112 protein-coding genes and 1 pseudogene (1 of these 113 running past the window's edge) are annotated in these 115,343 nt (G+C 51.4%); 50 read left to right on the top strand and 63 right to left on the bottom strand.

Annotated elements, in window-relative coordinates; translation table 11 throughout:
* Positions 1–379: 379 nt before the first annotated feature.
* Positions 380–883, bottom strand: coding sequence for a molybdopterin-guanine dinucleotide biosynthesis protein MobB (mobB, locus tag QMN38_RS20355; RefSeq protein ID WP_271449541.1), 504 nt, complete (start codon positions 881–883; stop codon positions 380–382).
* Positions 880–1,464, bottom strand: a complete 585-nt coding sequence (gene mobA / locus QMN38_RS20360; RefSeq protein WP_323605837.1) for a molybdenum cofactor guanylyltransferase MobA — start codon at positions 1,462–1,464, stop codon at positions 880–882. The genes mobB and mobA overlap by 4 nt, the downstream gene beginning before the upstream one ends.
* Before the next feature lie 69 nt (positions 1,465–1,533).
* Between mobA and QMN38_RS20365 the strand changes: the two genes are divergently transcribed.
* The 3 genes from QMN38_RS20365 to dsbA all read left to right on the top strand — a co-directional run bounded on the left by QMN38_RS20365 (position 1,534) and on the right by dsbA (position 3,506).
* Positions 1,534–1,803 carry a YihD family protein gene (locus tag QMN38_RS20365; protein ID WP_003028616.1) on the top strand — a complete coding sequence of 90 codons (270 nt, stop codon included), beginning with the start codon at positions 1,534–1,536 and terminating at the stop codon, positions 1,801–1,803.
* Between the two features lie 76 nt (positions 1,804–1,879).
* Positions 1,880–2,866 (top strand): serine/threonine protein kinase, encoded by a 987-nt coding sequence (locus QMN38_RS20370; protein ID WP_271455809.1) that lies wholly within the window; start codon positions 1,880–1,882, stop codon positions 2,864–2,866.
* Positions 2,867–2,882: 16 nt separating this feature from the next.
* Complete coding sequence (gene dsbA, locus QMN38_RS20375) at positions 2,883–3,506, top strand: thiol:disulfide interchange protein DsbA (protein ID WP_137381405.1); 624 nt, start codon at positions 2,883–2,885, stop codon at positions 3,504–3,506.
* Between the two features lie 13 nt (positions 3,507–3,519).
* On the opposite strand, the gene QMN38_RS20380 is transcribed toward dsbA, so the two are convergent.
* Positions 3,520–4,383, bottom strand: a complete 864-nt coding sequence (locus tag QMN38_RS20380; protein WP_323605910.1) for an acyltransferase — start codon at positions 4,381–4,383, stop codon at positions 3,520–3,522.
* Between QMN38_RS20380 and QMN38_RS20385 the strand changes: the two genes are divergently transcribed.
* From QMN38_RS20385 to spfP, 3 genes are all read left to right on the top strand, one after another.
* A complete protein-coding gene (locus tag QMN38_RS20385) occupies positions 4,268–4,513 on the top strand; it encodes a hypothetical protein (protein WP_225807950.1) in 246 nt (81 codons plus the stop codon). The genes QMN38_RS20380 and QMN38_RS20385 overlap by 116 nt on opposite strands.
* Positions 4,514–4,819: 306 nt before the next feature.
* Positions 4,820–7,606, top strand: a complete 2,787-nt coding sequence (gene polA / locus QMN38_RS20390) for a DNA polymerase I (RefSeq protein ID WP_323605839.1) — start codon at positions 4,820–4,822, stop codon at positions 7,604–7,606.
* A gap of 166 nt (positions 7,607–7,772) precedes the next feature.
* The gene (gene spfP / locus QMN38_RS27220; RefSeq protein WP_071892919.1) at positions 7,773–7,820 is read left to right on the top strand and encodes a small protein SpfP; all 48 of its coding nucleotides are present in this window, start codon (positions 7,773–7,775) and stop codon (positions 7,818–7,820) included.
* 227 nt (positions 7,821–8,047) lie between these two features.
* Here spfP and yihA read toward each other — a convergent pair whose 3' ends face one another.
* Positions 8,048–8,680 (bottom strand): ribosome biogenesis GTP-binding protein YihA/YsxC, encoded by a 633-nt coding sequence (yihA, locus tag QMN38_RS20395; RefSeq protein ID WP_103771976.1) that lies wholly within the window; start codon positions 8,678–8,680, stop codon positions 8,048–8,050.
* Between the two features lie 254 nt (positions 8,681–8,934).
* On the opposite strand from yihA, the pseudogene QMN38_RS20400 reads away from it, so the two are divergent.
* The 3 genes and pseudogenes from QMN38_RS20400 (at position 8,935) to hemN (ending at position 11,317) form a co-directional block, all read left to right on the top strand.
* Positions 8,935–9,132 (top strand): annotated as a pseudogene (locus tag QMN38_RS20400) (hypothetical protein).
* A gap of 113 nt (positions 9,133–9,245) precedes the next feature.
* Entirely contained in the window at positions 9,246–9,755 is a 510-nt protein-coding gene (gene yihI, locus QMN38_RS20405) for a Der GTPase-activating protein YihI (RefSeq protein ID WP_271441489.1), read from the top strand.
* Between the two features lie 188 nt (positions 9,756–9,943).
* Positions 9,944–11,317 carry an oxygen-independent coproporphyrinogen III oxidase gene (hemN, locus tag QMN38_RS20410; protein ID WP_271441452.1) on the top strand — a complete coding sequence of 458 codons (1,374 nt, stop codon included), beginning with the start codon at positions 9,944–9,946 and terminating at the stop codon, positions 11,315–11,317.
* Positions 11,318–11,406: 89 nt separating this feature from the next.
* Here the strand turns inward: hemN and QMN38_RS20415 are convergent, their stop codons facing one another.
* The 4 genes from QMN38_RS20415 to glnA form a co-directional block, all read right to left on the bottom strand.
* Entirely contained in the window at positions 11,407–11,517 is a 111-nt protein-coding gene (locus tag QMN38_RS20415) for a YshB family small membrane protein (protein ID WP_086523820.1), read from the bottom strand.
* 112 nt (positions 11,518–11,629) lie between these two features.
* The gene (glnG, locus tag QMN38_RS20420) at positions 11,630–13,039 is read right to left on the bottom strand and encodes a nitrogen regulation protein NR(I) (protein WP_323605842.1); all 1,410 of its coding nucleotides are present in this window, start codon (positions 13,037–13,039) and stop codon (positions 11,630–11,632) included.
* Positions 13,040–13,050: 11 nt separating this feature from the next.
* Positions 13,051–14,100: a nitrogen regulation protein NR(II) gene (glnL, locus tag QMN38_RS20425; protein WP_008786986.1), complete on the bottom strand. Its 1,050-nt coding sequence runs from the start codon at positions 14,098–14,100 to the stop codon at positions 13,051–13,053.
* A gap of 416 nt (positions 14,101–14,516) precedes the next feature.
* Positions 14,517–15,926: a glutamate--ammonia ligase gene (glnA, locus tag QMN38_RS20430; RefSeq protein WP_137381412.1), complete on the bottom strand. Its 1,410-nt coding sequence runs from the start codon at positions 15,924–15,926 to the stop codon at positions 14,517–14,519.
* Between the two features lie 379 nt (positions 15,927–16,305).
* Between glnA and typA the strand changes: the two genes are divergently transcribed.
* Together typA and QMN38_RS20440 are read left to right on the top strand one after the other, a co-directional pair.
* Positions 16,306–18,129 carry a ribosome-dependent GTPase TypA gene (gene typA, locus QMN38_RS20435; protein WP_003028641.1) on the top strand — a complete coding sequence of 608 codons (1,824 nt, stop codon included), beginning with the start codon at positions 16,306–16,308 and terminating at the stop codon, positions 18,127–18,129.
* A gap of 89 nt (positions 18,130–18,218) precedes the next feature.
* Positions 18,219–19,076, top strand: a complete 858-nt coding sequence (locus tag QMN38_RS20440) for a hypothetical protein (RefSeq protein WP_323605845.1) — start codon at positions 18,219–18,221, stop codon at positions 19,074–19,076.
* A gap of 52 nt (positions 19,077–19,128) precedes the next feature.
* On the opposite strand, the gene ompL is transcribed toward QMN38_RS20440, so the two are convergent.
* From ompL to yihU, 9 genes are all read right to left on the bottom strand, one after another.
* Entirely contained in the window at positions 19,129–19,821 is a 693-nt protein-coding gene (ompL, locus tag QMN38_RS20445) for a porin OmpL (RefSeq protein WP_271456603.1), read from the bottom strand.
* Positions 19,822–19,887: 66 nt separating this feature from the next.
* Positions 19,888–21,306, bottom strand: a complete 1,419-nt coding sequence (locus QMN38_RS20450; RefSeq protein WP_323605847.1) for an MFS transporter — start codon at positions 21,304–21,306, stop codon at positions 19,888–19,890.
* A 45-nt stretch (positions 21,307–21,351) separates the two neighbouring features.
* Positions 21,352–22,734: an MFS transporter gene (locus QMN38_RS20455; protein WP_200920946.1), complete on the bottom strand. Its 1,383-nt coding sequence runs from the start codon at positions 22,732–22,734 to the stop codon at positions 21,352–21,354.
* Positions 22,735–22,779: 45 nt separating this feature from the next.
* Positions 22,780–24,816: an alpha-glucosidase gene (locus QMN38_RS20460; RefSeq protein ID WP_323605848.1), complete on the bottom strand. Its 2,037-nt coding sequence runs from the start codon at positions 24,814–24,816 to the stop codon at positions 22,780–22,782.
* 122 nt (positions 24,817–24,938) lie between these two features.
* Positions 24,939–25,814: a sulfite exporter TauE/SafE family protein gene (locus QMN38_RS20465; RefSeq protein ID WP_063941727.1), complete on the bottom strand. Its 876-nt coding sequence runs from the start codon at positions 25,812–25,814 to the stop codon at positions 24,939–24,941.
* Between the two features lie 88 nt (positions 25,815–25,902).
* Complete coding sequence (locus QMN38_RS20470) at positions 25,903–26,805, bottom strand: aldose-1-epimerase (protein ID WP_249357512.1); 903 nt, start codon at positions 26,803–26,805, stop codon at positions 25,903–25,905.
* Positions 26,806–26,876: 71 nt separating this feature from the next.
* Complete coding sequence (gene yihS, locus QMN38_RS20475) at positions 26,877–28,118, bottom strand: sulfoquinovose isomerase (RefSeq protein WP_023217874.1); 1,242 nt, start codon at positions 28,116–28,118, stop codon at positions 26,877–26,879.
* 15 nt (positions 28,119–28,133) lie between these two features.
* Positions 28,134–29,012, bottom strand: coding sequence for a sulfofructosephosphate aldolase (gene yihT / locus QMN38_RS20480; RefSeq protein ID WP_323605850.1), 879 nt, complete (start codon positions 29,010–29,012; stop codon positions 28,134–28,136).
* A gap of 10 nt (positions 29,013–29,022) precedes the next feature.
* A complete protein-coding gene (yihU, locus tag QMN38_RS20485; protein WP_323605851.1) occupies positions 29,023–29,919 on the bottom strand; it encodes a sulfolactaldehyde 3-reductase in 897 nt (298 codons plus the stop codon).
* Positions 29,920–30,085: 166 nt separating this feature from the next.
* Between yihU and QMN38_RS20490 the strand changes: the two genes are divergently transcribed.
* The 6 genes from QMN38_RS20490 (at position 30,086) to fabY (ending at position 34,810) form a co-directional block, all read left to right on the top strand.
* Positions 30,086–30,982: a sugar kinase gene (locus QMN38_RS20490; protein ID WP_323605853.1), complete on the top strand. Its 897-nt coding sequence runs from the start codon at positions 30,086–30,088 to the stop codon at positions 30,980–30,982.
* Positions 30,983–31,015: 33 nt separating this feature from the next.
* Entirely contained in the window at positions 31,016–31,819 is an 804-nt protein-coding gene (locus QMN38_RS20495; protein WP_202037272.1) for a DeoR/GlpR family DNA-binding transcription regulator, read from the top strand.
* A gap of 105 nt (positions 31,820–31,924) precedes the next feature.
* The gene (yihX, locus tag QMN38_RS20500; protein WP_323605857.1) at positions 31,925–32,524 is read left to right on the top strand and encodes a glucose-1-phosphatase; all 600 of its coding nucleotides are present in this window, start codon (positions 31,925–31,927) and stop codon (positions 32,522–32,524) included.
* Entirely contained in the window at positions 32,518–33,390 is an 873-nt protein-coding gene (locus QMN38_RS20505; RefSeq protein WP_137381427.1) for a virulence factor BrkB family protein, read from the top strand. The genes yihX and QMN38_RS20505 overlap by 7 nt, the downstream gene beginning before the upstream one ends.
* Complete coding sequence (gene dtd / locus QMN38_RS20510; protein ID WP_137381428.1) at positions 33,387–33,824, top strand: D-aminoacyl-tRNA deacylase; 438 nt, start codon at positions 33,387–33,389, stop codon at positions 33,822–33,824. Before QMN38_RS20505 ends, dtd begins: the two co-directional genes overlap by 4 nt.
* Positions 33,825–33,868: 44 nt before the next feature.
* Positions 33,869–34,810, top strand: coding sequence for a fatty acid biosynthesis protein FabY (gene fabY, locus QMN38_RS20515; protein ID WP_170974333.1), 942 nt, complete (start codon positions 33,869–33,871; stop codon positions 34,808–34,810).
* Between the two features lie 38 nt (positions 34,811–34,848).
* On the opposite strand, the gene QMN38_RS20520 is transcribed toward fabY, so the two are convergent.
* A complete protein-coding gene (locus QMN38_RS20520) occupies positions 34,849–35,763 on the bottom strand; it encodes an alpha/beta hydrolase (RefSeq protein WP_323605860.1) in 915 nt (304 codons plus the stop codon).
* 205 nt (positions 35,764–35,968) lie between these two features.
* Here QMN38_RS20520 and QMN38_RS20525 point away from each other — a divergent pair, with 205 nt between their 5' ends.
* Positions 35,969–36,211: a ribbon-helix-helix domain-containing protein gene (locus QMN38_RS20525; RefSeq protein WP_003825279.1), complete on the top strand. Its 243-nt coding sequence runs from the start codon at positions 35,969–35,971 to the stop codon at positions 36,209–36,211.
* Positions 36,211–36,585: a type II toxin-antitoxin system VapC family toxin gene (locus tag QMN38_RS20530; protein WP_323605862.1), complete on the top strand. Its 375-nt coding sequence runs from the start codon at positions 36,211–36,213 to the stop codon at positions 36,583–36,585. The genes QMN38_RS20525 and QMN38_RS20530 overlap by 1 nt, the downstream gene beginning before the upstream one ends.
* A 36-nt stretch (positions 36,586–36,621) precedes the next feature.
* Here the strand turns inward: QMN38_RS20530 and fdhE are convergent, their stop codons facing one another.
* Genes fdhE through fdnG form a run of 4 tightly spaced genes read right to left on the bottom strand, consistent with a single transcriptional unit; the run spans position 36,622 to position 42,145 of the window.
* Positions 36,622–37,551, bottom strand: coding sequence for a formate dehydrogenase accessory protein FdhE (gene fdhE / locus QMN38_RS20535; RefSeq protein WP_271441465.1), 930 nt, complete (start codon positions 37,549–37,551; stop codon positions 36,622–36,624).
* Positions 37,548–38,183 (bottom strand): formate dehydrogenase cytochrome b556 subunit, encoded by a 636-nt coding sequence (fdoI, locus tag QMN38_RS20540; protein WP_271441466.1) that lies wholly within the window; start codon positions 38,181–38,183, stop codon positions 37,548–37,550. The genes fdhE and fdoI overlap by 4 nt, the downstream gene beginning before the upstream one ends.
* Positions 38,180–39,082 (bottom strand): formate dehydrogenase O subunit beta, encoded by a 903-nt coding sequence (gene fdoH, locus QMN38_RS20545; protein WP_202037268.1) that lies wholly within the window; start codon positions 39,080–39,082, stop codon positions 38,180–38,182. The genes fdoI and fdoH overlap by 4 nt, the downstream gene beginning before the upstream one ends.
* 12 nt (positions 39,083–39,094) lie before the next feature.
* Positions 39,095–42,145, bottom strand: coding sequence for a formate dehydrogenase-N subunit alpha (fdnG, locus tag QMN38_RS20550; protein WP_158654566.1), 3,051 nt, complete (start codon positions 42,143–42,145; stop codon positions 39,095–39,097).
* A 230-nt stretch (positions 42,146–42,375) separates the two neighbouring features.
* Between fdnG and fdhD the strand changes: the two genes are divergently transcribed.
* Positions 42,376–43,176, top strand: coding sequence for a formate dehydrogenase accessory sulfurtransferase FdhD (gene fdhD, locus QMN38_RS20555; RefSeq protein ID WP_416348271.1), 801 nt, complete (start codon positions 42,376–42,378; stop codon positions 43,174–43,176).
* Here the strand turns inward: fdhD and QMN38_RS20560 are convergent.
* Both QMN38_RS20560 and QMN38_RS20565 read right to left on the bottom strand, forming a co-directional pair.
* On the bottom strand, positions 43,143–43,649 hold the full coding sequence (locus QMN38_RS20560) for a YgjV family protein (protein ID WP_271441468.1): 507 nt from the start codon (positions 43,647–43,649) through the stop codon (positions 43,143–43,145). The genes fdhD and QMN38_RS20560 overlap by 34 nt on opposite strands.
* 58 nt (positions 43,650–43,707) lie before the next feature.
* Positions 43,708–44,229: a Crp/Fnr family transcriptional regulator gene (locus QMN38_RS20565; RefSeq protein WP_271441469.1), complete on the bottom strand. Its 522-nt coding sequence runs from the start codon at positions 44,227–44,229 to the stop codon at positions 43,708–43,710.
* 129 nt (positions 44,230–44,358) lie between these two features.
* Between QMN38_RS20565 and QMN38_RS20570 the strand changes: the two genes are divergently transcribed.
* Positions 44,359–44,571: a YdgH/BhsA/McbA family protein gene (locus tag QMN38_RS20570; protein ID WP_003825262.1), complete on the top strand. Its 213-nt coding sequence runs from the start codon at positions 44,359–44,361 to the stop codon at positions 44,569–44,571.
* A gap of 42 nt (positions 44,572–44,613) precedes the next feature.
* Here the strand turns inward: QMN38_RS20570 and QMN38_RS20575 are convergent, their stop codons facing one another.
* On the bottom strand, positions 44,614–44,937 hold the full coding sequence (locus QMN38_RS20575; RefSeq protein ID WP_137381438.1) for an AzlD domain-containing protein: 324 nt from the start codon (positions 44,935–44,937) through the stop codon (positions 44,614–44,616).
* Positions 44,937–45,596: an AzlC family ABC transporter permease gene (locus tag QMN38_RS20580; protein ID WP_271441470.1), complete on the bottom strand. Its 660-nt coding sequence runs from the start codon at positions 45,594–45,596 to the stop codon at positions 44,937–44,939. Before QMN38_RS20580 ends, QMN38_RS20575 begins: the two co-directional genes overlap by 1 nt.
* A gap of 101 nt (positions 45,597–45,697) precedes the next feature.
* Here QMN38_RS20580 and QMN38_RS20585 point away from each other — a divergent pair, with 101 nt between their 5' ends.
* The gene (locus QMN38_RS20585) at positions 45,698–46,246 is read left to right on the top strand and encodes a helix-turn-helix domain-containing protein (RefSeq protein WP_271449561.1); all 549 of its coding nucleotides are present in this window, start codon (positions 45,698–45,700) and stop codon (positions 46,244–46,246) included.
* Between the two features lie 154 nt (positions 46,247–46,400).
* Here the strand turns inward: QMN38_RS20585 and rhaM are convergent, their stop codons facing one another.
* The 5 genes from rhaM to rhaB form a co-directional block, all read right to left on the bottom strand.
* Entirely contained in the window at positions 46,401–46,715 is a 315-nt protein-coding gene (rhaM, locus tag QMN38_RS20590) for an L-rhamnose mutarotase (RefSeq protein WP_323605867.1), read from the bottom strand.
* On the bottom strand, positions 46,712–47,860 hold the full coding sequence (gene fucO, locus QMN38_RS20595) for a lactaldehyde reductase (RefSeq protein WP_271449563.1): 1,149 nt from the start codon (positions 47,858–47,860) through the stop codon (positions 46,712–46,714). Before fucO ends, rhaM begins: the two co-directional genes overlap by 4 nt.
* Before the next feature lie 74 nt (positions 47,861–47,934).
* On the bottom strand, positions 47,935–48,762 hold the full coding sequence (gene rhaD / locus QMN38_RS20600) for a rhamnulose-1-phosphate aldolase (RefSeq protein ID WP_323605870.1): 828 nt from the start codon (positions 48,760–48,762) through the stop codon (positions 47,935–47,937).
* Between the two features lie 142 nt (positions 48,763–48,904).
* A complete protein-coding gene (gene rhaA, locus QMN38_RS20605) occupies positions 48,905–50,164 on the bottom strand; it encodes an L-rhamnose isomerase (RefSeq protein WP_271449564.1) in 1,260 nt (419 codons plus the stop codon).
* Complete coding sequence (gene rhaB, locus QMN38_RS20610; RefSeq protein ID WP_271454384.1) at positions 50,161–51,630, bottom strand: rhamnulokinase; 1,470 nt, start codon at positions 51,628–51,630, stop codon at positions 50,161–50,163. Before rhaB ends, rhaA begins: the two co-directional genes overlap by 4 nt.
* Positions 51,631–51,933: 303 nt before the next feature.
* Between rhaB and rhaS the strand changes: the two genes are divergently transcribed.
* Together rhaS and rhaR are read left to right on the top strand one after the other, a co-directional pair.
* On the top strand, positions 51,934–52,782 hold the full coding sequence (gene rhaS, locus QMN38_RS20615) for an HTH-type transcriptional activator RhaS (RefSeq protein ID WP_323605871.1): 849 nt from the start codon (positions 51,934–51,936) through the stop codon (positions 52,780–52,782).
* 152 nt (positions 52,783–52,934) lie between these two features.
* On the top strand, positions 52,935–53,783 hold the full coding sequence (gene rhaR / locus QMN38_RS20620) for an HTH-type transcriptional activator RhaR (RefSeq protein ID WP_137381446.1): 849 nt from the start codon (positions 52,935–52,937) through the stop codon (positions 53,781–53,783).
* Here the strand turns inward: rhaR and rhaT are convergent.
* Positions 53,780–54,814 (bottom strand): L-rhamnose/proton symporter RhaT, encoded by a 1,035-nt coding sequence (gene rhaT / locus QMN38_RS20625; protein WP_137381447.1) that lies wholly within the window; start codon positions 54,812–54,814, stop codon positions 53,780–53,782. The two genes, rhaR and rhaT, sit on opposite strands and share 4 nt — an antisense overlap.
* A gap of 289 nt (positions 54,815–55,103) precedes the next feature.
* On the opposite strand from rhaT, the gene sodA reads away from it, so the two are divergent.
* The gene (gene sodA, locus QMN38_RS20630; RefSeq protein ID WP_003840480.1) at positions 55,104–55,724 is read left to right on the top strand and encodes a superoxide dismutase [Mn]; all 621 of its coding nucleotides are present in this window, start codon (positions 55,104–55,106) and stop codon (positions 55,722–55,724) included.
* Positions 55,725–56,007: 283 nt separating this feature from the next.
* Positions 56,008–56,991: a 2-keto-3-deoxygluconate transporter gene (gene kdgT / locus QMN38_RS20635; RefSeq protein ID WP_003028743.1), complete on the top strand. Its 984-nt coding sequence runs from the start codon at positions 56,008–56,010 to the stop codon at positions 56,989–56,991.
* Positions 56,992–57,032: 41 nt separating this feature from the next.
* Here the strand turns inward: kdgT and QMN38_RS20640 are convergent, their stop codons facing one another.
* Complete coding sequence (locus QMN38_RS20640; protein WP_323605873.1) at positions 57,033–57,929, bottom strand: dihydrodipicolinate synthase family protein; 897 nt, start codon at positions 57,927–57,929, stop codon at positions 57,033–57,035.
* A gap of 152 nt (positions 57,930–58,081) precedes the next feature.
* On the opposite strand from QMN38_RS20640, the gene yiiM reads away from it, so the two are divergent.
* Both yiiM and QMN38_RS20650 read left to right on the top strand, forming a co-directional pair.
* Positions 58,082–58,783 (top strand): 6-hydroxyaminopurine reductase, encoded by a 702-nt coding sequence (gene yiiM, locus QMN38_RS20645; protein WP_271441478.1) that lies wholly within the window; start codon positions 58,082–58,084, stop codon positions 58,781–58,783.
* Entirely contained in the window at positions 58,783–59,184 is a 402-nt protein-coding gene (locus tag QMN38_RS20650) for a nuclear transport factor 2-like protein (protein ID WP_271454386.1), read from the top strand. The genes yiiM and QMN38_RS20650 overlap by 1 nt, the downstream gene beginning before the upstream one ends.
* Positions 59,185–59,235: 51 nt before the next feature.
* On the opposite strand, the gene cpxA is transcribed toward QMN38_RS20650, so the two are convergent.
* A complete protein-coding gene (gene cpxA / locus QMN38_RS20655; RefSeq protein ID WP_137381451.1) occupies positions 59,236–60,609 on the bottom strand; it encodes an envelope stress sensor histidine kinase CpxA in 1,374 nt (457 codons plus the stop codon).
* On the bottom strand, positions 60,606–61,304 hold the full coding sequence (cpxR, locus tag QMN38_RS20660; RefSeq protein WP_048214010.1) for an envelope stress response regulator transcription factor CpxR: 699 nt from the start codon (positions 61,302–61,304) through the stop codon (positions 60,606–60,608). The genes cpxA and cpxR overlap by 4 nt, the downstream gene beginning before the upstream one ends.
* 150 nt (positions 61,305–61,454) lie before the next feature.
* Between cpxR and cpxP the strand changes: the two genes are divergently transcribed.
* The 7 genes from cpxP to QMN38_RS20695 all read left to right on the top strand — a co-directional run bounded on the left by cpxP (position 61,455) and on the right by QMN38_RS20695 (position 69,165).
* Positions 61,455–61,955 carry a cell-envelope stress modulator CpxP gene (gene cpxP / locus QMN38_RS20665; RefSeq protein WP_137381452.1) on the top strand — a complete coding sequence of 167 codons (501 nt, stop codon included), beginning with the start codon at positions 61,455–61,457 and terminating at the stop codon, positions 61,953–61,955.
* A gap of 147 nt (positions 61,956–62,102) precedes the next feature.
* Positions 62,103–63,005 carry a CDF family cation-efflux transporter FieF gene (gene fieF / locus QMN38_RS20670; protein WP_137381453.1) on the top strand — a complete coding sequence of 301 codons (903 nt, stop codon included), beginning with the start codon at positions 62,103–62,105 and terminating at the stop codon, positions 63,003–63,005.
* A 183-nt stretch (positions 63,006–63,188) separates the two neighbouring features.
* Positions 63,189–64,151, top strand: coding sequence for a 6-phosphofructokinase (gene pfkA, locus QMN38_RS20675; protein ID WP_003028778.1), 963 nt, complete (start codon positions 63,189–63,191; stop codon positions 64,149–64,151).
* 206 nt (positions 64,152–64,357) lie between these two features.
* Positions 64,358–65,347, top strand: a complete 990-nt coding sequence (gene sbp / locus QMN38_RS20680) for a sulfate/thiosulfate ABC transporter substrate-binding protein Sbp (protein WP_271449571.1) — start codon at positions 64,358–64,360, stop codon at positions 65,345–65,347.
* A 104-nt stretch (positions 65,348–65,451) separates the two neighbouring features.
* Positions 65,452–66,201, top strand: coding sequence for a CDP-diacylglycerol diphosphatase (locus tag QMN38_RS20685; protein ID WP_271454387.1), 750 nt, complete (start codon positions 65,452–65,454; stop codon positions 66,199–66,201).
* A 73-nt stretch (positions 66,202–66,274) separates the two neighbouring features.
* On the top strand, positions 66,275–67,579 hold the full coding sequence (locus QMN38_RS20690; RefSeq protein WP_323605877.1) for an SLC13 family permease: 1,305 nt from the start codon (positions 66,275–66,277) through the stop codon (positions 67,577–67,579).
* A gap of 113 nt (positions 67,580–67,692) precedes the next feature.
* Positions 67,693–69,165, top strand: a complete 1,473-nt coding sequence (locus QMN38_RS20695) for a DASS family sodium-coupled anion symporter (RefSeq protein ID WP_061066967.1) — start codon at positions 67,693–67,695, stop codon at positions 69,163–69,165.
* 41 nt (positions 69,166–69,206) lie between these two features.
* On the opposite strand, the gene tpiA is transcribed toward QMN38_RS20695, so the two are convergent.
* Together tpiA and QMN38_RS20705 are read right to left on the bottom strand one after the other, a co-directional pair.
* A complete protein-coding gene (tpiA, locus tag QMN38_RS20700; RefSeq protein ID WP_003028783.1) occupies positions 69,207–69,974 on the bottom strand; it encodes a triose-phosphate isomerase in 768 nt (255 codons plus the stop codon).
* A gap of 111 nt (positions 69,975–70,085) precedes the next feature.
* Complete coding sequence (locus tag QMN38_RS20705; RefSeq protein ID WP_271456582.1) at positions 70,086–70,682, bottom strand: YiiQ family protein; 597 nt, start codon at positions 70,680–70,682, stop codon at positions 70,086–70,088.
* 100 nt (positions 70,683–70,782) lie between these two features.
* On the opposite strand from QMN38_RS20705, the gene QMN38_RS20710 reads away from it, so the two are divergent.
* Positions 70,783–71,211, top strand: a complete 429-nt coding sequence (locus tag QMN38_RS20710; protein WP_005121733.1) for a DUF805 domain-containing protein — start codon at positions 70,783–70,785, stop codon at positions 71,209–71,211.
* 33 nt (positions 71,212–71,244) lie between these two features.
* On the opposite strand, the gene fpr is transcribed toward QMN38_RS20710, so the two are convergent.
* The 4 genes from fpr to QMN38_RS20730 all read right to left on the bottom strand — a co-directional run bounded on the left by fpr (position 71,245) and on the right by QMN38_RS20730 (position 75,650).
* Complete coding sequence (fpr, locus tag QMN38_RS20715) at positions 71,245–71,991, bottom strand: ferredoxin--NADP(+) reductase (RefSeq protein WP_271449575.1); 747 nt, start codon at positions 71,989–71,991, stop codon at positions 71,245–71,247.
* Positions 71,992–72,086: 95 nt separating this feature from the next.
* Positions 72,087–73,097 carry a class II fructose-bisphosphatase gene (gene glpX / locus QMN38_RS20720; RefSeq protein WP_137381459.1) on the bottom strand — a complete coding sequence of 337 codons (1,011 nt, stop codon included), beginning with the start codon at positions 73,095–73,097 and terminating at the stop codon, positions 72,087–72,089.
* A gap of 177 nt (positions 73,098–73,274) precedes the next feature.
* Complete coding sequence (glpK, locus tag QMN38_RS20725) at positions 73,275–74,783, bottom strand: glycerol kinase GlpK (RefSeq protein ID WP_271441490.1); 1,509 nt, start codon at positions 74,781–74,783, stop codon at positions 73,275–73,277.
* Between the two features lie 21 nt (positions 74,784–74,804).
* A complete protein-coding gene (locus QMN38_RS20730) occupies positions 74,805–75,650 on the bottom strand; it encodes an MIP/aquaporin family protein (RefSeq protein WP_137381460.1) in 846 nt (281 codons plus the stop codon).
* Positions 75,651–76,076: 426 nt separating this feature from the next.
* On the opposite strand from QMN38_RS20730, the gene zapB reads away from it, so the two are divergent.
* Entirely contained in the window at positions 76,077–76,322 is a 246-nt protein-coding gene (gene zapB, locus QMN38_RS20735) for a septal ring assembly protein ZapB (RefSeq protein WP_115259761.1), read from the top strand.
* A gap of 214 nt (positions 76,323–76,536) precedes the next feature.
* Here zapB and QMN38_RS20740 read toward each other — a convergent pair whose 3' ends face one another.
* The 5 genes from QMN38_RS20740 to rraA form a co-directional block, all read right to left on the bottom strand.
* The gene (locus QMN38_RS20740; protein WP_271454389.1) at positions 76,537–78,468 is read right to left on the bottom strand and encodes a sigma 54-interacting transcriptional regulator; all 1,932 of its coding nucleotides are present in this window, start codon (positions 78,466–78,468) and stop codon (positions 76,537–76,539) included.
* Between the two features lie 159 nt (positions 78,469–78,627).
* A complete protein-coding gene (locus tag QMN38_RS20745; protein WP_038636001.1) occupies positions 78,628–79,587 on the bottom strand; it encodes a 2-keto-3-deoxygluconate permease in 960 nt (319 codons plus the stop codon).
* Positions 79,588–79,673: 86 nt separating this feature from the next.
* Positions 79,674–80,837, bottom strand: coding sequence for a UxaA family hydrolase (locus tag QMN38_RS20750; protein WP_038636004.1), 1,164 nt, complete (start codon positions 80,835–80,837; stop codon positions 79,674–79,676).
* A gap of 21 nt (positions 80,838–80,858) precedes the next feature.
* Positions 80,859–81,149, bottom strand: a complete 291-nt coding sequence (locus QMN38_RS20755) for a UxaA family hydrolase (RefSeq protein WP_064167206.1) — start codon at positions 81,147–81,149, stop codon at positions 80,859–80,861.
* Between the two features lie 225 nt (positions 81,150–81,374).
* The gene (gene rraA, locus QMN38_RS20760; RefSeq protein WP_003028798.1) at positions 81,375–81,860 is read right to left on the bottom strand and encodes a ribonuclease E activity regulator RraA; all 486 of its coding nucleotides are present in this window, start codon (positions 81,858–81,860) and stop codon (positions 81,375–81,377) included.
* 237 nt (positions 81,861–82,097) lie between these two features.
* On the opposite strand from rraA, the gene QMN38_RS20765 reads away from it, so the two are divergent.
* Positions 82,098–82,328: an Arm DNA-binding domain-containing protein gene (locus QMN38_RS20765; protein ID WP_323605885.1), complete on the top strand. Its 231-nt coding sequence runs from the start codon at positions 82,098–82,100 to the stop codon at positions 82,326–82,328.
* Positions 82,329–82,371: 43 nt separating this feature from the next.
* Positions 82,372–82,740, top strand: coding sequence for a hypothetical protein (locus tag QMN38_RS20770; protein ID WP_323605886.1), 369 nt, complete (start codon positions 82,372–82,374; stop codon positions 82,738–82,740).
* 176 nt (positions 82,741–82,916) lie between these two features.
* Here QMN38_RS20770 and QMN38_RS20775 read toward each other — a convergent pair whose 3' ends face one another.
* The 3 genes from QMN38_RS20775 to QMN38_RS20780 are packed head-to-tail and all read right to left on the bottom strand — an operon-like array spanning position 82,917 to position 84,319.
* Positions 82,917–83,417: an Hcp family type VI secretion system effector gene (locus tag QMN38_RS20775; protein ID WP_016155257.1), complete on the bottom strand. Its 501-nt coding sequence runs from the start codon at positions 83,415–83,417 to the stop codon at positions 82,917–82,919.
* Positions 83,418–83,771, bottom strand: coding sequence for a putative T6SS immunity periplasmic lipoprotein (locus tag QMN38_RS27040; protein ID WP_333908969.1), 354 nt, complete (start codon positions 83,769–83,771; stop codon positions 83,418–83,420).
* A complete protein-coding gene (locus QMN38_RS20780; RefSeq protein ID WP_323605888.1) occupies positions 83,768–84,319 on the bottom strand; it encodes an eCIS core domain-containing protein in 552 nt (183 codons plus the stop codon). The genes QMN38_RS27040 and QMN38_RS20780 overlap by 4 nt, the downstream gene beginning before the upstream one ends.
* 176 nt (positions 84,320–84,495) lie before the next feature.
* Here QMN38_RS20780 and QMN38_RS20785 point away from each other — a divergent pair, with 176 nt between their 5' ends.
* Entirely contained in the window at positions 84,496–84,621 is a 126-nt protein-coding gene (locus QMN38_RS20785; protein ID WP_271442756.1) for a hypothetical protein, read from the top strand.
* A gap of 273 nt (positions 84,622–84,894) precedes the next feature.
* On the opposite strand, the gene menA is transcribed toward QMN38_RS20785, so the two are convergent.
* The 6 genes from menA to priA all read right to left on the bottom strand — a co-directional run bounded on the left by menA (position 84,895) and on the right by priA (position 92,304).
* A complete protein-coding gene (menA, locus tag QMN38_RS20790) occupies positions 84,895–85,824 on the bottom strand; it encodes a 1,4-dihydroxy-2-naphthoate polyprenyltransferase (protein WP_271442755.1) in 930 nt (309 codons plus the stop codon).
* Positions 85,825–85,891: 67 nt separating this feature from the next.
* Positions 85,892–87,223: an HslU--HslV peptidase ATPase subunit gene (hslU, locus tag QMN38_RS20795; protein ID WP_003028803.1), complete on the bottom strand. Its 1,332-nt coding sequence runs from the start codon at positions 87,221–87,223 to the stop codon at positions 85,892–85,894.
* 9 nt (positions 87,224–87,232) lie between these two features.
* A complete protein-coding gene (gene hslV, locus QMN38_RS20800) occupies positions 87,233–87,763 on the bottom strand; it encodes an ATP-dependent protease subunit HslV (RefSeq protein ID WP_003028805.1) in 531 nt (176 codons plus the stop codon).
* Positions 87,764–87,855: 92 nt separating this feature from the next.
* Positions 87,856–88,830, bottom strand: a complete 975-nt coding sequence (gene ftsN, locus QMN38_RS20805; RefSeq protein WP_271449578.1) for a cell division protein FtsN — start codon at positions 88,828–88,830, stop codon at positions 87,856–87,858.
* Between the two features lie 93 nt (positions 88,831–88,923).
* The gene (cytR, locus tag QMN38_RS20810; RefSeq protein ID WP_137381466.1) at positions 88,924–89,949 is read right to left on the bottom strand and encodes a DNA-binding transcriptional regulator CytR; all 1,026 of its coding nucleotides are present in this window, start codon (positions 89,947–89,949) and stop codon (positions 88,924–88,926) included.
* 156 nt (positions 89,950–90,105) lie between these two features.
* Positions 90,106–92,304 carry a primosomal protein N' gene (gene priA / locus QMN38_RS20815; protein ID WP_271442753.1) on the bottom strand — a complete coding sequence of 733 codons (2,199 nt, stop codon included), beginning with the start codon at positions 92,302–92,304 and terminating at the stop codon, positions 90,106–90,108.
* 257 nt (positions 92,305–92,561) lie between these two features.
* Here priA and rpmE point away from each other — a divergent pair, with 257 nt between their 5' ends.
* From rpmE to QMN38_RS20830, 3 genes are all read left to right on the top strand, one after another.
* Complete coding sequence (gene rpmE, locus QMN38_RS20820; RefSeq protein WP_094761941.1) at positions 92,562–92,774, top strand: 50S ribosomal protein L31; 213 nt, start codon at positions 92,562–92,564, stop codon at positions 92,772–92,774.
* 340 nt (positions 92,775–93,114) lie between these two features.
* Positions 93,115–93,795 (top strand): oligogalacturonate-specific porin KdgM family protein, encoded by a 681-nt coding sequence (locus tag QMN38_RS20825; protein ID WP_271442178.1) that lies wholly within the window; start codon positions 93,115–93,117, stop codon positions 93,793–93,795.
* An 89-nt stretch (positions 93,796–93,884) separates the two neighbouring features.
* Positions 93,885–95,309, top strand: a complete 1,425-nt coding sequence (locus QMN38_RS20830) for an MFS transporter (protein ID WP_271442179.1) — start codon at positions 93,885–93,887, stop codon at positions 95,307–95,309.
* A 58-nt stretch (positions 95,310–95,367) separates the two neighbouring features.
* Here QMN38_RS20830 and metJ read toward each other — a convergent pair whose 3' ends face one another.
* Positions 95,368–95,685 carry a met regulon transcriptional regulator MetJ gene (gene metJ / locus QMN38_RS20835; protein WP_048213988.1) on the bottom strand — a complete coding sequence of 106 codons (318 nt, stop codon included), beginning with the start codon at positions 95,683–95,685 and terminating at the stop codon, positions 95,368–95,370.
* A 265-nt stretch (positions 95,686–95,950) separates the two neighbouring features.
* On the opposite strand from metJ, the gene metB reads away from it, so the two are divergent.
* Both metB and metL read left to right on the top strand, forming a co-directional pair.
* Entirely contained in the window at positions 95,951–97,111 is a 1,161-nt protein-coding gene (metB, locus tag QMN38_RS20840) for a cystathionine gamma-synthase (RefSeq protein ID WP_137381470.1), read from the top strand.
* 2 nt (positions 97,112–97,113) lie between these two features.
* Entirely contained in the window at positions 97,114–99,546 is a 2,433-nt protein-coding gene (gene metL / locus QMN38_RS20845) for a bifunctional aspartate kinase/homoserine dehydrogenase II (protein WP_137381471.1), read from the top strand.
* An 81-nt stretch (positions 99,547–99,627) separates the two neighbouring features.
* Here the strand turns inward: metL and QMN38_RS20850 are convergent, their stop codons facing one another.
* Entirely contained in the window at positions 99,628–99,999 is a 372-nt protein-coding gene (locus QMN38_RS20850) for a carboxymuconolactone decarboxylase family protein (protein WP_323605891.1), read from the bottom strand.
* Between the two features lie 89 nt (positions 100,000–100,088).
* Between QMN38_RS20850 and QMN38_RS20855 the strand changes: the two genes are divergently transcribed.
* From QMN38_RS20855 to katG, 3 genes are all read left to right on the top strand, one after another.
* Positions 100,089–100,997 (top strand): LysR family transcriptional regulator, encoded by a 909-nt coding sequence (locus QMN38_RS20855; RefSeq protein WP_271442184.1) that lies wholly within the window; start codon positions 100,089–100,091, stop codon positions 100,995–100,997.
* A 157-nt stretch (positions 100,998–101,154) separates the two neighbouring features.
* Entirely contained in the window at positions 101,155–102,042 is an 888-nt protein-coding gene (gene metF, locus QMN38_RS20860) for a methylenetetrahydrofolate reductase (RefSeq protein ID WP_271442185.1), read from the top strand.
* A gap of 168 nt (positions 102,043–102,210) precedes the next feature.
* A complete protein-coding gene (katG, locus tag QMN38_RS20865) occupies positions 102,211–104,391 on the top strand; it encodes a catalase/peroxidase HPI (RefSeq protein ID WP_271442186.1) in 2,181 nt (726 codons plus the stop codon).
* 84 nt (positions 104,392–104,475) lie between these two features.
* Here katG and gldA read toward each other — a convergent pair whose 3' ends face one another.
* From gldA to argE, 6 genes are all read right to left on the bottom strand, one after another.
* Positions 104,476–105,579, bottom strand: coding sequence for a bifunctional L-1,2-propanediol dehydrogenase/glycerol dehydrogenase (gene gldA / locus QMN38_RS20870; RefSeq protein WP_323605894.1), 1,104 nt, complete (start codon positions 105,577–105,579; stop codon positions 104,476–104,478).
* Positions 105,580–105,591: 12 nt separating this feature from the next.
* On the bottom strand, positions 105,592–106,254 hold the full coding sequence (gene fsa / locus QMN38_RS20875) for a fructose-6-phosphate aldolase (protein WP_271454800.1): 663 nt from the start codon (positions 106,252–106,254) through the stop codon (positions 105,592–105,594).
* A gap of 267 nt (positions 106,255–106,521) precedes the next feature.
* Positions 106,522–107,373 (bottom strand): AraC family transcriptional regulator, encoded by an 852-nt coding sequence (locus QMN38_RS20880; RefSeq protein WP_271456574.1) that lies wholly within the window; start codon positions 107,371–107,373, stop codon positions 106,522–106,524.
* 85 nt (positions 107,374–107,458) lie between these two features.
* Entirely contained in the window at positions 107,459–109,192 is a 1,734-nt protein-coding gene (locus QMN38_RS20885; protein ID WP_271442189.1) for a phosphoethanolamine transferase CptA, read from the bottom strand.
* Between the two features lie 209 nt (positions 109,193–109,401).
* Positions 109,402–112,053, bottom strand: a complete 2,652-nt coding sequence (ppc, locus tag QMN38_RS20890; RefSeq protein WP_323605896.1) for a phosphoenolpyruvate carboxylase — start codon at positions 112,051–112,053, stop codon at positions 109,402–109,404.
* 316 nt (positions 112,054–112,369) lie between these two features.
* On the bottom strand, positions 112,370–113,521 hold the full coding sequence (argE, locus tag QMN38_RS20895; protein ID WP_271449585.1) for an acetylornithine deacetylase: 1,152 nt from the start codon (positions 113,519–113,521) through the stop codon (positions 112,370–112,372).
* Between the two features lie 155 nt (positions 113,522–113,676).
* Between argE and argC the strand changes: the two genes are divergently transcribed.
* Together argC and argB are read left to right on the top strand one after the other, a co-directional pair.
* Positions 113,677–114,681, top strand: coding sequence for an N-acetyl-gamma-glutamyl-phosphate reductase (argC, locus tag QMN38_RS20900; protein ID WP_271454796.1), 1,005 nt, complete (start codon positions 113,677–113,679; stop codon positions 114,679–114,681).
* 7 nt (positions 114,682–114,688) lie between these two features.
* Positions 114,689–115,343, top strand: partial view of an acetylglutamate kinase gene (argB, locus tag QMN38_RS20905; protein ID WP_137378532.1) — the 5' portion only. 122 nt of this gene lie beyond the right edge of the window; 655 of the gene's 777 nt are visible here — the first part of the coding sequence; it begins with the start codon at positions 114,689–114,691; its stop codon lies beyond the right edge, outside the window.

Here is a 115,343-nt window from a genome sequence, read left to right on the forward strand (position 1 = left end):
CAGAAGTGAAACGCCGTAGCGCCGATGGTAGTGTGGGGTCTCCCCATGCGAGAGTAGGGAACTGCCAGGCATCAAATAAAAGCGAAAGGCTCAGTCGAAAGACTGGGCCTTTTGTTTTATCTGCAGTCTGTCGGTGAGCGCTCTCCTGAGCAGGACAAATCCGCCGGGAGCGGATTTGAACGTTGCACAGCAACGGCCCGGAGGGTGGCGGGCAGGACGCCCGCCATAAACTGCCAGGCATCAAATAAGTGAAGAAGCCCATCCTGCCGGATGGGCTTTTTTGCGTCTGTGCGGGGTGAAAACCGCCGGATGCACCGGACTGAATGTATGTTGTAGGCCTGATAAGCGCAGCGCATCAGGCAAGCAGGCAATACCACAGTTACTGTCTTACCCATTGCGTAACAAACTCAGTAAGTTGCTGTATGTCGTTGATATCTAACAATGGAACATCCACCGCCAGCGGCACATCACTAGCAACTGCGACAACATGCTCGTCTATAACTAACTCTTCTGCACGATGCCCGCAGCCTTCACGAAAAAGCAGGATCTTCGCGACAGGTTCATGCTTAAAGCCTTCAACAAGCACCATATCTAATGTCGAGGTATCCATCCGGCTAACCAGATAGACCAGGTCCAGTTCGGGCTCTTCAGGTGTTTCAACCATTAACGCCCAACGCTGTTGGCCGGCAACCAGCGTTTGTGCTGCCCCGGCTTTGCGTAGCTCATAGCTATCCTTGCCAGGCTTATCGACATCCATATCGTGGTGTGTATGCTTAATCAATCCGGGACGAATACCTCTGGCGCACAGTTCCGGGATAAGCTTTTTGAGCAGCGTGGTTTTCCCCGTACCGCTCCAGGCTGCAATGGCGAGTAATGGGATCATGATTTATCCTGCCATCTGGCGAGTTCTTCGGGTGTATTCACATTCACGAATGCATCTTTATGATCGCTAAAGTCAACGGGATGTCCCCCAGCCTGGCGCATAAAGACCATCACGCGTCGTTCTCCAGACTGCAGGTAATCCTGTAGCAGGGGCTGCATTGATCTGTTCATCAGTGCAATTGTCGGGTGATCTCTTTCACCATCATGCACCCAGACTACGGAGGCTGATTTGCGTTGTTCTTTTAAACGAGCGACCAGATCGTGGGGGATATAGGGCATATCACAAGGGCAAAACAGAAACCAGTTCCCTTCTGCCTGTAAAAAAACCGACAGCATACCGGCCAATGGACCAGGATAATCAGCCAGGGCATCGGGGATGACTTTCAGGCCGCTTTGCTGATAAATATCCTGGTGGCGATTAGCGTTAACCACAACAGTCTCGACCTGCAAAGCGAGGGTGTCGGCCACATATCGCCAAAGGGGTTTTCCATCCAGCTCAAGCAAACCTTTATCTGCTCCACCCATTCGTCTGGCTTTCCCGCCGGCCAGGACAACCCCTGTTATTGCACTATCCAGAATCACTGATATCGCCTCTTTTAATGTGGGATTGACCCTGCTAACGTATCTATATTGAGCGTAAGGAGCACAACCATGAAATGTAAACGTCTGAATGAAGTTATTGAACTCCTCCAGCCGGCCTGGCAGAAAGAACCCGATCTTAACCTGATGCAATTTTTACAGAAACTGGCGCAAGAGTCAGGTTTTGACGGAGAACTGGCGGATTTAACTGATGACATTCTGATCTATCACCTGAAAATGCGTGACTCAGCGAAAGATGCCGTGATCCCAGGCATTCAAAAAGATTATGAAGAAGATTTTAAAACAGCACTTCTACGCGCACGTGGCGTAATTAAAGAGTAAAACCTTGTAAGCGCCTCCACCGAAAGCGCTGTGAAATGATATCCTGAATCATTCGTAGTAATTTCTGGATGATGGGATGAACGACAACGCTTTTACTTTCCAGACGCTACACCCTGATACCATCATGGATGCCTTGTTTGAACAGGGCATCCGCGTGGATTCTGGTCTTACCCCGCTAAACAGCTATGAGAATCGTGTTTATCAATTCCAGGATGAAGATCGCCGACGTTTTGTCGTGAAGTTCTATCGCCCTGAGCGTTGGTCTGTCGATCAGATTCAGGAAGAGCATCAATTTGCCCTGGAACTGGTTAGTGATGACGTCCCGGTCGCTGCACCTCTGGTTCTGAATGGTCAAACGCTGTTGAGCCATCAGGGTTTTCACTATGCAATCTTCCAAAGCGTAGGTGGTCGTCAGTTTGAAGCCGACAACATCGATCAGATGGAGGCCGTGGGTCGCTACCTGGGTCGTCTTCACCAGACCGGGTGCAAACAACCTTTTACCTTTCGCCCCACTATAGGTCTTGAAGAGTACCTGACTGAGCCACGTAAGCTTTTTGAGCATGCACCGCTCATTCCGTCAGGACAAAAGGCGGCCTTCCTGAAGGCAACGGACGCACTGATTACCGTGGTCACCGAACGCTGGCATACGCGTTTTGCGTCGCTACGTCTGCACGGTGATTGCCATGCAGGTAATATTTTGTGGCGTGATGGCCCGATGTTTGTTGATTTGGATGATGCCCGTAATGGTCCTGCAATACAGGATTTATGGATGCTTCTTAATGGTGATAAAGCAGAGCAACGTATGCAGCTTGAAACTATTATTGAAGCTTATGAAGAGTTTAGTGAATTTGACACCGCTGAAATCGGACTGATAGAACCTTTACGCGCAATGCGTTTAGTTTATTATCTTGCCTGGCTGATTCGACGTTGGGCTGATCCCGCTTTCCCCAAAAATTTCCCTTGGTTAACCGGGGAAGATTACTGGCAGCGTCAGACCGCGACCTTTATTGAGCAGGCAAAAATTCTGCAAGAGCCCCCCTTACAATTAACGCCAATGTATTAATCGGAGAAACTTGAACATGAAAAAAATATGGCTGGCGCTGGCTGGTATGGTTTTAGCTTTTAGCGCATCGGCAGCGCAGTTCCAGGATGGTAAGCAGTACATCACGCTGGAAAAGCCTGTTGCGGGTGAACCGCAGGTGTTGGAGTTTTTCTCCTTCTACTGCCCGCATTGCTACCAGTTTGAAGAAGTCCTTCACGTATCTGATAACGTGAAGAAAAAATTGCCAGAAGGCACCAAAATGACTAAGTATCACGTCGAGTTTTTGGGGCCTCTAGGTAAAGATCTGACGCAGGCATGGGCTGTTGCTATGGCATTGGGCGTTGAAGATCAGGTGACTGTGCCGTTGTTTGAAGGGGTGCAGAAAACGCAGACTGTTCAGTCTGTCGCTGATATCCGTAAAGTCTTCGTCGACGCAGGTATTAAAGGTGAAGACTATGATGCGGCATGGAATAGCTTCGTGGTGAAATCACTTGTTGCCCAGCAGGAAAAAGCGGCAGCTGATTTGCAGCTGCAGGGCGTGCCGGCGATGTTTGTTAATGGCAAATATCAGGTGAACCCGCAGGGTATGGATACTAGCAGCATGGATATCTTTGTACAGCAGTATGCTGATACCGTGAAATTCCTGGTTGGTCAGAAGTAAAAGAAAAAGCCGGTCACAGACCGGCTTTTTTATTTGAGGCTTTAATCGCATTTAATTGTGTATCTTTCTCGCTCCAGAGCATGTTCAGCCACTGCTGGAACCGGCGTTTAAATGCCTTATCGTTAACGTAATCACCATGCAATTCTTCGCTAATTGGCTCGAGATTCACTCGCACGACAATGCGTGTCAGCTTGCCGCTGAGCATATCGTAGAAAGGATGACGGCTATTTTCTGGATAGCACAGCGTAACGTTCAGCAATTTATCGAACTGTGATCCCAGAACGTTTAGCGCCATTGCAATGCCTGCCGCCTTGGGCGGGAGCAGATTGCTGTACGGGGAACGGGTTAGCTGACGCTTCTCGTCCGTAAAACGTGAGCCTTCGACAAAATTCACAATTGTTGTCGGATGTACGCGAAATTTCTCGCAGGAACGGCGCGTTGTTTCCACATCTTTACCGCGTCGTTCCGGGTGGCGGAGCAGATAGCCACGCGAATAGCGTTTCATAAACGGCATATCCAAAGCCCAACACGCCAGACCAATAAAAGGGACCCAGGCCAACTGCTGCTTGAGGAAGTATTTATTCATCGGGATGTGTTTACGGAACAGAACACAAAGTACAACGATGTCGGCCCAACTGTAATGATTACAAATGAGCAGGTACCAGTTTTTCTTGCTAAGACCTTCCAGTCCTTCGATATCCCACTTTAATCGTGGATTAAGGTGCAGCAGTAGAGCCAGACCTTCACACCAGCAATACATCATGAAATTACAGAAGACAGAAACCTTGCGCCAGACGACAGGAATGGGCAAAAGGAGCTTTACAACCCCTGCAAGGATGATCGGCACAGAACAAAAAATCGTGACCAATATGGTCAATACGATACTCAGCAACAGCGTTATCGCAGCGAGTATTCTCGTCATAATTAAATTATTCAAAAGGTTAGCCATAGATAGTGCGCTAAATGAGGCGCAAGGGGCTGATTTTATCAGAAAACGAACCAAATGATGGATCTTCGCTGAATAGAAAAAAAGGTAATATCTATCCACATCCAGATATAAGCTGAAAAAATGGCATAAAGTTCCACTTATCAACATAAGATAATGAAAAATATAATAAATTATTATGATTCATAAATTGTATTGCTGGAGTTAAAGGGCTGAAAATTATTTATTCACAAAGTTATCCACAGCGCGCTTTGCGAGCAACGCAGAAGATCTGCAAAAGTTTTTCGACAAATGCGGCGAAAAACTCATGTTTTCATCCCGTCTGTGGCATCCTTTACCCATAATCTGATAAACAGGCACGGACATTATGGTTCAGATCCCAGAAAACCCACTTATCCTTGTAGACGGTTCATCTTACCTGTATCGCGCATACCACGCGTTTCCGCCGCTGACTAACAGCGCAGGAGAGCCTACAGGTGCGATGTACGGTGTTCTCAACATGCTGCGTAGCCTGATTCTGCAATATCAGCCTACACATGCTGCGGTGGTATTCGACGCTAAGGGTAAAACCTTCCGTGATGAATTATTCGAACACTACAAGTCGCATCGCCCGCCAATGCCGGACGATTTACGTGCGCAGATTGAGCCCCTACATGCGATGGTAAAAGCGATGGGGTTGCCATTGTTGGCTGTTTCAGGCGTGGAGGCGGACGATGTCATCGGTACGCTGGCACGTGAGGCAGAGAAGGTGGGGCGTCCGGTGCTGATTAGCACTGGCGATAAAGATATGGCTCAACTGGTGACGCCGAACATCACCCTCATCAACACCATGACTAATACGATCCTTGGCCCGGATGAAGTCGTGAATAAGTACGGTGTCCCGCCTGAACTGATCATTGATTTCCTGGCGCTGATGGGTGACTCCTCCGATAACATTCCTGGTGTACCTGGCGTGGGTGAAAAAACGGCTCAGGCGCTGCTTCAGGGCTTGGGTGGGCTGGATACCCTCTATGCGGAATCAGACAAAATAGCAGGGCTTACCTTCCGTGGTGCCAAAACCATGGCAGGCAAACTCGAGCAGAATAAAGAAGTGGCGTATCTCTCGTATAAGCTGGCTACTATCAAAACGGATGTTGAGCTGGAATTAACCTGCGAGCAGCTGGAAGTGCGCCAACCAGCAGCAGAAGAACTGCTTGGCCTGTTTAAACAGTATGAATTCAAACGTTGGGTTACTGACGTTGAAGCCGGTAAATGGCTACAGGCGAAAGGGACGAAACCGGCAGCTAAACCGCAGGAAACCATCGTCGTCGATGAAACACCTGAGGAACCTGCCACGGTTCTCTCGTACGATAATTATGTGACGATTCTGGACGAAGAAACGCTGGAAGCGTGGATTGCGAAGCTGAAAAAAGCCCCCGTATTCGCCTTTGATACAGAAACTGACAGTCTGGATAACATCACCGCGAATCTGGTTGGCCTCTCCTTTGCTATCGAGCCAGGTGTGGCTGCGTATGTGCCTGTCGCCCATGATTACCTGGATGCGCCCGATCAGATTTCTCGTGACCGTGCGCTGGCGTTACTGAAGCCACTGTTGGAAGATGAGAAGGCGCATAAAGTTGGGCAAAACCTGAAGTTCGATCGCGGTATCCTGGCAAATTACGGGATTGAACTGCGCGGCATCGTCTTTGATACCATGCTCGAATCCTACATTCTTAACAGCGTCGCAGGCCGACACGATATGGACAGCCTGTCAGATCGCTGGCTGAAACATAAAACGATCACCTTTGAAGAGATTGCCGGGAAAGGTAAAAACCAGCTGACCTTTAACCAGATAGCACTGGAAGAAGCCGGGCGTTATGCCGCAGAGGATGCCGATGTTACGCTTCAGTTGCACCTGAAGATGTGGCCTGAACTGCAGAAGCACAAAGGGCCGTTAAACGTCTTCGAAAATATCGATATGCCGTTGGTCCCGGTTCTGTCCCGCGTTGAGCGCAACGGTGTGAAAATCGATCCTGCTGTATTGCACAAACACTCAGAAGAGCTGACGTTGCGTTTGAATGCGCTTGAGCAAAAAGCGCACGAGATTGCCGGAGAAGCGTTTAACCTCTCTTCAACCAAGCAACTGCAAACGATTCTGTTTGAAAAGCAGGGTATCAAGCCGCTGAAGAAAACACCGGGTGGTGCGCCGTCAACGTCGGAAGAGGTGCTGGAAGAGTTAGCGCTGGATTATCCGTTGCCAAAAGTTATCCTGGAATATCGTGGGTTAGCAAAACTGAAGTCGACCTACACGGATAAGCTTCCGTTGATGATCAACCCAAAAACCGGGCGTGTGCATACCTCATATCACCAGGCTGTCACGGCGACCGGACGTTTGTCTTCAACCGATCCTAACCTGCAAAATATCCCGGTACGTAACGATGAAGGTCGTCGTATTCGTCAGGCATTTATCGCGCCAGAAGACTACGTGATTGTCTCTGCGGACTACTCGCAGATCGAGCTGCGTATTATGGCGCATCTCTCGCGCGATAAAGGCCTGCTTACTGCGTTTGCCGAAGGAAAAGATATTCACCGTGCAACGGCGGCAGAAGTTTTTGGTTTACCGCTCGATTCAGTGACCAGCGAACAGCGTCGTAGCGCAAAAGCCATTAACTTTGGTCTGATCTATGGCATGAGTGCTTTCGGTCTTGCTCGTCAGTTGAATATCCCGCGTAAAGAAGCACAGAAGTACATGGATCTCTACTTCGAGCGCTACCCTGGCGTGCTGGAATATATGGAACGGACGCGTGCACAGGCAAAAGAGCAAGGTTACGTTGAAACGCTGGAAGGGCGCCGCCTCTATTTACCGGATATTAAATCCAGTAATGGCGCGCGCCGTGCCGGTGCGGAACGCGCTGCAATTAACGCTCCGATGCAGGGTACTGCCGCAGATATTATTAAGCGGGCCATGATTGCCGTGGATGGGTGGCTGCAAACAGAGCAGCCGCGCGTGCGCATGATCATGCAGGTACACGATGAACTGGTGTTTGAAGTGCACAAAGATGACCTGGAAAGCGTGTCGAAAAAGATCCATCAGCTGATGGAAAATGAGACGCAGATTGATGTGCCATTGCTGGTGGAAGTCGGTAGTGGTGAGAACTGGGATCAGGCGCACTAAGGGTTTACTGAATAACGCGCTTTTTTCGTAACTAAGCAACATAAGATAGAACTTTTTGTGATGTCCATTAGAAATCCCTATGGCGGGAATGAAAAAAAATTACAAAAAGTGCTTTCTGAGCTGCTCAAAAAAGAGTAAAGTTATTCACGTAGGGTACAGAGGTAAGATGTTCTATCTTTCAGACCTTTTACTTCACGTAATCGGATTTGGCTGAATATTTTAGCCGCCCCAGTCAGTAATGACTGGGGCGTTTTTTATTTTGCTCGTCATACTTCAAGCTGCATACGCGTTGGCTTCCTCGCTCACCCCAGTCACTTACTTATGTAAGCTCCTGGGATTTGCTGCGTCGCCGCCTTTATGCAACTCGAATTATTTAGAGCAAAAATTAAGATCTGTAGGCCGGATAAGACGCGCAGCGGCACCATCCGGCATATCCGTGGATTATTCCCCGTCCTGCATCTCTTCAACCGGTGCCAGCTCACTAAACCAGCTATCCAACTTCTGACGCAGTTTGTCCACGCCCAGCTTCTTCAGTGATGAAAATGCTTCAACCTGCACATCGCCATTAAACGCCAGCACCGCTTCACGCACCATGTTCAGCTGTGCTTTCCGGGCACCACTGGCCAGCTTATCTGCTTTAGTCAGTAGAACCAGAACCTGAACGTTGCTCTCAACAGCCCACAGGATCATCTGCTGGTCGAGATCTTTTAGCGGGTGGCGAATATCCATTAATACCACCAGACCCTGCAGGCTCTGGCGTTTTTCCAGGTATTCAGCCAGTGCGCGCTGCCATTTACGCTTCATTTCTTCCGGGACTTCGGCATAACCATAACCTGGCAGGTCGACCAGGCGTTTACCGTCCACAACTTCAAACAAGTTGATGAGCTGAGTACGGCCAGGTGTTTTAGAGGTACGCGCCAGACTCTTTTGATTGGTCAGGGTATTTAGTGCACTGGATTTGCCTGCGTTGGAACGGCCAGCAAAAGCCACTTCGATTCCCGTATCGGAAGGTAAATGGCGAATATCAGGCGCACTCATCACAAAATGCGTCTGTTGATAATTCAAGTTAGTCAACGTGGTCGTCTCCATCAATCAAGGCTTTGCAGCGATTATACCTGAACACCAGCAAAAGACTGGTTTTTCGACGCGTGGCCAGTGTAAGTAAAAACCTCGTGCTTTGTGAGACATTGCCGATAGTATCTATGCGAGATGACAGAGCAAAAAACAATATAATACATATAAATCATATAATTATATTTTATTGGCGTTCTGATTAATGGAAACTGTTACCTGGCTTACTTGTGCGTTTACCTTAAAAAGGTAAAGTAGTGTCCATAGCGAGGAAGCTGACAGGATAAACGACTCAGGATGAGGGTCAGGAGCGCCAGGAGGCGAAGACACAGGATTGTCAGGAAGACAAACGTCCGGAGACGTTAGTAAAAGGAAATGGAAACAACACGGAATGTTGCAGGCTAAGGGAAAAACAGGGTGTGTTGATAGCCGACAGGGATTGTAGAGCCCGCTGAGGGTTGAGAGTCAGGAAAAAAGGCGACAGATTACTCTGTCGCCTTTTTTCTTTATTTCTGCTAGATTCCGGCGCAAATATATACTGAATAAAAACAGCCAAAGACGAATCATGATGAAACCAACTTCTACACCACGCGGTAAAGGTCCTGCAAAAGCGCGTCGTAAAACACGCGAAGAAATTAACCAGGAAGCTCGCGACCGTAAGCGCCAGAAAAAACACCGTGGTCATGCGGCGGGTAGCCGTGCGTCCGGTAGTGATGGCGCATCAGGTGGCGGAAACCAAAACAAACAAAAAGATCCTCGTATTGGCAGTAAAACCCCCATTCCATTGGGTGTGACCGAAAAAGTCACCAAACAGCACAAACCGAAAAGTGAGAAACCTATGCTTTCACCACAGGCTGAGTTGGATTTACTGGAAACGGATGAGCGCCTGGATGCGCTGCTGGAACGTCTTGAAACCGGAGAAACCCTGAGCGCAGAAGATCAGGCCTGGGTAGATGCCAAACTGGATCGCATCGACGAGCTGATGCAAAAGCTGGGTCTCTCTTACGAGGATGACGAAGAAGAGGATGAGGAAGAAAAGCAGGAAGATATGATGCGCCTGCTGAAAGGCGGCAACTAACGGTTTTACACCGTGGGTCTTCCCGTCCTGCTTATAACCCTTCCGGTTATATGTTATCTGGTGTGGTTATTCGTTAAACTACAGCGGTTGTCGCGGCGACAGAAGTGGCTGCGCAACCGGCTTATCACCCGCACTGGGGTTAAGCCGGTACGCCGTACCCGCCAGAGACGCCATCGGAAGGAGTGAGCATGTCTGAACAGCTAATAGACTGGGACCTGGCCCTGATCCAGAAATATAACTATTCCGGGCCACGATATACCTCGTACCCGACCGCGCTGGAGTTCTCTGAAGACTACGGTGCAGAAGCGTTTTTGCACGCCGTGGCGCGTTACCCTGAGCGCCCACTTTCGTTATACGTTCACATCCCGTTCTGCCATAAACTGTGTTACTTCTGTGGCTGCAATAAGATTGTGACCCGTCAGCAGCATAAAGCCGATCAATACCTCGATGCCCTGGAACAAGAAATTATTCACCGCGCACCGTTGTTTTCTGGACGGCATGTCAGCCAGCTACACTGGGGTGGCGGTACACCAACTTACTTAAATAAAGCGCAAATCAGCCGCTTAATGACGCTACTGCGGGCTAACTTTCAGTTTAACGCGGATGCCGAAATTTCGATCGAAGTGGATCCGCGTGAAATCGAGCTGGATGTTCTCGATCATTTACGTGCTGAAGGGTTTAATCGCCTGAGCATGGGGGTGCAGGACTTCAACAAAGAAGTTCAGCGCCTGGTGAACCGTGAGCAGGACGAGGAATTTATCTTTGCGCTACTTAACCATGCGCGTGAGATCGGTTTCACCTCGACGAATATCGACCTTATTTACGGCCTGCCAAAACAGACGCCGGAAAGCTTTGCTTTCACCCTGAAGCGGGTGGCGGAGTTGAATCCAGATCGTCTGAGCGTCTTTAACTATGCGCACCTGCCAACGCTTTTCGCAGCCCAGCGCAAGATCAAAGATGCTGACCTGCCCAGCGCACAGCAAAAGTTGGATATCCTGCAGGAAACCATCTCTTCACTAACCGAAACCGGCTATCAGTTCATTGGAATGGATCACTTCGCTCGCCCGGACGACGAACTGGCAATTGCCCAGCGCGAAGGTGTTCTGCATCGGAATTTCCAGGGCTATACCACCCAGGGCGATACCGACTTGCTGGGTATGGGCGTATCCGCCATCAGTATGATTGGCGACAACTACGCACAGAACCAAAAAGAGCTGAAACACTATTATCAGCAGGTTGATGAACAAGGGAATGCACTGTGGCGCGGTATTGCGCTGACCCGCGATGACTGCATTCGTCGGGATGTTATTAAGCTGCTGATCTGCAACTTCCGCCTCGACTATGCTGCTGTGGAACAGCAATGGGATTTGAACTTTGCGGATTATTTTGCTGAAGATCTGAAGCTGTTGGCACCACTGGCGAAAGATGGGCTGGTGGATGTGGATGAGAAGGGAATTCAGGTTACGCCGAAGGGTCGCCTGTTGATCCGTAATATTTGCATGTGCTTTGATGCTTATCTACGCCAGAAAGCGCGGATGCAGCAGTTCTCTCGGGTGATTTAATGACGTTGTCCGGTGGCGCTTTGCTTACCGGGCCTACACGTTGCGATAACCTGTAGGCCGGATAAGCGTTAGCGCCATCCGGCGCGCCTTCAGCTAAACAGCCCAACCAGCGCAGCGCACAGTACTGCGGCAACCGCGGTTTGTGGCGTGTGGCTGTCGACTGAGCCGCTCGATAGCAGATTAATGATTGATTCCAACATGATGACTTCCCCCCGTTTGCCGGGCACGATCATACTTAACTCATCGGAACAGTAAAGCGCAAAATAGCAGCAATTTGCGCTCAATTATCAATCTTTACACAGTGACTTTTCGTCACTCCATTCCGAGTTCTTTTAACTTGCGCGTCAAGGTATTACGCCCCCAGCCGAGCAAACGTGCCGCTTCCTGTTTGTGCCCCTGGGTATGACGTAGCGCGGTGCTCAACAGCGTCCGCTCCATCTCCGGTTGAGCCTCTGACAGCAAGTTTTGATGACCGGAACGCAATGCCCGGTCTGCCCACTGTGCCAACAGGGTTGCCCAGCTGTCTGGCTGCATATGCGAAGGCGCATCGGGCACGCTGGCTTCAAACAGTTCGGCCGGTAAGTCCTGAATCAGCACTTCCTGCCCGGCAGCCATTACGGTCAGCCAGCGACAGGTGTTTTCAAGCTGACGAACGTTACCTGGCCAGGCCAGACGTGTAAGTGCCGCTTCGGTTTCAGGGTGGAGTTGCTTGGCTTCCACACCCAACTCGCGGGCGGCTTCCTGCAGGAAATGACGTGCCAGACGGGGGATATCTTCCCGACGCTCACGCAGCGGGGGCAAATGGACGCGAATTACGTTCAGACGGTGGAACAAATCCTCACGGAATTTGCCTTCCTGCACGCGCAGTTCCAGGTTCTGGTGGGTGGCCGCGATAATCCGAACATCTACCTTTACGGGCGCGTATCCGCCAACGCGGTAAAACTGTCCATCGGCTAATACGCGCAACAAGCGTGTCTGCACGTCCAGCGGCATATCGCCAATTTCATCAAGGAAGAGGGTGCCGCCATCAGCCTGTTCGAAACGCCCCTGACGAATGGTATTCGCCCCGGTAAACGCCCCTTTTTCGTGGCCAAATAGCTCAGACTCAATCAAATCTTTCGGAATGGCTGCCATGTTAAGCGCGATAAACGGTGCTTTGACGCGCGGGCTGTGGCGGTGCAGGGCGTGGGCGACCAGCTCTTTACCCGTCCCGGACTCTCCATTTATCAGCACGCTGATTGACGAGCGGGAGAGGCGGCCAATGATGCGGAATACATCCTGCATCGCGGGCGCTTCGCCGATGATATCGGTGGTCGGGCCGTTGATCTGAATATTACGCGGCTGCTGCTGTTCCTGATAATGGCTGATGGCGCGCTCGACCAGTGCTACCGCTTCGTCAATATCAAAAGGTTTGGGCAGATAGTCGAACGCCCCTTGCTGGTAAGCGCTGACGGCGGCATCCAGATCGGAATGGGCAGTCATTATGATGACCGGAAGCATCGGGTGACGCTGCTTAATCTGTTTTAACAGCGTCAGACCGTCCATACCCGGCATGCGGATATCCGACAACAGCACATCCGGTGTTTTGCTGGCCAGCGCATCCAGCACCTCTTTACCACTTTCAAATGTGGTGCAGCTTAGTCCTGCCCCTGCGAGCGCACGTTCAAGCACCCAACGGATGGAACTATCGTCATCAACGACCCAGACTATTCCTCGTTGCATAAACGTCACCTTTATTTCCTGATAGGCAGGTAAACCGAGAATTCGGTATGACCCGGCCAACTGGTAAATTCAATTTTGCCGGAATGTTGATCGATCAAATTACGGGCGATGGATAATCCAAGTCCGGTACCGCCTTCGCGGCCGCTGACCATTGGGTAGAACAGCGTATCCTGCAAATGCGAGGGAATGCCCGGACCGTTGTCCTCAACATCAATACGTGCCGCCAGACGGTAACGCATACCGTGCAGCGTGAGCTGAAACGCGGTGCGGGTGCGCAGAATAATTTCTCCGCCTTCCGGTCCCAGCGCCTGTAGCGCATTACGCACGATATTCAGCAGAACTTGTTCTATCTGATCCGGATCGTGCAGCAGTTCTGGCAGGCTAGGGTCGTAATCACGAATCAGCGTGACGTTTTCGGGAAGCTCCATCGACACCAGCGCCACCACGCGCTCTGCCACTTTATGAATGCTTTCCGTGATATGCATACCTGGCTGTTGCGGCCCCAACAGGCGATCAACCAGATTACGCAGGCGGTCAGCCTGCTCAATAATGACTTTGGTATATTCCGTCAGCGCCGGGTCCGGAAGCGCCTTGCTAAGAAGCTGAGCCGCTCCGCGCAGGCCGCCTAACGGATTTTTAATTTCGTGTGCCAGACCACGCACCAGATCGCGCGCGGCGATTTGCTGGGCATGCTGGAGTTGTTCCTGGCTCAGACGACGCTGGTTATCCATTGGCGCCATCTCCAGCAGGATAAGGCCATCAGGCAGCCTCTGCGCGGTCACAGAGAGGATATGTGAGTGGCTGTCTATCACCAGCGTCACTTCGTTATCCGTGAAGCCCTGACCCGCTTCCAGGCTCTCTCGCATCAGTCCGATGTTTAAGGAGAAATAACTCAACAGATCGGGAAGCGGTGTGCCAAACAGTTTGCGGGAACTTTGCGCGAGCAGCTGTTGCGCCGCCGGGTTGGCGTAATGCACCGCCAGCTCATCGTCGACGAGTAAAATGCTGTTGATTAACGAATTGAGGATCTGCCCAGCATCGGGCAGCGTGCCGGTTGCCATTCAGCAGTCTCCTGAAAAGTGTTGCACCAATTTAGTGCATTATAGCTTTTTACATCAAAAAAGCGCGAAAAAGCAGGTTGTTAGTGGAGAAAAAAGCCCATCCTGGGATGGGCTACAGATGACTGGCAAACATAGATGCCGGATGGCGGCTTTGCCTTATCCGGCCTACAAGGTAATGCTACCCTCCAGGCCTGATAAGTTTGCGCCATCAGGCGTCCTATCATTCGCCATCGATCTCAAGCCTGCCTGCGCAGGCTAAAAGTTCCACGGCAACTCAAAAACTCCTGACGTCTTTCGCGCCGCTGCTGCGTTGGCTACCTTCGCTCACCCCAGTCACATAGCTACCTATGCTCCTGGGGACTTGCTCAGTTGCCGCCTTGCCGCAACGTGAAATTCGTCGGATTTTTAATATAAGATTAAACGCTATAGTACAGCTCAAACTCTACCGGGTGCGGAGTCATGCGCACGCGGTCATCTTCTTCGCGACGCAGCGCAATGTACGCATCGATCGCTTCATTGGTGAACACGCCGCCTGCGGTCAGGAACTCGCGGTCCAGATCCAGTTCTTTCAGTGCTTCTTCCAGAGAGCCTGCAACCTGTGGGATCTCTTTCGCTTCTTCCGGCGGCAGGTCGTACAGGTTTTTGTCCATGGCTTCGCCTGGGTGGATCTTGTTCTTAATACCGTCCAGGCCAGCCATCAGCAGTGCAGCGAAGCACAGGTACGGGTTAGCTGCCGGGTCCGGGAAGCGCACTTCGATACGACGCGCTTTCGGAGAAGCAACTACCGGAATACGAATGGATGCAGAACGGTTACGGGCAGAGTAAGCCAGCATGACCGGTGCTTCGTAACCCGGGACCAGACGCTTGTAAGAGTTGGTGGTCGGGTTCGCCAGGGCGTTGATCGCTTTAGCGTGCTTGATAACGCCGCCGATGTAGTACAGCGCCTGCTCAGACAGACCTGCATATTTGTCACCAGAGAACAGGTTTACGCCGTTCTTGGACAGGGACATGTGGCAGTGCATGCCGGAACCGTTATCGCCAAACATAGGTTTTGGCATAAAGGTCGCAGTTTTACCGAAACGGTGCGCAACGTTGTGAACGACATACTTGTAGATCTGAATTTCGTCCGCTTTTTTAGTCATGGTGTTAAAGCGGGTTGCGATTTCGTTCTGACCAGCGGTCGCGACTTCGTGGTGGTGCGCTTCAACAACCAGACCCATCTCTTCCATGATCAGACACATGGTAGAACGGATGTCCTGAGAAGAATCTACCGGAGGAACCGGGAAGTAACCGCCTTTGACGCCAGGACGGTGACCTTTGTTGCCACCTTCGTATTTGGTGGAGGAGTTCCATGCGCCTTCGATATCATCGATAGCGACGTGGGAACCGGAAATAGACGCGCCGAAACGGATGTCGTCAAACAGGAAGAACTCTGGCTCTGGCCCGAACAGAACGGTGTCTGCGATGCCGGTAGCGCGCAGGTATTCTTCAGCGCGTTTCGCAATGGAGCGCGGGTCGCGGTCGTAACCCTGCAGCGTACCTGGTTCCAGGATATCGCAACGGATGATCAGGGTAGACTCTTCAAAGAACGGGTCGATGAGTGCAGTCGACGCATCTGGCATCAGAACCATGTCTGATTCGTTAATGCCTTTCCAGCCACCGATTGAGGAGCCGTCAAACATTTTGCCTTCTTCAAAGAATTCGGCATTTACCTGGTGAGCAGGAATAGTGACGTGCTGTTCTTTACCTTTAGTATCTGTGAAGCGCAAATCAACAAACTTCACTTCGTGTTCGTTCAGCATCGTCAAAACGTGTTCAGCGGACATACTTACTCTCCCGGATTGGTCATTGTCGTCGTGGTAACGAAGTCTTCAATTCTGCAAAAATTGGCCGTGTCGCCGTAAAAAATATAAAGCGAAATCTGTGCCAACTTTTAAATTGCCCCTAAAAGGCGTTATCATGCGCACCATCGTGCAAAGGGGCTGCACCATGAAGGTTGTGTTGCACCATTATAGTGCTTCAATGTGAACATTAAGCACCATATTGGTGCAAAGCACCTCAGATTACCCCTTTTAACGCTCCGTGAATGTGATCACAAAGAAACTCTGCAATACTTGTTTGCGGAGGATGTTTGTGATCCTGTTTTGTACTGCGATTAATCCGTGTACAATAACGCGCTATTTCTAAAATGCCTGAGGCAAAGTTGTGATCGAAAATTTGCGTAACATCGCCATCATCGCGCACGTAGACCATGGTAAAACGACCCTGGTAGACAAGCTGCTCCAACAATCCGGTACGTTCGATGCACGTGCTGAAACCCAAGAGCGCGTGATGGACTCCAACGATTTGGAGAAAGAGCGTGGGATTACCATCCTCGCTAAAAACACCGCTATCAAATGGAATGACTACCGTATCAACATCGTTGATACCCCAGGGCACGCCGACTTCGGTGGTGAAGTTGAACGTGTAATGTCCATGGTCGACTCCGTGCTGCTGGTGGTGGATGCAATGGACGGTCCGATGCCGCAGACGCGCTTCGTGACCAAAAAAGCCTTTGCCCATGGCCTGAAGCCAATTGTTGTTATCAACAAAGTTGACCGTCCTGGCGCGCGTCCTGACTGGGTTGTTGACCAGGTATTTGACCTGTTCGTTAACCTCGACGCTACCGACGAGCAGCTGGACTTCCCGATCGTTTACGCTTCCGCGCTGAACGGTATCGCTGGTCTGGATCACGAAGACATGGCTGAAGACATGACTCCGCTGTATCAGACCATCGTTGATCGCGTACCGGCTCCGAACGTAGACCTTGATGGCCCGCTGCAGATGCAAATCTCCCAGCTGGACTACAACAACTACGTTGGCGTAATCGGTATCGGTCGCATCAAACGCGGTAAAGTTAAACCGAACCAGCAGATCACTATCATTGATAGCGAAGGCAAAACCCGTAACGGTAAAGTCGGTAAAGTTCTGACCCACCTGGGTCTGGAACGTATCGAGAGTGATATTGCCGAAGCAGGCGATATCATCGCGATCACTGGTCTGGGCGAACTGAACATCTCCGACACCATCTGCGACCCGCAGAACGTCGAAGCGCTGCCGGCTCTGTCCGTTGATGAACCGACCGTAACCATGTTCTTCTGCGTAAACACCTCTCCGTTCTGTGGTAAAGAAGGTAAATATGTTACCTCTCGTCAGATCCTTGACCGCCTGAACAAAGAGCTGGTGCACAACGTTGCGCTGCGCGTTGAAGAAACCGAAGATGCGGATGCGTTCCGTGTATCCGGTCGTGGTGAGCTGCACCTGTCAGTTCTGATCGAAAACATGCGTCGTGAAGGTTTCGAGATGGCGGTTTCCCGTCCGAAAGTAATCTTCCGCGAAATCGATGGCCGTAAACAAGAGCCGTTCGAGAACGTAACGCTGGACGTCGAAGAACAGCATCAGGGGTCTGTGATGCAGGCTCTGGGTGAGCGTAAAGGCGACCTGAAAAACATGAATCCAGATGGCAAAGGCCGCGTACGTCTTGACTACGTGATCCCAAGCCGTGGTCTGATCGGCTTCCGTTCAGAATTCATGACCATGACTTCCGGTACCGGTCTGCTGTACTCCACTTTCAGCCACTACGACGACGTTCGTGCGGGTGATGTGGGTCAGCGTCAGAACGGCGTACTGATTTCCAACGGCCAGGGTAAAGCAGTTGCGTTCGCACTGTTCAGCCTGCAGGACCGCGGTAAGCTGTTCCTGGGTCACGGTGCTGAAGTTTACGAAGGCCAGATCATCGGTATTCACAGTCGTTCTAACGACCTGACTGTAAACTGCCTGACCGGTAAGAAACTGACCAACATGCGTGCGTCCGGTACTGACGAAGCAACGGTTCTGGTTCCGCCGGTTAAGATGACTCTGGAGCAGGCTCTGGAATTCATCGATGACGACGAACTGGTAGAAGTAACACCAACGTCTATCCGTATTCGTAAACGTCACCTGACTGAAAACGATCGTCGCCGTGCAATGCGTGGCGCGAAAGAAGAGTAAATTCTTTACGTTCTCTATGAAAAACCTGTCTTTATGGCAGGTTTTTTTATATTTTTGAACTAAGGTATCCATAATTAAACGGATAAATTATGAAAGAAATTATTGATTACTTTCAGCTTGGTGCAAATGGAATGGCTTTAGTTATTGCTGGCTGGATATATATTGCCTATATTAGAAATCTAAAGTCTCAAATCGATATAAAAGAAGAACAACTAAAAACTTTAGAGAAAAATGTTAATCTCTGGAAGGATAAGGCAAACATAATGGAGCAAAAAACGCCTGAATATATTGAGGAAGTGCTTTCTAAGAGAATAAAACATAGAGAGGATGAAATAAAGAGATTAGAAGGTGATCGAGATGAAAACTCTAGATTGATATCATTAAGAACTCGAGATATAACTAGATTAAAAGAGCAACTTCAACGAACTATTTATCTCGGTCGGACTTTGACGTACTATGATGAAGATAATGATGAGGAACTCCCGATTCCAGAGGATGAAGTTGAAATAGAGGAAATGGGAGAGATTTTTGTTGATAGTGCTAGTATTTTGATAACTGATCCTTGTTACATAGATTCAAATTGGGACAGTAATGAAGAATTCGAAGATATACGAATTTATAGCAACAAAGAAAATAATAGATTATATCGTTTTCAAGTGGATTTTAATCATTATGAAGAAATACCAGATGGCTGCCTTAAAACAGTAAATCAATTAATAAAAGAAAATGTTTTCACAGAGTTGAAACTAAATAAAGAATATAATTTTTCTTACGCGGGTGCCGCCAATGCAAGTTTATCAGAAAAAGGTTACCATTCTTTGAAATTTAAAAATGGACTTGAGGGAGCAGGTTTATGTGTGAAAACAGTATATGGTGATGGGGGATATATAGTTTATGGTGAAAGGTATAAGGGGGATTTAGTGAGAATATTTATCGAATTGAGATAAGTTGTAAAAGAAATAAAGAAGCCGCTGAGCGTCGCAGCTTCTTTATCAAAAATTAGAAGAAATACTTCACACCAATACGAATCTGGTTTTGTTCGCGGTGATACGGCTCGACATTGCGATCTAACCAGCGTAACTCAAAATAGGGCAACCAGCGCTCGTTGATGCGGTATTTAAACGTATTGGTAATTTCCCAATGATGATCTTTACCATTACTACTATTGAAGTCATTTACTCGAATAAAATAGTGCGGCTCAAAAGTGTAGGAAAATTTATCGGTAATAGTGAAGTTCCAGTAGTTACCTATCTCATAGGTGTCATTGTTATCCTGATCTCCGTTTAAATCAGTGGAACTGTAGTTATTATGATTATATCGGTTACGTACTGTCAGATTAAACCACGGGGAGAATTTATAGTTAACATCCAGGTAAACGGCACCACCCGAACCAATACTCTTATCGTTTATCAGTCCACCGGGCTGGATGGTTAATTTATCTGTCGGTTTAAATAACGGATACCAGCCCTCTATTTCGTTATAGCCGTGTTTTAACTCATCTTTGCGTTGCATGGTGTAGGTGTTGGTGAGCATGATACCCGCACCCATATCAGAGTTATAGCCGACGCGCAGCATGACCTCCATCTGATCGGAGGCCAGATTGTAAGCTTCACGGTTCTCTACATAAGCGCCGGCGAAAACAGAGGTGGATGCCACAGAGGATAAGAGAATTATTGTATTTAATTTTTTCATAATAAATCCATTTTTTAAGCGTAGGGAGGCCGCCATCCATTAAGATGGAATAAGCGGCAATTATTTTTATATGTTTACAGCAGAGGCTTTCTTTTTATGGCTAATGCGTTCTGGTTGAATGTTATTTTTCTTCCGTTGACTGATTTCCTCAATGATAAAAGCAAAACGGGCTTCGCTGAGTTTATAAAAAAATCCCATCGTGATGGCCGCAATAATTGCCAGCCCGCAGGGCCACAGGAAAATAAGCTGGCGCAAGCCAAGCAAGGTTGCATCACTCTGGGCGATATTGGGGATATAACCGATTTGCGTCAGCATGATGCCCGGCAGGAACCCAGCGAGCGCAGCGGAAATTTTGCGCGAAAAGGTATAACCCGTATACACCGAGCCTTCAGCGCGGATCCCCGTTTTCCATTCGCCATAATCGACCGTATCCGGAACCAGCGCCCAGTTCAGGCTGTTAACAAAAGCGGTTCCGAAGAAGGCTAAGCAAGAGAAAATCACAAAATAAAAGGAGTTATAACCCCAAAAATAATTTAAAATATCGCCAGCGGCCCATAAAACCATACCTGCTAAATATACGCGTTTCTTGCCAAAGCATCTCACGGTCCAGGGGACTAACAAAACACCAATAATTACGCAACCCATACTAAAAAAACCCATCCAGGATAATAGGTTAATGTCATTTAGTACATATTGGGTATAATAAACCTGAATGGCGAGCTTGATATTAAATGCTGCTAGTGTACACAAATTTGCAATGCATAGAACTAATAGTGGTGGGTTGTGAAAAATTGCACAAAATGATTTGATTATGCTTGTTTTATGCCCCAGAGAGAGGGGCTCAATGTAATGTTCTTTGGTTCCCTTATAACATAACATGATAAAAACAAAACCAAAGATAGAGAAAATTAAGGCTGCACAACCATAACCAATGGTAGTTGTAGAGAATAAAGATTGAAGAGGAATAAAAGCAACCGTACAGATTAATAAACCTATTGTTGCCCCACCTTGTCGAAAAGCTGCCAGTTGTGCTCGTTCATTTGGATTTTTTGTTATTGCAGGAATCATGGCGCCATATGAACAGTTCATTAGACTGTAAAACAGACCGAATAGCATAAATAGACCAGTGGCAATAGCAGTCTTGAGCGGCAGGCTAAATGTTGTAGCAATAAACTGAACTGTCGCAATAATCGCGGATGGTACAGCTGCATACAGAATAAAAGGTCTGAATTTCCCCCTGGAACCTATGTTTTTTTGAGAGTCGAGAAGAAATCCGGTTAGCATATCTGTAAATGCTGTAAAGAATTTTGCTATAAGGAAAATAACCCCACCATAATATGCAGGCATTCCTAGCTCATCTGTGTAAAATTTGAGCAAATACAATGTGCCAATGCTTAGCATTAGATTGGAGCCAATATCACCCGCGCCGTAAGCGAGTTTTTCTTTCAGGCTTAATTTTAGCGTTAGCGGATCATGGTCAGGCATAACCACTCCTTACAACGCCCCGAAGGGCGTCATTAATTATTATTGTTAAGCAGTACGTTTACGCGCTTCTATTTCTTCAACGATACGGAAGTACATTTTCTCGTTGAGGTTGTAAAAACAGCCCATTGTAATCATGGCGAGCACTGCGAGCACACAAGGATATATGAAGATCAACTGACGTAATCCTTCAACAGTGCTGGCCGACTGCACTACGTTTGGAATGTAGCCAATTTGAGTAAGCATCCATCCAGGGAAAAAGCCAGCCAGCGCCTGGGACATTTTGCGAAAGAAGGTGAGCCCGGTATAAACTGTCCCTTCGGAACGAACACCAGTACGCCATTCGCCATATTCCACTGTGTCCGAGACCAGCGCCCAGTTCAGACTGTTGACGAATGCTGAGCCAAAGAATGCCAGGCAGGAGAAGGCTACGAAACTCACTGAAGTGTCACCGAAGCCGTAGTTAAGCAGATCGCCCACAGCCCAAATTATCAGCCCACCGATATAGACCTTTTTCTTACCAAAGCGGCGTACTGCAGCAGGCATCAAAAAGACGCCGATGAATATACAACCCATGCTGAAGAAGCCCATATAGGACAAAATAATCGGATCGTTCAGCACGTACTGGGTGTAGTAGACCTGAATCGCCAGTTTGACATTAAATGCCGCAAGGGTGCAGAGGTTGGCAACGCACAAAATAAATAGTGGGCGATTACCCGCGATTGCGCGGAAGGATTGCAAAATTCCTGCTTTTTGTGCGGAATCAGCCTGTTTGACCTCAACATAACGCTCTTTGACACCCGCATAGCAAAGCCACATAAATAGCAGCCCGCATAACGAGAAAAGAGCAGCCGTAACGGCATATTGCAGCTGTTGATTGCCTTCAATCAAATTCATTACCGGTACAAAAGCAACGGTGCCAATGAGAAGGCCTAAGGTGGATCCACCCTGGCGCCAGGCGGCTAGCGAGGCACGTTCATTTGGATTTTTGGTTATGGCTGGCACCATCGCGCCATAAGAGCAGTTCATCAGGCTGTAGCACAATCCATACAGCATAAACAACAGCGTTGCGACGACCGTTTTGCCCGTAATTTCTAACGGTGTCCCTATAAAGTTGGCTGTAGCCAGCAGTGCTACTGGGAATGATCCATACAGAACGAAAGGGCGAAATTTACCTTTCGGTCCTATTTTTCGCCGCGAGTCGAGCACAATACCGGTGCCCATATCGGTAAATGCGGTAAAGAATTTAGCGATTAAGAAGATAATCCCACCATAGGTTCCCGGAAGACCGAGGACATCTGTGTAGAATTTCAACAAATAGAGTGTGCCAATATCCAGCAGAATATTGGAACCCAGATCGCCTATGCCATAAGCTATTTTTTCTTTAAGTGGCAGGCGTAGCGTTGCCGGATCAGCAGAGGTTTGACTCATTATTATTCTCCATGTGCCCGCGAGTTTCCCCGCGGGCGAGCCGTGTTAGATATTGCGTAAGGTGGCAAACAGTGACGCCCACTCACTCTTCGCGCGATAAAACACCGGAGGCTTGCCAATTGGCGCTTCCACGGTGATGTCACCGCCCTGATAAGTTTCCCCTGTCCAGACGTTGACCCAGTTATCCTCTGGTAGATACAGCGTCCAGTCGTGCTTACCCTGCTCATGAACCGGTGCGACCAGCAGATCCTGTCCCAGCAGGTACTGATATTTCAGGGTGTAGGTTTGCGTATCGTTTTCGTAGTGCAGGAACAATGGGCGCATAACCGGTAGCCCGGTGGCGCTGTTTTGTGCGACGGCCTGTTTGAGGTACGGTTTCAGGGTGGTGAACACGGTGGTCATACGGGCAAAGTGGGCAATGGTTTCAGCATCACCATCAAACTGCCAGTTATCGCCGGGGCGGTTACCTTCGTGGGTGCGCATCATCGGCGTGAAGGCGCTAAAATCACACCAGCGCAGCAACAGCTCTTTGCTGCGTTTCATGTCAAACAGTGTGGTGTAACCGCCAATATCGCTGTGGTGCAGGCCGTGGCCGGTCATGGCCAGCGACAATGCAGCAGGAACAACTGAGGCGAGACCATCGTCGAGGCTCCAGTCAACGTTCTGATCGCCGGCCCACATCATGGTGGAATACTTCTGACTACCGGTGTAACCCGCGCGCATAAAGAACAGGATTTCACCAAGTTTGCCGGTTTCCTGCAGTGCGTCGTAGTTACATTTCGCCCACAGCGCGGGCCAGGCGTTGTGCATGATCTCGGCGCTGACACCGTTATGCAGATACGTATCGGTCGGCAGATATTCACCGAAGTCCGCCATCCAGCCGCCGTAGCCCAGCGCGATCATGTTCTTTTTGATGACCTCTTTGAACCAGTCGTAGGCTTCGGGGTTGGTCAGGTCGACCACGCCGCCATAAAACTCGCCGAACTCAACCAGATAGTCATCGCCGGAGGCATCTTTCGCCAGATACCCACGTGCTGCGGCTTCCGCGCACAGGTCTTTATCGCTGGCAACATAGGGGTTGATATAAGAGAGGAACTGCACGCCTTCTTCTTTCCACTGCTTAATACGGCTATCCAGTTGCGGATAGTTGTCGCTGTTCCACTTCCAGTTCCACATCACGCGCTTGCCAAAGGAAGTCATGCGGATCCCGGACCAGTCCTGCGCCCAGATGCCGTTTACCTTCACGCCCGCATTACGCATGGTGTCCAGTTTGTTCTGGCAAACCTCAGTACCGCCCTGGATACCGAGCGTGACGCCGTCGTAAATCCAGTCCGGCAGTTCTGGCTGGCGACCTAACAATGCGGTTAGTTTCTCCAGCAGCGAAATGTAAGTCTCGGCGCACTCAACGCGCAGGGTGGTTTTGTCTTCCCACAGCGCCAGCTCGTGATACTCCGGCGCGCTGAAGTCGAAATTCATGTAGCAGCTGTTATCAACGTGGCAGTAGTACTTCTGCGTGCTGACAAAGGTTGGTTGCGGGAAGAAGGTCCAGTAGTCGCCGCCGCCGGCGTTCTCTTTGCAATCCGCCTGCCAGGTGACATAGCTGTTTTTGTTACGGCCCACGCCCTGTTCGCTGGTCCACAGCGGGAACGGTTTACCGCGTAAGTCGAAGTAAGAGAACTGTTCACCGCAGCCGTAGATGTGGTCGTCCGCCCTGGCGGCCAGACGCAACCAAATGCGGTTATGGCTGAGATCGTCGTTATGCAGATCCAGCTTCAGGCGACCCTGTTCATCGGTAGAGATGTGCAGCGTGGCGTTGATGGTATTACCGCGGCTGAAATGTACCAGCCAGCCATCAGGTGACTCGCTAACCGTGGCGTCGGTCAGAGCAATCTTCTCATTGAGCTTGTCTTTGATGCTGAAGTTGCCGCGAAACATGTCAATGTCGGCAACGCCAGCGCCGATCCATAGACAAGGGGTTTCTGTGCTGTGACGTAAAATCAGGCGCTGGTGGTACGTTAGCGTAAAGCCATCAATATTCTTTTCTATCAGGACAGAGGATAAATGCCTACTTTGCGTGCTCATAAAATATTCTCCATGAAATTGAGGAACGCGAGCATACTGATTGGTTATGGTTTGCTATTATTCATTAGCCTTAAATAGTTATGCGCTACCCTTAAGTAGCGCTAGAACAAGACAAACTCTTATTATTTGCTAGCATCCACTCTACGAATCTCAGCAATTTTTTTACCTAAAAGTATTTGTAATGCCGCCAACAGCACAAATGGTGGTAAGAGCGCCGTGATAGCTGAAATACCCAATGCACCTTTTATTAACATTGCACCCGAAGCGATTAATAATAAAAATACTAAAACACGGAATACTTTTACCGAAATGCGCTTATGCACATATTGCCCAACCAAGGAACCGAGTATCATTGTAGGAATACAGAAAATAACCAGTTTAAATGTCGAAATTGTTAATATTCCACTCGTTGCCAGACCGCCGACAACGGCAATGTTGTTAGCCGTAAAGAACGCATTCAGCGTACCGCGAAAAGCGGCTGGACCCAGGTTACGTAGCATTCCATACATCACAACTGGTGGTCCGTTTGTGGAAAAGGCCGCTCCTAACGCACCAGCAACTGCCCCTAACGGCGCCGCAATCCAACGTCTGTCATAGATGGGTAGGCGAGGAATAAACATACTGTAGAATGAGTAGAGAATAAGAAAACCGCCCAATCCTATTTTCATAATGTGGTCAGGCAGATAGGAAAGTGCATATAAACCTACCGGAATGCCAAGGAAAGAGAAGCCGATAAGAACGGCAGCCGATCGCCAGTCCGTTTCTTTACGAGATAACCATGTGGCATAAATGGCGGTTGCTGTTCCTACAATAACAGAAAGTGGTGTTGCCATTTTTACCGGTAGCATCAGGGTGATGAGCGGCATGGTTGTCAATCCACCACCAAAGCCAGCACATATTCCTACGAATGTATAAAGAAACATTAAGGCGATAACGGTGTATATAACATTAGATTCCAACATCACGCCATCAGGTGTAAATAAATTAAAGAAATCCATTATAATTCCTTCATTATCAAATTCTAAAATATTACCGTGAACTTTTTAAGTCAGGGTAATGGGTATCCTGCACAAATAAATACTTGAACTATATGCATTCACCGTGAATATTAAAAAATAATGTATGCTGCTGTTTTGGTTTAAGTAATAGTAAGTCGATCCCAGAGTTAAAGGCATTAGGTGGACAACTCATCGGCTCGATAGCTAATCCCTGACGATTCAACTTTTCGCCACTATAGACCTGAAGCCACGGCTGATCGGAACACAAACTAACAGCCAACTGCTGTTGTTCGTTAATAATTTTCGCCTCCCACCGCTCGCCGCAAGTTTTGAAAGTATGATCAATCCGTTTATCACCGATTTTTTGTTGGACGGAATAGTCCAAATTCAGCTCATCGACGCGAAGTAACGTTGTTGAGTTAGACTGTGTATCGAAAGCAAAAACCTCATTTGCAGGAAGCAGCAGCGTATAGTCATCAACAGGCGTTAAATCACAGGTTAAATAAGGGTGAATACCGACTCCGTAAGGTGCTGATTTATCGCCGACATTTTGGCTAATTATCTCAACGGACAGCCCAGTTGTTGCGTCCAGTGAGTAAATCACTCGTGAGATCAATGCGAATGGGTAGCCATAGCTTGGTGGCAGAAATATGGAAAATGAGGCTTTTTCTGCCGTTAATTCATCAATTTGCCAGTCTCGCCATGCAAGTAAACCGTGAATAGCGGTATTAGAACCATGTTCATTAATCGGTAGCTGATACTCATGCCCATCATGCTGATAGATGCCATTGGCAATACGATTTGGCCAAGGGATTAATACCTTACCCAGATGAGCAAGAGGCATCTCTTCTGGTTTATGAGGTATAACCAGATGTTTGCCCTGCCAGGTTAATTCGGCAAGACCGGCACCAACTGAAACTATTTGCGCCCGGTAATCACCTGCAGCGAGTAATATCGTATTCCCACCACTATGCATACATATCACCTTAATATTAGATATCCTTACTAAACAACGGCATATGCAACATTCATTTGCTGATATGCCGTCTTTACCAGGCTTATTTATTTCGCATTGATATCTAACAAACCTGCTGCTACGGCTGGAGCCAGCCCTGGAGCGAGCGGAATGCGTGGGATTACCAGGCAGTGCAGCAGGTGATAAATGTCCTGCTTACCGTCCCAGACTTTGGTGGTCACTTTGTTGTCAGCATCCAACTCTTGCCACCATGAACCATTTTCATAGTCCATCAGGTATTTAATGCAGTAATCCCACCATGTCTGATACCAGGTTTCGTATTGACGATCCCCTGTTACGGTATAGAGGGCATAGGCTGTCCCCATTGCTTCTACAATTGGCCAGCGTACACGTTCGCGTACAACAGGTTTCCCTTCCCAATCAACGGTATACACAATACCGTCTGCCCCATCTGGAGCCCAGGCATCGCGTACTGTAGCGTGGAACAAACCTTTAGCATCTTCCAGCAGCCATGCTGGGGGTTGTTCGCATCTGGCTTCCAGCGCTGCGTGGATATGCAGCATTAAACGACCCCATTCGATCCAATGGCCTGGCGTGCCGCCAAATGCACGGAAACGGTGTGCTGGATTTTCTTTGTTATAGTCGCGGATAGGATTCCATTGAGCATCAAAGTGCTCATTCACACGGTAATGATTGTTTCTGGCTACATCATGAATGATGACGGATGCGATTCTGATAGCGCGATCCAGCCATTTTTTGTCATGGGTAACGTCATAAACGATCAGGAAAGCCTCGACCGCGTGCATGTTGGCGTTACCGCCGCGGTAATCTTCCGTCTGGCTGAAGGCTTCGTCCCAGGACTCAAGGCACATCTGCTCTTCTTCACTCCAGAAGTATTTCTCAATAACTTCTATGGTGTAATCCAGTAATTTCCTGGCTTCAGGATGCCCGGTTGTTACTGCGCTGGCTGCGCCCAGCAGTGCAAAAAAGTGTTGATACCCTTGTTTGGAGGCATCCATCACGCCTTCGTCATTCACGCAGGCATACCAACCACCGTATTTTTTATCGAGTAACGCGCCATTCATAGCCTTGATGCCGTGATCAACCAGATCATAGGCCCCTGGCCTGCCCATAGCCGCGGCCACAGAGTAAACGTGTAACATTCGGGCAGTAATCCATAGATGAGTCCCCATCTCTTCTTTAATTTGCCCCTTGTTACCCAGCCAGCCAAATCCGGTAGGGACAGCAGCATTTTTACCAAAGTTAAAGATGCGGTCGGTTTCCTGCTCCAGCCAGCGGTTGTGGCTCAATGTGTTAAACCATTTCATTCTTTGATCCTCGTATTAGCGGCGACGGGCCATCATTTCATCGACAATGTCACCTAAACGTTGCAATTTAGGTGCGGAAACATCACGCAGCATCAGTTCGGTATCCGGCAGGCCAATAACTGATGACCAGACCGCACGTCCGGCCAGGAAGCCGGATGCACCTGCCGTCATGGCCACGCTGACCGCGCGCGGGAACAGTTTTTCATCCACACCAGAGGAGAGAATGACCCACGGCATGTTGATGTTTTCATTCAGGCGCTGGGAGGCGCTAAGCAGTTCTTGTTGGGTACCTTTGCCGTACAGCGGCATTTCGACCTTGTAGAGATCGGCACCGCTGTCACCCAGCTCTTTTGCGGCATCGATAATGGCTTGTTCACGATCGAACTTATCGCCACGGCGTGGTGGGCGAACAACCGGTTCGATAATGCTCAGCAGGCCATTGGAATGGCATAGCTCATTGAATTCTTTCACCATATCAAGACGCTGTTGGGCATCTTCATCGCTGCGCCACAGCACCAGAAGTTTGAGAGCCTTAGCACCATCTTGTTTCACGGCCTGTGGGTTGATTTTTTTATCAATCACCACGCTATCGACCGGAATACCGTTGCCCGGAATGAATTCGTCGGCGGCAACAATCATGCCGCAGCTTTTCGCGATGGCATGTTGTTCCACCACCTGGCGGTAGCAGAACTGCTGATCGACCAGGATCGCAGAGGCATAGGGAGAAAGGATCTTCGCTGCATTTACTTTGAAATCAGTCAGCACGCTGTCGCTCACCGGGGATTTCGCACCCGCAGCGGCAAACATTAAGCGCATGGCTTCGCGCTGATCGACTGCCAGCATGGCAAAACCGCCGGAAGCTCGGGTGATGTCTTTCAGGGTGTACTTCGTCATTGCTCTGTCCTTACTTATCTGTGTGTTTATTTAGCCCGGCGGATGCGCGAACCTGTTCAAGAATGGCCGTCCAGTCTTCCCGGCCACGGCCAGCGGCGCGTGCCTGGTTATAGACTTCGCGGGATGCCGCACCAAGCGGCATCGGCACGTGCAGTTGATTCGCCACATCCAGGGCGATGCCAAGATCCTTGTGGGCTAAGTCGATCATGAAGGCCGGGGAAAGATCGCCTTTCAGCACTTTGTTCGGCCAGGAGGTGGTGAAGTGGCCTTTTCCGGCAGGCGTCCCGCTCATCACTTTCAGGGCCACATCGAAGGAGAGACCGAGTGCTTCGCACAACACGGCGGCTTCGGCGGAGAGCGCATTTAGCGCAATGCTCATGTAGTTGTTGATGAGTTTGACGCGGATCCCCATGCCGGGACCGCCGGCATTGATCAATTCATTACCCATCGCCATCAGAACCGGTGTGGCGCGTTCTACCTGCTCAGCCGTTCCGCCAGCCAGCAGCAGTAGCGTGCCTGCGATCGCATGATCGGAGGTGCGCCCGACAGGGCAATCCATCATGCCGAAACCTCTGGCCTCCATGTCGCTAATCAGTTTGTCGGTCTGCAGCGGATGGATAGTGGACATATCAATGACCAGCGCTTGTGGCGACAGGCTCTCGCAAACCCCTTGCTCAGCGAACAAGACGCTGCGCACCAGATCGCCGTTGGGTAACATGGTGATGACAAACTCCGCGCCGTTTGCTGCCTGAGCCGGGCTGCTGGCAGACTGCGCCCCTTTTTCCACCAGGCACTGAACGGCATCCGGGTTAACGTCAAAGACGCTGAGTTGATGACCCTGCTTCAGCAAGTTGCTCGCCATGGGGGAACCCATCTGACCTAATCCGATAAATGCTATAACTGCCATAACGTTCTCCTGAGACGTGGATGTCATTTTCTGTCATTTAAAATCGTCTGTTTCTGTCTGTTTTTGATCGTATTTGTAATTTATGGTCAAAAAATTGACAGCCGTCACTTTTTAAACATTTTGTGAAATTAAAATGATCCCATCTTGAAACGCCTAAGGAATGAACATGATTCGTATTGCTTGTGTGGGTATTACCGTGATGGATCGCATCTATTACGTAGAAGGTTTACCGACTGAAGGAGGTAAATATGTGGCGAAGCGGTATACCGAAGTGGGCGGTGGGCCTGCTGCGACTGCGGCTGTGGCTGCGGCGAAGCTGGGCGCACAGGTGGACTTTATTGGCCGTGTGGGCGATGACGACACCGGAAACAGCCTGCTGGCAGAGCTGGAATCCCTGGGGGTAAACACGCGTTACACCCGGCGCTATGCAGGGGCGAACTCTTCACAGTCGGCGATTATGGTCGACGCGAAGGGAGAGCGAATTATTGTTAACTATCCCAGCCCGGACTTACTGCCGGATGCTGATTGGCTGAAGGAGATCGATTTTTCTCAGTGGGATGTGGTGTTGGCAGACGTGCGCTGGCACGAAGGGGCAAAACAGGCCTTCACGCTGGCGCGTCAGTCAGGGGTGATGACCGTGCTGGATGGCGACGTTACGCCGCAGGACATCAGTGAACTGGTGGCATTGAGCGATCATGCTGCGTTCTCTGAACCGGGGCTGGCGCGACTGACAGGGACAACGGAGACTGATTCTGGACTGAAAAAAGCACAAATGCTCACAAATGGTCATGTTTATGTGACGCGTGGCAGTGAGGGGTGTGACTGGATAAAAGATAATGCAGTGCAGCATCAGCCAGGATTTTCAGTCGATGTGGTAGATACCACCGGTGCCGGTGATGTTTTTCATGGTGCGCTGGCATTTAGTCTGGCCTGTGGGACCGCGCAGGAAGAGGCCGTCAGGTTCGCCAGTGGCGTCGCGGCACTGAAGTGTACGCGTCCGGGCGGACGTGCGGGGATCCCTGACTGTGATCAAACCCGATCTTTTCTGTCACTTTTTGTATAAAATGCCAGGGCAATGGTTTTTCGAGGAAATTTCATGAGTCTTACCGAACTGACCGGTAACCCGCGACACGATCAACTGCTGATGCTGATTAGCGAGCGCGGTTATATGAATATTGACGAACTTGCCAGTCTGCTGGATGTTTCCACCCAGACCGTGCGTCGTGATATTCGTAAGTTAAGCGAACAGGGATTAATTACGCGTCATCACGGCGGAGCAGGCAGAGCCTCCAGCGTGGTCAATACGGCGTTCGAACAGCGTGAAGTCTCCTGGACGGAAGAGAAAAAAGCCATCGCGGAAGCGGTAGCGGATTACATTCCCGACGGCTCAACGGTGTTCATTACCATTGGTACTACCGTTGAGCAGGTTGCGCGGGCGCTGTTAAACCATAACCATTTGCGCATCATCACCAACAGCCTGCGCGTGGCGCATATTCTGTATAACAACCCGCGTTTTGAAGTAATGGTTCCCGGAGGGACGCTGCGCCCGCATAACAGCGGTATTATCGGTCCTTCTGCTACAGCGTTTGTCGCTGACTTTCGCGCCGATTATCTGGTGACCAGTGTGGGTGCGATTGAAAGCGATGGCGCGCTGCTGGAATTTGATGTTAACGAGGCCAGTGTAGTAAAAACGATGATGTCCCATTCCCGGCACATTCTGCTGGCAGCGGATCATACGAAATACACGGCCTCTGCAGCGGTAGAGATTGGTAATGTGTCGCAGGTAACTGCGCTGTTCACCGATGAGTATCCTGGCCCAGCGTTGCACAATCTCCTGCAGTCACAGCAGGTTGAAATTGTGCAAGTGAGTCCTTCTCAGGATGACGCGCTGGCCATGTGATCTCGCTCTTTGATGCTCTGATTCGTTCGAAGTCATCACGCACGCATAGTCAAACTTCTCCTTTCCCGCTACAGTTATTCATCCACGGCGAGAAAGGAGAAGGACATGCTCTATATCTTTGATTTGGGTAATGTGATTGTCGATATCGACTTCAATCGCGTGTTAGGCTCATGGAGCGATTTGAGCCGTGTACCGTTGGCTTCACTAAAGCAAAGTTTCACGATGGGGAAAGCTTTTCGCCAGCATGAGCGAGGCGAAATAACAGATGAGGCCTTCGCCGAGGCGCTGTGTCATGACATGGCGTTGCCTTTGAGTTATGAGCAATTCTCCCACGGTTGGCAGGCCGTTTTTGTCGCATTACGCCCCGAAGTTATCGACATCATGCATAAGCTACGCGAGCAAGGGCATCGTGTCGTTGTGTTATCGAATACTAACCGCCTGCACACAACGTTTTGGCCGGATGAGTATCCCGAAATCCGTCAGGCAGCCGATCACATTTATCTTTCTCAGGAACTGGGCATGCGTAAACCGGAAGCACGGATTTACCAGCACGTTCTGCAGTCAGAAGGTTTTTCTGCGCACGATGCGGTCTTTTTTGATGACAACGCCGATAATATTGAAGGGGCTAACCAGTTAGGGATCACCAGTATCCAGGTCGTCGATAAAACGACCATCCCTGACTATTTCGCGAAGTTGTTATGCTAAAATTTTTGCATCAAAAAGCCAGGCATCATACGCGTCCTGTATGGGCCTGGCTGAAGCTACTATGGCAGCGCATTGATGAGGACCATATGACAACGCTGGCAGGAAATCTTGCCTACGTTTCATTGCTCTCATTAGTGCCGCTTATCGCCGTTGTTTTTGCTCTTTTCGCTGCATTTCCGATGTTTTCCGATGTTAGCATTCAACTCCGTCATTTCATTTTCGCTAACTTTATTCCGGCGACTGGCGATGTCATCCAGCGGTATATCGAACAGTTTGTCGCAAACTCGAACAAAATGACTGCTGTTGGGGCATGCGGGCTGATTGTAACCGCCTTATTGCTGATGTATGCCATCGATAGCGCGTTGAATACCATCTGGCGCAGTAAGCGCACGCGGCCCAAAGTGTACTCTTTTGCCGTTTACTGGATGATATTAACGCTGGGACCGCTGCTGGCGGGAGCCAGCCTGGCAATCAGTTCTTATTTGCTGTCGTTGCGCTGGGCCAGCGATCTCAACACGGTGATTGATAACGTATTGCGTATTTTCCCGTTGGTACTTTCCTGGCTGTCGTTCTGGCTGCTTTATAGCATTGTACCCACCACGCGAGTTCCCAATCGTGATGCGGTAATCGGTGCTTTTGTTGCTGCTGTGCTGTTCGAAGCCGGAAAGAAAGGATTTGCACTCTATATCACGATGTTCCCGTCTTATCAGCTCATTTACGGTGTCCTGGCGGTGATCCCTATTTTATTCGTCTGGGTTTACTGGACGTGGTGTATCGTCTTGCTAGGCGCGGAAATAACTGTCACTCTCGGGGAATACCGCAAACTTAAACAAGCCGCAGAACAAGAAGAAGCAGAGCAACCATGATTGCATTAATTCAGCGCGTAACCCGTGCCAGCGTCACCGTGGAGGGTGAGGTGACGGGTGAAATTGGCCCAGGACTTTTGGTCCTGTTAGGTGTCGAAAGGGATGATGACGAACAGAAAGCGAACCGCCTGTGCGAACGCGTACTCGGCTATCGAATCTTTAGCGATGCCGAAGGCAAAATGAACCTGAATGTGCAGCAGTCAGGTGGCAGCGTGCTGGTGGTTTCACAGTTTACACTGGCGGCCGATACCGAACGCGGCATGCGCCCTGGTTTTTCAAAAGGCGCAGCACCCGATCGGGCAGAGGCGCTTTACACATATTTTGTAGAGCGCTGCCGCCAACAGGAGATGAACACGCAAACCGGGCGGTTCGCTGCTGATATGCAGGTTTCGCTGGTTAATGATGGCCCCGTGACGTTCTGGTTACAAGTATGAACCAGCTTCCGGCGTGGTCGCGGGTAACAAGAGAGAATACAACTATGTATCACCTTCGAGTACCGCAAACAGAAGAAGAATTGGAGCGTTACTACCAGTTTCGCTGGGAAATGCTGCGTAAACCCCTGCACCAGCCAAAAGGCTCCGAACGGGATGCCTGGGACGCAATGGCACACCATCAGATGGTGGTGGACGAAGAAGGTAATTTGGTCGCGGTAGGGCGTCTGTATATCAATGCGGATAACGAAGCCTCCATACGCTTTATGGCTGTTGACCCCTCGGTGCAAGAAAAGGGGCTCGGAACACTGATGGCGATGACCCTTGAATCCGTGGCACGCCAGGAAGGGGTGAAGCGCGTCACCTGTAGCGCTCGTGAGGATGCGGTTGAATTTTTCGCCAAGCTGGGGTTTGTAAGCCAGGGGGAAATCACCACGCCGCAAACCACGCCGGTCCGCCACTTCCTGATGATTAAGCCCATTGCGACGCTGGACGATATTCTTCATCGTGGTGACTGGTGTGGGCAACTACAGCAGGCCTGGTACGAACATATTCCGTTAAGCGAGAAAATGGGCGTGCGTATTCAGCAATATACCGGGCAGAAATTTATTACCACGATGCCCGAGACAGGGAACCAGAATCCGCACCACACCCTGTTTGCCGGAAGCCTGTTCTCGCTGGCAACGCTTACCGGTTGGGGGCTTATCTGGCTGATGTTGCGTGAGCGTCATCTGGGAGGAACGATTATCCTCGCCGATGCACATATCCGCTACAGCAAGCCGATCACCGGGAAGCCTACTGCTATCGCCGATCTGGGCTCATTGAGTGGCGATCTTGACCGTTTGGCAAGAGGCCGCAAGGCACGTGTGCAGATGCAGGTGGAGCTTTTTGGTGACGATACGGCGGGCGTGGTGTTTGAAGGCACGTATATCGTATTGCCTGCGAAGCCGTTTGGTCCTTACGTCGAAGGTGGGAATGAAGAAGAGTAGGAGGAAATCCCTACTCTTCACGCTACCCGATTCGCGTTTTACTCGTGTGTTGCAACTCGCCAGGCCACGTCGCGCATTGCGTTTCGTGCCGTCTGGCTTACGCCTCCTAACTGAAAAAATCCGTGGATGACGCCGAGATAGCGCTGGCAGGTGCAGTCCACGGCTTGCTTCTGAAGCTTGTGATACAGGGCTTCTCCTTCATCGCACAGTGGGTCAAATTCAGCGGTAATGATGTGGGTCGGTGGTAACCCGTTGAAATCGTCGCGCCACAGCGGGCTGACTTCCGGATGGTATGGGTCAGTCTGTGGCATATACATCTCGTAACCAGACAGCAGTGTGTCACGTGTGATGATGTAATCCTGTCCATTGCGGGTGTAGCTCTCAAATCTGGCGGTTGCGTCGAGCATGGGATAAATCAGCACGAGTTGTGCAGGTTGCCATTGCTGTGCGGCTTTCAGGCGCAAGGCGCAAACGAACGCCAGATGTCCGCCAGCACTGTCGCCAGCGAGCGTGATGCGCGTGCGATCGACACCCAGTTTCTCTGCATACTTCCAAATGATGCTAGCGCCTTTTTCGGCATCGTCGTGTGCTGCTGGGAAAGTATGCTCTGGTGCGAGGCGATATTGTACCGCAATGACCCGACAGCCGCTGTACCAGGCGAGTTGCCTTAGCTGGTTATCATGTGTAGCGAATCCACCGCTGACAAAGCAGCCGCCGTGATAATAAATCACGCAGGGTAGGTTTCCCATGGCGCCCCGTGGCGAAACAACGCGAAACGTCATGGTTTCGAGTTCAATATCTTCAACTTGCACGCGGGATTCTGTTTCTCCGGCCAGTACCGTACTGGCGATGTAGCCAGCCCTCCGGTCATCAATATTCTGCTCGCGTGCAGAAGGACGCCCCGCCGCAATAAACGCCTCAACCCGCTGTGCAATCCCGCTTTCCAGTGCCATTTATTATTTCTCTTATCTGTATGGATATACAGCTTTATAACCTGGATTACCACGGATGAAAATCGGAAAAGTAGGGGGATGTATGATTCTGGAAAGTGGCTCGCAAAAGTAAAAATCGTTAGTGTGAAGGCTATTTTCCCGCTTTTCTCAAGTGTATGTTGTGTGGAAATTAATCGCCGATGATATACTGGAGGTATATGTGAGTATGATGGCTGGAATGGATATGGGCAGAATTTTACTCGATTTATCAGATGAGGTGATTAAACGCCTTGATGACCTCAAGGTTCAGCGCAACCTGCCGCGAGCAGAACTCTTACGGGAGGCCGTTGAACAATATCTTGAAAGGCAGGATCAGGCTGAAACAGCTATTTCACGTGCTCTTGGGCTGTGGCAAGGCTGTGAGGAAGATGGTGTTGAATACCAGCGTAAACTTCGTGAGGAATGGTAATGGTCAAAGGATTAGCGCTTTTTGATACCAACATTCTCATCGACCTGTTTAGCGGGAGAAATGAAGCAAAACTAGCGATAGAAACATGGTCGCCACAGAACGCAATCAGCCTCATTACATGGATGGAGGTGATGGTGGGCGCAAAAAAATACCATCAGGAAGCCCGTACTCGCGTTGCGCTAGGCGCTTTTAACGTGATCGGCGTTTCACAGGATATTGCTGAACGAAGCGTGAGTATCAGGCAGGAGCATGGGATGAAATTGCCGTATGCCATTATTTTGGCCACTGCGCAGATTCATCGTCTTACACTGGTTACGCGTAATACCAAGGATTTTGCAGGCATATCAGGCGTGGTCACGCCATATACGTTATAACCCGGGCGACTTACGCCGCCCGGTGGTGCGGAGTACCTACTCCCCTTCACCCGGGAACAGGAACGGGTTGATGGAGCTACGAGCAAAACCCTCTTGCTCCATATGTGCGTCCAGCATCAGTGAAGCGAGATCGTCAGCAACAGCTTCTACTTTCGGGTCTTTTTCCTGATAGAGAATCTTCAGGTAAGTACCACAGTCGCCGCAGCTTTCTGCTTTAATTGCCGCTTGCTCGTTATCCAGTGACCAGTAGTTCAAATCACGGCTCTGTTCGCAGTTGCTGCATTTCACGCGCACGACGTGCCACTCGGTTTCACACAGGTTGCAGTGCAGATAGCGCAGCCCCTGAGTAGTGCCAATTTGCACCATGCTGGAAACAGGCATTGAACCACATACCGGGCAGTACTGGCGTTGTTCACCGTACTCCGCACGTGCTTTGCCAGGGATCAGACTTGCCATCTGCGCCCAGTAGAGCGACAAGGCCGCCCAGATGAACGGTGCTTTGTCGCTGCTGACAGAGGCAAAATCAGAGGCAAACAGCGCGCTGGCCATCAGCTCAAGTTCCTGCTCTGAGGCTTTTTCCAGATTTTCGATCACCGCCAGTGCAGGGCCGCTCATTTCTGGTTTCAGCTCAGCAATTAACGACTGCAGCAGTTTTTGCCAGTGTTTATCGCGCGGCAGGACGTGGATATCCAGCGGTGGTTTACCCTGATCGTTCGCTTCTTTGATGCGAGCGGTCAGATCTATCTGCAGCGGATGGTCATACAGCACCACTTCCTGCGCGTGGGCGATCAGCGCGGCAAAGCGCAGATAATCACCCAGCGGGTTGTTCTCGGCCAGCTCGCGCAGACGTTCGGCGCGGCGGTTATACAAATTTTTGAGTCTGGGGAATAACAACGGCGGAATCATATCCGCCGTGCGTTTCTCGCTCGAACCCAGCTCATCTTGCGGGATTATGCGAATACTCATTCAGTTTTCTTTTCCGTTGTCTTTCGGACTTCACGGTACCAGCGTGGGTGATGTTTCTTCGCCCATGAACTGGTAACCCATCCTTCCACCATCGCGGTAATGGTGCCTTTCACCCAAAGGGCGGCGTAAATGTGCACCATGATAACCACAATTAACGCTACTGCGGCAAATGAATGCAGCATTAACGCGAATCTGATCACCGGGATTGAGAAAGCAGGCGCAAAATACGGACGCCAGATGATCACTCCGCTAACCAGCAACAGGACCAGGAAGATAATCGCCGCCCAGAATACGCATTTCTGGCCGAAGTTATAACGTCCCGTGTCACCTACTTCCTCGTTGACGACAATCTTACGAATATTCTTCGCCCAAAAGATATCATCCCGATTGATTAGATTGTGGTGCCAGTATCGGAAAAACATGATGATAAACGAGGCAAACATAATCACGCCGACAAACGGGTGCACAATTCGCGCCAGCTGCGGAGTGCCCATGATGTGCATCAGCCAGTTAAACGACGGGAAGAGAAAGCCCATCCCGCTCACCGCCGCCAGAATGAAGCAGAAGGCGGTTACCCAGTGGTTGATGCGTTCCGGCGCCGTGTAGCGCACGATGGTGTCACGTCGTTTCATTTGCGCACCTCGTCGTCTTTTTCATGCAGATTGTCTTCTTCCTCTTCCGCACGGTTTGGGCCTACACCGACGTAGTGGAAGATACTGGCCGCAAATGTCGCTGCAAAGCCGACCGCTGCGAGGGGTTTCCAGATGCCTTTCCAGAATTTGACGGTGGCGCTGATTTCCGGGTTCTCTGGCAAGCCGTGATACAGGTTCGGCTTGTCAGCATGGTGCAGCACATACATCACGTGCGTACCGCCAACGCCTGCCGGATCGTACAGACCCGCATTTTCGTAACCACGCGTTTTCAGCTCCGCGACACGCTCGCCCGCCAGCGTTTTCATCGACTCTTTGGTGCCGAAATGAATGGCACCGGTTGGGCACGTTTTCACACAGGCCGGTTCCTGGCCCACCACCACACGGTCAACACACAGCGTACATTTATAGACGCGGTTGTCTTCCGGGTTGAGGCGCGGTACGTCGAACGGGCAGCCTGCAATACAATAGCCGCAGCCGATGCACTGCTCGGACTGGAAGTCGACGATGCCGTTGGCATACTGAATGATTGCCCCTTCAGCCGGGCATGCTTTCAGACAGCCCGGATCGGCACAGTGCATACAGCCATCCTTACGGATAAGCCATTCGAGTTTGTCGTCTTGTTCCACTTCCGAGAAGCGCATCACCGTCCAGGATTTGGCGGTCAAATCAGCCGGGTTGTCGTACACCCCAACGTTGTTACCCACCTCATCACGGATGTCGTTCCACTCCGAACACGCCACCTGACACGCTTTACAGCCGATACAGGTGGTGACGTCGATAAGCTTCGCCACCTCTTCCTGATGGTCCCGCGCCTGAGGCGCGGGAGTGAAACCGTTAGTGGCGGAACGACGAATGATGTCTTGCGATTGATAAGCCATAGGTCGTCTCCGTTACACCTTTTCCACGTTCACGAGGAAGGACTTAAATTCCGGTGTTTGCGTGTTCGCATCACCGACGAATGGCGTTAACGTATTGGCGATAAAGCCTTTTTTAGCTACGCCTTCGTAGCCCCAGTGAATAGGAATACCGATAGTGTCGATATCCTTACCGTTTGCCTTCAACGTGCGAATACGTTTGGTCACCACTGCTTTGGCTTTAATGTAGCCGCGGTTAGAGGAGACTTTGACGGTATCGCCGTGGGAGATGCCCAGCTTATTTGCCAGTTTCTCGCCAATTTCCACAAACTGTTCCGGCTGTGCGATGGCGTTAAGCAACGCATGCTTGGTCCAGTAGTGGAAGTGTTCGGTCAGACGATAGGTTGTTCCGACGTACGGGAACTTATCTGCTTTACCCAGTGCTTCTTCGTCGCCTTTAAAGATACGGGCGGCAGGGTTAGAGATAACGTTCGGGTGCAGCGGGTTAGTTCCCAGCGGCGTTTCAAACGGCTCGTAGTGTTCCGGGAACGGACCTTCCGCCATCTTATCGATAGCAAACAGACGTCCCATCCCTTCAGGCTGCATGATGAATGGCCCAACGTTGCTGCCCGGTGCGGCAGCGCTGTAGTCCGGAATATCCATTCCGCTCCATTTCGCCCCGTCCCATTTCAGGATCTGACGTTTTGGATCCCACGGATTCCCCTGTGGGTCAGCGGAGGCGCGGTTATACAGAATGCGTCGGTTGAGCGGCCATGCCCATGCCCAGCCCAGCGTATTGCCAAGACCTGACGGGTCGGCGTTATCGCGACGGGCCATCTGGTTGCCTTCCGGCGTCCAGCTGCCGGCGAAGATCCAGCAACCGCTGGAGGTGGTACCATCGTCACGCAGTTGGGCGAACGAGCTCAGCTGTTGGCCTTTCTTCACGATAACCGCGCCAGTTGCCGGGTCGGTAATATCGGCCAGCGCCTTACCGTTGCTCTCCATTGCCACTTCTTCTGAAGCCGGTTCGTGCGGGGTGGAGTAGTTCCAGGTCATGCTCAGCACCTGTTCCGGGTTCGCACCACCTTGTTCGGCGTACATCTTACGCAGACGCAGGAAGATACCGGCGAGGATTTCACCATCGGTAACGGCAATCCCTGGGGCATCCGCGCCTTTCCAGTGCCACTGCAACCAGCGACCGGAGTTCACGATAGAACCGTTCTCTTCGGCAAAGCAGGTGGATGGCAGGCGGAATACTTCAGTCTGGATTTTCGACGGATCAACATCGTTCGACTCACCGTGGTTCTGCCAGAAGGTGGACGTCTCGGTATTGAGCGGATCGATGGTCACCAGGAACTTCAGTTTAGACAGTGAAGCCACAACCTTGTTTTTGTTCGGGAATGACGCGACCGGGTTAAAGCCCTGGCAGATATAACCATTTACTTTGCCCTGGTTCATCATCTCGAAGTACTGCAGCACGTCGTACCCTTTATCCCACTTCGGCAGCCAGTCAAAGCCCCAGCTGTTTTCCGCTGTCGCCTTATCGCCAAAGAAGGCTTTCATCATCGAAACGAAGAATTTCGGGTAGTTGCCCCAGTAGTTCACCTGGCCTTCCAGCAACGGTTTTGGCGTGTTGGCGGCAAGGTAGGTTTGCAGGTCGGTTTGTTTCTCGCTTGGCAGCGTCATGTAGCCTGGCAGGCTTTGTGACAGCAGGCCTAAGTCAGTCAGACCCTGGATATTCGAGTGACCGCGCAGGGCGTTAACACCGCCGCCAGCCATCCCCATATTGCCAAGCAGTAACTGGATCATCGCCATGGTGCGGATGTTCTGCGCACCAACGGAGTGCTGCGTCCAGCCCAATGCGTACAGGAACGACGCGGTTTTATCTTTTACGCTGGTTTCTGCGATGTACTCACAGACTTTCAGGAAATCAGCCTTCGGTGTACCGCAGATGTTTTCCACCACGTCCGGCGTGTAGCGGGAAACGTGCTGTTTCAGCAGATTCCACACGCAGCGCGGGTGTTGCAGCGTAACATCGCGTTTGGCGAAGCCTTTTTCATCCAGCTCGTAGTTCCAGCTGGTTTTGTCATACTTGCGTTTATCCGCGTCATAGCCCGTGAACAGGCCATCTTCGAAGCCATAATCCTCACGCACGATCAGGCTGGCGTTGGTGTAGGCTTCGGTATATTCGCGGTTGAATTTTTCGTTATTTAGCAGGTACAGCAAGACGCCTGACAGGAAGGCAATGTCAGTACCAGAGCGAATAGGAGCATAGAAATCAGCCACCGCTGCGGTTCGCGTAAAGCGAGGATCTATCACAATCAGCTTCGCGCCGTTGTGAATTTTGGCCTCCATCGCCCAGCGGAACCCGACCGGGTGAGCTTCAGCGGCGTTACCGCCCATCACCACAACGAGGTTGGCGTTTTTAATGTCGACCCAGTGGTTGGTCATCGCACCGCGACCAAATGTTGGAGCAAGACTTGCTACCGTTGGTCCGTGTCAGACGCGTGCCTGGTTGTCGACCGCGAGCATACCCAGCGCGCGGGAGAATTTTTGTGTTAAATAGCCGGTTTCGTTACTGGACGCGGAAGCACACAACATCCCGGTGGAAAGCCAGCGGTTAACGGTCACGCCTTCAGCGTTCTGCGCAACGTAGTTAGCGTCGCGGTCTTCTTTCATTAGCTTCGCGATGCGGTCAAATGCCTCATCCCAGCTAATTTGTTGCCACTTATCAGAGCCAGGTGCGCGGTATTCCGGGAATTTCAGGCGGCTTTCGGAGTGGATGAAATCCACCAGACCGGCCCCTTTAGGGCAGAGCGCGCCACGGTTGACCGGGTGATCCGGGTCCCCTTCGATATGGAAGATGGATGCTTTGGCATTTTTTGCGCCGTCACCGAGGCTGTACATCAACAGTCCACAGCCAACGGAACAGTAAGTGCAGGTGTTACGGGTTTCGCGGGTGCGCAGCAATTTATATTGCCGTGTTTCCGCGAGCGCTACGCCGGGCGCAAAGCCCAGTGCCGCTGCCGTGGTGCCTGCCATACCGCCAGCGCAGATCTTAAAGAACTGCCTTCTGCTGACCTGCATGGTTCGCTCCTTGTTTCGACATTGTCACATTCCCTTCGCTTTTCTTTAACGCGAACGCGAGGGAAGTGGTTGTTATTTTTCTTTGCGGACGGGACCGCAAAGGTCCAGAATTGGGTGAATTTCCCTCCGTCCAGGAGGGGTTTGTAAAGAATACCACAATGTTGGTATGTGTGTTCCAATATGGTTAAAAGAAAGTGAATAAAATCCATCAAGAAGAAGTCAAAAATGTGATGAATTGTGCAGGATCGCGTCAGTTGACCCTCTGGAAGCGTGAGGATTTGCAACATCCTCAGCCAGATGAAGTCGCTGAAGAAGTGCCCGTTGCGTTGGTTTACAACGGAATTTCGCACGTGGTGATGATGGCATCACCGAAAGATCTTGAGCACTTTGCGATGGGTTTTTCGCTGTCTGAAGGCATTATTGAATCCCCGCAGGATATTTTTGGCATGGATGTGGTGCCTTCCTGCAATGGATTGGAAGTCCAGGTTGAACTGTCCAGCCGTCGTTTTATGGGGCTGAAGGAGCGTCGTCGCGCGCTGGCCGGACGTACCGGTTGCGGCGTTTGTGGCGTGGAGCAGCTCAATGACATTGGCAAACCGGTCCAGCCTCTGCCGTTTACCCAGACATTTAACCTGGCGAACCTCGATACCGCATTACGGCATTTGCACGATTATCAGCCCGTGGGACAGCTCACAGGCTGTACGCACGCTGCGGCCTGGGTACAGCCATCAGGCCATTTGACGGGGGGCCATGAAGACGTGGGTCGCCACGTTGCGCTGGATAAACTGCTGGGACGACGCGCAGTGGAAGGGGAAAGCTGGCAACAGGGCGCGGTGCTAGTTTCCAGCCGCGCCAGCTACGAGATGGTGCAAAAGTCGGCGATGTGTGGCGTGGAGATCCTGTTTGCTGTTTCAGCCGCCACGACGCTTGCCGTGGAAGTTGCCGAACGTTGTAACCTGACGTTGGTGGGTTTTTGCAAACCGGGCAGGGCGACGGTCTACACGCATCCGCAACGTCTGATCGCGCTGTGACGCCACCAGGCGGCCAGAATGCTGCCTGAAAATGCCAGCTCCATGATTACGGCAACTGGCGAGCCGACAATCACATTGTTCAGTAGCCAACACAGGCTACCGCACAATGTGTAACTCCGTAGTTTTCCGCTGTGTTTTTGAAACGACGCAAAGGTCATCAGCAGGCTTCCCATCAGCGGCAAAATACTCGACAGATTTTGCCAAAGATAAACGCTACACAGCAGCGATCCCAGCATAAATCCCCACATCGCCCAGCGGTGAAACGTGACGATGGCCGTCGCGTAGCGGCATGCGGCAATGATCATTAACCCAGCCGCAGCGTGTTGATCCAAAAGATAGAAATGGATAGCCAACAGGGAAGTGGAGCTGGTGAGCAGAGATAAAGTGATAGCCCGGCGCTGAAAATGAAAAGCGGAAATATCCAGTAAGAAGCTGATGCCAGCCAGCATCTGAGAGAGAAGAAATGCGTTCATTGTGGTCGCCATCTATGAAAGAGTGACGGGACAATAATCGACGCATCAGCGTAAGGCGTTAACCTTTGTTAAGACGCTGGCGAATACGAGACAGGCTAACGGGGGTAATGCCGATATAGTTGGCGAGATCGCGCTGAGTGAGTTGCGACTCCCAGTCCGGGAAGTGTGTTTGTACATACTGGTAGCGCTGTTCTGGGGTATTGAGCAACAGCATTTGTTCTTTTTTCTCTTTGTAGATCAACTGCTGGACCAGTAGCTGGGTCTTAATATCCTGATTTTCCGGCGCATCCAGCAACGCCAAGGGGATTTCAGTGGTTTCACCAGCGGCGATCATTTGCAGACTGTAATCAGCAGGCGTGTTGGTTAGCCAGTTCAGGTACAGAAAGCAGTACTCCCCGGCAAAGTAGAACTCTTTAACCCTTTCAACGCCGCTGTCTGCGTGATACACCGCACGTGCAACGCCATGATGTAAAAGATGAATTTTACTTTGCGGTTCACCCTGACGCAGTAACCAACTTCCCGCTGGTTGCGTTTTTCTTCGGCTGCCTGCAAGCCACTGTGATTCCCGATTATGTGACATCTTATCTCTCAAATAATTTGAATAAGACTGGCAAATCCTTCCGCTTTTAGTTGTGTGATATGAAGGCTACTATTTATCACATCAAGGCACAGTGCCTTACTCAAACAACTAAGTGAAAGGGTTTATATCATGAAAAGCATCAAAACTTTTGTCGCAGTTATCGCTCTCGCTACTTCTTTCGGTTCTTTCGCTGCCCAGACTGTTACAGCGACCGGTTCCACACTGGAAAGCGCTGAAGCTAAAATTGCCGCTCAGGCTGAACGTGCGGGTGCCAGCGATTATAAAATCACTCAGGCTTACACCGGTAACCGTGTGCATATGACCGCTGAACTGCTGAAATAAGTTATCTCAGTACGGTAGAAAGAGCGCCCCAGGGGCGCTTTTTTAGTTTATACCCGCCATTCTCAGCAGTGCGGTTACCACTGCTGCAGCGATAATCACCACAATCAATGGCGTCTTGCGCCAGGCGAGAAAGACCGCGAAACCCACACCGAGTACGCGCGCCATGCCGGCAAAGTGTTCGCCTTCATAAAAGGTGGTTGCCAGCGCGACGGAGAACAGTAATACCGTTGCAGCATCAGAAAGCAACGCCTGTGAACGTTCAGAAAAGGCTAAACGCCCTCCCAGTTTTGCTCCCCCTAAGCGCATTAAATATGTACCCAAAGACAGCACGGCAATTCCGACGATAAACAGCGTCATATTACCCATTATTTTTTCCTCGCCAGTAAGCCAAACAGTGAGAGCAGTACCGGCAAGCCTACCGGTGCGAAAGGTACGGACGCGAGTGACAATGCGGCCCCGCTACAGGCACGGATGAGCGTGGTGCGGTTTTTAAAGGCCGGAACCACTAAGGCCAACAGAATGGCAGGGAAAACGGCATCCAACCCAATGGTTTCAGGTGCCGGGAGCAGCTTACCGACACCGGCACCGATCAGTGTGCCAATTGGCCAGAAAATGGCGACGCCCAGACCGCATAACCAGTAGGCGGCTTTACGTTGTTCCGGTGTTTTCTGCGACAGGCCGAACACCACGCTTTCATCGTTCATGATATGGCAGCCGAGAAAGCTGGCGGCGCGAGTACCGACCAGATCGCGTACCGTCACGCCAAACGGCACATGTCGGGCATTCACCAGTAACCCGGCCGCCGCTGCCGCCAACGGATTTCCGCCGCTGGCGATAATACCGATGAACATAAATTCAGAAGCCCCGGCCAGCACGGTAATCGAGAGTACAAAGGGCACCCAAATCGGGAAGCCGTAAGCCATTGCCAGCGAGCCGTAGGACATGCCCACCACACCGACGGCCAGGCACACTAAAAAAATTGCTTTTATCGTGTCGCCTTTGAGGCTGGAGAAATAATGTTTCATACTGTTTTAGCCATATCGAACGAATTTCCATTATAATGAACGGAACAGAATTGCTTTACAAGTCGAACGATTCGTTCGATATAAAAAACACAGAGTCGAATATGACCCAACCCATCAGTATGATTGCCAAAAGTCTGGTGCGCGAACGTCAGCGTACCGGTTTGTCGTTGGCAGAGATTGCACGTCGTGCGGGGATTGCAAAATCTACGCTTTCCCAGTTGGAAGCCGGTAATGGAAATCCTAGCCTGGAAACGCTGTGGTCACTGTGTGTGGCGCTGGATATCCCCTTTGCCCGATTACTGGAACCGCAGGAGCAAAAAACGCAGGTGATTCGCCGCGGTGAGGGGACAAAAGTGGTGGCGGAACAGGCCCATTATCAGGCGATTTTATTGGCCGCTTGCCCTCCAGGCGCTCGACGGGATATCTACCTGCTGCTGACGCAACCCGGTGCAGACCGCATTTCACAGCCACATCCACCGGGATCGGTGGAGCATATTATTGTGACGCAGGGGAAGGCGCTGGTCGGGTTGACTGAGGCACCGGAAGCGTTGGGTGAGGGAGACTATATCTGTTATCCCGCCGATCAAGCCCATATCTTTAAAGCACTGGAGCCGGATACCCAGGCGATTCTGGTTTCTGAGCAGAACTAACTGTTATGTTGCGTTGTGCCGGATGCGGCGCGTTAGTGCCTTATCCGGCCTACAAGACTGAGCAGAATTGAATTGTCGGATGGCGCTATCGCTTATCCGACCTACAAAAAATAAAACCGTAGGCCCGGTAAGCTTGCGCCACCGGGCATATAACTTACGGCAGATAAAATACGTCTTTTAGCGCTGAGCTGACCGGGCTGTTGTCTGCATTGGTGGGCATTACGTCACGCATATACTTCCACCAGCGCTGGCAAACCTCAGTCTCGGCGACGGCATTCCAGCGCGCTTCGGACTCGATCTCGACTGTGGCAAACAGCAGGTTGCGCGTCTCATCGAGATAAATCGCGTAGTGATGTGCGCCGTGGGCTTTCAGCACAGCTTCCAGCTCGGGCCAGATCGGGTTATGCCGACGTTGATACTCAACGTGCGCATCGGCATTCACCTGCATCACAAAGGCTTTGCGGATCATAACGCCTCCAGATACAGCTCGCGGACTTCATCGCGGCTGGCTGTGCGTGGGTTACAAGGCGCACACGGATCGGCCAACGCTTTGTCCAGCCAACCTTCGATATCTTCTTTGGTTACCCCAAGCGAACTAAAGCCGACAGGAATACCTACGCGTTTGCTCAGTGTGCGGATCGCGTTGATGGCTTCCATACTTGCTGCCTCATCGGTCATGTCGCGGGTATCGACACCCATTGCCTGCGCCACGCGGGCAAAGCGTGCCACGGCGTTGGGGCGATTAAAGTTCTCGATTATTGGTAGCAGGATGGCATTGCAAACGCCGTGCGGCAGGTTGTGTGTCGCGCCCGGCTGGTGCGCCAGCGCATGCACCAGGCCAAGACCGGCACTGTTGAACGCCATGCCCGCGAGATACTGGCCAAACGCCATCTGCTCACGGGCATCAAGGTTATGCCCATCGTCGACAGCTTTTGGCAACCACAGATTAATCAGGCGAATCGCTTCTAACGCGTTGGCATCGGTCAATGGATGTGCACCGACGGAGACATAGGCTTCAATAGCGTGGGTCAGGGCATCCATACCGGTCGCGGCAGTCACGGACGCCGGGATCTCCAGCATCACGCTGGCATCATCCACGGCGATATCCGGAATGATGTTCGGGTCGATAATGACCTCTTTGACCTTACGCGCGGAGTCAATAATGACTGCATTGCTGGTCATTTCCGCCGCCGTACCTGCGGTGGTGTTAATGGCAACCAGCGGTACGCCCGCATTTTTCACTTTTCCCACCCCGGAGTACGCCGTGGAGGGACCCGGGTTAGCGGTCAGGATCTTCACTGCCTTAGCGGTATCGATCGGGCTGCCACCGCCGAATGCGATAATGTAGTCACATTCTGCGGCCTGATATGCTGCAAAACCCTGCTGCACCAGCTCCTCTGTCGGGTTCGGGAACACCTCATCAAACAGGTGGTAAGACATCTGATGTTCATCCAGCGCGGCAAACAGGCTATCCAGCAAACCCAGCTTCACCAGTTGGCCATCGGTGACGATCAGCGCTTTGCCCCATTGTTTGTTCGCCACAAGGCTCACCATATCGCGGATTGCCCCTGCGCCATGCAGACTGATTTTTGGTAGTGCCAACATAAAGCTCATCACTATTCTCCTTAACAATAAAATCCTGTAGGCCGGATAAGGCGAAGCCGCATCCGGCGTTGAGTGGGGAGGTATCAGTACAGCTCTACGGCGCTTGCCAGCGGCGTCACGCCAAAACGTTTGCCGAGTGCGATCAGCTCTTCACGCGTGATGGTTTGCTTCATACCGCCCATCGAATAAATTTTGACTAACACCTCAGCGGATTTTTCTGCGGTGTCGATCAAGCCGAACGCTTCGTCAAGCGTTGGCCCACTGCCGAATACGCCGTGGAACGGCCACAGTACCAGCGAGTGTTGCTGCATTTCCTGCGCGGTAGCCTGACCGATCTCATCGGTACCCGGTACCATCCACGGTAGAATGCCGACGCCATCCGGGAACACGACCAGACATTCGGTGCTGCCTTCCCACAGCTTACGGGTAATCAGTGCCGTGTTGTTTTCCAGTACGTAGGTCAGTGCGATCAGATTGGTGGCGTGGCAGTGCATGATGACGCGGTCTTTGCCGTTGGTGGCTTTAATGCGTTCACAGTGAGAGAGGAAGTGGGCCGGCAGTTCTGAAGTCGGCACGGCTTCATGGGTCAGACCCCACAGGATGTGATAACCCGCGCCGTCGCTGTCAATTTTCACCACGCCTAAATTGGCGGCCGGGTCGAGCTGAACATTACGGAAGAACTTGCCGGAACCTGTGACGATAAATGATGTGTTCGCCAGCATCGGCATAGGCTGACTCAGCGCAATATAGCGCGGTTTTTCGTGGAAATCGGCGCTAAATGGCGCAATATCTGCTTCATCAAGACGTAACGTCAGGTTACCGCCGTTGCGCTCATCCCAGCCTTTCAGCCAGGCATCAGAAGTCGCTTTGATCATCCCCTGGACGAACCAGGACGTGGTAATGTTATGCATGTCGGTGTTCCTGTTTATTGCCCGAACGTTATCGGGTCTTACGCTGGCCGGATAAGCGCAGCGCCATCCGGCAATCGTGTTTCATTCACTGCCGGATGGCGACGCAGGGCGTCTTATCCGGCCTACAAGCCTGGCGTCACGCTTAGCTACGTTGGCTCAGAATCTCTTTTTCATAAGCGCGCACACTTTCCAGCCACTGGCTACCGGCTGGGGTGTCGTGACGCTGGCAGTACATCTCCCAGACGGCCTGCCACGGCAGCGATTTTTGCTCTTCCAGCAGGGCCAGACGGGCGGTGTAGTCGCCGCTGGCTTCGAGCTGACGTAACTGTTCGGTTGGCTCTAACAGTGCACGTAACAGGGCTTTTTTCATGTTGCGGGTACCGATAACCCATGCGGCAATGCGATTGATTGAGGCGTCGAAGAAGTCGAGGCCAATGTGTACGCGGTCGAACAGGTTGTGGCGCACGATCTCACTGGCAATCGCCTGAGTTTCATCATCCAGCAGCACCACGTGGTCGCTGTCCCAACGAACCGGACGGCTGACATGCAGCAGCAGGCGTGGCACGTACAGCATGGCGGCGGAGATCTTGTCGGAAATGACTTCAGTCGGATGGAAGTGACCTGCATCCAGGCACAATGCTGTCTGGCGGCTGGTGGCATAACCCATATAGAACTCGTTAGAGCCGACGGTGTAGCTTTCAGCGCCGATACCAAATAGCTTGCTCTCAACGGCATCGATATGGTGCGCCGGGTCGAACTTCTCGCTGATCACGTCATCCAGCGCTTCCAGCAGACGCTGGCGCGGCGCTAAACGGTCAACAGTGATGTCTTTCATGCCATCGGGGATCCAGATGTTCATCACCGACGGCGTACCCAGTTGCTCGCCGAAATACGCAGAAACGCGGCGGCTGGCTTTACAGTGGTCAATCCAGAACTGGCGGATATGGTCGTCGGCGTGCGCCAGTGTGAAACCGTCGGCACTCAGCGGGTGTGAGAAGCAAGATGGGTTGAAATCCAGCCCTAAGCGGTTCACTTTTGCCCATTCCACCCAGTTTTTGAAGTGTTCAGGTTTGATTTGGTCGCGGGCAACCGGTGTCTCTGATTCCAGATAAATGGCATGAAGGTTCAGTCGTTTAGGTCCTGGTATCAGACTGAGCGCCTGCTCCAGATCGGCACGCAGTTCGCTGGCGTTACGCGCTTTGCCCGGATAGTTACCGGTTGCCTGAATTCCACCCGTGAGCGAACCTTCCGGGTTTTCGAATCCGGCTACGTCGTCGCCCTGCCAGCAGTGCATGGAGACCGGCAGACGATCGAGCTGGCGTAATGCTTCCTCGACATCAATACCTACCGCTGCGAAACGCAGTTTTGCCAGTTCCCAGGCTTGTTCAAGTTGAGTGGTCATGCGCAAAGCTCCTTTGTCTGTCGTAATGGTTGAAACTGCGCTTTGTGGCGGGCAATTTCACTTTCAGGATTGGGGATGAAGGTTGTCAGGTCGTAGTTAGCGCGTACCACCTGGCGGAAATCATCGACGTTGTTTAGCTCATCCAGCGTCATTAACTGGACGCCAATATTGCCGAGCGTGGAGGCCTCAATAGGCCCGGATATGACGCGAATACCGCAGGCATCCGCGCAAAGTTGGTTGAGTAATGCGTTCTGGCACCCACCACCGACGATGTGCAGTTGGTGAAATGCTTCGCCGCGAAGCTCAGCCAGTTCCTGCAGGATATCGGCGTACAGCAACGCCAGACTGTCGAAAATGCAGCGCGCCAGTTCGGCATCTTGCATTGGCACTGGCAGGCCAGATTCCCGGCATGCTGCCTGAATTTCCGCGCTCATGTCGTCAGGATTGATAAAGCGCTCGTCGTTGGGGTTAATCAGAAACTGGCAGGCCGGCAGCGCCTGGGTTTGGGCGATAAGCGCAGGTAGGTCGGTTATCTGCCGCTCTTTTAACACGCGCTGGAGTAGCCACAGCCCCATGATGTTTTTCAGCACGCGGTAGCGTCCTTCCGCGCCGCCTTCGTTGGTGATATTCGCCGCCAGTGCCGCATCGTTGGCATATGGGGTTCGGCTTTCAAAACCCATCAGTGACCAGGTGCCTGAAGAGAGGTATGCGCTGTGTTTATCGGCCAGCGGTGAAGCGATCACCGCGCTGGCGGTGTCATGGCTGGCGACGGCAACCACCGGGATTTGATTTTTCTGTGGGCAAATCCAGTGACCAATTATGTTCCCCGGATGCGTGGGGCGGCCAAACCACGCTTTGTCGGCACCACTCCAGGCAAGCAGGGTTTCGTCCCAGTCGTCGGTGTTGATATTGACCAACTGGGTGGTGGTGGCGTTGGTGTATTCCCAGTTCATTTCTCCGGTCAGGCGATAGCTGAAGTAATCGGGGATCAGCAGGGCATGCGCTACCTGGGGGATCAGTTTCGGTTGCTGCTCGATCAGCGCGCGGAGCTGATACAGGGTATTAAAGGGCAGAAACTGAATGCCGCTACGGCGATAGATTTCACTTTTACCTGGCTGCGTCATGGCCCGCGACATAATGCCGTTGGTGCGGCTATCGCGATAAGAGACTGGCAATCCGACACGCTGACCGTTTTTATCGATCAGGACATAATCCACGCCCCAGGTATCAATGCCGATGCTGTCGATCCGAATGCCTTGATCGCAGACTTTCTGCAGACCGAGGCGAATGTCGTTTTCCAGGCTGTCGATGTCCCAGGTGTCAAAACCGTCTGTTTTTTGCAGGCAGTTAACAAAGCGGTGGATTTCACGCAGTGTCAGGGTACGGTGTTCACTGTCGTAACGCGCCAACATTACGCGTCCACTGGATGCACCGAGATCAACAGCGACACAATGGCGAAGAGTCATAGCGAGGTCCTTCTGAGTTTCATTGCACTCAGTCTAAGAACCCGTGAAATGGCGTACCTTCTTGTTAGTGACAACGACAATAGGCGGCTGGCAGCATGGCAAAGGTGAACGTGATAGCGTTCACATTTTCTACTAATAGGGATGGTTTCTTCTGATGTGACCCCTTCCGCAATTCCCGATCTTTCCCGCTATTTCTTGAAGAATTGACCGTGTTTACGCACTTTGACGTCAAAAATTTAAGGTGAGGGTGATAACCCTTAATTACTATTCAGCCATGTTCATTTGATCGGGGTGGATGTCATCATGACCGTATTGCATTGCGTGGATTTTTTTCCGACAGGTAAAGCGCCCGTGGCGATTGAACCCCGGCTTCCTCAGCCTGCTTTTCCAGAGCATCATCATGATTTTCATGAAATTGTAGTGGTTGAGCATGGTACGGGAATTCATGTATTCAATGGACAGCCTTATACCATTAGCGGGGGAACGGTGTGTTTTGTCCGCGATCATGACAGACACTTATATGAACATACTGACAACCTGTGTCTGACCAATATTCTGTATCGTTCCCCGGAGGCGTTTCAGTTTTTGGCCGGGCTGAATCAGTTGTTGCCCCAGGAGCTGAATGGGCAATATCCATCGCACTGGCGGGTGAATCAGAGCGTGCTGCAGCAGGTTCGGCATCTGGTGGGACAAATGGAAAATCTTGGTGAGGCAATGGATACCCCAACGGCGGCAAATCGTGAGATCTTGTTCATGCAGTTGTTGGTACTGTTGCGTAAAAGTAGCCTGATGGCAGCGGCAACAGATAATGATGCGCGGCTGAACCAACTACTGGCATGGCTGGAGGACAACTTTGCCGACGAAGTGTGCTGGGAAGCCGTAGCCGAGCAGTTTTCGCTCTCTTTACGCACTTTGCACCGTCAGCTTAAACAACAGACCGGGCTGACGCCACAGCGCTATCTCAACCGCCTACGGCTTATCAAAGCCCGCCATTTGCTACGTCACAGTGATGACAGCGTGACGGACATCGCTTATCGCTGCGGGTTTGGTGACAGTAACCATTTTTCGACGCTGTTTCGCCGGGAGTTTAACTGGTCGCCGCGCGATATCCGACAGGGACGCGATGTCATTACTGGAAGCAGCCTCCAGTAACGCGAAAGCTATCAACGTTTTTTGCCGTCCGTTTGCTGATAATCATACCCTTTTATGCCGGATGGCGGCTGTGCCTTATCCGGCCTACGTGGATGCCCTGTAGACCGGATAAACGTAGCGCATCCGGCAAGCGTTCAGGTTGAGGTGATGTGATGGTGAATCATCTGGTCCTTCTGAAATCAGACTTTTTTGCGAATGACCACCAGGCCGTCGCGGTGGCCGATCGTTATCCGCAGGATGTGTTTGCCGAACATACTCATGAGTTTTGCGAACTGGTAATGGTGTGGCGCGGTAATGGCCTGCATGTTCTCAACGATCGCCCGTACCGGATAACCCGTGGCGATCTGTTTTATATCCGTGCCGAAGACAAACACTCCTACACCTCAGTTAACGATCTCGTCCTGCAAAATATCATTTACTGCCCGGAACGGCTGACGCTGAATGTCGGCTGGGAAAGCGCGATCCCAGGATTTAACGGCTCGCCGCGACAGCCCCACTGGCGGCTTGGCAGCGCTGGTATGTCCCAGGCCCGGCAGATAATTAGTCAGCTTGAACACGAGAGTAATCAGCGTGACCCGCTGGCTTTTGAAATGGCTGAATTGCTGTTTGGGCAACTGGTGACTCATTTCAAACGGCATCGCTATGCCACGGATACGCTGCCAGCGACATCAAGTGAAACGTTGTTGGATAAGTTGATTACCGCGTTGGCCGGGAGTCATGAACATGCCTTTGCGCTGGATAAATTCTGCGAGCAGGAACAGTGCAGTGAGCGAGTTTTGCGTCAGCAGTTTCGCAGCCAGACCGGAATGACCATCAACCAGTATCTCCGCCAGGTGCGGGTTTGCCATGCTCAGTATCTGCTCAAGCACAGCAGACTGATGATCGGTGAAATTTCTATGCGCTGCGGCTTTGAAGACAGTAATTACTTTTCGGTGGTATTCACGCGAGAAACCGGGATGACGCCGAGCCAGTGGCGTCATCTCAGCAGCCCGAATGATTAACTGGCCATTCCCAGACCGACAATATTTGCCGCGAGAATAATGACCACGCAGCCGAGGCTCAGTACGCTGACCGGACGGCGGCCCGCGTTTTTCCACTCTTTCAGCACCAGACCAACAATACCACCGCACAGGACATAGAAGCTCATGTGCAGCATCCAGCTGACATAATCATACTGCGCCGGAATGCGAGCGTGGCCCCAGGCGTAGAAGAAGAATTGTAGATACCACATCAGACCACCGAGCGCGGACAGCAGCACGTTGGTGATGATCAGCGGTTTGGCTAACGAGAAGTCGGCTTTTATCGAAAGATCTTTCACTTTTGCCAGACGAATAAAACAGAAGCCCAGGTTGACTAAAGCACCGCCGCCCATGATGACGACATAGCTTGGCAGCGCGACGTACAGCGGATCGACGCCCAGCGCGGCAGCAGCATCGTGCATGGGTTTCGCCGCGTTCATCGCAAAGGACATCCCGGCAGAGAAAATGCCGCACATTACCGCCAGTACCAGCCCCTTCTTCAGGTTGAACTCTTCTGCTTTGATGCCCATTTTACGTTCTTTCAACTGCCCTGCGCGGGTCACAATGCCCACGCCGATCAGCGCGACCAATACGCCCAGTAGCGTCATGCGTCCGCCATTGGTGTTGATCAGCACATCAAAGTTACCGTTGATGATAGGGGTCATCAGCGTGCCGACAATCAGGGTAATACCAATCGCAATACCAATCCCCATCGACATGCCGAGATAGCGCATGGTCAGGCCATAGTTGATATTACCGATCCCCCACATCGCGCCAAACAGGAATACCGGTGCCAGCGTGGAGAGGCTAAAAGAGCTGAAGTAGGCCCAGAAATTGGGAAGCAACATGGCGCTGATGGTCCATGGCAGGATAAGCCAGGAGACGATCCCGCCAACCGACCACATTGTTTCCCATGACCAATGTTTAACTTGTTTGAACGGGGCATAGAAACAGGCTGCGCTGGCTGCACCTATCAAATGCCAAAGAATACCCATCGTAATCGCGTTACTCATGACTGAATCCTCGTTATTTTTTATCGTCGGTCATAACCCCTCCGACACAACGAGTTTAAAAATTACGCAGATGATTAACCTTTTGACGATTGCCGCCTTTGTCCTCTTGTTGGCAATCATCACGTTAACTGGGTGATTTGGCTCACATCTTCAGTAATGGTGATGAATAATTAAGACCCTGTAAAAAGTACGGCATTGATAATCATTTTCAATATCATTTAATTAACTATAATGACCCAACTGCTTACGCGGCGTTAACACTGGCCGCCCGACAATACTGGAGATGATTATGAGTTATACACTGCCATCCCTGCCGTACGCTTATGATGCCCTTGAACCGCACTTCGATAAGCAGACGATGGAAATCCACCATACCAAACACCACCAGGCTTACGTAAACAACGCTAATGCTGCGCTGGAAAGCCTGCCTGAATTCGCGAGCCTGTCTGCTGAAGAGCTGATCACCAAACTGGATCAGCTGCCTGCGGATAAGAAAACCGTTCTGCGTAACAACGCTGGCGGTCACGCTAACCACAGCCTGTTCTGGAAAGGCCTGAAAACCGGTACCACGCTGCAGGGCGACCTGAAAGCGGCTATCGAACGTGACTTCGGTTCCGTTGACAACTTCAAAGCTGAATTTGAAAAAGCAGCAGCCACTCGTTTCGGTTCCGGCTGGGCGTGGCTGGTTCTGAAAGGTGACAAACTGGCTGTTGTTTCCACCGCTAACCAGGATTCCCCGCTGATGGGTGAAGCTATCTCTGGTGCTTCCGGCTTCCCAATTGTGGGCCTGGACGTCTGGGAACACGCTTACTACCTGAAATTCCAGAACCGTCGCCCGGACTACATCAAAGAGTTCTGGAACGTAGTGAACTGGGACGAAGCCGCAGCGCGTTTTGCCGCAAAAAAATAAGTTTAATGATGCCTGAAACCTGAGAACGTTATGCTGATCAGGTCGGGATCTGATGACGTGATACAGCCCCTGCAAGCGATGCCTGTGGGGGCTTTTTTGTGATCAAAATCAACATAGGAACATTGATCCATTTAAATTGAAACAAGGTTTTATTATGCGAGTGGGATCACTTTTATAGTTTCTCTGAATGTCTATCTTCTTTTCATCAAGACGGGCGCATCTCAAAAGCAAGATGCAGTCGCCCATAAAAATTGCCCCATTTTTATGTCTACAGGTGATGGAAATGCAGATCAAACGTACGATAGAGAAAATCCCAGGCGGTATGATGTTAGTACCACTTTTTCTGGGCGCGTTATGTCACACCTTTTCACCCGGTGCCGGGAAATACTTCGGCTCATTTACCAACGGTATGATCACCGGTACGGTGCCGATTCTGGCCGTCTGGTTCTTTTGCATGGGGGCGTCGATTAAGCTGAGCGCTACCGGAACCGTACTGCGTAAATCCGGCACGTTAGTGATAACCAAGATCCTGGTCGCATGGGTGGTCGCGGCGATTGCATCGCGCATTCTTCCTGAACATGGCGTGGAAGTGGGGTTCTTCGCCGGGTTGTCCACGCTGGCGCTGGTGGCTGCAATGGATATGACTAACGGCGGGCTGTATGCCTCGATCATGCAGCAATACGGCACCAAAGAAGAGGCTGGGGCGTTTGTCCTGATGTCGCTGGAGTCAGGTCCGTTGATGACCATGGTCATTCTGGGAACCGCCGGGATTGCGTCGTTTGAACCGCATGTATTTGTGGGGGCGGTATTGCCGTTCCTGATTGGTTTTGCGCTGGGTAATCTGGATCCTGAGCTGCGGGAATTCTTCAGTAAAGCCGTGCAGACGCTGATCCCTTTCTTTGCCTTCGCATTGGGTAACACTATTGATTTGAGCGTCATTGCGCAGACTGGCGTTCTGGGTATTCTGTTGGGCGTAGCGGTCATTATCATTACCGGCATTCCGTTGATTATTGCCGATAAACTGATTGGTGGTGGGGATGGTACTGCGGGGATTGCGGCGTCCAGTTCTGCTGGCGCGGCCGTTGCCACACCGGTGCTGATTGCTGAAATGGTTCCGGCGTTCAAACCGATGGCACCAGCGGCCACCTCCCTGGTGGCGACCTCAGTGATTGTAACCTCGATCCTCGTACCGATTATCACATCCATCTGGTCGAAAAGAGCCAAAGCCAGAGCGGCGGAAATTGATCTTCGCGGTACCGTGAAGTAAGTCTCTTAAGCCGGATGGTCTGCACCATCCGGCTTAATGCGTTAACCTTTGACGACGAACACCTCATCGATAGTCCGACACTCACTCTCGTTCAACTCTCCACCCGCGTTTCGTGATACTCCGGTGCAATAGCCAAACTTCCGTGACACAACGGTCTTGATGGTAGTGACAAAATCCTCGCCGATGGCGTAGATGGACATGTAGGTGCCAATCTTATCCTGAATCTCACGCAGCGCCGCCTGATCGCCCTGCTTAAACGCCTCGCGTGCGCTGACAAACAGCTCAGGCATAACGTTGTTGAGGCCCGAGATGATCCCCGCGCCACCTGCCAACAGGTTGGGAATGTAGTATTCGTCATAGCCGGACAGCACGGCAAAATCCTCCCGCACGGCTCGGGTGGTCTGAATCATGCTGCGGGTATGGGACTGACAGTCGACGGTGTCTTTAATGCCAGCAAAATTCGGGAACTCAGCGGCGAGGGTGGCTACCAATTCGGGGGTTAAATCGCAGCCGGTGCGTGCCGGGAAGTTATAAGCAAACCATTTACCGCTGAGTTTCTGCCCCAACTGACGGAAGTAGCTCAGCAGCTGTTTCGCCGTTTGTCCGTAGTAGTAGGGCGGCAGGATCATCACGGCATCGTAATCTGAGCGATACGCTTCCTGTGCCATCAATAAAACATCATTCTGGCAGGTGGATGAGACGTTGGCGACCATCTTTAGCGAGCTCATGGCGCGGGCCTCACGGATCAGCAGCAGCCTTTCTTCGAGCGTAAAGGAAGCAAATTCCCCAATGCTGCCCATCAACAAAATAACGTCGATTTTTGCCTCAGTAAGGCGTTTGAGATGCTGGCTCAGACCATTGAGATCGATCTTGCCATCATTGTCCATTGGCGTAATGGAAGGGCACCAGACGCCAGCAAATTGCGATTGACCAGTCACGTTGTCGACTCCTTAATTGAAATGATGTTTCAAAACAAGATTACATTGATAGCATGTGTCCCTAAGTTTCATGTGAACCGTGCTCTCATTTTGAGCGACTGGGGTAAAATAAATATGGTGTAATGGGAGAAATTTATCGGGAGAGGGAACAGATGCGATATCCGGTCGATGTTTTTACAGGCAAGATTCGGGACTACACGGGAAGCCGTCCCAGCGCGATTGCTAAAGTTCAGGTTGATGGCGAGTTGATGCTGACCGATCTGGGACTCACGGGCGATGAACAGGCGGAGACTAAAATTCATGGCGGGCCGGATCGCGCGCTGTGCCACTATCCGCGTGAACACTATCAGCACTGGATACAAGAATTCCCCGAACAGGCGGAGTTATTTGTCGCCCCCGCCTTTGGGGAGAACCTCTCAACGCTTGGGCTGACAGAAGAGAATGTCTATATCGGCGATATTTTCCAGTGGGGTGAGGCGCTGATTCAGGTCACGCAGCCGCGTTCACCGTGTTTTAAGCTGAATTTCCATTTTGGCATTAGCGATATGGCCAGTCAGATGCAGGCTTCGGGGAAGATAGGCTGGTTGTACAGTGTTATCGCGCCGGGGCAAGTGTCCGCGGATGCGCCGCTGGAACTGGTGTCGCGTGTGAGCGATGTCAGTCTGCGGGAGGCCATTGCCATTGCGTGGCATATGCCGTTTGACGATGACCAGTATCACCGCCTGCTGTCAGCGGCAGGATTATCGAAAAGCTGGACCAGGACAATGCAGAAACGTCGCCTGAGTGGCAAAATTGAAGACAATGCCCGACGGTTATGGGGCAGTCATCCCCCTCAGGAAAGGACGGAAGTGTAATGACTGAATCTGAAAATGCGGTGGCAATTGTTAAAGCGTTTCTGGTTGCCTCGATGATCCCCGATGCTGAGCGTGCAGCGACGTTTACGCATCCTGAGGTGAAGATTACCTTTACCGGACGGCGAGAAATGGCCGGTGCAGCGGATATTGCCCGCTTTAATGGCGAACGCTATAAGTGGGTAAAAAAAGCGCTGGGCGAGTTTGATGCGGTAGCGCACGAAGACTGCGTAGTGGTTTATTCGAACGGTACGCTGTATGGCGAATGGCCTGATGGTCGTGCGTTTGCGGGCAACCGTTATATCGATCGCTTCGAAGTCCGTGAAGGAAAAATTACCCATATGGATGTGTGGAATGACAGCGCAGAGTGGATCCTCGCGCCAGAAATTTCCCGCCTGGCGTAAACCTGTGATGGTGTATAAAAAATCGGCCTACACGATGTAGGCCGAAATTGATTAGGTACGTTTGTACAGCGGTAGCCAAAGCACCAGACGTAGACCTCCCAGCGGACTGTCCTCTGCCTTCACCCAGCCTCGATGCTGCTGAATAGCGGTTTCAACAATCGCCAGACCCAGACCTGTCCCACCGGACTCACGATCGCGCGCTTCATCGGTGCGATAGAATGGACGGAAAATCTGCTCTCTGTCTTCAGGACTCACGCCTGGACCATCGTCGTCTACGGTGATGGTAATCCCGTCAATATCCACCGCGAAGCCAACTTCAATCTTCGTATGTGAATAGCGCAGGGCATTACGCACAATGTTTTCCAATGCGCTTTCCAGTGCGTTCGGGTTGCCATACAGCGGCCACGGTCCCGGCGGGAAATTCACGGTAAGCGATTTGCCCATCTGCTCGGCTTCAAAGGCGGCGTTATCCAACACGTCGCCCCATAGCTGATTAGCCTTCACGGTTTCACTGACCAGCGCGTTCTTCTGCTGATTACGCGACATCACCAGCAGGTCGTTGATCATGCTGTCCAGCCGATGCGCTTCTGTTTCAATGCGCTCCAGCTCTTTGCTCTCACCGCTACGACGGCGCAGCAGCGCAGTCCCCAGTTGCAAACGTGTTAGTGGCGTTCTCAACTCGTGAGAGATGTCCGACAGCAGGCGTTGCTGTGTGGTCATCATGCGTTCCAGCGCGGTCACCATCTGGTTAAAACTGGCACCTGCCGCCAGAAATTCCTGCGGGCCGGCTTCCAGTTCCGGATGCTGACGCAGGTTACCCTGTGCCACCTCATCCGCCGCATTTTTCAGTTTACGCGCTGGTTTTGCCAGGCTCCATGCCAGCCAAAGCAGCAGCGGCGAGCTGACAAGCATGGTGACGATCAGCAGCAACAGGGGCCGGTCAAACAACAGGTTGATGAAATCAGACTGTGAACTGCTGGCAGGTCGAATGAGATACAACTGGTAGTTATCTTCACCATCTCTGACGGAGAAGGGCCCGACCATCTCAACGCGACCATATTTTTTCTTCTGCGGATGATCAGCGTTATCAGCCTGACCAATAAAGTTACGAATGATCTGCATTTCGTTGCGTTCTGCGCCGATCACACGTCCTTCTGTAGTGACAAGCAATAACCGCTGTCCTGGCGGTGCCCACTTGTCGATAGCACGGAACAAGCGACGCCACCACATCAGATCGTTGGGTGGGTCGTTTGCCAGCTCAGCTTCAACGTGTTGCTCGATCATCAACCCCTGGCGCTGCTCGCTGTCCAGTAGCTCGGTCATCTGACGTGAGTCGAGCTTGGGCAGCATCAGTACCAACATCAACACCAGCGCCAGCGTTAACCAGAAAATGGCAAAGATGCGTGCGGTTAAGCTTCCTATCATGAAGCGGAGACCATCAGGTAGCCGCGACCACGCAAGGTTTTAAACCACGGGTGCCCGTCTTTCCGCTCTGGCAGCTTACGACGTAGGTTCGAGATGTGCATGTCGATAGCACGGTCAAACGGCGTCAGGCGTTTACCCAGGACTTCCTGACTCAGGTGTTCACGAGAAACGACCTGGCCGAGATGCTGTGCCAGTAAATAAAGCAGGGTGAATTCGGTGCCGGTTAACTCCAGGGTTTGCCCATCAAAGCTGGCTTCCTGGCGACCCGGATTCAGGCTTAACGCATCCACTTCCAGCGTCGGCGAGCCATTATCGCTGGTCTGCTGTTGTTCGCTCCAGTGAGAGCGGCGCAGAATAGCGCGGATACGCGCAACCAGTTCGCGGTCGTTAAAGGGTTTGGGTAAATAGTCGTCTGCACCCAGCTCAAGGCCGAGTACGCGATCCAATTCGCTGCCGCGAGCGGTCAGCATGATTACGGGCGTCTGGTGTGTCTGGCGAAGCGCTTTCAGTGTATCGATGCCGTTTTTCTTCGGCATCATGACGTCGAGCAAAAGTAAATCGATGCTGTCATCCAGAAGCTCAAGTGCCTGCTCCCCATCATGGGCAACCAGCACATCGAAACCTTCCATTTCGAGCAACTCCTTTAACAGGGAAGTCAGCTCTCGGTCATCATCAACTAACAGGATTTTATTCATTGTTTACGTACCTCCGAGGCAGAAATTACGTCATCAGGCGTCGCTAATCTATGACTTTACGTTGTTTTACACCCCCTGACGCATGTTTGCAGCCCGAATCGTAAACTGTCTCTCGTTGAATCGCGACAGAAAAGATTTTGGGAGCAAGTGATGGGCAAAGTTACCGCTGCCGTCATGGCCTCAACGCTGGCACTCAGTACTTTAAGCCATGCAGCTGAAGTCGTCACAGGCGATCACTGGCACCTGGGTGAAGGCTCATCGCAGCGCAGCGTACAGAGCCACATGTTTGACGGTATCAGTTTAACCGAACATCAACGTCAACAGATGCGAGATTTAATGCAGCAGGCAAGACACGAACAGCCTCCTGTAAATGTTAGCGAAATGGAGACAATGCATCGTCTTGTCACCGCAGAGAAATTTGATGAAAGCGCTGTGCGCGCTCAGGCAGAAAAAATGGCACAAGAACAGGTTGCCCGCCAGGTTGAAATAGCCAGGGTCCGCAACCAGATGTATCGCCTGTTAACGCCCGAGCAGCAAGCGGTTTTAAATGAGAAACATGAACAACGAATGGAGCAACTGCGCGATGTAACGCAATGGCAAAAAAGCTCATCGTTGAATTTATTGAGTAGTAGCAACTCACGTTCCCAGTAGTAACCCTGTTTTCCTTGCCATAGACACCATCCCTGTCTTCCCCCACATGATGTGGGGGTTTTTTTTGCCCAAAATTTGTCACTCGGTTATTGCCTGACTGTTTTACTTCATCCGTTATACTAGCGGCATATCCTGGCAGGAGTGTTTATGAATCAAACCTATGGGCGACTGGTCAGTCGGGCGGCAATCGCTGCGACCGTGATGGCTTCTCTGTTACTTTTGATCAAAATTTTTGCGTGGTGGTACACCGGATCGGTCAGTATTCTGGCGGCATTGGTGGATTCCCTAGTCGATATCGCTGCGTCGCTAACCAATCTGTTGGTGGTGCGTTATTCGTTGCAGCCAGCAGATGATGAGCACACGTTTGGGCACGGGAAAGCTGAATCTCTGGCGGCGCTAGCGCAAAGTATGTTTATTTCCGGTTCGGCGTTGTTTTTATTCCTGACCGGGATTCAGCATCTCATCCAACCGACGCCGATGAAAGATCCGGGTGTCGGGGTAGTTGTCACCGTTATTGCGTTAATTTGTACTATCATTCTGGTCACGTTTCAGCGCTGGGTGGTGAAACGTACGCAAAGTCAGGCTGTACGGGCAGATATGCTTCATTATCAGTCTGATGTTATGATGAACGGTGCGATTCTCGTTGCGCTTGGACTGGCCTGGTATGGTTGGCATCGTGCGGATGCCTTGTTTGCGCTCGGGATTGGCATCTATATTTTATATAGTGCATTACGCATGGGGTATGAGGCAGTGCAATCCTTGCTGGATCGCGCCTTACCCGATGAGGAACGTCAGGAAATTATTGATATAGTGACGTCATGGCCAGGTGTCAGCGGCGCTCACGATCTTCGCACGCGGCAGTCAGGGCCGACCCGCTTTATTCAGATTCATTTGGAAATGGAAGATAATCTGCCGCTCGTTCAGGCGCATTTAGTGGCTGAGCAGGTGGAGCAGGCAATTTTACGGCGTTTCCCGGGATCGGATGTGATTATTCACCAGGATCCCTGTTCAGTCGTACCCAAGGAAGGCAAGATGTTTGAGCTTTCATAATTCGTTGTAAAAAGTGAGCCGGGCCAGCATTTTGTGTATAAATTACCACCATTTGGCCTGACCTGAATCAATTCAGCAGGAAGTGATTGTTATACTATCTGCATATTCGTTGGATCGTTTCGATATGCGGAATCGACTTCCGGCAGCAGATTTCATTTTGCATTCCAAAGTTCAGAGGTAGTCATGATTAAGAAAATCGGTGTGTTGACAAGCGGCGGTGATGCGCCGGGCATGAACGCAGCAATCCGTGGTGTTGTACGTGCAGCGTTAACGGAAGGACTGGAAGTCATGGGGATCCATGATGGCTACCTGGGTTTGTATGAAGACCGTATGGTCCAGCTTGACCGCTACAGCGTGTCCGACATGATCAACCGTGGTGGTACTTTCCTCGGTTCTGCTCGCTTCCCGGAATTCCGCGACGAAAATGTGCGTGCAGTGGCTATCGAAAATCTGAAGAAACGTGGCATCGACGCATTGGTTGTTATCGGTGGTGACGGTTCTTACATGGGTGCAAAACGCCTGACTGAAATGGGCTTCCCGTGCATCGGCTTGCCGGGCACTATCGACAACGATATTAAAGGCACCGACTACACCATCGGTTATTTCACCGCATTGGGTACCGTCGTCGAAGCGATTGACCGTCTGCGTGATACTTCTTCTTCTCACCAGCGTATCTCCATCGTTGAAGTGATGGGCCGTTACTGCGGCGACCTGACCCTGGCTGCAGCAATTGCCGGTGGCTGTGAATTTGTCGTGGTTCCGGAAGTTGAATTTAGCCGTGACGATCTGGTTGCTGAAATCAAAGCCGGTATCGCAAAAGGTAAAAAACACGCCATCGTAGCGATCACTGAGCACATGTGTGACGTTGATGAACTGGCACATTACATTGAAAAAGAAACGGGCCGTGAAACGCGCTCTACCGTACTGGGTCACATCCAGCGTGGTGGTTCTCCGGTTCCTTACGACCGTATTCTGGCGTCCCGAATGGGCGCATATGCTATTGAACTGCTGCTGGCAGGTCATGGCGGTCGCTGCGTCGGTATTCAGAACGAGCAACTGGTTCACCACGACATTATCGACGCTATCGAAAACATGAAGCGTCCGTTCAAAGGTGACTGGCTGGACTGCGCGAAAAAACTGTACTGATTGTATTTTTTGCGCGCCTGATGGCGCTACGCTAATCAGGCCTACAGGTTGCAGATACTTGTAGGCCGGATAAGGCGTTAGCCGCCATCCGGCAACCCCTCGGATTTATTCCTCGAAGTTATAGCAAATCTTTTTTTATTCTTTAATGTTTGGATCTCTTTCTGGCACGCTTTGCTCATCACAACATCACATAAGAGAGCTGGGCGATGAACAAATGGGGCGTAGGGTTAACATTATTGCTGGCATCGACCAGCGTTCTGGCAAAGGATATTCAGTTACTTAACGTATCGTACGATCCAACACGTGAACTGTACGAGCAGTACAACAAAGCATTCAGCGCACACTGGAAGCAGGAAACCGGCGATAACGTCGTTATCCGCCAGTCACACGGCGGCTCTGGTAAACAGGCGACCTCTGTCATCAACGGTATCGAAGCCGATGTCGTGACGCTGGCGCTGGCTTACGATGTGGATGCCATTGCTGAACGTGGCCGTATCGATAAAAACTGGATTACACGCTTGCCGGACAATTCTGCGCCTTACACCTCCACCATTGTCTTCCTGGTACGCAAAGGCAACCCAAAGCAAATTCATGACTGGAACGATCTGGTCAAACCGGGTGTGTCAGTGATTACTCCAAACCCGAAAAGCTCAGGCGGCGCACGCTGGAACTATCTGGCGGCATGGGGCTACGCTCTGCATCACAACAACAACGATCAGGCCAAAGCGCAGGACTTCGTCAAGGCACTGTTTAAAAACGTTGAAGTACTGGATTCCGGTGCGCGGGGCTCAACCAATACGTTTGTTGAACGAGGGATTGGTGATGTGCTGATCGCCTGGGAAAACGAAGCGTTGCTGGCAACGAATGAGTTAGGCAAAGATAAATTCGAGATAGTCACCCCAAGTGAGTCTATCCTCGCTGAGCCGACCGTTTCCGTTGTCGATAAAGTCGTGGAAAAGAAAGATACCAAAGCGGTGGCAGAAGCTTACCTGAAGTATCTCTATTCCCCGGAAGGTCAGGAGATTGCGGCGAAAAACTACTATCGCCCGCGTGATGCTGACGTCGCGAAGAAATACGAAAGCGCATTCCCGAAACTGAAACTGTTCACCATTGATGAAGAGTTTGGCGGCTGGACGAAAGCGCAGAAAACGCATTTTTCTAACGGCGGTACCTTTGACCAGATCAGCAAACGCTAAAGGTTGAGGTCACGGCAGAACCCGGTGGCATAGCGCGACCGGGTTTTTTATTTGTCATCGTTTTGCGTTACTCTTGCGCCTCAATGGGATACAGGGAACGCGTAATGAAAAAAGCAGGTTATCTTTTACTGGCGGTTATTGTGGTCGCCGCCGCTGCGGGCATAGGGTACTGGAAATTCAGCGGTAACCCGGACGCGTTACGCCAGATAGTCCTTGAGCAATGCCTGCCACATCAGTTGCAGCAGCACAATCCCGCGCCGTGTACTGAAGTTAAACCCGATGCCGGATATGTGGTGTTCAAAGACCGAAACGGTCCGCTGCAATATCTGTTGATGCCAACCTACCGTATCAATGGCACGGAGAGCCCGTTGCTGTTGGAATCTGGAACACCGAATTTTTTCTGGCTAGCCTGGCAGGCACGTAGTTTTATGAGTCAAAAATACGGTCAGGAGATCCCTGATAAGGCGGTATCGCTGACAATTAACTCACGTACCGGGCGTACGCAAAATCACTTTCACATTCATATCTCCTGCCTGCGACCCGACGTCAGAACGCAACTGGATGACAATATGGCGAAAATTAGCACTCGCTGGTTGCCATTGCCCGGCGGATTGCGCGGGCATGAATATCTGGCGCGTCGTGTGACGGAAAACGAACTGGCGCAGCGCAGCCCGTTTATGATGCTGGCTGAAGAGGTGCCGGATGCGCGTGAGCGGATGGGAAGCTATGCGCTGGCGATGGTGCGTCAAAGCGACGAATCCTTTGTCCTGCTGGCGACTCAGCGTGACCTGCTGTCGCTGAATCTCGCCTCTGCTGAGGAAATCCAGGATCATCAATGTGATATTCTGCGTTAGCCCCCCTTAATCTGGCGTTTACTCTCTTTGCCTGTCCCCGTATTCTTGTTGAAAAAAACAACAGGAGACAGGCATGTCGCTCTGGCTTTCACACCCTCTGTTTGTTCCCTCTCTGGTGGTCGGCGTCACCATTTTGCTTTGGGCGACGTCGCTGCTGCCGGAATTTATCACGGCGCTGCTTTTCTTTGCCGTGGCGATGGTGGCCAAAATCGCGCCACCGGATGTCATCTTTGGTGGCTTTGCCTCATCGGCGTTCTGGCTGGTCTTCAGTGGTTTTGTGCTGGGCATTGCGATTCGTAAAACGGGGCTGGCGGACCGGGCAGCGAGGGCATTGTCGTCAAGGCTGACGGACTCCTGGCCATTAATGGTCGCGAGCGTGGTGCTATTGAGTTACGCGCTGGCGTTCGTCATGCCGTCCAACATGGGACGTATTGCGTTGCTGATGCCGATTGTGGCGGCGATGGCGAAACGGGCTGGAATTAACGACGGCACGCGCGCCTGGTATGGTCTGGCGCTTGCCGTCGGTTTTGGTACCTTCCAGCTTTCCGCCACGATCTTACCTGCTAACGTACCAAACCTGGTGATGAGTGGCGCAGCGGAAGGTTCCTGGGGTATCCACTTGAATTATCTTCCCTATTTGCTGCTGCATACACCCGTGTTGGGTTGGCTAAAAGGTGTGGTGCTCATTGGTCTTATCTGCTGGCTGTTTCCCGGCCAACCTCATGCGCCGCGCGATCTGACGCCGCCTGAACCAATGAGTCGTGATGAAAAACGTCTGGCCTGGATGTTAGCGGTGGTGCTGTTTCTGTGGGTCAGCGAAAGCTGGCATGGCGTGGGGCCGGCATGGACCGGGCTGGTGGCGGCGGTGATTACGCTGTTGCCGCGCGTAGGATTTATTAATGGCGAAGAATTTTCCAGTGGGGTGAATATCCGTACCTGCATTTACGTGGCGGGTATCCTGGGACTGGCCATCACCGTGACGCAGACCGGTATCGGTAGCGCGGTAGGCGAGGCGCTGTTACAGGTGATGCCGCTGGATGCGGACAAACCGTTTACCAGCTTCCTTGCATTGACCGGCATTACCACCGCACTTAATTTCATCATGACGGCGAACGGCGTTCCGGCACTGTATACCACACTGGCACAAAGCTTTTCAGATGCGACCGGCTTCCCGCTACTCTCGGTGATTATGATTCAGGTATTGGGCTATTCCACACCGCTATTGCCGTATCAGGCATCACCGATTGTGGTGGCAATGGCGTTAGGAAAAGTACCGGCAAGAGCTGGAATGCTGCTGTGTATCACGCTGGCGGCGGCAACGTATCTGATACTGCTGCCGCTGGATTATCTGTGGTTTAGCGTGTTGGGGAAATTATAGTTGTATCTGAATGTTAATTTTTTGTTTTGTGAGTGGGTGAATTGTATTATGCGCACCGATATTGGTTAATACCTGAGCGCATAATTGCGTGCTGGAAACTCAAGGATTGATTCATGGACAGATTGACCCCCATCCGCTGTTGGCCTGCCATCATCTCGATTGTTATTACGCTGACCATCTGGTTTGTTATCCCATGTCCAGCAGATGTTACCCCCGAGGCGTGGCATCTGCTGGCGTTATTTATCGGTACTATCGCGGCAATTATTGGTAAAGCCATGCCTATCGGCGCGATTGCGATTGTGGCGATTATGCTGGTAGCCATGACCGGCGTGACGCACCCCGGTAAACCCACCGCGGCGCTGAGCGATGCGTTAAGTGGTTTCTCCAACCAGCTTATCTGGCTGATCGGCATCTCGATTATGTTGTCGCAAAGCCTGTTGAAAACGGGGCTGGGCGCGCGTATCGGCTATGGGTTTATTGCGTTGTTTGGCAAAAGAACGTTGGGTATCGCCTGGGCGCTAACGCTGGCAGAAACGCTAATCGCACCCGTTACACCGAGCAATACCGCGCGCGGCGGCGGTATTATTCACCCGGTGATGCGAGCGATTGCGGAAAGTTTGGGCTCTCAACCCGGTGACAAAGAGAACGGTGCTACAGGTCGTTACCTGGCACTGGTGAACTACAACATTAACCCGATCAGTTCGGCGATGTTTATTACCGCTACCGCGCCAAACCCGCTTATTGTGAGTTTTTTGACCAAAGGGACGGATGGGGTGCTGAATATGACCTGGGGAATGTGGGCGATTGCGGCGCTTCTTCCGGCCGTTGTCTCACTGGTCGTGATGCCTATTGTCATCTGGTGGCTCTATCCGCCCGCTATTACACGCACACCGAATGCGCCAGAGTTTGCCCGGGAAAAACTGGGGGCACTCGGTCCGTTGTCGCTGGCTGAAAAAATCACCCTCGCGGTTTTCGCTTTGCTGCTCTGCCTGTGGGCAGGTGTTCCAGCGATGCTGATGGGCAGTACCTGGGCCGTTAACCCCACCAGCGCGGCGCTGATTGGCTTGTCTGTTCTGTTAGTGACAGGGGTATTGAGTTGGGACGATATCCTTAAATGCCGTGGTGCATGGGATACGATAGTCTGGTTTGCCGCACTGGTTATGATGGCGGATTTCCTGAGCAAACTGGGCCTGGTAGGGTGGCTGGCGACGAGCGTTGGTAGTGCAATTGACCATCTCGGGGTGCACTGGAGTATCGCCACGCTGCTGCTGATCCTGCTTTATGTCTATTCACACTACTTTTTCGCCAGTACCACTGCACATATCACGGCCATGTTCGCGGCTTTCTTCGCTGCCGGATTAGGCCTCGGTGCTCCACCGGCGCTGCTTGGTCTGATGCTGGGCTTCTCCTCCTCGTTGATGATGTCGCTCACGCACTATGGTACAGGGACTGCGCCAATCATCTTTGGTTCGGGTTACGTTACACTGGCTGAGTGGTGGAAAACGGGACTGGTGATGAGTGTGGTCAACCTGACCATCTGGGGTGTTACGGGGGCCTTCTGGTGGCACTGGCTGGGATACTGGTAAAGCAGATATAAGAAGGGGAGCGATGCTCCCCTTTTAACAACTTAGGCCTGTTTAGCGGCTTCAGCGGCTTTAACGATTACGGCGAAAGCGTCCGCTTTCAGCGATGCACCGCCAACCAGCGCGCCGTCGATGTCCGGCTGAGCGAACAGTTCAGCAGCGTTTGCTGCGTTTACGGAACCGCCGTACTGGATGATCACTTGTTCAGCGATTTTCGCATCAGCTTTAGCAATGTGGTCACGGATGAATTTGTGGACTGCCTGAGCCTGAGCAGGCGTTGCAGATTTACCGGTACCGATAGCCCATACAGGTTCGTAAGCGATAACCACGCCTTCGAATGCTGCTGCGCCCTGAGTTTTCAGTACTGCGTCAATCTGGCGTGCGCAAACTTCTTCCGTTTTACCTGCTTCGTTTTCTGCTTCGGTTTCACCGATGCACAGAACCGGCGTCAGACCCTGCTCTTTCAGCACAGCGAATTTCTTCGCGATCAGCTCGTCAGACTCTTTGTGGTAAGTACGACGCTCAGAGTGACCGATAATGATGTACTGCGCGCCGATATCTTTCAGCATTTCAGCGCTTGTTTCACCGGTGAATGCGCCAGACAGGTTCAGGTCAACGTTCTGCGCGCCCAGAATGATGTGGCTACCGGCAGCGGCGTGTTTCGCCAGGTCGATATACATTTCCGGCGGAGCGATTGCTACTGCACAGCCAGCAACGCCAGCCAGTTCTTTACGCAGGTTAGCAACCAGTTCGTTTACCATGTGGCGGCTGCCGTTCAGTTTCCAGTTACCCATCACTAAAGGATGTCGCATTTCATTTCTCCACGCTTGTCAGCGAATTAAGGAAGATGGCCGCCCATCAGGGCAGCATGGTCTGTGAAACAGTATAGAGATTCGTCTGCGGAAAGGCTTTGCTTTTTGTCATCAATTCGCTTTCTCAAGACTTTCTGATAGTGCCAGCTTAATCGGTTCAACAGCGAAGGTCAGCCCCTTTTCGCCGTTATCTGCAACAACATAGCGAATTGCGCCTTCCGTTTCGGCGTAATAGTGCTTACCTTTGCCGGCAGCGAGCAGTTTTTGCAGCTTTTTCTGACTCTGTTCTTTCGTCAACAACGGCGCGACGGTGCGTATGACGGCGGTCATGTATTCCAGCGCTTTCGCTTTGGCCGCCTTTTGTTCTGGCCCCTGAATCGGCAGCCAGGTTATCTGCATACTTTTGATTTTTAAGGTGCCGCGCTCAAGGGCGGAGGACGCATACAGGTTTTCATTGATTTTACTGGCGGCACGGGTGAGATTTGCCCGATCGCGGCTGCTGTCGATGGCACGGAATTCATTCAGAATAAGCTTCGGATTCTGCGTATTAAAGTTTTCGCGAAACTGGCTAATCGACAGGTCAAAGGTCGGCGCGCCCGCCAGTAAATAGGGGGCCGTGGTTGCCGTCGATGGTTCTTCCGCCAGCGCCGCTGTATTCACGGACATGACTGAAAACAATAATAAAAACAGAGTCAATCCTTGCTTCATCAATCGTACCTTTTATTCTTACTGCTCACGATTAAAACGGTAACCGCCGGGCTTGTCAAAAGGGTAAACTGTTCTGGAAGGTAATAATAAAGGAATCTACATGACCATACAGCAGTGGTTATTCTCATTTAAAGGGCGTCTTGGACGCCGTGATTTCTGGATTTGGATCGGTCTGTGGATTGTCGGGATGCTGGTTTTGTTTTCGCTGGCGAGTAAACAATTGCTCGATATCCAGACGGCGGCATTTTGTCTGGTCTGTTTGCTGTGGCCGACGGCTGCAGTCACAGTAAAACGTCTGCATGATCGGGGGCGCTCCGGCGCGTGGGCGTTCCTGATGATTCTTGCATGGATGCTGCTGGCCGGAAACTGGGCAGTATTGCCCGGTGTCTGGCAATGGGCGGTAGGCCGCTTTGTACCGACGCTGATTCTGGTGGGTATGCTTATCGATCTGGGCGCGTTCGTTGGCACCCAGGACGCAAATAAATACGGTAAGGACACGCAGGACGTAAAATACAGAGCTGACTCGTAGGCCGGATAAGCGTGAGCGCCATCCGGCAAGCCCTTACCAGTAATGTTCAGCGGTCATATGGCCCGGTCGACGGCGCAGATGTTTGGTCATCTGCCGGGTTTCTTTCAGCAGTTGCTGCGTGTCGCGTACCATTTGCGGGTTACCACAGAGCATCACATGACTGGTTGCTGTATCCATGGGTAGCCCCACCGCAGTTTCCAGCGCGCCGCTTTCAATCAACGCCGGAACTCGCCCGGTTAATGAACCTGCGGCGGTTTCACGGCTCACAACCGTCTGGATACGTAATTTACCTTCGTAGCGTTTTTCCAGGTCCTGCATTAACGGCAGATAGCTTAAATCGGCGGCATAGCGGGCGGCATGGACCAGCACCAGATTTTTAAAACGGTCCAGATCTTTGCCCAACTGCAGAATCGATAAATATGGGCCGATAGCGGTGCCGGTTGCCAGCATCCACAGCGTGTCGCAATCGGGGACTTCATCCAGCACGAAGAAACCGGCTGCTTCGCTCACGACCTGTACTTCGTCGCCAGGTTTTAGCGCCGCCAGTCGGGGGCTGAGTTTTCCGTCAGGAACCGTCACCAGATAGAACTCTAAATCGGGGTTGTCAGGCGCATTCACGTAGGAATAGGCACGCTGGACACGCTCGCCGTCGATTTCGAGGCCGAGCTTGGTAAATTGGCCTGCCGTGAAGGGAAGAACCGGAGCTCGCACGGTCAAACTAAATAAGGCATCGGTCCAGTTCTGTACCTTAGTGACTTTGCCTGTTACCCAATCTGCCATGGTTTTCTCCTGTCTGCTGTGATTGCCTTATCTTCGTTCGTTGCACGAAAGATTTCCAGCCCAGATGGGCTGGAAGGCTCTATTGATCAAATCAATTACAGGATATGCGTCTGTACATCCGGATCTTTGCGATCGAGGTAGTGGATGGACTGAATACGACGGATCGTACGTGATTTCCCACGGATCAGCAGTGTTTCGGTGGTGGCAATATTACCTTTGCGGCTAATCCCTTCCAGCAGATCGCCTTTGGTGATCCCGGTTGCTGAGAAAATAACGTTGTCGCTGCGGGCCATTTCATCCAGACGCAGCGCTTTACCTGCCTCAATACCCATCGCGGCGCAGCGAGCCAGCTCCTGTTCGCCGATACGACGGTTCTCTTCGCTGTCACCTTTGACGTCATGGCGAGCCAGCAGACGGCCTTGCATGTCGCCATCCAGTGCGCGGATAACGGCGGCAGAGACGACACCTTCTGGTGCGCCACCAATGCCATACAGCACGTCAACTTCACTGTCTGGCATACAGGTCAGAATCGACGCGGCCACGTCGCCATCGGGAATCGCGAATACGCGAACGCCCAGCGCCTGCATTTCGGCGATGGTTTCATCGTGGCGTGGTTTCGCCAGAATGGTGACGGTCAGTTCGCTCAGCGGTTTGTTGAGCGCGCTGGCGACATTACGCAGGTTCGCTTCCAGCGACAGATTCAGGTCGATTGAACCTTTGGCACCAGGGCCGACAATCAGCTTTTCCATGTACATGTCCGGCGCGTTCAGGAAGCAACCCTTGTCGCCGACAGCCAGTACCGCCAGTGCATTCGCCTGGCCCATTGCTGTCATACGTGTACCTTCGATGGGATCGACTGCAATATCAACAGCATCGCCGAGACCGGTTCCGACTTTTTCACCGATAAACAGCATCGGTGCTTCATCGATCTCGCCCTCGCCAATCACGATGGTGCCGTCAATGTTGACCTGGTTGAGCATAATACGCATGGCGTTCACGGCCGCGCCGTCAGCGGTGTTTTTATCGCCGCGACCCAACCATTTATAGCCAGCCAGTGCAGCCGCTTCGGTCACGCGTGAAAATTCAATGGCAAGTTCTCGTCTCATTGCAAACTCGTAGCAGAAAGGAATGGCGCGAAGTGTAGCACAGGGGAGGGGGCGAGATTATTGATGTGTGTGCGGGGTTGCCCCGCACGGAGATATAGCCGGATGGCGACGCTAACGCGTCTTATCCGGCCTACGTCAGTTTCGTATCAGTAGGCCGCACCACCCGGCAATGATGTATTACTCTTCGTGATCTTCCCACGCCAGAGCGCGTTTGACTGCTTTTTTCCAGCCGCTGTAACGGAAGTTACGTTCGGTGGTTTCGATGCCAGGGCGGAACTCACGCTCAATGACCGCTTTTTCCTGCAGCTCATCCAGATTCTGCCAGAAGCCGACAGCCAGACCGGCCAGATATGCCGCACCCAGCGCAGTCACTTCGCGAACTTCCGGGCGCTCAACGCGTGTGCCGAGAATGTCAGACTGGAACTGCATCAGGAAGTTGTTGGCTACCGCACCGCCATCCACGCGCAGCGCGTGCAGACGAATACCGGAGTCCGCCTGCATCGCTTCCAGCACGTCACGCGTCTGATAAGCGATAGACTCAAGCGTAGCACGGATGATGTGGTTGGAGTTTACGCCACGGGTCAGGCCGAAGATGGCGCCACGTGCATACGGGTCCCAGTATGGTGCGCCCAAGCCAGTGAACGCCGGAACAACATATACGCCGTTGGTGTCTTTCACTTTGGTGGCGAAATACTCTGAGTCGAATGCATCGCTGATGAGTTTCATCTCATCACGCAGCCACTGGATGGACGCACCCGCCATGAACACGGCACCTTCCAGCGCGTAGTTCACTTCCCCGGTCGGGCCACAAGCGATAGTGGTCAGCAGCCCATTTTCTGACTTAACGGCTTTCTCGCCGGTATTCATCAGCATGAAGCAGCCAGTACCGTAGGTGTTCTTCGCCATCCCTTCCTTCACGCACAGCTGGCCGAAAAGTGCAGCCTGCTGGTCACCCGCGATACCGGAGATAGGAATACGTGTGCCGCCTTTACCGCCAATGTTGGTCTGGCCATAGACTTCAGAAGAACGGCGAACTTCCGGCAGCATTGCACGCGGAATGTCCAGCGCGTCCAGCATCTTGTCGTCCCAGTCCAGGGAATGGATGTTGAACAGCATGGTACGTGAGGCGTTGGTGTAATCCGTGACGTGTACGCGTCCCTGAGTCATTTTCCAGATAAGCCAGGTGTCTACGGTACCGAACAGCAGCTCGCCGCGACGGGCGCGCTCACGCGAGCCTTCTACGTGGTCGAGGATCCACTTCACTTTGGTACCGGAGAAATACGGGTCAATGACCAGACCGGTGTTGTTACGGATGTACTCTTCCATACCGTCGCGCTTGAGCTTCTCGCAGATATCTGCGGTACGACGACACTGCCACACAATGGCGTTATAGATCGGCTTACCGGTTTCACGTTCCCAGACAATGGTGGTTTCACGCTGGTTGGTAATACCGATCGCTGCAATTTCATCGGAACTGATATCGGCTTTCGCCAGCACTTCTACCAGCGTGGAGCTTTGGGTCGCCCAAATTTCCATTGGGTCGTGTTCTACCCAGCCTGCTTTCGGATAGATTTGCTCGAATTCGCGCTGTGAAACGCTAACGATATTCGCATCGTGGTCCATTACGACCGCGCGGGAGCTGGTGGTGCCCTGGTCGAGCGCAACGATATATTTTTTTTCAGTCATCATTTTTGTCCCGTAGTCACATTACTGCGAAGCTTTTTGTTGAGTGTTGGTCGCAACGTCTTTTTCTTCAATCGCGCAGACATCACACGGTAAATGGCGACCAATCAGTTTGCGATATGCCCATGCGCCCAGAATTGCGCCGGTAATCGGGCCAAACACGGGGACCAGGAAGTAAGGGATATCACGACCACCCGTGAAGGCAATCTCGCCCCATCCTGCCATCCAGGCGAAGAGTTTCGGTCCGAAGTCACGTGCCGGGTTCATCGCAAAACCGGTCAGTGGACCCATGGATGCACCAATAACGGCAATCAGTAAGCCGATCAGCAGCGGTGCCAGTGGACCACGCGGTACACCATTACCATCATCGGTCAGTGCCAGAATCAGCCCCATTAGAATAGCGGTAATGACCATTTCAACCGCGAAGGCCTGCACAAAATTGATATGCGGGTTTGGATAGGTGGAGAAAGTACCTGCCAGATTGAGGCTTTCTACACTACCGCGCACGATATGGTTCGTTTGTTCGAAATCGATGAAAAGATTGTAATAAAGCCCGTAAACCAATGCCGCTGCGCAAAAGGCGCCAGCAATTTGAGAAATAATAAAAGGAACGACTTTGCGTTTGTCAAAACACGCAAACAGCCATAGTGCGATTGTGACTGCTGGATTCAGGTGTGCGCCAGAAACGCCTGCTGTCAGATAGATAGCCATGGCTACCCCCAGACCCCAGATGATACTGATTTCCCACTGACCAAAAGTAGCACCAGCCACTTTGAGTGCAGCGACACAACCCACACCGAAGAAAATCAACAACCCGGTACCGAGGAATTCAGCAATGCACTGGCCTTTCAAGGTTGATGTTTGACTCATAATCGGATCCTGAAGAGTTTAATGTTTATTGTATGCGAGAAGGTCACTGACATCCCCGGAGCCGGTAGGCACACTGTTAATTTATCGTTAACGCTCAAAAACGAGAAATATCGAAATTAAAATGTGTGTACTCCATCAACAAAATGAGCGTTTTCGCGCCATTGAGCGGTATTTGTTATACAAAAATAGTGTGAGCTGAATCATTTCACCGATCATCCTGTTAACACTTAAGAGTTATGACAGTTATGTCACCAGGACAAAGATTAAAAGTGTTGCAAACCGCAATCTGCGCGGGATGCCGCTGGACAGGGATGACGCGGCTTCATACAATCGGTGTTAAGTAGTGTGCGCTCGTTTTTATTAAGGCGTCGCCGGTTATCGGGACGAGGATTTTTATCCATCAACGCCTTGCAATTCAGGAGAGGTATGACGATGTCATTAGAAGTGTTTGAGAAACTGGAAGCAAAAGTACAGCAGGCGATTGATACCATCACGCTGTTGCAGATGGAAATCGAAGAGCTGAAAGAAAAGAATAACTCACTGTCGCAGGAAGTTCAGTCTGCACAGCAGCAGCGTGAAGAACTGGAGCGTGAGAACAACAGCCTGAAAGAACAGCAGAGTGGCTGGCAGGATCGTCTGCATGCCCTGCTGGGTCGTATGGAAGAAGTCTAATCCTCGTCATATTTCACGTTATGGCGGCGTTGGCTGCGTGCATTCACCCCAGTCACATAGTGGTCTATGCTCCTGGGGATTCACTTACTTGCCGCCTTGCCCTGACGCGAAATCTTTAGAGGATTTAGAGTACGAGTTTGTAGGCCGGATAAGGTGTAAGCCGACATCCGGCAATATTTATCTTTGATAACGGCCTTGCTTGCGGGCTTTCCCATCAATCACCAAGCCAACGGGTGAACGAGCTACGGTCAATATCCAGTTGCTTCGCTGCACGGCTTTTGTTGTTTTGCTGTCGTAGTAGCACCCCTTTGAGAATACGGCTACGGATCCGTTTATACGGCCCTTCGAGCAACTGGCAGTCCGGGCAGTGATGGCGAGGTTGTTGGGGGGAAGACGCTTTATCGGCTTGTAAATCCTCAATCAGTAACGTGGCGGCAGAAAGAGACACCACGCCGGATGAAAACGATAACGCCAGGCGCTCCATAATATTATTCAACTGACGTACGTTACCCGGCCATAAATATTTTTTTAGCTCACTCCATAAACTTTCGCTCAATGCAATGGGAGGCAACTGATAGGACTTTCTCAGCGCATCTAAAGTTGTTTGCCCAATAAGTTGGATATCGTCCGGGCGTTCACGTAACGGTAATGTGGTGACCTTGAGCACATTCAAGCGATAAAAAAGGTCTTCTCTAAAATCACCGGCTGCAATCATTGCCGGTAAGTTTCGGTTTGTGGCCGCAATAACGCGGACGTTGACCGGAATCATGTGATCTGCGCCCAGGCGCATCAGTTGGCGCTCCTGCAGAATGCGTAAGAGTTTTGCTTGTAAGAACTTATCCAGTTCGCTGATTTCATCAAGAAAGATGGTGCCGTTATGCGCCAGTTCAAACATCCCGGCGCGGCCTTTTTTAGAGGCACCGGAAAACGCGCCATCGACATATCCAAAGAGTTCGCTTTCCATAATTGAAGCGGGGATTGCGCCGCAGTTAACCGCAACAAATGGCCCATTGCGATGTGAACTGGCGTTATGAATGCTCTGCGCCAGAACCTCTTTGCCGGTACCATTTTCACCGAGTAGCAGTATTGTTGCTTCGGTTTCCGCATATATCCTGGCTAACCTTAAGCGAGCCTGCATTTCACGGTTGCAGGTAATAAAATCTTCGAAGTGATACCTGGCGTGAAATCCTAACTTTTTCGCTTCTTTGATTCTTATCTTCTGCTCAGCATTCTGTAAGTTAGATGATGTCTGGAGGGTGATCACCACGCGGTTGAGATTTTCGTTTTCTACAATGGGGAACTGGTTAACCACAAATTCGCCATAGGGTGTGTTGATTAACTCATTTTCTATCGGGATATTATTTTGCAGGTCTTCCCAGTTTAGCGTTAAGGAAGGTATTTTTTTATTGATTAAATCATGTTTACTGAGTTGTAAAAGCTCGACGGCTTTATGATTACAGTGAATGACCTTACCGAAATTATCAATGAGAAGAATGAATTTATTGGTGTGGTCAAGTAACAGGTTTAGCTGGTTTTGCTCAATGCGCTCATTAGCGAGCGCCTGATACAGCTGAATTGCCTCATGTAATGCCAGTTCTATGGACTCGACACCTGAATGGAAAGGGATGAAATGTTCCATGCTGTGTGTGCCAAAATAAAGCGGGCAAATGGCATCGCCAATAATAAGATCTATCTGGTTATTTTGTGTGTAATTGACAAAGTCATTCCTGACATTCTCAATGCAAGGGTTGGCCATTTCGTCAATGATAAACTCAGTGAGTTGCAGATTAAGCATCCTGGCTATTTTCATACAGCCGTCGATAACGCTGCGAAACCCAATAACCCCAATATTTTTATTGAGCCCAAGATATGGCCTGAGGGCATCGATAATATCATAAGCGGATGTTTTTATTTCAATGACAGGCTGCGGTATTTTTTGTTTAAGCATCCATGCCATGCCACCGCGACTAATCACAAGATCAGGGGAATTCGTGCGCAATATCGGGATCACGGAATCAACATCGTCAAGGGTGGCATTTAATATCGTTATATTTGCGATGTGATTATATCGGATAGACAGGCGTTCAGCTTCTAGAGAGAGCGCTTGTAAAGGAGAAACGATGTAAATATTAGGTAATTTTAACATGTTGAATCCAGCATGATCATGATGTGAAGTCGATAACGGTGGAAACAGTTGTCGGCATTATTGTAGAAACAGTAATCCATTCACGACTTACTGTTTCTGCAATCTTTTTGTCACATAAATGGTGAACAGCGGAATTGTTTTCGATCAACTCTGTGGAATTTATGTTTTTGATAACTGCTGGCGTTGGGCGATTCTCCTTTGTTCGCGGCGAGCAACCCAGGCGGTTATAAACGGTACGACTAAGGAGGTGACGATCGTAGAGGCGGCAATCTGCGGCGTCGCTACGGCGATTAATGCTGACACGCTGGGGTCAACCGCGGCGATGGCTGCGGGGGTCGCAACGGCGTTACCGGCCGTCGTGGAGACTGCCGCTCCGGCGATGCCTGAACCTCCGACAAAACGGGAGACGGCAACATTAATCAGCGCGCCAATGAATGCGGTCATGAGACCCAGAATAACCCCTGCGAATCCGGCCATCAGCAGGGTGCTGAAATCGATTCCGGTACCCAGACCAAAAGAGAAGAAGGGGATCAGCATCGCGCCGCCGCTTTTCAGGAACGAACGCATATCCTCATCCAGATTTCCGAGCAGCATACCAATCAGTATTGGTAAAACAACGGCGAACAGCTCCATTATTGGGATCGACACCAGCCCAGCGGCACCCATCGCCACCATCGTCAGAAAGGGGCCTTCAAGTACGGAAAGCACAGCGATAGCGCCCGCATCGGTTTCATTGCCAAACTGTTTGGTCAGTGCAGCGTAGAGGCCCATATTCGCATTGGTCATGGCCGCGATAATGGCGAGTGCAGACAAACCAAAGAAGCCGTTGGCGCCGCAAAACTTTGCGACCAGTAAGCCAATTGCTGTCCCGACAACCAACTTGGACAGCATAATGGCGAACCCTTTTTTCAGGGCGACCGGCGCGGCCTGTAGGCGGATTTCAGCGCCCATACAGACAAAAAATACGCCCAGGATAGCGAGAGCGCCATGAGCTACCGCCGTCGAAAAGCTCCCTATTTCTAAAGCACCAGGACAAAATGTCTTTAATAATGCTCCGATCAATAACGGGATTACCATCATCCCGCCTGGGAATTTCTCAATTGTTTGTTTTATTTTCATGAGGAGACTTCCGTGTTTTCGTAACGGATATAAATGATGGGAATATGTTATTTATTCCCACCGTATAGGGTTATATTTCTATCGTCTTAAAATGTTGGTGCGATCTTGTAAATAGAGAATTCCTTATGCCCAAGATCTTCAGCTTTGGTTGTTTTACCATTAGAAACCTTAATGATTTCCTGATAAATCACCTCGCCCATCTCATTAATAGAAGATTCTCCCCGCATAATCGATGAAACATCAATATCAATGTTGTCGCGCATTTTGGTAAATGTTTCTTCGTTGGCGGTGATTTTGATCACTGGCGCAATCGGGTTTCCCGTGGGGGTTCCGCGCCCGGTAGTAAAGATAATAATTTGTGCGCCGCCGGCCACCATCCCGGAGATGGATTCGATATCTTGTCCAGGGGAGTCCATCACCCATAGTCCACGACCGCCAGGGAAATCTGCGTATTGCAGGACGCCCTGTAGCGGTGAATGACCCGCTTTGTGCATGCAGCCCAGAGATTTTTCCTCAATGGTGGTGATACCGCCCTGGATATTACCTGGCGTCGGTTGCCCGCCCCTGATATCTGCGCCCAGGGCTTTCGCTCTTTCTTCACACCCCACAACCAGCTTGATTAAATCGTCTGCGACTTGTGAATTAATGGCCCGACGAGCAACAACGTGTTCTGCGCCAATGAATTCGGTGGTTTCTGAAAGAATCGATGTGCCACCATCGTTAACTAACAAATCAGATGCAACACCGCAGGCAGGGTTGGAGGCGAGGCCAGAGGTGGTATCAGAACCTCCGCATTCCATTCCGAGGATCAACTCGCTGACGCTTATTTCTTCGTAGTCTTGCTGGGACAAATCCTGCGCATACTGACGTGCGATTGAAATTCCGCGCGCCTGACACTGCAAGGTCCCCCCTTCATTCTGAATTGTGATGCAGGAAACCGGCTTACCAAATTTCGTGATTTCTTGCGCAATGTGAGTAGGTTCAGCGCCTTCACAACCCAGTCCGACAACGAGTATGGCGCCAACGTTGCCGTTCCTGGCAACGTTGATCAGTGTTTTTTCGGTTAATGCAGCATCACCAGCAATCTGGCAGCAACCAAAATCATTATTAAGCCAGGTTGAGCCATGAACCTGAGCGGAGATGTCCTGAGCGACTTTATTGGCGCAAACGCTGGTAGGTAAAATTAAGACGTAGTTGCGAATACCCACGCTGCCATCCGGACGACGATAACCTTTGATTGTTTTTTTCATTTTCACTTGTTCCTTCAGCCTTTATTTCCAATCCCCACGGCCACGTTCACTTTCAACATTATGAACATGAACATAATCTCCGGTCTGGATAGACTTTGTTGCCCGACCAATGGATTCACCGTATTTGTAAACTTCGCCATGAAGCGCAACGGCTTTAATGGCAAATTTATGACCGTAAGGGATGTCATCCCGTAAGGTGATGGTCAGATTTTCATTGCCAACAAACATGTTGGCGACGTCTCCGGCCTTGAGGGGCTGGATAGCAGTAGCAACGCTATCTTGCGGGTTAATAACCACTGCATTTTTCTTCATAAAAAATCCTTATGCGCTTTGATTGGATACAGTGGTATAAAGCATAAGGCGTGCCATGTTTTTAACTTGTTGTTTATTAAGATAAATAACACGCAGTGTGGGAAGGGGGAGATAGAGCCGCTGTAAGTAGCTTCATCAGTTGCGGCAAATAGCTACAGTTGCGGCGTGCAAAAGGTGGGTACGACGGAAACGCATAAAAAAGGCACCTTGCGGTGCCTTTTTTGCTTACTCGATATCGAGCGGGTCTTCGGAAAGAATTATCCCGGTATTGTCGGCGTACAAGTGGTCGCCGGAAAAGAACGTCACGCCGCCAAAATTGACGCGCACATCGCTTTCCCCAATGCCTTCACCTGCAGCACCAACCGGAATAGCGGCAATCGCCTGAATGCCGATGTCCAGCTCTTCCAGATCGTCTACCTGGCGTACTGAGCCGTAGATGACCAGACCTTCCCATTCATTCTGTACTGCCAGACGAGCCAGTTCGGCATCGACCAGCGCACGACGGACAGAACCGCCACCATCGACCAGCAGAATACGACCACGGCCGTTTTGTTCGAGCAGATCGTACAGCAACCCGTTGTCCTCGAAACATTTTACCGTGATGATTTGTCCGCCAAACGACGACCGTCCTCCAAAGTTAGAGAACAGCGGTTCCACGACGTTGACATCTTCCTGATAGATGTCACAAAGCTCGGATGTATCGTATTTCATAGGCTTAACGTTCAGTTGCTGCGAGAATTTTTAGTATATCGCGCTATATGTACTGTTGGCAAAATCATCAATTGTTAATTAGTGTCCAGATCAATAACCATTCATATTTTTCATTGAAAAACAGATAATTACTGATTTTTAAAACAGCCGATAATGACCTACAATTACCCGTATTTCCCTCTGTAAAGTATCCCCGAGGTATCCCCGGAAGATTGCTGGAGCATAAAAGAAAGCCCTATGAGAACGATCAACTTCACCAAAGCCGTGCTGATGGAACTCCCCGTTCCTGATGCCGGCAAACGCCTTGAATATGCTGATAGTGTCGTTAATGGGTTGCGGCTGCGTGTTACGTCCAGTGGCAGCAAAAGTTTTTGTGCGTCCCGAAAGCGCGACGGAAAATTTTACCGTGTGACGTTGGGCAAGTTCCCGGATATGACTATTGAGCAGGCCAGAGAGCGGGCATATTGAAGTAGCTACCACACGGCATAACCCGAACGAACGGCGGCGTGAAATGGTGGAAACGAGACACCAGATCATTACCGGGCATGGCATATGGTTTGGTGGCCCGTTCAGGCGTGAAGAAAAAGGCAGTAAAGCCCAGGCTGATTTATGGGCACGTGTTCTGTGTGCTGTCTATCGCTATGCATATGATAGCTACCGTGATAAAGATGGCGGGAGATTGTTACCGGATCCGCCCACAACCATTTTAAGTACAAAAAGGCTTTGGCATGGAAATTCACGGAGAACAACTAAAATCAGAAATAATAATTTAGGCCGCTGGCTCAAGGCCCTTGATACCGTAAGACAATGGGCTATAGCAGGCTATAAAACTAATGTGTTGATGGGGGTTGAAGCCCAACAGTACGGAAATGTACGTTAAGAACGTAACCTTATGATTTAAGTCTATAAATTTGTTGCATTATTGGTTTGATTTACGTTGATTTGATGACCGGGTACGCTCGTATTGCAAGTAAGCGTGTTCGGGAATAGCGACGAGTATTGCAGGCACTCTGCTAAGTGGTCTTTATTTTCAGCAGATCTGCCTGCCAATTCGATTTACCTCTGCTGCTGGTTGTAACCAACCGGGCGGCTCCAGTCATCGTCGTATTTGATATTCCCTTCGATATAAAACCACTCAATGCCTGAGTAGGTGATGGCGATATTTTCCATCATGCCCGGAGTGTGGGAACCCGGCATATAAGCATGAGCAGCATTGACGGACATGATTACGATGTTGTTAAGCGTAATTCGGTAAATCTCGTATTCGACACCCGCCTCGTTGATGTCGTAATAGTGGATTACTGCCTTTTGCAGTCGCTTACTTTGGCAGACTGCAACTGCAAAATATGGCGAGGTCTTATCAATCTCTTTGTGCAGTGTAAAAGCGTTGTGTTCGCGCGAACCCATCAGCTTACCAGTGTTGCGGCATGTATTTTGGTACACACCGTAACTGCTGTTCATGATTTCAATTGCACCCTCACGGCCCAGCGCCATGCAACTGCCTTTGATCAGTTGTCCATTTTCATCATAAATATACATATAAGCTGGTAATGACATTTATAGATCTCCATATTTTGTGCTTAATATTTTCCCGTTTCTGTCGATGAAAAAGTTGTAACGGTAATTCTTTCCGTTCAATGTGTATGAAGCCGCATAGATATAGCCCGGCGTTATCGGTATTTTTAAGCACGTTTCAGGGTAGGAGAGAGCTACATGCGAATTTTCCGCCAATGTCTTGTATTCATTTCCCTGCTCAGAATAAACGCCGTATCGGCTCAGAACGTCCGATTTATTAACAGAGAAGCAAAGCGAATTATTTATAATAGGGAAACTACGCCATGGGGGAACGCTATCGCCAGCGCCACACCCAGCCAGCGCAAAAAAGGCAGGAATGAGAAAGTAGCGTTTCAATGCGGGAACCTCCCTAACACTTTCTCATAGCGGGATATGAGGCTAAGGACAGGCTCAGATGGATCGTAATCCTTGAGGCGATACAAATCAGAGCGGTTGCCGAATCCATACGTTTTAAGCAGCCAATAATCAGCCACCATTGCAGCCTGCTGCTCTAAGCCGTAATCCAAGAGTATGGCCTTATCCAAGGTGTAATAGTAATCAACTGCCCAAGAGAACAGGCCACGCATCCTTACCATCATCCCGCGCTGATGCTGCCAGACGTGCATCATTTCATGTAAAAAAAGATGCTGCCCACCAACGCGATCGTTATTAACATGCGGCTGTGAAAAGTCAGGCTCATAAGTACCTTCCTGAAAGTACAATTCGCCGTTGGGCGTCATAGCGTAGTTGTTTTTTTGGAGGTTGAAAGGTAGGTAGCTGCTGCGGTGGATCCAGACTTCGTTATAGAGGATGGCGAAAGCGTAGAGGGTACGGGCCAAGTTAATCTCACCAAGCGTTAGCAGCCGTAACCCGCCCCTGTCTATATCGTTCATTTCCCTTATCATTGGAGACATCATCCATTGGTAAAAATACCTTAATACGCCTTAAGGTAAATTTTTTCCTGTTAAAAAATGCGGGAAATATCCAAAATTGTCACAAACTGCGGCTACGCCGCTTCTACCGTTAAGCCCCCTGGTTTAGGGAGCAACCGTACGAGATCGTACGCTAAGAACGTAACCTTATGAATTTAAATCTTCAAAGTCGTGGCGTTGTCGGTCAGGTTTACGTTGATTTGATTACCGGGTTTATTAACACCATTAATGCCGAAAAACGCACGGATACTGGCATTAATGGAAAAAGTAAATAAAACCCTCATTTTCTTTACTCGCCCAATCTGCATTAAAAAATGCACTTAGCGTACGCTCTCGTACGGTTGGGCTTCAGGCCCCGTGATCGGTTAAGTAAGCTGGGAAATGCTGATTTTAGTACTTATAGGTCACGGTGTTTACCGTTCGTTGGTATCCCCGAGGTAACCCCGGAAAATATAAAAAACATGAAAAAACCTCGCGACCCTCTATTGTAAGGGTTGCGAGGCGTTATGCGATTCTAAAAATTGAAATTATTAATTGATATTTGTCAGTTATGCAGACCACTGACTTAAGAAAATTCCAACAACAAACAGCAAGTTAGTCAACAGTGCTGCTTTTACGGTGCGTTCCAGCATTGGGCGCATTGCCGTCGGGTCCATTTCACGCATCACGTAGCGCGCCTGTTTAATCAGCAGCGGTGCGGCGAGGATAAAGAGCCATCCCCATAAACTTTGCAGCGAGAACAGGTTAAACAGCGCCAGACAGACCAGCGTGCCCATCAGCAGGCAGGCATGGTAGCGGCGGGCATTAACCGCGCCTAAGCGCACCACCAGCGTGTTTTTGCCATTCTCTCTGTCGCTGTTGATATCGCGCAGGTTGTTAACGTTGAGTACGGCAGTTGCCAGCAGGCCGCAGGCGGTTGCCGGCAGAATTAACGCCGGAATCAGCGTATGCGCCTGCAGGTACCAGCTCCCCATCACGCTGAGCCACCCGAAGAAGACCAGCACAGAAATATCACCCAGACCGATATACCCGTATGGACGATTACCGACGGTATAGGTGATAGCGGCGATAATCGACAGGCCGCCCAGAATCAGGAAGCCGACAAAATCCGCCAGTGTGTGGCATGCCACCGCTACCAGTGCCAGACCGGACAGGCAGATTAAGACCACAGTGACGATCAGCGCACGCTTCATCTCCTGCTGGGTAATAACGCCTTTTTGCATGCCACGCAGCGGTCCGATGCGGTCGGGCTTGTCGCTGCCTTTAACAGCATCGCCATAGTCGTTAGCGAGATTGGACAGGATTTGCAGTAGCCCTGCCGTAATTAATGCCAGCAGAGCCACCAGCGGATCGAAATATCCTTGCCACCATGCTAATGCCGTACCGACGATGATCGCCGCGAAGGCGAGCGGTAAGGTCTTAGGTCGTAAACTTTCCAGCCAGGCTTGTGAGCGGCTAATTTGTTGTTGTTCAGTCATATTTAGCGCCAATAAAAATGGGGCTTTATCAGCCCCATCAACAGTGATGAAAATGCATTGAACGCGATTATAGGATAAAACGGCTCAGATCTTCATCTGCGACCAGCGCATCCAGATGTTTGCTCACATATTCGGCATCAATTGTGATGCTTTGACCGTTTAAATCGCTCGCATCATAGGAAATATCTTCCATCAGACGCTCGAGAACGGTATGCAGACGACGCGCACCGATGTTTTCGGTGGTTTCGTTAACCTGCCAGGCCGCTTCGGCAATGCGTTTAATACCCGATTCGGTGAAGTTGATGTCCACACCTTCGGTTGCCATCAGCGCTTTGTACTGCACAGTGATAGAGGCATTCGGTTCGGTCAGAATGCGCTCGAAATCGCTGGTGGTCAGTGCCTGCAGCTCCACACGGATCGGCAGACGACCCTGCAGTTCCGGGATCAGGTCAGACGGTTTAGCCACCTGGAATGCGCCGGAGGCGATAAACAGGATGTGATCGGTTTTCACCATACCGTGCTTGGTAGAGACGGTGCAGCCTTCAACCAGCGGCAGCAGGTCGCGCTGTACGCCTTCACGGGAAACATCCGGGCCGGAGGATTCGCCACGCTTACAAATTTTGTCGATTTCGTCGATAAACACGATCCCGTGCTGCTCAACGGCGTCGATAGCTTCCTGTTTCAGCTCTTCCGGATTGACCAGTTTGGCTGCTTCTTCTTCAATCAGCAGCTTCATCGCGTCTTTGATTTTCAGCTTACGCGGTTTTTGTTTCTGGCCGCCCAGGTTCTGGAACATGGACTGTAGCTGGCTGGTCATCTCTTCCATTCCCGGAGGCGCCATAATCTCTACGCCCATCGGTGCGGCAGCGAGATCGATTTCAATCTCTTTATCGTCCAACTGGCCTTCACGCAGTTTTTTACGAAATGCCTGACGCGCAGCAGAAGGTTCCTGAGGCTGCTCTGACTGTCCCCAGTTATTTTTGGCTGGCGGGATCAGTACATCGAGAATACGTTCTTCTGCCATTTCTTCTGCGCGGAAGCGGTTTTTCTCAATCGCCTGAACGCGAACCATTTTGATGGCGGCATCGGTCAGATCGCGGATGATGGAGTCAACTTCTTTACCCACATAGCCGACTTCAGTGAATTTCGTTGCTTCCACTTTGATGAATGGCGCATTGGCCAGTTTTGCCAGACGGCGGGCGATCTCGGTTTTACCGACACCGGTTGGGCCAATCATCAGAATGTTTTTCGGTGTGACTTCATGGCGCAGTTCTTCGTTGAGCTGCATGCGGCGCCAGCGGTTACGCAGTGCAATCGCCACGGAACGCTTCGCGTTATCCTGGCCGATGATGTGCTTGTTCAGTTCGCTGACAATTTCGCGTGGGGTCATTTCAGACATGGGGGATCCTTACGCTTTGGAGTTCAATTCTTCGATGGTATGGAAGTGGTTGGTATAAATGCAGATATCCCCTGCAATATCCAACGCTTTCTCAGCAATTTCGCGTGCGCCAAGCTCGGTGTTTTCCAGCAGAGCGCGTGCTGCAGCCTGGGCGTAGGGACCGCCGGAGCCGATGGCAATCAGATCGTTTTCTGGCTGAATGACGTCACCGTTACCCGTGATGATGAGCGATGCCGTTTCATCTGCAACGGCCAGCAACGCTTCGAGTTTGCGCAGCATACGGTCGGTACGCCAGTCTTTAGCCAGCTCAACGGCGGCCTTAACCAGGTGACCCTGGTGCATTTCCAGTTTGCGTTCAAACAGTTCAAACAGTGTGAATGCATCCGCAGTACCACCCGCAAAGCCCGCAATGACTTTGTCGTTGTACAGACGGCGGACTTTTTTCACGTTGCCTTTCATTACGGTGTTACCCAGTGTGGCCTGACCATCACCGGCGATTACCACATGGCCGTTACGGCGTACGCTTACTATTGTTGTCACGAGCAGACCCCTTGGTTACAAATGCAGAATACAGGCCCCGCACAGGTGTACGGGGCGTAATGCAAGTATAGATGGGGGAGATTTTGGGGGTTTCAACCCCCAGTGGCGAGTCGAATGCAGTTTGTATGGCCGGCAACTTTCAGGCGGCTGATGGTGTTGTCGGCATTTTCCTTGCCTTTCACCGGGCCAATCACCACGCGATTCCAGCCGTTATTGGTGGTAATACGGGAATTGAAGCCCTCAAAGGCCAGTTGAGCACGCACGGTTTCTGCCTGCTCAGCCCCTTTGAATGATCCGCACTGAACCATCCAGCGGCGTTCATCTTTTTTCTCTGCCGTCTGTTTTGGCGGCTGAGTCTCATTCGTTATTGGCGCGGCCGGTTGCGTTTTAGGCTGTGCGGCAGTGGTGTGTGCTGGCGTCTGCAACAGATCCTGGTACGGCTGCTGGGCCGCCGGTTTTGGCTGCGCTTTCGGCTGTTGTACCGGTGCGGCTTGTGCCGTACGCGTTTGTGGCTGCTGGTACGGCTGTTCCGTCGCCCGTGGGCGCGGTTGCTGCGCCTGCTGCTGCGCGTTGTTCCACTGTTGCTGTTGCACCTGACGCTGACGCTGCAGCGTTTGCTGGCGCTGTTCAGGCGTTTGTTCGTTCCACGGTACTTCGTTGAGCTGTGTCGGCTGTTGACGCATATCTGCCTGCATTTGCGCCAGCAACTGGCGCTGCTCATTGGTCAGCTGATCGGCGTTAAGCACTTCGCCGCCTGCAGACGGTTCGGTAGGCGCACGTACGCCAGGCTGACGGCTTTCCAGCTCTTTGATATAGCGCCAGCGTTCTTCCGGTTTAGGCGGGATGCCATTACCGGTGACTTTCTGGCTTTGCAGCGTCTCGGACTCTTCTTTCTTGTGATGCGTAATGAAGTACAGACCACCGATAAAGGTCACGAGTACGGCTGCAGCAATAGCGACCATCGCGGGGGATACCGCTGGCGTACTGCGTTGCTTTTTCCGTGATGTGCTCTTTTTGCGCCGCGAAGGTGCCGGTTGGCCGCGACGTACATAATCTCGTTGTGCCACTATCGTTTCGCTGTATTTATTCGTTCGTCAGCCCGCCATGTTACTTAAGCGACGGGCCTTTGACCAGACAGGGGAGTCCGAAAGCACTTTACTTTACGTCAGTGCCCGGGTAGTGCCCCGAATTATGAGCTCACAGTCCAGTAAACGTGAACCACTGCTGACGTTCTGTCCTTGAAGCTGATCGAGCAGTAACAGCATAGCTTCGCGTCCGATATCGAAACGCGGCTGTGCGACGGTTGTCAGGGGTGGATCACAAAATTCCGTCAGTGAAATATTATCGAAGCCAATGATAGATAAATCATCCGGTACTTTTAAGCCCTGACGTTTGGCGTAAGAGAGCGCGCCAAGCGCCATCACATCGCTGTGACAAAAGACCGCGGTCGGAGGTTGCGGCAGCTCAAGCAACTGTTTTAACGCGTTAGCGCCCGCTTCATAGGTGAAATCACCGCGCGCGATGAAGTGTGGATCGACCGTAATTCCACTGCGGCGTAGTGCCTGAACATAGCCTTGCAGGCGGTAGTGGCACAGCGGCATATCCTCTGGCCCGGCAATACAACCAATGCGCTTATGCCCCAGCTCCAGCAGGTAATTCATCGCGTTAAAAGCAGCAGTGAGGTTATCAATGTGAACGGTAGGCAGTTCCAGCTCTGGCGCAAATTCGTTGGACATGACCATTGGCGGTAAATTGCGCTGTTCTTCCACGCTGGCGTCAAATGGCAGTCGTGAGCTGAGCAGGACCATGCCATCTATCTGCTTGGTAATAATGAGGTTAAGAAAGGTCTTTTCCTGCTGATTCTGGTGCGCGCAATCGCCGATAAGTACCAGGTAACCTTGTTCTGCGGCAGTGACTTCTATGCCACGAATCACTTCGCTAAAAAAGGGATCGCAGATATCCGGCACAATCACCAGAATGGTACGTGATTCATTTCGTTTAACGTTCCGTCCCATCGACTGGGGTAAATATCCCACTTCCAGGGCGGCCTGTTCGACCCGATTACGGGTGGACTGAGAGACTTTGTCTGGGTTCATTAATGCGCGGGATACGGTTGCCGTTGAGACTTTCGCCTTCAGAGCAACATCTTTCATCGTAGCGGCGGCAACCTGCTTATTCGGTTTCACTCTTTCTCCTCGCCAGGGTGCAGCTGGCACAGACCTGTCCCTGGATAACCTTCATCTGAAACATTTTTATCAGATAGTTAATGGAAGCGGTTACAGAATTTTCATAAAAAGTGTGATGGATCTTTAATTTTACGATCCGCCTCGCATCATGAGGGGTTATCCCTCGATGGGATCGACATCCAACACCCATTTCACCTTACGTGCATCGGGTAGCGTATTTATCAACGCCAGCGTTCCGCTGACGATATGCTGTAGGCGAATGCGTGACGGATGTTGCAACAAAATTTGCCAGCGATAGCGACCGCCACGTTTGGGGGCCAGCGCCGGAACCGGGCCGAGTACCCAGAGTTTGTCATCAGCTAATGGGCTGGCCTGAATCAGGTTTCGCAGCTGTTGTAAGAACATCGGCGCATGCTGATTGTTATGATCTTCTGCCCGCACGATCACGTGGCTGGTCCACGGCGGTAACTGTAACGTTTGCCGTTCGGCCAGCGCCTGTTCGGCAAATGCGTCATAACCTTTATACAGCAAGGTTTGCAGTAGCGGATGTTCAGGATGGTGCGTTTGCAGCACCACTTCGCCTTGTTTCCCGGCGCGCCCAGCCCGTCCAGAAACCTGGGTATAAAGTTGGGCGAAACGTTCAGCCGAACGGAAATCGGCAGAGAACAGCGCCCCGTCAACATCCAGCAGTGCAACCAGCGTGACATCCGGAAAATGGTGTCCTTTCGCCAGCATTTGTGTACCGATCAGAATGCGAGCGCCGCCGCGATGGACTTCTGCCAGGTGCTGCTCCAGCGATCCCTTACGGCTGGTGGTGTCGCGATCGATACGCGAAATCGGCACGCCAGGGAAAAAGGGCGCCAGAGCTTGTTCCAGTTGCTCGGTGCCGAGTCCTACCGGCACCATGTGCGTAGAGCCGCAGGAGGGGCACTGGCGCGGTATCGGGCGCTGGCTATCGCAGTGGTGGCAGCGCAGGTGATGCTGCGCCTGATGCAGCGTGTAGTAGTGATCGCAGCGTGGGCATTCGGCAATCCAGCCACAGTCGTGACATAGTAGCGCAGGCGCAAAACCCCGACGATTAAGAAACAAAATTACCTGATTATCTGCTTGCAGATGCTGGCGCATGCGGGTGATCAGCGCCGGAGCCAGTCCGGCCTGCACCTGCTGACCCTTTAAATCCAGCACGTGCTGAGTGGCAGGGCGTGCGTTTCCGGCTCGGCGCGTCAGGCGCAGCATGCGGTATTTGTTCTGCCGCACGTTGCACAACGTTTCCAGCGCGGGGGTTGCTGAACCGAGAATAATCGGGATCTGTTCGCTGTGGGCGCGGTAAACCGCCAGATCGCGGGCATGGTACCGCCAGCCTTCCTGTTGCTTGTAAGAGCTGTCATGCTCTTCGTCGATGACAATGACGCCAAGATTTTTAAACGGCGTAAACAGCGATGAGCGCGTGCCGATGACTATTGCCGCTTCGCCATTTTTTGCTTTCAGCCAGGCCGAAAGACGTTCGCTGTCATTTAAACCCGAGTGCAGGACTTCGACCGGGGCATTGAAGCGTTCGCGAAAGCGGGCAATGGTTTGTGGCGTCAGGCCAATCTCCGGCACCATTACCAGTGCCTGTTTGCCCTGGGCGAGAACATTTTCCAACACGCTTAAATAGACTTCTGTTTTACCGGAACCCGTCACACCTGCGAGCAACCAGGCGCTAAAACTGTCCGACGCACTATGAATGGCCCCAACGGCGGTAGCCTGTTCCGTGTTCAGACGCAGTCGTTCACCAGAGACGGCGTAGTGGGTACGCCAGTCGCTGAAACCAGGCGTTTCGCTCGCCAGGGAGCACAGGCCTTTTTTACGTAGCGCCTGCAATGCAGCATCGTTAAATTCAAGTTCGGCCACCTGGTCGCGCCAGATTTTTCCCTGCCGAAGCGCAGCCAGCGCCTGTTGCTGCTTTGGAGAGCGCTTCAGACTGTTGAGGTCAATGACCTGGCCTTCTTCGGTGGCGAACCAGTACCACATGGGCGTGTTGGCGGCGGGTCTGCCCTGGCGCAACAGGATCGGCAGGGCATGGAACAGCACATCGCCAATGGGATGATGGTAGTAATCAGCAGCCCACAGCAGTAAACGCCAGACGGAGGTCGAATAGACCGGTTCGCTGTCCAATACCTCGCGAACGGCTTTCAATTCGTTGAGCGGTAACTCACTTTGCTCGCTGACTGACAGGACTATACCGACGCGCTCCTGTTGCTTGCCAAAGGGCACGCGTACGCGACACCCGGCTTTGGCGCTCATACCTTCCGGCAGGAGATAGTCAAAGGTACGAGGTAGCGGAACGGGTAAGGCAACATGCGCAACGGGCATTGAATCATCCTGACTTGAAATCTGGCGGGTTAGTATACACATTAGTGAAGGGTAGAATGCGGATCAGTTTGCATGAGCAGGTTAATTTCTGTATGATTCGCCGCCTTTGATGCAAATTGATTGCGTCAAATAATGACCATTACCCGAGAATTTCAGGCTGTTGATGCAGTGTGAAAGGTGACGGGGAATAATTAACATCGCGTGGTGTCTGGCGTTAGGGCTGGAAGAGCGACGCGGCCTTAAACCGAGGTTTTCCCATGAAAAAAGATATTCACCCGAAATACGAAGAAATTACTGCAAACTGCTCTTGCGGTAACGTCATGAAAATCCGCTCTACCGTCGGTCACGATCTGAACCTGGACGTGTGCGGTCAGTGCCACCCGTTCTATACTGGCAAGCAGCGTGATGTTGCTACCGGTGGCCGTGTTGATCGCTTCAACAAGCGTTTCAACATCCCGGGCAGCAAATAAGTTCCTGCTGTCAGAAAAAAGCGCCTTATGGCGCTTTTTTTGTATCTGTACTTGATAATAAAATTTATATTGATGTATTGAATAATATTTCATATTTAATAAATGAAACAGTGTTTTTATTTTTTATGATAAAATATTCCTACTGGTGATCTTCGTCATTTTTATCTTCCGTTCTTTGCCACTCATGACAATTCCTGGCAAAATTTCAAAGGTTTATCCCCTCTTTCTAAAATACACTTTCGCAGAAATATAAAATTATCCTTACGTCTCTATTACTTTCCTGTTCACATTCAGGAATGTGATGGTGAATTTTATTTATTTAGTGTGAAAAGGGATTGTCATGAAATTTAAATCTACCTTGTTACTTATTCCATTACTATCTGCGGCCGCGCAGGCGGGTTATGTCGATTATCGTCATGAATATTATGATGACGGGCGAAATTACGATCGTGTTTATATGTCGCATCGTTTTGCTACAGGTTTTGGTGTGGCGGTAGAGGCCATTTCACGTTCTGAAGATACGCAATCGAATGATGCTTGGAATAATATGGAAAGTAACGGTAACGAGTATACGGCAAGTTACCAGTTTACCTGGCAGGACCTTATCTGGCAGCCGGGTATTGCGGTTGAAACGGGCGATAACATCACGATCTATAAGCCTTATATTCGTGTGCAATATAATATCAATGACAGCTGGTGGACGGCATTCCGCTATCGTCAGGAGTATATGCGCAGAAACGCCGATGGTAAAGATGACCGTATGGTTTACCGTCCGGAAGCGTGGCTTGGCTATAACGTCAATAACTGGATGTTTGAGCTAAACGGCATTTATAAAATTGCTGACAGCGAAGATTTATACAACAACAGAAAAGACGATTATGAATATAACTTCCGTGTTGCTTATAAAATAGATTCCTGGGTTCCATTTATTGAGATTGGTAACGTCTCCTCGGGTTATGACACCACCACGACTGACGATCGTCAGACACGCTATCGTGTCGGTCTCGGTTATAACTTTTGATTGTTAATACTCTTCGTATTGGTTTATTACGTTGAGCACCAGGATATACGCATAGTTTGCGTGAATAATATGTCTAAGGAGTTGACATCATGTCTAATGATGGAACGGTGAGTGGAAGCAATCAAAGTATTGTCGTCAGACCTTTCGGATTCAGAGATAAGATTGGTTATTTGTGTGGTGACCTGGGAACCTGTTTTATTCTTGGTCTGGTAAATAGTTTTTTAATGATTTATTACACGAACGTCCTCGGCATTTCTGGTGTCATTGTCGGCTCGCTCTATTTTGTGACCAAACTCTTTGATGCGTTTGTCGATGTTGGCGTAGGTCGCTTATGCGATACGTCTAAACTGACGGCACATGGACGTTTCAACCCCTGGGTGCGTCGCATGAAGTATCCATTCTGTATCGTTGCGGTGGTCCTGTTTCTGCCGTTTGTGAATGATTTTTCTTATACGGCGAAAATTATCTATATCTGCTGCTCCTATTTTGTTTACGGTTCACTGTTATCGACAGTCAGCATTCCGTATGGCGCCATGTCTGCGGCGATTAGCTCGAATCCGGAAGACCGAGTGTCACTGTCAACCTGGCGAAGCGTGGGTTCCGCCATCGGCGGCGGCGCAACCGGCTTTTTTATCCCGATTCTGATGTACACCACCCTGGTGGACGGAAGCCAGGTGATTTCCGGGCAACACTTCTTCTGGATTGCTATTGGTTGTGCCGTACTGGGCTTTATCTTTTTAACGTTGACCTGTCAGTTAACAACAGAACGTGTGCGCGTGGAGAGAAAAGAGAGCATGCCCGTATCGGTGCTGCTGAAGGGATTGTTACGCAATAAAGCACTGATCGTTTTAGTTGTGGTGGATCTGCTGATTGTGATTAACCAGGGGTTGTCAGGTACCAACATGACTTACCTGTTTAATGACTACTTCCACAACAAAGAGGCCATGTCCGTGGCGTTGCTGTTTACCTTCGGCTCTCTGGTTTTGCTGGCTCCCTCGGCATCCTGGCTGACGAAGCGGTTTGGTAAAAAAGAGGCCAGCGTCGGCGCATTGCTCTTTGCGGTGGCGATGTATCTGATTATGTACTTCATCCATATTACGGACGCGAAAGTCTATTTGGTTTTCCTGTTCCTGGCGACGCTGGGGGCAGGGTTATTCAACCTGATGATTTGGGCGTTTATGACCGATGTTTGTGATTATCATCAGTATGTCACCGGCGATCGTGAGGATGGTACGGTTTACGGCGTGAACTTCTTTGCCCGCAAGGTGGGTCAGGCGTGCGCAGGGGCGATTGGTGGCTTTATGCTGGCCATCATTGGTTATCAATCTTCGTCAACGGGCGGCGCTGTGCAAACCAGCATCGTGCAGGAAAATATTTATACGATGGCAAATCTCTTGCCGGCCTTATGTCTGTTTTTGGCGGCAGTCATACTGATTTATCTCTATCCATTGAACCGCAAAGAAACGCTCAAAATGGAAGAAACATTGAATAAAATCAATGGTATTAGAAAATAATGTTGTGAGAAACGGCGGGGTTATCCCGCCTTTTCTCATTTTTCTAACCGTCAGCCGATCAGTACTCCCACGTTTCCGGGTCGATCCCCAGTTCACGCATGATGATCTTCGCTTCTTCCGGGATTTCATCACTGCGCTCTTTACGCAGATCCTCGTCGTTTGGCAACGGTTGCCCGGTAAAGGCGTGCAGAAACGCTTCACACAGCAACTCGCTGTTGGTGGCGTGGCGCAGGTTATTCACCTGACGACGCGTGCGTTCATCGGTAAGGATTTTTAACACCTTCAGAGGAATGGAAACCGTAATTTTTTTGACTTGCTCACTCTTCTTACCGTGCTCAGCGTATGGGCTGATATATTCGCCGCTCCATTCAGCCATGAGATACTTAATCCTCTTCGTCATTAATATTGAGGCCAGAACCTGAGCCCGGACCATAATTGCGCGTAGTTTATCGTAGTGGCGCGGCCCTGACACGAAGTTAGCCGACGCAAATGTACGCTAATGCATATAATTTTAACGGCTATTTCCTGTTTGCTCAATCTATACGCAAAGAAGTTTAGATGTCCAGATGTATTGACGGCTATTGTAACAATGATTACTCTGGTGTCTGACTTTTCACCGACTCAGCCAGGATCTCCTCAATATGACGCGTAAACAGGCCACCATTGCAGTGCGTAGCGGATTAAATGACGACGAGCAGTACGGTTGCGTTGTCCCACCGATTCACCTCTCCAGTACCTATAATTTCACCGGTTTTAATGAGCCGCGCGCTCATGACTATTCACGCCGTGGCAACCCGACGCGTGATGTGGTTCAGCGTGCGCTGGCGGAGCTGGAAGGTGGCGCTGGTGCAGTGCTGACCAATACCGGCATGTCGGCGATTCATCTGGTGACGACGGTGTTCCTGAAGCCTGGCGATCTGCTGGTCGCACCGCACGACTGTTACGGTGGTAGCTATCGCCTGTTTGACAGTCTGGCAAAACGTGGCTGCTATCGCGTGCTGTTTGTCGATCAGGGTGATGAGCAGGCGCTGAAAGCGGCGTTGGCGGAAAAACCAAAGCTGGTACTGATCGAAAGTCCAAGCAATCCGTTGCTGCGTGTGGTGGATATTGCAAAAATCTGCCAACTGGCGCGTGAGGCGGGTGCGGTGAGCGTTGTCGACAACACTTTTTTAAGCCCTGCACTGCAAAATCCACTGGCATTGGGCGCCGATCTGGTGTTGCATTCATGCACGAAATATTTAAACGGTCACTCGGATGTGGTGGCTGGCGTGGTGATAGCGAAAGATCCGGAGACGGTCACTGAGCTGGCATGGTGGGCGAATAATATTGGCGTAACTGGCGGCGCATTTGATAGCTATCTGCTGTTGCGTGGCCTACGTACTCTGTCGCCGCGTATGGAAGTGGCACAACGTAACGCTCAGGCTATTGTGGACTACCTGCAAACCCAGCCGTTGGTGAAGAAACTGTATCATCCGTCACTGCCGGATAATCAGGGGCATGAGATTGCCGCGCGTCAACAAAAAGGGTTTGGCGCGATGTTGAGTTTTGAACTGGATGGCGACGAGCAAACATTGCGTCGCTTCCTGAGCGGGTTGTCATTGTTTACGTTGGCGGAATCATTAGGGGGCGTTGAAAGTCTGATCTCCCACGCCGCGACCATGACACACGCGGGTATGGCGCCAGAAGCGCGTGCTGCTGCCGGAATTTCTGAAACGCTACTGCGTATCTCCACCGGTATTGAAGATGGCGAAGATTTAATTGCCGACCTGGAAAATGGCTTCCGGGCTGCAAACAAGGGGTAAACATGAGTGTGATTGCGCAGGCAGGGGCGAAGGGTCGTCAACTGCACAAATTTGGTGGTAGTAGTCTGGCAGACGTGAAATGTTATTTGCGTGTCGCAGGTATTATGGCGGAGTACTCGCAGCCTGACGACATGATGGTTGTTTCCGCCGCGGGCAGTACCACTAACCAGTTGATTAGCTGGCTTAAGTTAAGCCAGACCGATCGTCTTTCTGCGCATCAGGTTCAGCAGGCGTTACGCCGTTATCAAAGTGAGCTGATTAGTGGCCTGTTACCACCAGATGTGGCTGATGGGCTGATCGGTGCGTTTATTCACGATCTGGAGCGTCTGGCCGGATTGCTCGACAGCGGTGTGAATGAAGCCGTCTATGCCGAAGTGGTGGGGCATGGTGAAGTGTGGTCGGCGCGTTTGATGTCTGCTGTCCTTAACCAGCAGGGACTGGAGTCTGCCTGGCTGGATGCGCGTGAGTTTTTACGTGCTGAACGCGGTGCCCAGCCGCAGGTGGATGAAGGTCTGTCTTATCCGTTGCTGCAACAACTGCTGGCTCAACATCCAGGCAAGCGCCTGGTGGTTACCGGGTTTATCAGCCGTAGCAATGCGGGTGAAACGGTGCTGCTGGGGCGTAACGGCTCTGACTATTCAGCTACGCAGGTGGGTGCGCTGGCAGGCGTTTCCCGCGTGACTATCTGGAGCGATGTCGCTGGGGTTTATAGTGCGGACCCGCGTAAAGTCAAAGATGCCTGCCTGCTGCCGCTGCTGCGTCTTGATGAAGCCAGCGAGCTGGCGCGTCTTGCGGCTCCGGTTTTGCATGCCCGCACCTTACAGCCGGTTTCGGGTAGCGATATCGACCTCCAGCTGCGCTGCAGTTACACGCCGGATCAGGGGTCAACGCGGATTGAGCGTGTACTGGCTTCTGGTACCGGGGCGCGCATTGTGACCAGCCATGACGACGTCTGTCTGATTGAGTTTCAGGTTCCCACCGGCCAGGACTTTAAGCTGGCTTACAAAGATATCGACCAGATTTTAAAACGCACGCAGGTGCGTCCGCTGGCGGTTGGCGTGCATCCGGACCGTCAGTTGCTGCAATTTTGCTATACCTCCGAAGTTGCTGATGGCGCACTGAAAATTCTTGATGAAGCCGGTTTGCCGGGCGAGCTGCGTCTGCGCCAGGGGCTGGCGCTGGTGGCGATGGTTGGGGCTGGCGTAACGCGCAATCCACTGCATTGCCACCGTTTCTGGCAGCAGTTAAAAGGCCAGCCAGTCGAGTTTACCTGGCAGTCGGAAGAGGGGATCAGTCTGGTTGCGGTACTGCGTACCGGCCCGACCGAAAGCCTGATTCAGGGCCTGCATCAGTCTATTTTCCGTGCAGAAAAACGTATCGGTCTGGTGCTGTTCGGTAAAGGGAATATTGGTTCACGCTGGCTGGAACTGTTCGCCCGCGAACAAACAACGCTTTCCGCACGTACCGGGTTTGAATTCGTGCTGGCAGGCGTGGTGGATAGCCGCCGTAGCCTGCTGAACTATGAAGGACTGGATGCCAGCCGTGCTCTGGCCTTCTTCGACGACGAAGCGGTAGAGCAGGATGAAGAGGCGCTATTCCTGTGGATGCGCGCCCACCCGTATGATGATTTAGTGGTGCTGGATGTGACGGCCAGTGAACAATTGGCCGATCAGTATCTGGACTTCGCCAGCCATGGTTTCCATGTCATTAGCGCCAATAAACTGGCGGGGGCGAGTACCAGTGATAAGTATCGCCAAATTCATGATGCGTTCGAAAAAACCGGCCGCCACTGGCTGTATAACGCCACCGTGGGGGCAGGTTTGCCGATCAACCATACTGTGCGCGATCTGATTGATAGCGGTGATACGATTTTGTCGATCAGCGGGATCTTCTCCGGCACGTTATCCTGGCTGTTTCTGCAATTTGATGGCACGGTCCCGTTCACCGATCTGGTGGATCAAGCCTGGCAGCAAGGGCTAACTGAACCGGACCCGCGCGTCGATCTTTCTGGCAAAGATGTTATGCGTAAGCTGGTGATCCTGGCGCGTGAAGCAGGTTACGATATTGAGCCGGACCAGGTTCGCGTTGAGTCACTGGTACCTGCACACTGTGAAGAAGGCTCCATTGACCATTTCTTTGAAAATGGTGATGAGTTGAACGAACAGATGGTGCAACGCCTGGAAGCTGCGCGTGAAATGGGGCTGGTGTTGCGCTACGTGGCGCGTTTTGACGCCAATGGTAAAGCGCGTGTGGGTGTTGAAGCGGTCCGTGCTGAACACCCGCTGGCAGCGCTGTTGCCGTGCGATAATGTGTTCGCCATTGAAAGTCGCTGGTATCGCGATAACCCGCTGGTGATCCGCGGGCCGGGCGCAGGTCGTGATGTGACCGCCGGTGCGATTCAGTCGGATATTAATCGTCTGGCGCAGCTGCTGTAGTTTTTGTTGGCGGATGTTCCGGCCTACGGTTCGTGCGTAACGTAGGCCGGATAAGATGCGTTAGCGTCGCATCCGGCAGTGTTATTGGGTGGCAAACACCTCTTTCGCGGCGAACAAGCCGTTGAGTGCCGCGGGGAAGCCAGCATATACGGCCATCTGCATAATCACTTCCACGATCTCATCCTGCGTTAAGCCCACGTGTAATGCCGCGCCAATATGCACCTTCAATTGCGGGGCGGCATTGCCCAGCGCCGTTAACGCCGCGACGGTAGCAATCTCTCTACTGCGTAAATCCAATCCCGGTCTTGAATAGATGTCGCCAAAAGGAAATTCAATCAGGTATTGGGCGAAGTCGGGCGCAATGTCCTGCAGACTGTCGACGACCGCATCGCCCCCTTTACCATCTACTTTTTGCAGCATCAACTGACCCGTCATAAAACGTTCTGAATTCATTATCTCTTCCTCGTGAGTGCGGTGTATGCCATGAGGATAAGGGGTGCAGAACAATTGGGATAATACCGTTTCCGTGATACTTTTTTGGTATGACAATATCGCCCCTGCACTCTCTTGATATCCGTCTGCTGCGCTACTTCACCGTCGTGGCCGAAGAGAACAACATGAGCCGTGCGGCGCAACGTCTTTTTATGTCGCAGCCGCCGCTAAGCCGTCATATTCGCCAGCTTGAAGAACGCCTGGGGGTGACGCTTTTTGTCCGCCATACCCGTGGGCTGACGTTGACGGAGGAGGGTCAGCACGTATTAGAAATGGTGCGTCCACTGCTGGCGCTACAGGACAAGACCTATATTGCATTGAGCCAGCTAGCGCAGAGGGAGGTGCAACCTCTGCGTTTAGGATTAAGCACGGCGTTTGAACAGGGTGTTTTTGTGGCGCTTGAATCAACGCTAAATGCTCGTGTAAAAATGCTGCGTGTCACGCGTCACGGCTCACCTGAACTTGTTCGTCAGGTAAGGCGAGGCAAACTGGATGCGGCGCTGGTAGCTTTGCCTATTGAGGCATCTGGGCTTACCGTCACCCCTTTAGCCTGGCAAGAGCCGATAATTGCTGCATTACCCTCCTTTTGGTCAGAGGCTCGTACGGCCTCTCTTTCCTTATCGGCACTCAACCACCGACCGTTGTTCTGGTTCCAGCGGGAACGTAACCCGGCTTTCTTTGACTACACCCGGCAGATTTTTCACCGTGCGGGTTACTCTCCTTCCTGCCTTGAAGAACCTCTGGAGCATGATGTACTGCTTGCACGGATTGCCCAGGGCGATGGTTTAAGTTTGCTCCCGGCTTCATTTGCCGCTATCCAGCGCCAGGGCGTGGTATTCCATCCACTGAGCGATGCTGAGCTGTGTATCCGTGCCGGGTTAGTGATGTTGCCTGAGAATGAGAGCCGGTTGCAGTGGGTGCAAGAACTCATGATGCAATCCCTCATCATTTCAAGCTGATGTGAATTTTTTTCACGTTGGCTGAGTATTCCTCACCTTTATCGATGATTTTTGTGTTGACGGCAGCACGCTTTTCCGTCATTTTTACATCTAGACGTCTAAACGTATAGCAGTTCACAACACAACATATAACGACATAAGATTGATGAGGTAAGGTATGAGCTTTTTTCACGCCAACCAGCGGGAAGCCCTGAATCAGAGCCTGGCAGAAGTGCAGGGTCAGATTAACGTTTCGTTTGAGTTTTTCCCGCCGCGCACCAGTGAAATGGAGCAAACCCTGTGGAACTCCATCGATCGCCTGAGCAGCCTGAAGCCGAAGTTTGTTTCCGTGACTTACGGGGCAAATTCGGGTGAGCGCGACCGTACGCACAGCATTATTAAAGGGATTAAGGATCGCACGGGCCTCGAAGCGGCTCCGCACCTGACCTGTATTGATGCCACTCGCGATGAACTGCGCACCATTGCTCAGGATTACTGGAATAACGGTATTCGTCATATTGTTGCCCTACGTGGCGACCTGCCACCGGGTGGCGGTAAACCAGATATGTATGCTGCCGATCTGGTGAGCCTGCTGAAAGACGTCGCAGATTTTGATATCTCTGTTGCCGCTTATCCGGAAGTTCATCCGGAAGCGAAGAGTGCTCAGGCAGACCTGCTTAACCTGAAACGTAAGGTTGATGCCGGCGCAAATCGGGCGATCACCCAGTTCTTCTTTGATGTGGAAAGCTACCTGCGTTTTCGCGACCGTTGCGTATCAGCAGGCATCGATGTGGAAATTATTCCGGGTATCCTGCCGGTCTCTAACTTTAAGCAGGCGAAGAAATTCGCCGATATGACCAATGTTCGTATCCCTTCCTGGATGTCGACGATGTTTGACGGTCTGGATGATGATGCCGAAACCCGCAAGCTGGTAGGGGCGAATATCGCCATGGACATGGTGAAGATCCTCAGTCGCGAAGGGGTGAAAGATTTTCACTTCTATACGCTCAACCGCGCAGAGATGAGCTACGCTATTTGTCACACACTGGGTGTAAGACCGAATTAAACAGATGCCCCAGCCCTCTACGGAGGGCTTTTTATTGATCATTTTGATCTACATCTCTGTAACTTAAAATATAAAAGGAATTAGCTATCGAATCTGTGGGTTATTTCGACTATATCTTATCTCTGGTGGTGTATATCGTAGTCAGAACACTGTAAAGGGAGCATATAGATGAGCATGTCCGACGATAGCCATAACGCATCAACTGCCGGTAAGTGTCCTTTTCATCAGGGCGGTCACGATCAGAGCGCGGGAGCAGGAACGAACAACCGCGACTGGTGGCCTAATCAACTCCGTGTAGATTTGCTGAACCAACATTCCAACCGTTCGAACCCACTGGGCGAGGACTTCAACTACCGCAAAGAATTTAGCAAACTCGACTATTCTGCCCTGAAAGGGGATCTCAGAGCCCTTCTGTCCGAATCTCAACCGTGGTGGCCTGCCGACTGGGGTACCTATGCCGGTTTATTCATCCGTATGGCATGGCACGGTGCAGGGACTTATCGCTCCATCGATGGACGCGGTGGCGCGGGTCGCGGACAGCAGCGTTTTGCACCACTGAACTCCTGGCCGGACAACGTTAGCCTTGATAAGGCGCGTCGTCTGCTGTGGCCAATCAAGCAGAAATATGGTCAGAAAATTTCCTGGGCCGACCTGTTTATCCTCGCGGGTAACGTGGCGCTGGAAAACTCAGGCTTCCGCACCTTCGGTTTTGGCGCAGGGCGTGAAGATGTCTGGGAACCGGATCTCGACGTAAACTGGGGGGATGAGAAAGCCTGGCTGACTCACCGCCATCCTGAAGAGCTGGCAAAAGCCCCGCTTGGCGCAACCGAGATGGGTCTTATCTATGTTAACCCGGAAGGTCCTGATCACAGTGGTGAGCCGCTTTCTGCGGCAGCGGCTATTCGTGCGACCTTCGGTAATATGGGGATGAACGACGAAGAAACTGTCGCGCTGATTGGTGGTGGTCATACGTTGGGTAAAACCCACGGTGCAGCACCAGCATCCCATGTTGGTCCTGATCCAGAATCAGCACCAATTGAAGCGCAGGGACTGGGCTGGGCCAGCAGCTACGGCAGCGGCTCGGGTGCAGATGCCATCACCTCTGGTCTGGAAGTCGTCTGGACGCAGACGCCGACCCAGTGGAGCAACTATTTCTTCGAGAACCTGTTCAAATATGAGTGGGTGCAAACGCGCAGCCCGGCAGGCGCTATTCAGTTTGAAGCGGTTGACGCACCGGAGATTATCCCCGATCCGTTTGATCCGTCGAAAAAACGCAAGCCTACAATGCTGGTCACCGACCTGACCTTGCGCTTTGATCCTGAGTTCGAGAAGATCTCTCGTCGTTTCCTTAACGATCCGCAAGCGTTCAATGAAGCCTTTGCCCGTGCGTGGTTTAAACTGACGCACCGTGATATGGGGCCGAAATCGCGCTACATCGGACCGGAAGTACCGCAAGAAGATCTGATTTGGCAGGACCCGCTGCCGCATGCGTTCTTCAACCCAAGCGAAGAAGACATTCTTAACCTGAAGGCGACCATTGCAGCTTCCGGGCTTTCTGTCAGTGAGTTGGTATCGGTGGCGTGGGCTTCCGCATCGACTTTCCGTGGCGGTGACAAACGTGGTGGTGCTAACGGTGCTCGCCTGGCGCTGGCACCACAACGCGGTTGGGATGTGAATGCGACTGCGGCACGTGTTCTGCCTGTGCTGGAAGGTATTTATAAATCTGCTCATACCGCCTCGTTGGCCGACATTATCGTGCTGGCCGGTGTGGTAGGTGTTGAGAAAGCGGCAAGCGCGGCGGGTGTTAACATCACTGTACCTTTTGTTCCGGGCCGCGTAGATGCGCGTCAGGACCAAACCGATATCGAGATGTTTGAGCTGCTGGAGCCTATTGCAGATGGTTTCCGTAACTATCGTGCCCGTCCTGACGTGTCGACCACCGAGTCATTACTGATCGATAAAGCGCAGCAGTTGACCCTGACGGCACCGGAAATGACCGTGCTGGTAGGCGGGATGCGCGTACTGGGTGCCAACTTCGATGGTAGTCAGCATGGCGTCTTTACCGATCGTCCAGGCGTGCTCAGCAATGACTTCTTCGTCAACCTGCTGGATATGCGTAACGAATGGAAAGCGACTGACGAATCGAAAGAGGTCTTTGAAGGTCGTGACCGTCTGAACGGTGAAGTGAAATACACCGCAACCCGCGCCGACCTGGTGTTTGGCTCTAACTCGGTACTGCGTGCGCTGGCAGAAGTTTATGCCTGCAGCGATGCCCACGAGAAGTTCGTGAAGGACTTTGTCGCGGCATGGGTGAAAGTGATGAACCTGGACCGTTTCGATCTGCTGTGATCGAAAATGCCGGATAAGCTTTGCGTTTATCCGGCCTGCCAGACAGAAAAATCCCCGCCATTGCGGGGATTTTTTATGGTGTGCTTATTCCCACTCTTGCAGATACCGCTGGCCATACTGATCGGCCACCAGCAGCGCAGCGTAAACCTGATCTGGTGTGGCACCGCCCGGCATGTTATGGATAGTCTCGCCTTCGGCACAAGCCGCTTCTGCCACAATGCGCATCTTCGCGGGAACATCCTGTTTGATGTCCAGTTGTGCCAGCGTAATAGGCAGACCAACGGAATGGCACAGTGCAGCCACGGTTTCGATTTCGTCTACCGGCGCGTTTTCCAGCACCAGTTGCGTCAATGTACCGAAAGCCACCTTCTCACCGTGGTAGTAGTGATGTGCATCCGGGATTGCCGTCAGACCGTTATGGATCGCGTGTGCAGCGGCCAGGCCACCGCTTTCAAAACCCACGCCGCTCAGATAGGTATTGGCTTCAATGACGCCCTCCAGCGCAGGCGTTACCACATGCTGCTCGGCGGCCAGCATCGCTTTTTCGCCTTCTTCAATCAGCGTATTGAAGCACAGCTCAGCTAGTGCCAGTGCGGCCTGAGTGCATTGACCACCCGCCATGGTCGTTGCGCCGCTGCGTGAGCAGGCGCGTGCTTCAAACCAGGTTGCCAGCGCATCGCCGATACCTGCTGCCAGCAGCCGCGCAGGCGCACCCGCGACAATTTTGGTATCAACAATGACCCTGTCCGGGTTGTTTGGCAGCAGCAAATAGCGATCGAATTCACCGGCATCGGTGTAAATGACGGACAGCGCACTACATGGCGCATCGGTAGAGGCGATGGTTGGCGCAATGGCAACCGGTACACCCATAAAGTGCGCCAGCGCTTTGGCGGTATCCAGCGTTTTACCCCCGCCGATACCGAGCACTGCACCGCATTGCGCTTTTTCTGCCACGCCACGCAGGCGGTCGATTTCGTTTTGTGAACATTCACCACCAAATGGCACGATCTCGAGTGCCAGACCGGCGTCATGGAAGCTTTTTTCCAGTGCCGATTGTGCAAATCCTAAGACAAACTTGTCCCCAACGACCAGCCAGCGTTCTGCCAGTGGTTTGAGATAGCTGCCAAGACGGGTAATAACATCAGCGCCCTGGATGTACTTACCAGGTGATTGAATAATGCGATCCATACTTTATTTCCCTCACAGGTTGATGTGACCAAATGCGTTGTTCCAGTCCTGCTCAAACTTCTCTATAGCTGACTCTACCGCAGGGGTATTGAGCATTTGTTGCGCTACGTCTAATGGCAGGGTGATTGCGGCACATCCTGCCAGTAAGCAATCCAGCGCCTGGCGCGGTGTCTTAAAACTGGCTGCCAACACCATGCTGTTTGGCGCATGTATCTCCAGAAGCGTTTGCAGCTCCTGCACCGTGCGGATACCGTCACCACCCTGAGCATCAATGCGGTTAACGTATGGTGCGATATATTTTGCCCCAGCCAGTGCGGCCAGCAGACCCTGAGAAGCACTGTAAACGGCGGTTCCCAGCGTGGTGATACCCTCTTTTTTTAGCATTTTGATGGCAGCCAGGCCTTCAGCCGTGACGGGAATCTTCACCACCAGACCGGGGACGGCGTTGCTCAGGCGTCTGGCTTCTTCCACCATGCCTTGTGCATCCCGGCTCATGGTTTGGGCAAACAAAATGCCCTCTTCGCCGATGGCGTTTTGCAGACGTGGTAGTACATCCCAGATGGATTCTTTGCTGGCCGCGACAATACTGGGGTTGGTTGTGACCCCGGCGATGGGGAAGATGCGAGCCAGACGTTCAACTTCCGCGACGTTAGCGGTATCCAGGTACAGTTCCATATAAAACACCCTCTTAATTTCTCGTTAGCAGCCCGTTACCGGGATACTTTGCTGTGCTCAGGATAAGAGTGTTTCGGCATGCTGCGCTATCTGACAAATCTGTCAAAAGCTGGACAAATGTAATGTGTCGGTGAAAGTGGGAGATACTTCACATGTTCTTGGTTGGTCAGTTTATGCTGATGGCCGGGGATACGCGTTTCTTTTTAATATTACAAAAATCCAGTAAATATGTTTTTTGTCCTCTGTGGGTTTTGTCGCGACTTCACCTTAATGTGGGGACGTCTCTTTTTCCGTTAACTGGCTGTGATATTGCCGCCGATACTCAGATGGTGAGCGTTCGGTATTTTTGCGAAACAGGCGACAGAAGTAGTTGCTGTCGACGAACCCGCAGGCGTGTGCAACTTCTTTAATTTTCAGATCGTAGCCCTTCAATAGCGTTTTCGCTTGTTCAAGTCGGGTGTGGTTAAGATATTCGTTAAAACCAATGGCTCCGGTTTTCTGAAACAGATGCGAAAGATAATTCGGTGAGATGTAAAAGGCCTGGGCGACGGATTCGCGGGTCAACGGAGAGGCGTAGCGTTCGTCAATGTAGTCGCGAATGGCGTCGAAAAGTGCCTGGCTACGCGATGCTGTCTGGATTTGGCTACCGAGCAGGTCACGGCAATGGCTGAACAGGCTGGCAATAATTAATTTCGCGGTTTGCTGCTCCTGGGGCTGCATTTGTATTTCATTGAGCGCCTGTAGCAGGAAGGAGCCGATACGCGGCCCGCGGCGTGCCACATGTTGATTGGCGAGATGTTGGAACTGGCGGCCATCCCATTGCATAACGCTAAAGATTAACTGCTGCTTAGCGAACAGAATCGTCAGCATAGTGACGGGCGTTTGCCATTGCGGAAGATTCCAGCCTCCTGCCGGGACGTACAGAACGTCCCCGGGAACAAGTATGTTGCCGATACCTGTATCCGAAAGTTGCCCCTCCAGCACGATTTCCAGTCGTGGAAAATCTACCTTATACGCCAGTTCTGGCGTTACGGCATTGCTGCTGGCGAAGTAAACCTGGTGCAGCGGTAAGGGGCCGTTAATCAGGCGGGAAAGTAGGTGGCTGATGTTGTGATACATGTGAATCCCTGACAGATCGTGGACAGGGAAACAGTAACCGTCATCATAAAAAAAGGCCACTCTTAAAGAGTGGCCTGAGAGAGCGTTACTGATTCCCGATTTGATCGCCGTAAGGCAGGGAGTCGTAATCGATCAGGGCGTTTTTCTTGTACGGATTACCAATCCAGCGGGTCGTCTCTTTGAACTCCGGGCTGGTAATAGAACGGGTCGGATCGAAACCATCGTACGTAAAGCCTGCCAAATCTGACCAGGTATGGATAAGTTCAGAGCTGCTGTACTTACGATTAACGTCCTGTGAGAAGTCGCGTGGGTGCGCAGCCTGCCATTTTTCAGACGTCCACAGCAGGAACGGTACCGTATACATATGGCGCGTTGGGCTATCTTCATTACGGCCCTGCGTTTTATGTGGCGGCGTGTCATACACTTCTTCACCATGGTCAGAGAAGTAGAGCAGGAAGCCGTTCGGATCAGTTGCTTTGTAGTCTTTGATCAGGCTGGCAATGATATGGTCGTTATAGACGTTGGCATTGTCATAATCGTTATATGACTCCAGTTCATCACTGCTCAGACCTGCAGGTACGTTCTCGGTATTACCGTCAAACTTACCCTGGCCTTCCGGGTAGCGGAATTTGTATTTAATGTGCGTACCCAGCAAGTGAACGATGATGAACTTTTTCGGTGCCGGGTCGGCCATGACTTCTTTAAACGGTCCCAGCACGTTGCTGTCGTATTCACGCGCACTTTGGGTACGCTGCTGGTTCATATAGAACTGCTTGTCTGTCTGCCGGGAAAATACGGTCAGCATGGTGTTACGGGCGGTCATTGTTTGCTGGTTGGTTATCCAGAACGTTTTATAACCCGCCTGTTTCATCATATTCATCAACGACGGCTGCGTCAGATATAAATCCGGGTTCTTCTCGTTTGCGAAGGTCAGCGCCTGTTGCAGGATTTCAATCGTGTAAGGACGTGAGGTCACGACATTATTGAACACGGTGAAGTTTGGATCGGATTTATGCAGCGCATCCAGTTCCGGCGTGGTTTCACGTGGGTAGCCGTACAGGCTCATGCGGCCACGTTGAGTTGACTCGCCAATCACCAGCACCAGCGTACGCGGCGCATCACCAGAATTGTCTTTAAAGTTAGCCAGTGGTGGCAATGCGTTGTTCTCATTCAGCAGGCTATTTAATGCGGTCAATTGTTGACGGTATTGATAATAACCAGAGATGAACTGCCATGGCGCGGCAGGCTCCATGCGCGATGCAAGGCCGCCCAGCGTTTTCTCAAAAGGCTTATGCTTGATAAACGTATTGACGGTCATTGGGTGCAGAATTAAACCGTACAACAGCGCAAATGACACCAGATAACGCCATGGCGACGGAATATGGACCGGGCGTAAACGCGTCCACAGCAGGATTGCGGTTGCTGTATAGGCCAGTGCGATAAGTACTATCTTGAGACTGAAATATTGGCTCAGATATTCGCGGGCTTCGTTGGCGTTGGTTTCAAACATAACGAACAGAACGCTTTGTGAGAATTCTTGTCCGTAAATAACGTAATAACTCAGCGCGGCCAATGAAGCAGCCCAGAGTGCCACACCAATAACGGCGGCGATAATGCGAATACGGTTCGGGAATAAGAATACCGGAATCAACCACAATGAGCTGAACAGTATTGAGTCGCGTAATCCGTTAGTTCCGCTATAGCCACTAAAATAAATAATGGCCTGGAGTAAGGTAGAGAAGAACCAAAAATAGAGGAGTGCCCAACCCAGGGCTTTCCAGCTAAATTTGGGTTTAGACTGGAGTTGTAAGGATTGCATAGTGTGAGCCTGTCTTTAATCGTAGCGCCAACGTTAGCGGCTAAACCTTAAGAGGATCTGAAGCAATGCGAGTCGAATATCGCGTTTTGCTAACAAATATCCATTGGATGTATAAAATGCAGACAGGAATATATTAAAAATGAGGTGGTTATGACAGCAGTATTTTATGTCACCCTCGCACAATAGCACGAGGGTGACAGGCATAAAAATTAGCCGGTGTTACGCATACCGGCAGCAACGCCAGCAATTGTCACCATTAGCGCCTGTTCGACGCGTGGGTCTGGTGCATGACCTTGCTCTTCTGCCAGGCGCGAACGATATAATAATTCGGCCTGTAAGACGTTCAGTGGGTCAGTATAAATATTCCTTAACTGAATAGACTCGGCAATCCACGGTAGATCGGCCATCAAATGCGAGTCATTGGCAATTGCCAACACCACATTGATATCGGCCTCCAGACGCTGACGCAGTTCTTCACCCAATGGCCAAAGCTCTTTTTTGACCAGGCGCTGATCGTAGTACTCCGCCAGCCACAGGTCAGCTTTTGAGAACACCATCTCCAGCATGCCAAGACGCGTGGAGAAGAATGGCCAGTCACGGCACATTGCTTCAAGCTCGCTTTGCTTACCGTCTTCAACTACTTTTTGCAGCGCCGTACCCGCACCCAGCCAGGCCGGAAGCATCAGGCGGTTCTGTGTCCAGGCGAAGATCCACGGAATAGCACGCAGAGACTCTACGCCACCGGTCGGGCGGCGTTTTGCCGGACGTGAGCCGAGCGGTAACTTGCCCAGTTCCTGCTCTGGTGTTGCTGAACGGAAGTAAGGTACAAAGTCTTTATTTTCACGAACATACCCACGATAGAGATCGCAGGAGATATCTGAAAGCTCATCCATGATATGACGCCAGCCATCTTTTGGTTCCGGCGGCGGTAACAGGTTAGCTTCCAGAATCGCGGCAGTGTACAGCGACAGGCTACTGATGGTGACTTCCGGTAGGCCGTATTTGAAGCGGATCATCTCGCCTTGTTCTGTCACGCGCAGGCCGCCTTTAAGGCTACCTGGTGGTTGAGAGAGCAGTGCCGCATGGGCAGGCGCGCCACCACGACCAATAGAGCCGCCGCGACCGTGGAACAGTGTCAGTTCAATACCGGCTTTTTCGCAGGTTTTGATCAGCGCGTCCTGTGCCTGATATTGCGCCCAGGAAGCGGCCATCACGCCGGCGTCTTTTGCAGAGTCAGAATAGCCAATCATGACCATCTGTTTGCCCTGAATAAAGCCGCGATACCAGTCGATATTCAGTAGCTGGCTCATAACATCATCGGCGTTGTTCAGGTCGTCCAGCGTCTCAAACAGCGGTGCGACCGGCATAGCAAAACCAATGCCGGCTTCCTTCAGCAGCAAATGCACGGCCAGTACGTCAGACGGTGTTTTCGCCATTGAGATTACATAGGCAGCAATGGAGCCATAAGGCGCTTCGGCAATCACCCGGCAGGTATCGAGCACTTCACGGGTATCGTTGCTGGGTTCCCAATTACGTGGCAGAAGCGGGCGCTTGGAGTTCAGTTCACGGATCAAGAAGGCTTGTTTATCCGCTTCTGACCAGTTTTCGTAGTCACCAATGCCCAGATACCGGGTCAATTCGCCCAGTGCCTCGGTATGACGAGTGCTTTCCTGACGAATATCAATGCGTACCAGCGGTACGCCGAAACATTTCACGCGCCTGAGGGTGTCGAGCAACTCACCATTGGCGATGATACCCATACCACAGGCCTGCAGAGACTGGTAACACGCATACAGCGGCTCCCAAAGCTGTTCGTTTTGGGTTAGCAGGCCAGCAGGTTTTGGCAGTTTTTCGCCTTTCAGACGCGCTTCCAGCCAGGCCTGAGTTGCCATCAGACGCGAACGCAGCATTTTCATCAGATAGCGGTAAGGTTCTGCCGCACCTTCTTCACCGACCAGCGCCATCAGTTCCGGTGTGGCTTCAACCATCGACAGTTCAGAAATCAGGAACTGGATGTCCTTCAGGAACAGGTCAGTGGCTTTCCAACGACTAAGCAGCAGCACATGGCGGGTGATATCTGCGGTGACATTCGGGTTACCATCACGGTCGCCGCCCATCCAGGAGGTAAAACGTACCGGAACAAAATCAACAGGTAGCTTATAGCCCAGATGTTCTTCCAACTGTTCATTTAGCTCGCGCAGGTAGTTAGGTACGCCTTCCCACAGGCTGTTTTCAACCACTGCGAAGCCCCATTTGGCTTCATCAACCGGGCTTGGTCGTAGTTTACGGATTTCATCCGTATGCCAGGACTGAGCAATCAACTGGCGCAGACGACGCATCAGCTGATTGCGTTCGTAATCAACGATATCTTTGTTATCAAGCTGTTTGAGGCATGCGTTTACTTCACCCATTTTATGAATCAAGGTGCGGCGGGTGATTTCGGTTGGGTGTGCGGTCAGTACCAGCTCCAGAGACAGCGATTCCACGGCGTTCTTGATGGTGGCTTCATTGAGGTTGGGCTGGTCTTTCAGTTTACGCAAAGTACGAGCAATCACTTCCGGGTTGCTGGCAGCTTCGCCTTTTGGCGAAATACTGTGGTACTGCTCGGCGGTATTGGCCAGATTCAGGAACTGGCTAAATGCGCGGGCAACGGGCAGCAGCTCGTCGTTAGACAGATTTTGCAGTGTGGTGAGCAGTTCCTGGCGATTAACTTCATTGCCAGCGCGAGATGATTTGGACAGCTTACGGATTGTTTCTACGCGATCAAGAATGTTCTCTCCCAGCGCATCCTTGATGGTCTCTCCCAGCACTTTGCCGAGCATACTGACATTACTACGCAACGCGGAATATTGTTCGTTCATATTAACCCAGACACCCCATCTTTAATTTATGTGTCCTGTATCCTTCGCGCCACAGCGGTGTTGGCTGCGCTCGAAATCTCTCGGACTTAATTTTTTCGCCGTCTTTTATAAAGCCACGTAAAACTCGTGACGTCAATTGCTGCGAAATCGCTTCAGCAAACCAATAAATCGCGGCAATTTATTAAAGTTAATTCACATCGTGCCAAATAAGAAAAGCTTATGAACATGTGACATAGAGATGCCGGATGGCGCTGCGCTTATCCGGCCTACAAGACGGGGTAGGCCCGGTAAGCGTAGCGCCACCGGGCAAGTTTCATTAGTGCCAGCAGAAATGGTGCACAACCTGGGTGATTAATTCACGGGTTGGCTTAATAAAGCGTGTTTCCAGATATTCATCTGGCTGATGTGCCTGATTAATAGAACCGGGACCCAATACCAGCGTCGGACACAGCGTCTGGATAAATGGCGCTTCGGTGCAGTAGTTCACCACTTCAGTCTGTGCGCCCAGCAGTTTCTCAACCACCTCGACCAGTTGATGGTCCGGCGGACACTCATAGCCAGGAATGGGCGGATGCAGTTCCGATACCGTCAGGCGACCCGGCCAACGCTCACTGACCGGGGCCAGCGCATCGTTAAGTAGCCCATTCAGATCGTTAAGCGTCATGCCGGGTAGTGGACGAATATCCATATGCAGTTCGCAGCAGGCGCAGATACGGTTAGCTGCATCGCCGCCATGAATATGGCCCAGATTTAACGTGGGGTACGGCACGGTAAAAGCGTCATGGTGATAGCGTTCTTTCAGGCCATCGCGCAGCTTCATGATATGGCCGATAGCATCATGCATCAGTTCAATCGCATTCACGCCGCGTGCCGGATCGCTTGAGTGACCCGACTGACCCAAAATTCGAATGGCGTTAGAGATATGGCCTTTGTGCGCGCGAACGGGCTGCAGAGATGTCGGTTCGCCAATGATTGCGCAGTCCGGGCGGAGCGAAGTCGTTTCAGAAAAGTAACGAGCGCCGGCCATGCTGGTCTCTTCATCAGCGGTGGCCAGAATGTAGAGCGGCTTTTTCAGTTTCGTGACATCCACACCGCGCAGTGCATCGAGAATAAAGGCGAAAAAGCCTTTCATATCCGCGGTGCCCAGACCGTAGAGCTTATTGTCGTGCTCGGTGAGGGTGAAGGGATCGCGCGTCCAACGCCCATCGTCAAAAGGTACGGTATCGGTATGGCCTGCCAACAACAGACCGCCGGCACCGTGCCCGACACTCGCCAGCATGTTGAATTTATTGCGCGTACCAGGAACAGGCTGAACCTCAACATTGAAACCTAAATCTTTGAACCAGTCCGCCAGCAGAGTGATTAAACCTGCATTGCTTTGATCGAGCGCTTCTTCGGTTGCGCTAATCGACGGTGTGGCAATCAGAGCGCGGTAAATCTCGATAAATGGCGGTAAATTGTTTTTCATTGTTGACACACCTCGGGTCATGATAGTATCAATATTCATGCAGTATTTGTGAATAAAAATACAATAACATTGAGCGTAATAAAACCCACCAAGTGTAAGGTGAGGTGATAAAGGCTTATACCTGGCAACCGAATCTAAGAAGGTGAACAGCTCCGATGTTGAATACGCTGATTGTGGGCGCGAGTGGCTACGCTGGCGCAGAGCTTGTGACCTATGTAAATCGCCATCCTGATATGACCATAACCGCTTTGACCGTCTCAGCGCAAAGCAATGATGCAGGAAAATTAATCTCCGATTTACATCCGCAGCTAAAAGGCATTGTCGATTTGCCGTTACAGCCAATGTCCGATATCAGCGAGTTTAGCGCAGGGGTGGACGTTGTGTTCCTCGCGACGGCTCATGAGGTCAGTCATGATCTGGCTCCGCAGTTTCTGCGTGCCGGTTGTGTGGTGTTTGACCTCTCGGGTGCGTTTCGCGTAAACGACGGCGCATTCTATGAGAAATACTATGGCTTTACCCATCAGCATCCTGAACTGCTGGAACAGGCGGTATACGGTCTGGCTGAGTGGAGCGTAGACAGACTGAAAGACGCGAATTTGATTGCTGTTCCGGGTTGTTACCCGACGGCGGCACAATTGTCGCTGAAACCACTTATTGATGCCGGGCTACTGGACCTTACTCAGTGGCCGGTGATTAACGCCACCAGTGGGGTGAGCGGTGCGGGCCGTAAGGCCGCTATTTCGAACAGCTTTTGTGAAGTGAGCCTGCAACCGTATGGCGTGTTTACTCATCGCCATCAGCCGGAAATCGCTACTCACCTGGGTACGGAGGTGATCTTCACTCCACATCTGGGTAATTTCCCGCGTGGGATCCTGGAAACTATTACCTGCCGTCTGAATTCGGGTGTCACTCAGGCTCAGGTCGCGCAGACGCTGCAACAGGCATACAGCGATAAACCGTTGGTGCGCCTGTATGAAAAAGGCGTTCCGGCACTGAAAAATGTGGTTGGCTTACCGTTCTGTGATATCGGATTTGCTGTGCAGGGCGAACATCTGATTGTGGTAGCGACTGAAGATAACTTATTGAAGGGCGCGGCGGCACAGGCCATGCAGTGCGCAAATATCCGTTTCGGCTTTGCTGAGACGCAGTCTCTTATTTAAGGGTGCAATGATGAATCCATTAATTATCAAGCTGGGCGGCGTTTTACTGGATAGCGAAGAGGCGCTGGAGCGTCTGTTTACCGCGCTGGTAAATTATCGCGAGTCGCATCAGCGTCCGCTGGTCATTGTGCACGGTGGTGGCTGTGTCGTCGACGAGCTGATGAAACAACTTAATCTGCCGGTGAAAAAGAAAAATGGCCTGCGTGTTACGCCAGCCGATCAAATCGACATCATCACCGGGGCGCTGGCGGGGACCGCGAATAAAACCTTACTGGCCTGGGCGAAAAAACATCAAATTGCCTCTGTGGGTCTGTATCTTGGCGATGGCGACAGTGTAAAAGTGACGCCACTCGATAAAGAGTTAGGTCACGTTGGACTGGCGCAGCCGGGTTCGCCTAAGCTGATTAACACGCTGCTGGAAGGGGGCTTTCTGCCGGTAGTGAGTTCCATTGGCGTTACTGAGGATGGGCTGTTGATGAACGTCAATGCCGATCAGGCGGCGACGGCGCTGGCGGCAACGCTGGGTGCTGATCTGATCCTGCTCTCCGATGTGAGCGGTATTCTGGATGGTAAAGGCCAGCGTATTGCCGAAATGACCGCGACGAAAGCGGAACAGTTGATTGAGCAGGGCATTATTACCGATGGCATGATCGTGAAGGTCA

Source organism: Citrobacter sp. R-1.5.2, from assembly GCF_035064245.1.
In the GTDB taxonomy this organism is placed as follows: domain Bacteria; phylum Pseudomonadota; class Gammaproteobacteria; order Enterobacterales; family Enterobacteriaceae; genus Citrobacter.

Coding starts and splice junctions, on each gene's coding strand:
- QMN38_RS20780 (WP_323605888.1), bottom strand. CDS start 84,319: ATGATAAGGGAAATGAACGATATAGACAGGGGCGGGTTACGGCTGCTA.
- QMN38_RS20560 (WP_271441468.1), bottom strand. CDS start 43,649: ATGAACGCATTTCTTCTCTCTCAGATGCTGGCTGGCATCAGCTTCTTA.
- fdoI (WP_271441466.1), bottom strand. CDS start 38,183: ATGAAACGACGTGACACCATCGTGCGCTACACGGCGCCGGAACGCATC.
- argC (WP_271454796.1), top strand. CDS start 113,677: ATGTTGAATACGCTGATTGTGGGCGCGAGTGGCTACGCTGGCGCAGAG.
- argE (WP_271449585.1), bottom strand. CDS start 113,521: ATGAAAAACAATTTACCGCCATTTATCGAGATTTACCGCGCTCTGATT.
- QMN38_RS20705 (WP_271456582.1), bottom strand. CDS start 70,682: ATGAAGCAAGGATTGACTCTGTTTTTATTATTGTTTTCAGTCATGTCC.
- QMN38_RS20525 (WP_003825279.1), top strand. CDS start 35,969: ATGATGGCTGGAATGGATATGGGCAGAATTTTACTCGATTTATCAGAT.
- QMN38_RS20825 (WP_271442178.1), top strand. CDS start 93,115: ATGAAATTTAAATCTACCTTGTTACTTATTCCATTACTATCTGCGGCC.
- QMN38_RS20505 (WP_137381427.1), top strand. CDS start 32,518: ATGCTAAAATTTTTGCATCAAAAAGCCAGGCATCATACGCGTCCTGTA.
- rraA (WP_003028798.1), bottom strand. CDS start 81,860: ATGAAATACGATACATCCGAGCTTTGTGACATCTATCAGGAAGATGTC.
- QMN38_RS20855 (WP_271442184.1), top strand. CDS start 100,089: ATGACAATATCGCCCCTGCACTCTCTTGATATCCGTCTGCTGCGCTAC.
- QMN38_RS20885 (WP_271442189.1), bottom strand. CDS start 109,192: ATGCAATCCTTACAACTCCAGTCTAAACCCAAATTTAGCTGGAAAGCC.
- QMN38_RS20585 (WP_271449561.1), top strand. CDS start 45,698: ATGACCCAACCCATCAGTATGATTGCCAAAAGTCTGGTGCGCGAACGT.
- QMN38_RS20690 (WP_323605877.1), top strand. CDS start 66,275: ATGTCGCTCTGGCTTTCACACCCTCTGTTTGTTCCCTCTCTGGTGGTC.
- QMN38_RS20710 (WP_005121733.1), top strand. CDS start 70,783: ATGACCATACAGCAGTGGTTATTCTCATTTAAAGGGCGTCTTGGACGC.
- QMN38_RS20575 (WP_137381438.1), bottom strand. CDS start 44,937: ATGGGTAATATGACGCTGTTTATCGTCGGAATTGCCGTGCTGTCTTTG.
- QMN38_RS20730 (WP_137381460.1), bottom strand. CDS start 75,650: ATGAGTCAAACATCAACCTTGAAAGGCCAGTGCATTGCTGAATTCCTC.
- hemN (WP_271441452.1), top strand. CDS start 9,944: ATGTCTGAACAGCTAATAGACTGGGACCTGGCCCTGATCCAGAAATAT.
- priA (WP_271442753.1), bottom strand. CDS start 92,304: ATGCCCGTTGCGCATGTTGCCTTACCCGTTCCGCTACCTCGTACCTTT.
- QMN38_RS20565 (WP_271441469.1), bottom strand. CDS start 44,229: ATGTCACATAATCGGGAATCACAGTGGCTTGCAGGCAGCCGAAGAAAA.
- rhaB (WP_271454384.1), bottom strand. CDS start 51,630: ATGACTCTTCGCCATTGTGTCGCTGTTGATCTCGGTGCATCCAGTGGA.
- QMN38_RS20785 (WP_271442756.1), top strand. CDS start 84,496: ATGAATTTAAATCTTCAAAGTCGTGGCGTTGTCGGTCAGGTTTACGTT.
- QMN38_RS20440 (WP_323605845.1), top strand. CDS start 18,219: ATGAAAGAAATTATTGATTACTTTCAGCTTGGTGCAAATGGAATGGCT.
- QMN38_RS20520 (WP_323605860.1), bottom strand. CDS start 35,763: ATGGCACTGGAAAGCGGGATTGCACAGCGGGTTGAGGCGTTTATTGCG.
- QMN38_RS20830 (WP_271442179.1), top strand. CDS start 93,885: ATGTCTAATGATGGAACGGTGAGTGGAAGCAATCAAAGTATTGTCGTC.
- QMN38_RS20695 (WP_061066967.1), top strand. CDS start 67,693: ATGGACAGATTGACCCCCATCCGCTGTTGGCCTGCCATCATCTCGATT.
- fdoH (WP_202037268.1), bottom strand. CDS start 39,082: ATGGCTTATCAATCGCAAGACATCATTCGTCGTTCCGCCACTAACGGT.
- QMN38_RS20750 (WP_038636004.1), bottom strand. CDS start 80,837: ATGAAAAAAACAATCAAAGGTTATCGTCGTCCGGATGGCAGCGTGGGT.
- QMN38_RS20755 (WP_064167206.1), bottom strand. CDS start 81,149: ATGAAGAAAAATGCAGTGGTTATTAACCCGCAAGATAGCGTTGCTACT.
- rhaR (WP_137381446.1), top strand. CDS start 52,935: ATGGTGAATCATCTGGTCCTTCTGAAATCAGACTTTTTTGCGAATGAC.
- fpr (WP_271449575.1), bottom strand. CDS start 71,991: ATGGCAGATTGGGTAACAGGCAAAGTCACTAAGGTACAGAACTGGACC.
- sodA (WP_003840480.1), top strand. CDS start 55,104: ATGAGTTATACACTGCCATCCCTGCCGTACGCTTATGATGCCCTTGAA.
- cpxR (WP_048214010.1), bottom strand. CDS start 61,304: ATGAATAAAATCCTGTTAGTTGATGATGACCGAGAGCTGACTTCCCTG.
- yihI (WP_271441489.1), top strand. CDS start 9,246: ATGAAACCAACTTCTACACCACGCGGTAAAGGTCCTGCAAAAGCGCGT.
- fsa (WP_271454800.1), bottom strand. CDS start 106,254: ATGGAACTGTACCTGGATACCGCTAACGTCGCGGAAGTTGAACGTCTG.
- glpK (WP_271441490.1), bottom strand. CDS start 74,783: ATGACTGAAAAAAAATATATCGTTGCGCTCGACCAGGGCACCACCAGC.
- metL (WP_137381471.1), top strand. CDS start 97,114: ATGAGTGTGATTGCGCAGGCAGGGGCGAAGGGTCGTCAACTGCACAAA.
- mobB (WP_271449541.1), bottom strand. CDS start 883: ATGATCCCATTACTCGCCATTGCAGCCTGGAGCGGTACGGGGAAAACC.
- rhaD (WP_323605870.1), bottom strand. CDS start 48,762: ATGCATAACATTACCACGTCCTGGTTCGTCCAGGGGATGATCAAAGCG.
- fucO (WP_271449563.1), bottom strand. CDS start 47,860: ATGAGCTTTATGTTGGCACTACCAAAAATCAGTCTGCATGGCGCAGGG.
- fieF (WP_137381453.1), top strand. CDS start 62,103: ATGAATCAAACCTATGGGCGACTGGTCAGTCGGGCGGCAATCGCTGCG.
- glnG (WP_323605842.1), bottom strand. CDS start 13,039: ATGCAACGAGGAATAGTCTGGGTCGTTGATGACGATAGTTCCATCCGT.
- cpxA (WP_137381451.1), bottom strand. CDS start 60,609: ATGATAGGAAGCTTAACCGCACGCATCTTTGCCATTTTCTGGTTAACG.
- tpiA (WP_003028783.1), bottom strand. CDS start 69,974: ATGCGACATCCTTTAGTGATGGGTAACTGGAAACTGAACGGCAGCCGC.
- menA (WP_271442755.1), bottom strand. CDS start 85,824: ATGACTGAACAACAACAAATTAGCCGCTCACAAGCCTGGCTGGAAAGT.
- ppc (WP_323605896.1), bottom strand. CDS start 112,053: ATGAACGAACAATATTCCGCGTTGCGTAGTAATGTCAGTATGCTCGGC.
- QMN38_RS20775 (WP_016155257.1), bottom strand. CDS start 83,417: ATGTCATTACCAGCTTATATGTATATTTATGATGAAAATGGACAACTG.
- QMN38_RS20385 (WP_225807950.1), top strand. CDS start 4,268: ATGAAATTACAGAAGACAGAAACCTTGCGCCAGACGACAGGAATGGGC.
- rpmE (WP_094761941.1), top strand. CDS start 92,562: ATGAAAAAAGATATTCACCCGAAATACGAAGAAATTACTGCAAACTGC.
- metB (WP_137381470.1), top strand. CDS start 95,951: ATGACGCGTAAACAGGCCACCATTGCAGTGCGTAGCGGATTAAATGAC.
- sbp (WP_271449571.1), top strand. CDS start 64,358: ATGAACAAATGGGGCGTAGGGTTAACATTATTGCTGGCATCGACCAGC.
- pfkA (WP_003028778.1), top strand. CDS start 63,189: ATGATTAAGAAAATCGGTGTGTTGACAAGCGGCGGTGATGCGCCGGGC.
- gldA (WP_323605894.1), bottom strand. CDS start 105,579: ATGGATCGCATTATTCAATCACCTGGTAAGTACATCCAGGGCGCTGAT.
- glnL (WP_008786986.1), bottom strand. CDS start 14,100: ATGGCAACCGGCACGCTGCCCGATGCTGGGCAGATCCTCAATTCGTTA.
- kdgT (WP_003028743.1), top strand. CDS start 56,008: ATGCAGATCAAACGTACGATAGAGAAAATCCCAGGCGGTATGATGTTA.
- dsbA (WP_137381405.1), top strand. CDS start 2,883: ATGAAAAAAATATGGCTGGCGCTGGCTGGTATGGTTTTAGCTTTTAGC.
- cpxP (WP_137381452.1), top strand. CDS start 61,455: ATGGGCAAAGTTACCGCTGCCGTCATGGCCTCAACGCTGGCACTCAGT.
- QMN38_RS20370 (WP_271455809.1), top strand. CDS start 1,880: ATGAACGACAACGCTTTTACTTTCCAGACGCTACACCCTGATACCATC.
- metJ (WP_048213988.1), bottom strand. CDS start 95,685: ATGGCTGAATGGAGCGGCGAATATATCAGCCCATACGCTGAGCACGGT.
- QMN38_RS20580 (WP_271441470.1), bottom strand. CDS start 45,596: ATGAAACATTATTTCTCCAGCCTCAAAGGCGACACGATAAAAGCAATT.
- QMN38_RS20765 (WP_323605885.1), top strand. CDS start 82,098: ATGAGAACGATCAACTTCACCAAAGCCGTGCTGATGGAACTCCCCGTT.
- rhaT (WP_137381447.1), bottom strand. CDS start 54,814: ATGAGTAACGCGATTACGATGGGTATTCTTTGGCATTTGATAGGTGCA.
- QMN38_RS20490 (WP_323605853.1), top strand. CDS start 30,086: ATGATTCGTATTGCTTGTGTGGGTATTACCGTGATGGATCGCATCTAT.
- yihX (WP_323605857.1), top strand. CDS start 31,925: ATGCTCTATATCTTTGATTTGGGTAATGTGATTGTCGATATCGACTTC.
- QMN38_RS20450 (WP_323605847.1), bottom strand. CDS start 21,306: ATGCCTGACCATGATCCGCTAACGCTAAAATTAAGCCTGAAAGAAAAA.
- yiiM (WP_271441478.1), top strand. CDS start 58,082: ATGCGATATCCGGTCGATGTTTTTACAGGCAAGATTCGGGACTACACG.
- yihT (WP_323605850.1), bottom strand. CDS start 29,012: ATGACGAAGTACACCCTGAAAGACATCACCCGAGCTTCCGGCGGTTTT.
- polA (WP_323605839.1), top strand. CDS start 4,820: ATGGTTCAGATCCCAGAAAACCCACTTATCCTTGTAGACGGTTCATCT.
- yihU (WP_323605851.1), bottom strand. CDS start 29,919: ATGGCAGTTATAGCATTTATCGGATTAGGTCAGATGGGTTCCCCCATG.
- rhaM (WP_323605867.1), bottom strand. CDS start 46,715: ATGATCCGCAAAGCCTTTGTGATGCAGGTGAATGCCGATGCGCACGTT.
- QMN38_RS20740 (WP_271454389.1), bottom strand. CDS start 78,468: ATGTTAAAATTACCTAATATTTACATCGTTTCTCCTTTACAAGCGCTC.
- QMN38_RS20530 (WP_323605862.1), top strand. CDS start 36,211: ATGGTCAAAGGATTAGCGCTTTTTGATACCAACATTCTCATCGACCTG.
- QMN38_RS20460 (WP_323605848.1), bottom strand. CDS start 24,816: ATGAGCACGCAAAGTAGGCATTTATCCTCTGTCCTGATAGAAAAGAAT.
- QMN38_RS20650 (WP_271454386.1), top strand. CDS start 58,783: ATGACTGAATCTGAAAATGCGGTGGCAATTGTTAAAGCGTTTCTGGTT.
- glpX (WP_137381459.1), bottom strand. CDS start 73,097: ATGAGACGAGAACTTGCCATTGAATTTTCACGCGTGACCGAAGCGGCT.
- QMN38_RS20365 (WP_003028616.1), top strand. CDS start 1,534: ATGAAATGTAAACGTCTGAATGAAGTTATTGAACTCCTCCAGCCGGCC.
- hslU (WP_003028803.1), bottom strand. CDS start 87,223: ATGTCTGAAATGACCCCACGCGAAATTGTCAGCGAACTGAACAAGCAC.
- yihS (WP_023217874.1), bottom strand. CDS start 28,118: ATGAAATGGTTTAACACATTGAGCCACAACCGCTGGCTGGAGCAGGAA.
- fabY (WP_170974333.1), top strand. CDS start 33,869: ATGTATCACCTTCGAGTACCGCAAACAGAAGAAGAATTGGAGCGTTAC.
- QMN38_RS20685 (WP_271454387.1), top strand. CDS start 65,452: ATGAAAAAAGCAGGTTATCTTTTACTGGCGGTTATTGTGGTCGCCGCC.
- dtd (WP_137381428.1), top strand. CDS start 33,387: ATGATTGCATTAATTCAGCGCGTAACCCGTGCCAGCGTCACCGTGGAG.
- QMN38_RS20770 (WP_323605886.1), top strand. CDS start 82,372: ATGGTGGAAACGAGACACCAGATCATTACCGGGCATGGCATATGGTTT.
- QMN38_RS20880 (WP_271456574.1), bottom strand. CDS start 107,373: ATGTATCACAACATCAGCCACCTACTTTCCCGCCTGATTAACGGCCCC.
- QMN38_RS20745 (WP_038636001.1), bottom strand. CDS start 79,587: ATGAAAATAAAACAAACAATTGAGAAATTCCCAGGCGGGATGATGGTA.
- fdhE (WP_271441465.1), bottom strand. CDS start 37,551: ATGAGTATTCGCATAATCCCGCAAGATGAGCTGGGTTCGAGCGAGAAA.
- ompL (WP_271456603.1), bottom strand. CDS start 19,821: ATGAAAAAATTAAATACAATAATTCTCTTATCCTCTGTGGCATCCACC.
- QMN38_RS20455 (WP_200920946.1), bottom strand. CDS start 22,734: ATGAGTCAAACCTCTGCTGATCCGGCAACGCTACGCCTGCCACTTAAA.
- QMN38_RS20570 (WP_003825262.1), top strand. CDS start 44,359: ATGAAAAGCATCAAAACTTTTGTCGCAGTTATCGCTCTCGCTACTTCT.
- katG (WP_271442186.1), top strand. CDS start 102,211: ATGAGCATGTCCGACGATAGCCATAACGCATCAACTGCCGGTAAGTGT.
- rhaS (WP_323605871.1), top strand. CDS start 51,934: ATGACCGTATTGCATTGCGTGGATTTTTTTCCGACAGGTAAAGCGCCC.
- metF (WP_271442185.1), top strand. CDS start 101,155: ATGAGCTTTTTTCACGCCAACCAGCGGGAAGCCCTGAATCAGAGCCTG.
- QMN38_RS20850 (WP_323605891.1), bottom strand. CDS start 99,999: ATGAATTCAGAACGTTTTATGACGGGTCAGTTGATGCTGCAAAAAGTA.
- QMN38_RS20495 (WP_202037272.1), top strand. CDS start 31,016: ATGAGTCTTACCGAACTGACCGGTAACCCGCGACACGATCAACTGCTG.
- fdhD (WP_416348271.1), top strand. CDS start 42,376: ATGAATTGTGCAGGATCGCGTCAGTTGACCCTCTGGAAGCGTGAGGAT.
- QMN38_RS20465 (WP_063941727.1), bottom strand. CDS start 25,814: ATGGATTTCTTTAATTTATTTACACCTGATGGCGTGATGTTGGAATCT.
- zapB (WP_115259761.1), top strand. CDS start 76,077: ATGACGATGTCATTAGAAGTGTTTGAGAAACTGGAAGCAAAAGTACAG.
- rhaA (WP_271449564.1), bottom strand. CDS start 50,164: ATGACCACTCAACTTGAACAAGCCTGGGAACTGGCAAAACTGCGTTTC.
- QMN38_RS20415 (WP_086523820.1), bottom strand. CDS start 11,517: ATGTTGGAATCAATCATTAATCTGCTATCGAGCGGCTCAGTCGACAGC.
- glnA (WP_137381412.1), bottom strand. CDS start 15,926: ATGTCCGCTGAACACGTTTTGACGATGCTGAACGAACACGAAGTGAAG.